At 73.2% G+C, this 113295-nt stretch carries 102 protein-coding genes and 1 rRNA gene (1 of these 103 only partly in view); 36 read left to right on the top strand and 67 right to left on the bottom strand.

Annotation, left to right across the window (positions count from 1 at the left end; genetic code table 11):
• Positions 1-551 carry the 5' portion of an SDR family oxidoreductase gene (locus FHS34_RS29370; protein ID WP_184970906.1) on the bottom strand. The gene continues 223 nt to the left of window position 1, outside the view, so only the first 551 of its 774 coding nucleotides appear in the window; the start codon lies at positions 549-551; its stop codon lies off the left edge, out of view.
• 180 nt (positions 552-731) lie between these two features.
• Between FHS34_RS29370 and FHS34_RS29365 the strand changes: the two genes are divergently transcribed.
• Complete coding sequence (locus tag FHS34_RS29365) at positions 732-1955, top strand: exo-beta-N-acetylmuramidase NamZ family protein (protein WP_184970904.1); 1224 nt, start codon at positions 732-734, stop codon at positions 1953-1955.
• 84 nt (positions 1956-2039) lie between these two features.
• Complete coding sequence (locus FHS34_RS29360; protein WP_184970902.1) at positions 2040-3335, top strand: serine-threonine protein kinase; 1296 nt, start codon at positions 2040-2042, stop codon at positions 3333-3335.
• A gap of 347 nt (positions 3336-3682) precedes the next feature.
• Here the strand turns inward: FHS34_RS29360 and FHS34_RS29355 are convergent, their stop codons facing one another.
• Entirely contained in the window at positions 3683-6472 is a 2790-nt protein-coding gene (locus FHS34_RS29355; protein ID WP_184970900.1) for a penicillin acylase family protein, read from the bottom strand.
• Between the two features lie 207 nt (positions 6473-6679).
• Between FHS34_RS29355 and FHS34_RS29350 the strand changes: the two genes are divergently transcribed.
• Both FHS34_RS29350 and FHS34_RS29345 read left to right on the top strand, forming a co-directional pair.
• Positions 6680-7282 (top strand): hypothetical protein, encoded by a 603-nt coding sequence (locus FHS34_RS29350; protein WP_184970898.1) that lies wholly within the window; start codon positions 6680-6682, stop codon positions 7280-7282.
• A 301-nt stretch (positions 7283-7583) separates the two neighbouring features.
• Positions 7584-8651 carry an RNA ligase (ATP) gene (locus FHS34_RS29345; RefSeq protein ID WP_184970897.1) on the top strand — a complete coding sequence of 356 codons (1068 nt, stop codon included), beginning with the start codon at positions 7584-7586 and terminating at the stop codon, positions 8649-8651.
• Positions 8652-8813: 162 nt separating this feature from the next.
• On the opposite strand, the gene soxR is transcribed toward FHS34_RS29345, so the two are convergent.
• Entirely contained in the window at positions 8814-9272 is a 459-nt protein-coding gene (gene soxR, locus FHS34_RS29340) for a redox-sensitive transcriptional activator SoxR (protein WP_184970894.1), read from the bottom strand.
• A gap of 114 nt (positions 9273-9386) precedes the next feature.
• Between soxR and FHS34_RS29335 the strand changes: the two genes are divergently transcribed.
• Positions 9387-9848 (top strand): MaoC family dehydratase, encoded by a 462-nt coding sequence (locus FHS34_RS29335; RefSeq protein ID WP_184970892.1) that lies wholly within the window; start codon positions 9387-9389, stop codon positions 9846-9848.
• 102 nt (positions 9849-9950) lie between these two features.
• Here FHS34_RS29335 and FHS34_RS29330 read toward each other — a convergent pair whose 3' ends face one another.
• From FHS34_RS29330 to FHS34_RS29320, 3 genes are all read right to left on the bottom strand, one after another.
• Positions 9951-10592, bottom strand: coding sequence for a TetR/AcrR family transcriptional regulator (locus FHS34_RS29330; RefSeq protein WP_184971278.1), 642 nt, complete (start codon positions 10590-10592; stop codon positions 9951-9953).
• Positions 10593-10663: 71 nt separating this feature from the next.
• Complete coding sequence (locus FHS34_RS29325) at positions 10664-10951, bottom strand: YiaA/YiaB family inner membrane protein (RefSeq protein WP_184970890.1); 288 nt, start codon at positions 10949-10951, stop codon at positions 10664-10666.
• A gap of 60 nt (positions 10952-11011) precedes the next feature.
• Positions 11012-12163 (bottom strand): acyl-CoA dehydrogenase family protein, encoded by a 1152-nt coding sequence (locus tag FHS34_RS29320; RefSeq protein ID WP_184971276.1) that lies wholly within the window; start codon positions 12161-12163, stop codon positions 11012-11014.
• Between the two features lie 102 nt (positions 12164-12265).
• Between FHS34_RS29320 and FHS34_RS29315 the strand changes: the two genes are divergently transcribed.
• The 3 genes from FHS34_RS29315 (at position 12266) to FHS34_RS29305 (ending at position 14878) form a co-directional block, all read left to right on the top strand.
• The gene (locus FHS34_RS29315; RefSeq protein ID WP_184970888.1) at positions 12266-12901 is read left to right on the top strand and encodes a TetR/AcrR family transcriptional regulator; all 636 of its coding nucleotides are present in this window, start codon (positions 12266-12268) and stop codon (positions 12899-12901) included.
• 46 nt (positions 12902-12947) lie between these two features.
• Positions 12948-13661, top strand: coding sequence for an ArsR/SmtB family transcription factor (locus FHS34_RS29310; protein ID WP_184970885.1), 714 nt, complete (start codon positions 12948-12950; stop codon positions 13659-13661).
• Positions 13662-13942: 281 nt separating this feature from the next.
• The gene (locus tag FHS34_RS29305; protein ID WP_184971274.1) at positions 13943-14878 is read left to right on the top strand and encodes a DMT family transporter; all 936 of its coding nucleotides are present in this window, start codon (positions 13943-13945) and stop codon (positions 14876-14878) included.
• A gap of 3 nt (positions 14879-14881) precedes the next feature.
• Here the strand turns inward: FHS34_RS29305 and FHS34_RS29300 are convergent, their stop codons facing one another.
• From FHS34_RS29300 to FHS34_RS29260, 9 genes are all read right to left on the bottom strand, one after another.
• Positions 14882-15964 (bottom strand): zinc-binding dehydrogenase, encoded by a 1083-nt coding sequence (locus FHS34_RS29300; protein ID WP_184970883.1) that lies wholly within the window; start codon positions 15962-15964, stop codon positions 14882-14884.
• A 15-nt stretch (positions 15965-15979) separates the two neighbouring features.
• The gene (locus FHS34_RS29295; protein ID WP_184970881.1) at positions 15980-17368 is read right to left on the bottom strand and encodes an aldehyde dehydrogenase family protein; all 1389 of its coding nucleotides are present in this window, start codon (positions 17366-17368) and stop codon (positions 15980-15982) included.
• Between the two features lie 156 nt (positions 17369-17524).
• Positions 17525-18220 carry a class F sortase gene (locus FHS34_RS29290; protein WP_184970879.1) on the bottom strand — a complete coding sequence of 232 codons (696 nt, stop codon included), beginning with the start codon at positions 18218-18220 and terminating at the stop codon, positions 17525-17527.
• Entirely contained in the window at positions 18207-18911 is a 705-nt protein-coding gene (locus FHS34_RS29285) for a hypothetical protein (protein ID WP_184970877.1), read from the bottom strand. Before FHS34_RS29285 ends, FHS34_RS29290 begins: the two co-directional genes overlap by 14 nt.
• A gap of 104 nt (positions 18912-19015) precedes the next feature.
• Positions 19016-20254 carry an MFS transporter gene (locus FHS34_RS29280; RefSeq protein ID WP_184970875.1) on the bottom strand — a complete coding sequence of 413 codons (1239 nt, stop codon included), beginning with the start codon at positions 20252-20254 and terminating at the stop codon, positions 19016-19018.
• Positions 20255-20276: 22 nt separating this feature from the next.
• On the bottom strand, positions 20277-21671 hold the full coding sequence (locus FHS34_RS29275; protein ID WP_184970873.1) for a CitMHS family transporter: 1395 nt from the start codon (positions 21669-21671) through the stop codon (positions 20277-20279).
• A 124-nt stretch (positions 21672-21795) separates the two neighbouring features.
• Positions 21796-24027, bottom strand: a complete 2232-nt coding sequence (locus FHS34_RS29270) for a molybdopterin oxidoreductase family protein (protein WP_184970871.1) — start codon at positions 24025-24027, stop codon at positions 21796-21798.
• A gap of 103 nt (positions 24028-24130) precedes the next feature.
• Positions 24131-24748 (bottom strand): TetR/AcrR family transcriptional regulator, encoded by a 618-nt coding sequence (locus FHS34_RS29265; RefSeq protein WP_184970869.1) that lies wholly within the window; start codon positions 24746-24748, stop codon positions 24131-24133.
• Between the two features lie 133 nt (positions 24749-24881).
• Positions 24882-25439, bottom strand: a complete 558-nt coding sequence (locus FHS34_RS29260) for a hypothetical protein (RefSeq protein WP_184970867.1) — start codon at positions 25437-25439, stop codon at positions 24882-24884.
• A gap of 150 nt (positions 25440-25589) precedes the next feature.
• Between FHS34_RS29260 and hmgA the strand changes: the two genes are divergently transcribed.
• The 3 genes from hmgA to FHS34_RS29245 all read left to right on the top strand — a co-directional run bounded on the left by hmgA (position 25590) and on the right by FHS34_RS29245 (position 28997).
• Entirely contained in the window at positions 25590-26924 is a 1335-nt protein-coding gene (gene hmgA, locus FHS34_RS29255) for a homogentisate 1,2-dioxygenase (RefSeq protein WP_184970865.1), read from the top strand.
• A 45-nt stretch (positions 26925-26969) separates the two neighbouring features.
• Positions 26970-27716 (top strand): GntR family transcriptional regulator, encoded by a 747-nt coding sequence (locus FHS34_RS29250; RefSeq protein ID WP_184970863.1) that lies wholly within the window; start codon positions 26970-26972, stop codon positions 27714-27716.
• A gap of 99 nt (positions 27717-27815) precedes the next feature.
• Positions 27816-28997 carry a type ISP restriction/modification enzyme gene (locus FHS34_RS29245; RefSeq protein WP_184970861.1) on the top strand — a complete coding sequence of 394 codons (1182 nt, stop codon included), beginning with the start codon at positions 27816-27818 and terminating at the stop codon, positions 28995-28997.
• On the opposite strand, the gene FHS34_RS29240 is transcribed toward FHS34_RS29245, so the two are convergent.
• Positions 28994-29578, bottom strand: a complete 585-nt coding sequence (locus FHS34_RS29240) for a nucleotidyltransferase domain-containing protein (protein ID WP_184970859.1) — start codon at positions 29576-29578, stop codon at positions 28994-28996. The genes FHS34_RS29245 and FHS34_RS29240 overlap by 4 nt on opposite strands.
• Before the next feature lie 197 nt (positions 29579-29775).
• Between FHS34_RS29240 and FHS34_RS29235 the strand changes: the two genes are divergently transcribed.
• The gene (locus FHS34_RS29235; RefSeq protein ID WP_184971272.1) at positions 29776-30996 is read left to right on the top strand and encodes a CaiB/BaiF CoA transferase family protein; all 1221 of its coding nucleotides are present in this window, start codon (positions 29776-29778) and stop codon (positions 30994-30996) included.
• Between the two features lie 64 nt (positions 30997-31060).
• On the opposite strand, the gene FHS34_RS29230 is transcribed toward FHS34_RS29235, so the two are convergent.
• The 3 genes from FHS34_RS29230 to FHS34_RS29220 form a co-directional block, all read right to left on the bottom strand.
• Positions 31061-31330 (bottom strand): hypothetical protein, encoded by a 270-nt coding sequence (locus FHS34_RS29230; protein ID WP_184970857.1) that lies wholly within the window; start codon positions 31328-31330, stop codon positions 31061-31063.
• Positions 31331-31455: 125 nt separating this feature from the next.
• Complete coding sequence (locus FHS34_RS29225) at positions 31456-32298, bottom strand: anti-sigma factor (RefSeq protein ID WP_184970855.1); 843 nt, start codon at positions 32296-32298, stop codon at positions 31456-31458.
• Positions 32295-32888 carry a sigma-70 family RNA polymerase sigma factor gene (locus tag FHS34_RS29220; protein ID WP_184970853.1) on the bottom strand — a complete coding sequence of 198 codons (594 nt, stop codon included), beginning with the start codon at positions 32886-32888 and terminating at the stop codon, positions 32295-32297. Before FHS34_RS29220 ends, FHS34_RS29225 begins: the two co-directional genes overlap by 4 nt.
• 158 nt (positions 32889-33046) lie before the next feature.
• On the opposite strand from FHS34_RS29220, the gene FHS34_RS29215 reads away from it, so the two are divergent.
• From FHS34_RS29215 to FHS34_RS29200, 4 genes are all read left to right on the top strand, one after another.
• Positions 33047-34588 (top strand): DUF4331 domain-containing protein, encoded by a 1542-nt coding sequence (locus FHS34_RS29215; protein WP_184970852.1) that lies wholly within the window; start codon positions 33047-33049, stop codon positions 34586-34588.
• 89 nt (positions 34589-34677) lie between these two features.
• Entirely contained in the window at positions 34678-36567 is a 1890-nt protein-coding gene (locus FHS34_RS29210) for a tetratricopeptide repeat protein (protein WP_225817668.1), read from the top strand.
• Positions 36564-38291: a sulfite exporter TauE/SafE family protein gene (locus FHS34_RS29205; protein ID WP_184970850.1), complete on the top strand. Its 1728-nt coding sequence runs from the start codon at positions 36564-36566 to the stop codon at positions 38289-38291. Before FHS34_RS29210 ends, FHS34_RS29205 begins: the two co-directional genes overlap by 4 nt.
• A gap of 27 nt (positions 38292-38318) precedes the next feature.
• Complete coding sequence (locus FHS34_RS29200) at positions 38319-39959, top strand: serine/threonine-protein kinase (protein WP_184971268.1); 1641 nt, start codon at positions 38319-38321, stop codon at positions 39957-39959.
• An 18-nt stretch (positions 39960-39977) separates the two neighbouring features.
• Here the strand turns inward: FHS34_RS29200 and FHS34_RS29195 are convergent, their stop codons facing one another.
• Positions 39978-40784 (bottom strand): SGNH/GDSL hydrolase family protein, encoded by an 807-nt coding sequence (locus FHS34_RS29195; protein WP_184970848.1) that lies wholly within the window; start codon positions 40782-40784, stop codon positions 39978-39980.
• Positions 40785-41165: 381 nt separating this feature from the next.
• Positions 41166-41384: a hypothetical protein gene (locus tag FHS34_RS43860; protein ID WP_184970846.1), complete on the bottom strand. Its 219-nt coding sequence runs from the start codon at positions 41382-41384 to the stop codon at positions 41166-41168.
• 318 nt (positions 41385-41702) lie between these two features.
• Between FHS34_RS43860 and FHS34_RS29185 the strand changes: the two genes are divergently transcribed.
• Together FHS34_RS29185 and FHS34_RS29180 are read left to right on the top strand one after the other, a co-directional pair.
• Entirely contained in the window at positions 41703-42797 is a 1095-nt protein-coding gene (locus FHS34_RS29185; RefSeq protein ID WP_184970844.1) for a DUF5925 domain-containing protein, read from the top strand.
• 15 nt (positions 42798-42812) lie between these two features.
• Positions 42813-43583, top strand: a complete 771-nt coding sequence (locus FHS34_RS29180) for a DUF72 domain-containing protein (protein WP_184970842.1) — start codon at positions 42813-42815, stop codon at positions 43581-43583.
• Positions 43584-43707: 124 nt separating this feature from the next.
• On the opposite strand, the gene FHS34_RS29175 is transcribed toward FHS34_RS29180, so the two are convergent.
• Positions 43708-44076, bottom strand: a complete 369-nt coding sequence (locus FHS34_RS29175; RefSeq protein WP_184970840.1) for a GntR family transcriptional regulator — start codon at positions 44074-44076, stop codon at positions 43708-43710.
• Between the two features lie 71 nt (positions 44077-44147).
• Here FHS34_RS29175 and FHS34_RS29170 point away from each other — a divergent pair, with 71 nt between their 5' ends.
• Both FHS34_RS29170 and FHS34_RS29165 read left to right on the top strand, forming a co-directional pair.
• Complete coding sequence (locus FHS34_RS29170; RefSeq protein WP_184970838.1) at positions 44148-45077, top strand: GNAT family N-acetyltransferase; 930 nt, start codon at positions 44148-44150, stop codon at positions 45075-45077.
• A complete protein-coding gene (locus FHS34_RS29165; RefSeq protein WP_184970836.1) occupies positions 45058-45597 on the top strand; it encodes a ribonuclease FAU-1 family protein in 540 nt (179 codons plus the stop codon). Before FHS34_RS29170 ends, FHS34_RS29165 begins: the two co-directional genes overlap by 20 nt.
• 19 nt (positions 45598-45616) lie before the next feature.
• On the opposite strand, the gene FHS34_RS29160 is transcribed toward FHS34_RS29165, so the two are convergent.
• On the bottom strand, positions 45617-46231 hold the full coding sequence (locus FHS34_RS29160; protein WP_184970834.1) for a class I SAM-dependent methyltransferase: 615 nt from the start codon (positions 46229-46231) through the stop codon (positions 45617-45619).
• Between the two features lie 138 nt (positions 46232-46369).
• Between FHS34_RS29160 and FHS34_RS43535 the strand changes: the two genes are divergently transcribed.
• The gene (locus FHS34_RS43535; RefSeq protein WP_263978451.1) at positions 46370-46504 is read left to right on the top strand and encodes a hypothetical protein; all 135 of its coding nucleotides are present in this window, start codon (positions 46370-46372) and stop codon (positions 46502-46504) included.
• 615 nt (positions 46505-47119) lie between these two features.
• Here the strand turns inward: FHS34_RS43535 and FHS34_RS29150 are convergent.
• The gene (locus FHS34_RS29150) at positions 47120-47980 is read right to left on the bottom strand and encodes an esterase/lipase family protein (RefSeq protein ID WP_184970833.1); all 861 of its coding nucleotides are present in this window, start codon (positions 47978-47980) and stop codon (positions 47120-47122) included.
• Between the two features lie 168 nt (positions 47981-48148).
• On the bottom strand, positions 48149-48595 hold the full coding sequence (locus FHS34_RS29145) for a MarR family winged helix-turn-helix transcriptional regulator (protein ID WP_184970831.1): 447 nt from the start codon (positions 48593-48595) through the stop codon (positions 48149-48151).
• Positions 48596-48700: 105 nt separating this feature from the next.
• Between FHS34_RS29145 and FHS34_RS29140 the strand changes: the two genes are divergently transcribed.
• The gene (locus FHS34_RS29140; RefSeq protein WP_184971266.1) at positions 48701-49075 is read left to right on the top strand and encodes a cupin domain-containing protein; all 375 of its coding nucleotides are present in this window, start codon (positions 48701-48703) and stop codon (positions 49073-49075) included.
• A gap of 17 nt (positions 49076-49092) precedes the next feature.
• Here FHS34_RS29140 and FHS34_RS29135 read toward each other — a convergent pair whose 3' ends face one another.
• The 9 genes from FHS34_RS29135 to FHS34_RS29095 form a co-directional block, all read right to left on the bottom strand.
• Positions 49093-50067, bottom strand: coding sequence for a DNA polymerase Y family protein (locus tag FHS34_RS29135; protein ID WP_184970829.1), 975 nt, complete (start codon positions 50065-50067; stop codon positions 49093-49095).
• Complete coding sequence (locus tag FHS34_RS29130; RefSeq protein WP_184970827.1) at positions 50064-53585, bottom strand: DNA polymerase III subunit alpha; 3522 nt, start codon at positions 53583-53585, stop codon at positions 50064-50066. Before FHS34_RS29130 ends, FHS34_RS29135 begins: the two co-directional genes overlap by 4 nt.
• Positions 53586-53788: 203 nt before the next feature.
• Positions 53789-54688 carry a S1 family peptidase gene (locus FHS34_RS29125; protein WP_184970825.1) on the bottom strand — a complete coding sequence of 300 codons (900 nt, stop codon included), beginning with the start codon at positions 54686-54688 and terminating at the stop codon, positions 53789-53791.
• 247 nt (positions 54689-54935) lie between these two features.
• Positions 54936-55754 carry a DUF1684 domain-containing protein gene (locus FHS34_RS29120; RefSeq protein WP_184970823.1) on the bottom strand — a complete coding sequence of 273 codons (819 nt, stop codon included), beginning with the start codon at positions 55752-55754 and terminating at the stop codon, positions 54936-54938.
• Between the two features lie 35 nt (positions 55755-55789).
• Positions 55790-57103, bottom strand: a complete 1314-nt coding sequence (locus FHS34_RS29115) for an NtaA/DmoA family FMN-dependent monooxygenase (protein ID WP_184970821.1) — start codon at positions 57101-57103, stop codon at positions 55790-55792.
• On the bottom strand, positions 57100-58179 hold the full coding sequence (locus tag FHS34_RS29110) for an LLM class flavin-dependent oxidoreductase (RefSeq protein WP_184970813.1): 1080 nt from the start codon (positions 58177-58179) through the stop codon (positions 57100-57102). The genes FHS34_RS29115 and FHS34_RS29110 overlap by 4 nt, the downstream gene beginning before the upstream one ends.
• Before the next feature lie 268 nt (positions 58180-58447).
• The gene (locus FHS34_RS29105; RefSeq protein ID WP_280528496.1) at positions 58448-59209 is read right to left on the bottom strand and encodes an amino acid ABC transporter ATP-binding protein; all 762 of its coding nucleotides are present in this window, start codon (positions 59207-59209) and stop codon (positions 58448-58450) included.
• Entirely contained in the window at positions 59206-60966 is a 1761-nt protein-coding gene (locus FHS34_RS29100) for an FAD/NAD(P)-binding protein (RefSeq protein WP_184970811.1), read from the bottom strand. The genes FHS34_RS29105 and FHS34_RS29100 overlap by 4 nt, the downstream gene beginning before the upstream one ends.
• Positions 60963-61820, bottom strand: a complete 858-nt coding sequence (locus FHS34_RS29095) for an amino acid ABC transporter permease (protein ID WP_184970809.1) — start codon at positions 61818-61820, stop codon at positions 60963-60965. The genes FHS34_RS29100 and FHS34_RS29095 overlap by 4 nt, the downstream gene beginning before the upstream one ends.
• Positions 61821-62261: 441 nt before the next feature.
• On the opposite strand from FHS34_RS29095, the gene FHS34_RS29090 reads away from it, so the two are divergent.
• Entirely contained in the window at positions 62262-63209 is a 948-nt protein-coding gene (locus FHS34_RS29090) for an ABC transporter substrate-binding protein (RefSeq protein WP_184970807.1), read from the top strand.
• A 6-nt stretch (positions 63210-63215) separates the two neighbouring features.
• On the opposite strand, the gene FHS34_RS29085 is transcribed toward FHS34_RS29090, so the two are convergent.
• Entirely contained in the window at positions 63216-64508 is a 1293-nt protein-coding gene (locus tag FHS34_RS29085) for a DUF5685 family protein (protein WP_184970805.1), read from the bottom strand.
• Between the two features lie 265 nt (positions 64509-64773).
• On the opposite strand from FHS34_RS29085, the gene FHS34_RS29080 reads away from it, so the two are divergent.
• Positions 64774-65211, top strand: a complete 438-nt coding sequence (locus tag FHS34_RS29080; protein WP_161291769.1) for a cell division protein SepF — start codon at positions 64774-64776, stop codon at positions 65209-65211.
• A gap of 36 nt (positions 65212-65247) precedes the next feature.
• On the opposite strand, the gene FHS34_RS29075 is transcribed toward FHS34_RS29080, so the two are convergent.
• Both FHS34_RS29075 and FHS34_RS29070 read right to left on the bottom strand, forming a co-directional pair.
• The gene (locus tag FHS34_RS29075; protein WP_184970803.1) at positions 65248-66438 is read right to left on the bottom strand and encodes an acyl-CoA dehydrogenase family protein; all 1191 of its coding nucleotides are present in this window, start codon (positions 66436-66438) and stop codon (positions 65248-65250) included.
• A gap of 100 nt (positions 66439-66538) precedes the next feature.
• Positions 66539-68188, bottom strand: coding sequence for an MFS transporter (locus tag FHS34_RS29070; protein ID WP_184970801.1), 1650 nt, complete (start codon positions 68186-68188; stop codon positions 66539-66541).
• A gap of 259 nt (positions 68189-68447) precedes the next feature.
• On the opposite strand from FHS34_RS29070, the gene FHS34_RS29065 reads away from it, so the two are divergent.
• Together FHS34_RS29065 and FHS34_RS29060 are read left to right on the top strand one after the other, a co-directional pair.
• Entirely contained in the window at positions 68448-69632 is a 1185-nt protein-coding gene (locus tag FHS34_RS29065) for a glycosyltransferase family 39 protein (RefSeq protein ID WP_184970799.1), read from the top strand.
• Between the two features lie 237 nt (positions 69633-69869).
• On the top strand, positions 69870-70880 hold the full coding sequence (locus tag FHS34_RS29060) for a phosphatase PAP2 family protein (protein WP_184970797.1): 1011 nt from the start codon (positions 69870-69872) through the stop codon (positions 70878-70880).
• A gap of 117 nt (positions 70881-70997) precedes the next feature.
• Here FHS34_RS29060 and FHS34_RS29055 read toward each other — a convergent pair whose 3' ends face one another.
• The 3 genes from FHS34_RS29055 to FHS34_RS29045 form a co-directional block, all read right to left on the bottom strand.
• Positions 70998-71213 (bottom strand): I78 family peptidase inhibitor, encoded by a 216-nt coding sequence (locus FHS34_RS29055; protein ID WP_184970795.1) that lies wholly within the window; start codon positions 71211-71213, stop codon positions 70998-71000.
• 379 nt (positions 71214-71592) lie between these two features.
• Entirely contained in the window at positions 71593-72633 is a 1041-nt protein-coding gene (locus tag FHS34_RS29050) for a helix-turn-helix transcriptional regulator (protein ID WP_184970793.1), read from the bottom strand.
• Positions 72634-72711: 78 nt separating this feature from the next.
• Positions 72712-73416 (bottom strand): LysM peptidoglycan-binding domain-containing protein, encoded by a 705-nt coding sequence (locus tag FHS34_RS29045; RefSeq protein WP_184970791.1) that lies wholly within the window; start codon positions 73414-73416, stop codon positions 72712-72714.
• Between the two features lie 544 nt (positions 73417-73960).
• Between FHS34_RS29045 and FHS34_RS29040 the strand changes: the two genes are divergently transcribed.
• A complete protein-coding gene (locus FHS34_RS29040; protein ID WP_184970789.1) occupies positions 73961-74752 on the top strand; it encodes a DUF8842 C-terminal domain-containing protein in 792 nt (263 codons plus the stop codon).
• A gap of 55 nt (positions 74753-74807) precedes the next feature.
• Positions 74808-75206, top strand: a complete 399-nt coding sequence (locus FHS34_RS29035; RefSeq protein WP_184970787.1) for a hypothetical protein — start codon at positions 74808-74810, stop codon at positions 75204-75206.
• Positions 75207-75295: 89 nt separating this feature from the next.
• On the opposite strand, the gene der is transcribed toward FHS34_RS29035, so the two are convergent.
• The 5 genes from der to aroH all read right to left on the bottom strand — a co-directional run bounded on the left by der (position 75296) and on the right by aroH (position 79743).
• Positions 75296-76783 (bottom strand): ribosome biogenesis GTPase Der, encoded by a 1488-nt coding sequence (der, locus tag FHS34_RS29030; RefSeq protein WP_184970786.1) that lies wholly within the window; start codon positions 76781-76783, stop codon positions 75296-75298.
• 77 nt (positions 76784-76860) lie between these two features.
• Entirely contained in the window at positions 76861-77448 is a 588-nt protein-coding gene (locus tag FHS34_RS29025) for a lysophospholipid acyltransferase family protein (protein ID WP_221509640.1), read from the bottom strand.
• A gap of 53 nt (positions 77449-77501) precedes the next feature.
• Complete coding sequence (gene cmk / locus FHS34_RS29020) at positions 77502-78194, bottom strand: (d)CMP kinase (RefSeq protein WP_184970781.1); 693 nt, start codon at positions 78192-78194, stop codon at positions 77502-77504.
• A gap of 104 nt (positions 78195-78298) precedes the next feature.
• Complete coding sequence (locus tag FHS34_RS29015; protein WP_184970778.1) at positions 78299-79384, bottom strand: prephenate dehydrogenase; 1086 nt, start codon at positions 79382-79384, stop codon at positions 78299-78301.
• The gene (aroH, locus tag FHS34_RS29010) at positions 79381-79743 is read right to left on the bottom strand and encodes a chorismate mutase (protein ID WP_184970776.1); all 363 of its coding nucleotides are present in this window, start codon (positions 79741-79743) and stop codon (positions 79381-79383) included. The genes FHS34_RS29015 and aroH overlap by 4 nt, the downstream gene beginning before the upstream one ends.
• Before the next feature lie 146 nt (positions 79744-79889).
• Here aroH and FHS34_RS29005 point away from each other — a divergent pair, with 146 nt between their 5' ends.
• Positions 79890-80366 carry a Rieske (2Fe-2S) protein gene (locus FHS34_RS29005; protein ID WP_184970774.1) on the top strand — a complete coding sequence of 159 codons (477 nt, stop codon included), beginning with the start codon at positions 79890-79892 and terminating at the stop codon, positions 80364-80366.
• A gap of 22 nt (positions 80367-80388) precedes the next feature.
• On the top strand, positions 80389-81138 hold the full coding sequence (locus FHS34_RS29000) for a nucleotidyltransferase domain-containing protein (protein ID WP_184970772.1): 750 nt from the start codon (positions 80389-80391) through the stop codon (positions 81136-81138).
• Here FHS34_RS29000 and FHS34_RS28995 read toward each other — a convergent pair.
• The 10 genes from FHS34_RS28995 to pyrG all read right to left on the bottom strand — a co-directional run bounded on the left by FHS34_RS28995 (position 81121) and on the right by pyrG (position 93360).
• A complete protein-coding gene (locus tag FHS34_RS28995) occupies positions 81121-82128 on the bottom strand; it encodes an ADP-ribosylglycohydrolase family protein (protein ID WP_372478604.1) in 1008 nt (335 codons plus the stop codon). The two genes, FHS34_RS29000 and FHS34_RS28995, sit on opposite strands and share 18 nt — an antisense overlap.
• Before the next feature lie 65 nt (positions 82129-82193).
• On the bottom strand, positions 82194-83315 hold the full coding sequence (locus FHS34_RS28990; protein ID WP_184970768.1) for a pseudouridine synthase: 1122 nt from the start codon (positions 83313-83315) through the stop codon (positions 82194-82196).
• A complete protein-coding gene (gene scpB, locus FHS34_RS28985; RefSeq protein ID WP_184970766.1) occupies positions 83315-83968 on the bottom strand; it encodes an SMC-Scp complex subunit ScpB in 654 nt (217 codons plus the stop codon). Before scpB ends, FHS34_RS28990 begins: the two co-directional genes overlap by 1 nt.
• Positions 83965-85227, bottom strand: a complete 1263-nt coding sequence (locus tag FHS34_RS28980; RefSeq protein WP_376773115.1) for a segregation and condensation protein A — start codon at positions 85225-85227, stop codon at positions 83965-83967. The genes scpB and FHS34_RS28980 overlap by 4 nt, the downstream gene beginning before the upstream one ends.
• Positions 85228-85371: 144 nt before the next feature.
• On the bottom strand, positions 85372-85920 hold the full coding sequence (locus FHS34_RS28975) for a hypothetical protein (protein WP_184970755.1): 549 nt from the start codon (positions 85918-85920) through the stop codon (positions 85372-85374).
• Entirely contained in the window at positions 85905-87038 is a 1134-nt protein-coding gene (locus FHS34_RS28970; protein ID WP_184970753.1) for a ParA family protein, read from the bottom strand. Before FHS34_RS28970 ends, FHS34_RS28975 begins: the two co-directional genes overlap by 16 nt.
• 426 nt (positions 87039-87464) lie before the next feature.
• On the bottom strand, positions 87465-88580 hold the full coding sequence (ald, locus tag FHS34_RS28965; RefSeq protein ID WP_184971262.1) for an alanine dehydrogenase: 1116 nt from the start codon (positions 88578-88580) through the stop codon (positions 87465-87467).
• A gap of 146 nt (positions 88581-88726) precedes the next feature.
• Positions 88727-90802 (bottom strand): tetratricopeptide repeat protein, encoded by a 2076-nt coding sequence (locus FHS34_RS28960; RefSeq protein WP_184970751.1) that lies wholly within the window; start codon positions 90800-90802, stop codon positions 88727-88729.
• 165 nt (positions 90803-90967) lie between these two features.
• Entirely contained in the window at positions 90968-91594 is a 627-nt protein-coding gene (locus tag FHS34_RS28955) for an NUDIX domain-containing protein (protein WP_184970749.1), read from the bottom strand.
• A gap of 98 nt (positions 91595-91692) precedes the next feature.
• Positions 91693-93360, bottom strand: a complete 1668-nt coding sequence (gene pyrG / locus FHS34_RS28950; protein ID WP_184970747.1) for a CTP synthase — start codon at positions 93358-93360, stop codon at positions 91693-91695.
• A 544-nt stretch (positions 93361-93904) separates the two neighbouring features.
• Here pyrG and FHS34_RS28945 point away from each other — a divergent pair.
• The 3 genes from FHS34_RS28945 (at position 93905) to FHS34_RS28935 (ending at position 98854) form a co-directional block, all read left to right on the top strand.
• Positions 93905-95707 carry a glycoside hydrolase family 15 protein gene (locus tag FHS34_RS28945; protein ID WP_184970745.1) on the top strand — a complete coding sequence of 601 codons (1803 nt, stop codon included), beginning with the start codon at positions 93905-93907 and terminating at the stop codon, positions 95705-95707.
• A 94-nt stretch (positions 95708-95801) separates the two neighbouring features.
• A complete protein-coding gene (locus FHS34_RS28940) occupies positions 95802-97163 on the top strand; it encodes an FAD-binding oxidoreductase (RefSeq protein WP_184970743.1) in 1362 nt (453 codons plus the stop codon).
• Between the two features lie 44 nt (positions 97164-97207).
• On the top strand, positions 97208-98854 hold the full coding sequence (locus FHS34_RS28935; protein WP_184970741.1) for a PucR family transcriptional regulator: 1647 nt from the start codon (positions 97208-97210) through the stop codon (positions 98852-98854).
• A gap of 85 nt (positions 98855-98939) precedes the next feature.
• Here the strand turns inward: FHS34_RS28935 and FHS34_RS28930 are convergent, their stop codons facing one another.
• The 6 genes from FHS34_RS28930 to FHS34_RS28905 all read right to left on the bottom strand — a co-directional run bounded on the left by FHS34_RS28930 (position 98940) and on the right by FHS34_RS28905 (position 105135).
• Positions 98940-100076 (bottom strand): glycosyltransferase family 4 protein, encoded by a 1137-nt coding sequence (locus tag FHS34_RS28930; RefSeq protein WP_184970739.1) that lies wholly within the window; start codon positions 100074-100076, stop codon positions 98940-98942.
• A gap of 266 nt (positions 100077-100342) precedes the next feature.
• A complete protein-coding gene (locus tag FHS34_RS28925) occupies positions 100343-101089 on the bottom strand; it encodes a hypothetical protein (RefSeq protein WP_184970737.1) in 747 nt (248 codons plus the stop codon).
• Positions 101090-101108: 19 nt separating this feature from the next.
• Positions 101109-102851, bottom strand: a complete 1743-nt coding sequence (gene recN, locus FHS34_RS28920) for a DNA repair protein RecN (RefSeq protein WP_184970735.1) — start codon at positions 102849-102851, stop codon at positions 101109-101111.
• Positions 102852-103056: 205 nt separating this feature from the next.
• Positions 103057-103962 carry an NAD kinase gene (locus FHS34_RS28915; protein ID WP_184970733.1) on the bottom strand — a complete coding sequence of 302 codons (906 nt, stop codon included), beginning with the start codon at positions 103960-103962 and terminating at the stop codon, positions 103057-103059.
• A complete protein-coding gene (locus tag FHS34_RS28910) occupies positions 103959-104774 on the bottom strand; it encodes a TlyA family RNA methyltransferase (protein ID WP_184970731.1) in 816 nt (271 codons plus the stop codon). The genes FHS34_RS28915 and FHS34_RS28910 overlap by 4 nt, the downstream gene beginning before the upstream one ends.
• A 76-nt stretch (positions 104775-104850) precedes the next feature.
• Positions 104851-105135: a hypothetical protein gene (locus FHS34_RS28905; RefSeq protein WP_184970729.1), complete on the bottom strand. Its 285-nt coding sequence runs from the start codon at positions 105133-105135 to the stop codon at positions 104851-104853.
• Between the two features lie 42 nt (positions 105136-105177).
• Between FHS34_RS28905 and FHS34_RS28900 the strand changes: the two genes are divergently transcribed.
• Complete coding sequence (locus FHS34_RS28900; protein WP_184970727.1) at positions 105178-105525, top strand: sterol-binding protein; 348 nt, start codon at positions 105178-105180, stop codon at positions 105523-105525.
• Positions 105526-105612: 87 nt separating this feature from the next.
• Here FHS34_RS28900 and FHS34_RS28895 read toward each other — a convergent pair whose 3' ends face one another.
• The 4 genes from FHS34_RS28895 to FHS34_RS28880 all read right to left on the bottom strand — a co-directional run bounded on the left by FHS34_RS28895 (position 105613) and on the right by FHS34_RS28880 (position 109695).
• Positions 105613-106461, bottom strand: coding sequence for an ABC transporter ATP-binding protein (locus FHS34_RS28895; protein ID WP_184970725.1), 849 nt, complete (start codon positions 106459-106461; stop codon positions 105613-105615).
• A complete protein-coding gene (locus tag FHS34_RS28890) occupies positions 106458-107504 on the bottom strand; it encodes a FecCD family ABC transporter permease (RefSeq protein ID WP_184970723.1) in 1047 nt (348 codons plus the stop codon). The genes FHS34_RS28895 and FHS34_RS28890 overlap by 4 nt, the downstream gene beginning before the upstream one ends.
• Entirely contained in the window at positions 107501-108544 is a 1044-nt protein-coding gene (locus FHS34_RS28885) for a FecCD family ABC transporter permease (protein ID WP_184970721.1), read from the bottom strand. Before FHS34_RS28885 ends, FHS34_RS28890 begins: the two co-directional genes overlap by 4 nt.
• A 122-nt stretch (positions 108545-108666) precedes the next feature.
• Positions 108667-109695, bottom strand: a complete 1029-nt coding sequence (locus tag FHS34_RS28880) for an HAD hydrolase-like protein (RefSeq protein ID WP_184970719.1) — start codon at positions 109693-109695, stop codon at positions 108667-108669.
• Positions 109696-109767: 72 nt separating this feature from the next.
• Here FHS34_RS28880 and FHS34_RS28875 point away from each other — a divergent pair, with 72 nt between their 5' ends.
• A complete protein-coding gene (locus FHS34_RS28875) occupies positions 109768-111051 on the top strand; it encodes a DUF1015 domain-containing protein (RefSeq protein ID WP_184970716.1) in 1284 nt (427 codons plus the stop codon).
• Between the two features lie 71 nt (positions 111052-111122).
• Here FHS34_RS28875 and FHS34_RS28870 read toward each other — a convergent pair whose 3' ends face one another.
• Positions 111123-111947, bottom strand: coding sequence for a tetratricopeptide repeat protein (locus tag FHS34_RS28870; RefSeq protein ID WP_225817674.1), 825 nt, complete (start codon positions 111945-111947; stop codon positions 111123-111125).
• 150 nt (positions 111948-112097) lie between these two features.
• Here FHS34_RS28870 and FHS34_RS28865 point away from each other — a divergent pair, with 150 nt between their 5' ends.
• Positions 112098-113180 (top strand): hypothetical protein, encoded by a 1083-nt coding sequence (locus tag FHS34_RS28865; protein ID WP_184971308.1) that lies wholly within the window; start codon positions 112098-112100, stop codon positions 113178-113180.
• A gap of 29 nt (positions 113181-113209) precedes the next feature.
• Here the strand turns inward: FHS34_RS28865 and rrf are convergent.
• A 5S ribosomal RNA gene (rrf, locus tag FHS34_RS28860) occupies positions 113210-113295 on the bottom strand; the annotation flags it as partial.

The following is a 113295-nucleotide window of genomic DNA, read 5'->3' as shown; positions in this document are numbered from 1 at the left end:
TCGGTGCGGACGCCCTGCGGACAGATGGCGTGGACCTTGATCCCCCGGTGGCGGTAGGTCAGGGACAGCCACTCGGCGAAGGCGTAGGCGCCGTGCTTGGTCACGCTGTAGGAGGGCGCGCCGATCATCGTGAGCAGGCCGGCGGCGGAGACGGTGGAGACGAACCGGCCGCGGCCGCGCTCCAGCCAGTCGGGCAGCAGCGCGTGGGCCGCGCGGACGTGCGCCATCAGGTTGACGTCCCAGGAGGCCGCCCAGGTCTTCTCGTCGAGGGTCGCGCCGAGGTCGCCGTCCTCGAAGGCGACCCCCGCGTTGGCGCAGTAGACGTCCACGGTGCCGCCGAGCGCCTCCCGGGCCTCGCCGACGATCGCGGAGGCGTCGCCGGGCACGGCGGTCCCGCCGATCTCCCGCGCCACCGCCTCGGCCCTGGCGGCGTCGAGGTCGTTCACCACGACCCGGGCCCCCGCGGCGGCGAACCTCCGGGCCAGCGCGGCCCCGATGCCTCCGCCCGCTCCCGTGACGACCACTCCCGCATCCTGCACGGCTTCCACCATCGGTCTCCTTCGACACGGCGCGACTCAGTTCGGCGACGTCAGACTAACCAGTCGGTATGTGTAAAAGGAAGGGTGACTGCGTCACCTACATGAGGCGTGGTGCGGTGCCGGTGTGCGGCTCCGCCGCGCGTGCGCGAGAACCACGAACGGCCCGCATGAGCCCACTCACCGGAGGACCCCATGCACCTGTCCCGACGGACCCTTCTCGCGTCGGCGACGACGGCAGCCCTGCCGGCGGCGGCACCCCGACACCACGACCACCTCAGCACCGGCTTCGAGAGACTCGCGGCCGACGGCTACTCGGTGCTGGAGGGCCGGCGCGTCGGCATCGTCACCAACCCCACCGGCATCACCCGGGACACCGGCCACATCGTCGACGTCATGCACGCCGACCCCCGTGTCAGGCTGACGGCGGTCTTCGGCCCGGAGCACGGTTTCCGCGGCACCGCGCAGGCGGGCGGCTCCGAGGGCCGCTACGACGACCCGGCGACCGGTCTCCCGGTGTACGACACGTACCTGAAGAGCGGCCGGCCGCTCGCCGACGTCTTCACCGCCTCCGGCGTCGACACCGTCGTCTTCGACATCCAGGACGTGGGCGCCCGCTTCTACACGTACATCTGGACCCTGTACGACTGCATGGAGGCGGCCCAGCTCGCCGGCCGGCGCTTCGTCGTCCTGGACCGCCCGAACCCGGTGACCGGCCGCGCGGCCCTGGGCCCCGTGCTGCACAAGGAGTTCGCCACCTTCGTCGGCAGGCAGCCGATCGCGCAGGCGCACGGCATGACCGTCGCGGAGCTGGCCCGGCTGTTCAACGGTGAGTTCCTGACCACACCCGTGCCGCTGGAGACGGTGCCGATGTCGGGCTGGAAGCGCAACCGGTTCTACGACGACTCCGGCCTGCCCTGGGTGCCGCCGAGCCCCAACATGCCCACCGTGGACACGGCGCTGGTGTACTCCGGCACCTGCATGTTCGAGGGCACCAACCTCTCCGAGGGGCGCGGCACGACCCGGCCCTTCGAGCTCCTCGGCGCCGAGGGCCTCGACGGGCGCTGGGCCGCCGCCGCGAACGGACTCGGGCTGCCCGGCGTACGGTTCCGGGAGGCGTACTTCACGCCCACGTTCTCCAAGTTCCAGGGCAAGACCGTCGGCGGAGTGCAGATCCACGTGACCGACCGGGCCGCCTACGACCCCGTGCGCACCGGGATCGCACTGCTGGTGACCGCCAGGAAGGTGTGGGACGGCTTCGCCTGGCGGTCCGACAACTGGATCGACAAGCTCACCGGTTCCGCCCGGGTGCGCACCATGATCGACGCGGGCGCCGGTCCCGACGAGGTGACCGGCGCCTGGCAGGAGGAACTGGCCGCGTTCGGGCGGATTCGAAAGGAATATCTCCTCTACAAGTAGGGCGCGGTGGCTGGCCAACCCCTCGATCCCGCAGGACGATACGCGCGCAGCGCACCGTGTTTGGGGGGGACGAGGGAGCCCGGCATGGCGGATCCTGGAATGAGTGTGACTCCCTACTGGGAGCTGACCTTCGACGCGGACGGGGACGTGGACGGACCCGAACGCGACCGGCTGCTGACGCAGGTCACGGAGCGCGGCGTCCGTGACCTGATCGTCTTCTCGCACGGCTGGAACAACGACCGCTCGGGCGCGACCGCGCTGTACCGGCGCTTCTTCGCCCCCGTGCCGCAGCTGGCGCCGAAGGCCCGGCTCGGGTACGTCGGCGTGATCTGGCCGTCGATGCGGTTCAGCGACGAGCCGATCCCGGACTTCCCGAGGTCCGTGGCGGCCGTGGAGGCGGAGGCGGCGCCACGGCTCGCCCTGGACAAGGACACCCGGCGCGCGTTGCTGGAGACCTTTCCGGGCCGGGCGGCCGTGCTGGACCAGCTGGCCCGGATGCTGGACGAACGGCCGGACGGCACCGAGGGGCTGACCGAGTTCGGGCGGCTGGTGCGGCTGCTGCTGGACGGGAGCCAGGGGCCGGCCGACACCGACGAACCCGGTGAACCCGCCGTGTTCGACGCGGACCCGGTGACCGTGTGCGAGGAGTTCGCCGGCGCGCTGAGCGTGCTCGGTCCCGCTGGGGATGCTGCCCGGTTCGGGCTGCCGAATCCGTGGGACGGCGCCAAGGAGCTGCTGCGGCAGGCGACGTACTACCGGATGAAGCGGCGGGCCGGAACGGTCGGCGAGCGTGGACTCGGCCCGCTGCTCGGGCGGCTGGCCGGTGCGGCGCCCGGGGTGCGGGTGCATCTGGCCGGGCACAGCTTCGGCGGCCGGCTGGTGGCGTTCGCTCTGCGCGGGCTGCCCGGGCCGGTGCGCACGGTGAAGTCGGTGACCCTGATCCAGGGCGCGTTCTCGCACTACGCGTTCGCGGCCCGGCTGCCGCACGCCCCGGACCGGTCGGGGGCCCTCAAGGACCTGCAGAGGCACATCGACGGCCCCCTGGTGTGCTGCTACTCGCACTTCGACGCGGCCCTCGGCACGTTCTACCCGCTGGCCTCCCGGCTCGCCGGAGACGACCGCTCGTGCGCGGGCAACGAGATCGCGGCCGTGCTGGGTCCCCGGTGGGGGGCCATGGGGCACGACGGGGTGCAGGCAGTGCCGGACACCGCCAGTCTGGACCTGGCGGCGGCCCTGCGCGGTGCGCTGCCCGCGTCGGGCTGCGTGAACGTGGACGCGGCGGCCGTGGTCCGGAACGGGGGCGCGCCGTCCGGGGCCCACAGCGACATCGTGCACCCCGAACTGGCGCGGCTGGTACTGACAGCGGGCCGCATCACCTGACCCACCACCGCCGGACGGGGACCGGCCGACGGGAGGCCTACGGGTGTTGGCCTACGGATGTTGGCCTACCGGCGGTGGCCTACGCGCGTTGGCGTGCCGGTTTTGGCCTACCGGTGGTGCCTGCGCGTGGGGGCTTGCGGACGTTGGCCCACAGGCGTGAGCCAACAACCGGCCACCGACAGCGAGTGGTCGCCTACCGGCGTTGACCCACAAGCGTTGGCCCACGGGTGTCGGCCCACGGGTGTCGGCCGACGGTCGGTGGCCAACGCCCGCTGACCACCGGCCGTTTGCCAACACCCGTTCGCCAACACCCGCTTGCCGACACCCGTTCGCTTCGTGCGCCGCCGTCACCGGTGTGAGGTGTACTCCACGACCTGCTGGAACGTCGGCCGGTTCTGCCAGCTGATCTTGCCGTGCTTGATGCCGCCGAGGGTGCGGTGGGAGATCGAGTCGGCGCACCACTGATCGCCGGCCGAGCACTGGTCGTCACCCGGGTAGACCTGCGCGGCGGTCAGGCCGGCCGCCTGCTTCAGGGTGCCGGTCAGGGTGTCCCGGCAGGAGCCGAGGCTGCCGCCGCCGCAGTACGTCCGCGCCAGCCCGCCCTGCACGGGCTCGCCGAGCACCGCCCGGATGTCCTTGTCGACATAGCTCCACCAGCCGTACTGGAAGGAGCTGCCGGCGTGCGAGCCGGTGGGGCCGTGTCCGGCGGACGGGGCCTCGTCGATCGGCGCGTTGGCCGTGAAGGCCGTGTACAGATCGCTGCCGAGGCCGGGTTCGAACTCCGCCTTGACCAGCAGCGGCCACCAGGCGTCCAGGATGCGGATCGCGTCGGCGTCGGCGTAGGTCTTGGAGCCGGCCGAGGTCTCGGTGCGCTTGGCACCGGCGTTCAGCCAGGCCTGGAGCTTGTTCACCGCGCCGGCGACCGTGGGGTCCGTCACCGCCGAGGAGTTGACCACCTTCAGCAGCTTCGGCAGCACGTCCTCCGCGCGCAGGTCGGCGAGGCCCGCGTCGGCCATCGCCTGCACCAGCTTCGTACGGGTCACCCCGCCGGCCGCGACCAGCTTCTTCACCCGGTCGTCCAGCAGGTTGCCGCGGTGCACGGAGCCGTCGGCCCAGGACGCGGTCGTGTAGTCCGCGGCCTGCTTGTTGTTCCAGGAGATGTAGTAGTCCTGGTCGACGGAGCCCGGGTGGGCGGACGACGGGGTGTAGTCGGCGGTGTTGGTGGCCGGGTTCCAGTTCCGCCACTCGTACGCGGGCCGCGCCCATACCGGGAACTCGGTGTCGACGCCGCTCGCCCGGACGGGGTTGTCGCCGCTGTTGTAGTACGCGGTGTGCTGCGAGTCGGCGTAGAACCAGTTGAAGGTGTAGTTGATGTGCTGGGCCGCGCTCTGGAAGTCCTTCGGGCCCTTGACGTAGTCGGGGTCGTTGAGCATCTGGAAGCCGATGATCGAGTCGGCCTCGTGCAGATAGGAGGAGCGCAGGGTGGGGTAGGCGACCTTCTTGCCGCCGACGGTCGCCCGGTAGGCGACCGGCCCGTACTTCGTACGCCAGGCGCGCATGGTGTACGAGCCCGCGGCCGTGCCGTCGGCCACCGTCGGTTTCCAGGCGTTCTTCTGCTCGATCTTCTCCATGGCGGTGCAGGTGCCGTGGTACAGGTAGTGATAGTCGTCCTGGCACAGTTCGACGGCGTAGGTGTCGATGATGTCCTGGCCGGAGGTGGTGGCGCTCCAGGAGTAGTCCTGGCCGCGGCCGAGTTCGACGTACATGCTCAGGCCCGCGAAGGAGGCGCCGCGGGCGCTGATGCCCGGGCCCTGGATCTCCTGGAGCAGGAGCAGCTGCGGGGCGAAGTAGCCGGTCTGCGGGCCGAACACGGCGATCGGGTGGCCACTGGCGGTGTGCTTGCCGCTGACCACGAGGGCGTTGGACATGCCGCGCCTGGCGGAACTCAGCGTGGTCCTGGCCGCGTCGGCGGAGGTGCCCTTGGCGGAGGCCGTGGCCGCGCTGCCGGTGCGGTCGTAGACGAGTGGCTCCTCGGTCACCGAGCCGGCGTCGGGCAGGGCCTCGCCCTGTGCGTCGGCGGGCTTGGTGCCGTAGGGGAAGCTCTCGCCGTCGTGGACGGTGAGCACGGCCTCGGGGTCGTTGCGTTCGCGGAACGACTCCCAGACCTTGGTGCCCTCCTCGACGCCGTACTTCTGCTGGGCGGCGAGCAGGGACACGGCGTTGTTGACCTCACCGCCGCCGCCCGAGCCGAACAGCGAGCCGATGACGGAGGCCAGCGCCACGAGGTCGGTGACCTTGAAGTGATCTATGGTGCCGGCGTTGGTGATGGCGTCCTTGTGGCCGGTCAGGACGTATTCACCGGGGAAGTAGCGGCCGCTGTCGGAGGCGTCGATGTAGGCGTTGATGCCGTCGAGGTAGGCCTTGACGTCGGCGAGGGCCTGCTGGCCGCGGGCGCCGTTGCCGGCGACGGCGTTGTCTATCTGCGCCTGGAGGTCGGCCTCGGTGTAGGGCGCGTTGCGGTAGAACTGCTGCTCAAGGCCCTGGTTGGCGGGTGCGCCGCCCGCGAAGCCGGTCAGCTGGCCGCGGCCCACGTGCCGGAAGACGTCCATCAGCCACAGCCGGTCCTCGGCCGCCGCGTAGCCGGCGCCGAACTCGGTGCCGTAGCGGGTGGTGCCCGTGATGTGCGGCACACCGGTCTTCTTGTCGCGGACGATGGTCACATCCCCGCGGCCGGCCGGTTTCTCCGAGGAGGCGACCTGGTCGGAAGGGACGCCGAAGGAGGCGTCGTCGAAGAACGTGTTGATCTTCGCGTCGGTGAGGGCCGAGTAGCCGGTGGCCAGTCCGGCGTAGGGGCCGAGCTGGTCCTCGGCGTGTGCCGGCTGGGTGCCGAAGGCCTGGTTGAGCAGGATCTGCGCGAGCGTCGCGTTGCCGTTCTCGCCGGGCGGCAGGATGTCCGAACACTGCCCGCCGCAGTAGTCGTTGGCGGCCGTCGCGCCGGCCGCCGACGCCGCGGTCTGGGTGAGGGGGGAGAGAAGACCGGCGACGAGGACGCATACGGACGCGGTCTTCAGGAACCCGAGAAGAGAGCGGGACGTTCTCAGTCTGTCGAGGGCGGTACGTGGGGTTCGCCGAGGCATGGCAGCTCCTAGCGACTGGGGTTGCCGAACGTTACCGCCGGTATCCCCCGGTTTAAAGATGAACATGCGTCACTTTCTGGAGTCCGCAAGGAGAACCGGAGAAGAGATGGAGCCGAATCGCCTGTCGATACGTCTATTCGGCGACGTCCTTGCGACGACGCCGAAGTGACCGAAGTACAGGTGCAGGTGTGACGGAGGTGCAGGGCGATGGCAGGTTTCCGGAGTCTGGCGAGACAGGTACGCGACCCGGGCTGTGACCTGGCGCTACGGCGGTACTCGCTGCGCAAGTGCCTGGAGAAGTTCGCCCCTTACGGGCATCGGGCGACCTGGGACCATCTGTGCTCCCGGGCGGGTTTCGGCCCCGAGGACCGCTCCCCCGATCCGGCGCGGCTCGTGGCCGCGCTGGAGGAACTGGAGGAGGCGCGTGACGTCTGGCTCGCCTACGAGACCGACTTCACGGAGCGGCGGAGGAAGGAGAAGCACGACGGGCTGCGCCGGCCCGGCAGCGTGGACGACTGGCACCGGCTGACCTGGGGCGGGTTCGGGGTCGCCTGGTGCGACGACCCCGGGGTCCACCCGGAGGAACCGCTCGCTGAGGTGCTGCGCCGGCTGATCGCCGCGCTGGAGCGGGAGCCGGGTTCGTCGTGCCCCGTCTGCGACGGGGAGCGGCTGGTCTGGAAGTACGGTCTGGACCACGAGCCGTCGGCCGGCCCGGTGTGCGCGGACTGCGGAATCCTGGTGCCGCGCCCCGTCCTCAGCCCGCGTGCGCTGCAGTTCGCCCGGCGGGAACGTCTGTTGATGTCGGCCTGAGCGGCCGGGGTGTCACCGGGTACGGCCCGAGCGGCGGGCCGGCACCGGTGCGGGGTGCGCAGGGGATGCCGCACCCCTTCCGCGGAGAGCCCCGAGGGCGTTGCCGGGCGGTGCCGACGTCCGCCGGGACGGCGGCAAGCGCCTTGGGGGGCACGGAGGTTCGGTCCCGTCATGGCTTCGCGCGCGGCGTCTTCGCCGGCCGAAGATCGCGACCGTAGCAGACCCGAAACCGGTCGCTCCACCCCTTTGCCGTCCGGACAGTGGGAGGCGATGAAACCGAGCCGATGAACGGGGAACTCTCGTGTCCACGCTGCGTGTCACCGCCGAAGTGCTGACCGTCCACGAGCATCCGAACGCCGACGCGCTGGAGCTGGCCCAGGTGGGCCTGTACCGGGCCGTCGTCGCCAAGGGCGCGTACCGCACCGGCGAGGCGGCCGTCTACATCCCCGAGCAGGCCGTCCTCCCGGCCGGGCTGATCGAGGAGCTGGGGCTGACCGGGCGGCTGGCGGGCGGCGAGGCCAACCGGGTCAAGGCGGTGCGGCTGCGCGGCGAGCTGTCACAGGGCATCGTGTGCCGGCCGGGGGCGCTCGCGGACGTCGACCTGGCGCGGGCGGCGGCCGAGGGGGCCGACTTCGCGGAGCGGCTGGGCATCACCAAGTGGGTGCCGCCGATCCCGCCCACCATGAACGGTGAGGTCGAGTCCGCGCCCGAGCTGCTCCCCTGGGTCGACATCGAGAACATCCAGCGCTACCCGGACGTCTTCACCCCGGGCGAGCCGGTCGTCCTGACGGAGAAGCTGCACGGTTCGGCGTGCCTGCTGACGTATGTCGCCGAGGAGGGGCGGGTGTACGTCTCCTCCAAGGGTTTCGGCGCCAAGTCCCTGGCGCTGAAGGAGGACCCGCGGAACCTGTACTGGCGGGCGGTGCGCGGGCACGGGGTCGCCGAGGCGGCGGCGCGGCTGTGCGAACGGCTGGGAGCCACGCGGGTCGGCGTCTTCGGGGAGGTGTACGGCGCGGGGGTGCAGGACCTGACGTACGGTGCCGACGGGCGGCGGGAGACGCTGGGGTACGCGGCGTTCGACGTCTCGGCGGAGGTGGACGGGCCCGTGCGGTGGCTGGACCCGGCCGAGGCGCTGGAGGGTGAGCTGCCGTTGGTGCCGCGGCTGTACCGCGGTCCGTACGACATCGAGCGGGTGCTGGAGTTCGCGAGCGGGCGGGAGACCGTGTCGGGGCGGGCGCTGCATCTGCGGGAGGGCGTGGTCGTACGGCCCGCGGTGGAGCGGTACAGCGCGGTGACGGGGGGCCGGGCCATCGCCAAGGCCGTCAGCCCGGCGTACCTGACGCGCAAGGGCGGCACGGAGTTCGAGTAGCCGCCCCCGAAGGGGCGCGCGGAACCGCACGACCGGAGGCGGAGTAGCCGCCCCCGAGGGGGCGCGGGGAACTGCGCGACCGGCCACGACGGCGCCGCACCCGGCCGACGGCAGGCCCCTCCGCCGCGGCCGACGCGCCCCGCGGGCCCGGCGCCGTCGGACTCAGCGCCGCTCCGCCAGCAGTCGCGACCCCGTCAGCCGCTCGCCGAACACGTCGTCCGGGTTGGACAGCACGCACGTCTCCAGCGAGAGACACCCGCACCCGATGCAGTCGGTGAGATGGTCGCGCAGCCGGTTCAGCTGGCGGATCCGCTCCTCCAGTTCCGAGCGCCACTTCTCCGACAGCCGCGCCCAGTCCTCCTTGGTCGGTGTCCGCTCCTCGGGCAGTTCGGCCAGGGCGTCCCGGATCGTGGCCAGCGGGATCCCGACCCTCTGGGCCGCGCGGACGAAGGCGACCCGGCGCAGGGTGTCACGGCTGTACCGCCGCTGGTTGCCGGAGGTCCGCCGGCTGGAGATCAGCCCTTTGGCCTCGTAGAAATGCAGGGCGGACACCGCGGCTCCGCTGCGCGCGGCCAGCTGGCCGACGGTCAGCTCGTGGATCTTCTCGGGAATCTTGGGCACTCCTCAGAGATTACAGAGACCGCCCGTCCCACCCGGCCCGTCATCCGTTGACATCGGCCTCCCCCGGCACCATGCTAAGCAGTTGCTTAGAGACGCGAGCGAGAGGCCGGGAACATGGCAGAACCGAGGATCTTCACCTCCCCCGACGAGCTGAGGGCGGCCGTGGGCGAGCAGCTGGGGTACACCGACTGGCTGGAGGTCGACCAGAAGCGGATCGATCTGTTCGCCGAGGCGACCGGGGACCACCAGTGGATCCACGTGGACCCGGAGAAGGCCGCCACCGGACCGTTCAAGACCACGATCGCCCACGGCTACCTCACCCTGTCGCTGCTGCCGCTCTTCGGGCCGCAGCTGATGCGGGTCGAGGGCGTGACGATGGGCGTCAACTACGGGACGAACAAGGTCCGTTTCCCCGCCCCCGTACCCGTCGGCTCCCGGCTGCGCGCCACCGCGCGGATCACCGGCGTCGAGGACGTCACCGGCGGTGTGCAGGTGGCGGTCGCGTTCACCGTGGAGCGCGAGGGCGGCGACAAGCCGGTGTGCGTCGCGGAGTCGGTGTCCCGGTACTACCTGTAGCGCCGGCGCCCCGGCACCACAGGTGAGCAGGCGCCGCTAGGCCCTGTCGTCAAACTCCCGTCGTCCGCCCGGAGGGCGGGGGCAGGCGGGAGTTGACAGGGCCTAGGAGCCGTGGGAGGCCTGTCCGGCCCCGACCATGCGCAGCACGAGGTCGGCGTAGAGCGCGCCGACCTCCTCGGGGGTGCGCGGGCCGTTCACGGTGAACCAGCGGGCCACGTCGATGCACAGCGACAGCACGGCGAGCGTGGTGCCGTGCACGTCCGGAACGTCGAACTCGCCCGAGGCCACGCCGTCCTCGATGATCCCGCGCACCTCCGCGTCCACCTGGCGGCGCAGCGCGACGATCTCCGCGCGGGCCTCGGGCCCGAGGGCGTCCAGCTCGTACTGCACGACCCGCGCGGTGGTGCGCCGGCCGGCGTGCCAGCGGACGAAGGAGCCGACCGCGTCGGCCAGCCGCTCCGCGGCGCTGCCCTCGCGGCGGGCCGCGGTGCGCAGGATGTCGAGGGCCTTGTCGTGGCCGATCCTGCTGATCCGGTGGAGCAGCTCTTCCTTGGTCTTGTAGTGGATGTAGAGCGCGGCCGGGCTCATGCCGGCGCGGCCGGCGATGTCGCGGGTCGTCGTCGCGTGGTAGCCACGCTCGGCGAAGGCCTCCACGGCGGCGACCAGCAGTCGCCGCGCCGCGTCAGGGGTGACCTCTTCCCACGGCTCCACTTCGCCGCCGGTCGTCTCCTCCGCCGTACTCATCGCTCGTCTGCCCCTCTCGGTCTGGAGCACCACCATACCGCCGACGGTGAGCGAGCGCTTAGCGCTGCCTTTCAGACCTTCTCGAAGGGGTCGTGTTCGGCGAGCAGCTTCTCCAGGCGGGCCTGGTCGACGCGGCTGACGATCTGCCCGGCCTCCTGCCGGTCCCGGATCACCTTGGCGAGGGTGAAGGCGGAGGTGACGAGGTAGAGGACGGCGATCGCCAGGAAGCCGCGGACCCAGGCGTTCGCGTCCAGCCGGAAGATGCCGATGGCGGTGGCCGCCATGGCGACCGCGAAGGAGGCCACGGCCTGGCCGTAGAAGGCGGCCGTGCTCTGCTGTTTGACCGGTGTGTCACTCATGGCCCACAGCATCGTCCGACGCGGCCCGCACCACATCCGCCGGGATACTCAGGAACGTACTCAGAAGGCTGAAACGCCGGTCAGGGAACGGCCGATGAGCAGCTTCTGGATCTGGCTGGTGCCCTCGTAGAGGGTCATCACGCGGGCGTCGCGCAGGAGTTTGCCGGCCGGGTACTCGTCGATGTAGCCGTAGCCGCCGAAGACCTGCAGGGCGTTGTTCGCGGCGCGGACCGCGGCCTCGGAGGCGAACAGCTTGGCCTTGGAGGACTCGACGGCGAACGGCTCGCCGCGGTCGATCAGGTCGGCGACCCGCCAGGTCAGCAGCCGGGCCGCGTCGACGTCCACGGCGATGTCGCTGATCAGTTCCTGTACCAGCTGGTGGCGGGCGATGGGCCCGCCGAACTGCTCGCGCTCTCCGGCGTACCGGACGGCCGCGTCCAGCGCGGCCTGGGCTATCCCGACACAGCCGGCGGCCACCGACATCCGCCCCTTGGCCAGCGCGGACATGGCGACGGAGAAGCCCCTGCCCTCCTCGCCGAGCATCGCCGAGGCGGGTACGCGCACGTCCTGGAGGACGAGTTCGGCGGTGGCCTGGCCGCGGAGGCCGAGCTTGCCGTGGACGGTACGGCGGGTCAGCCCGGGCGCGTCCGTGGGGACCAGGAAGGCGGACACGCCCTTATGGCCGGGGGCGTCGGTGGAGCGGGCGAAGAGCAGGACGACGTCCGCCCAGGTTCCGTTCGTGATGAACATCTTGGTGCCGTTGACGACGTAGTCGTCGCCGTCGCGCACGGCCCGGGTGGTGAGGCTGCCCGCGTCGGAGCCGGTGCCGGGCTCGGTGAGCCCGAAGCAGCCGACGAGCTCGCCGGCGGTGAGCCCCGGCAGCCAGCGCCGCTTCTGCTCCTCGCTCCCCCACGCGGCGATCGTCTTGGCGACGAGCCCGAGGGAGACGGAGACGATCCCGCGCACCGAGGAGTCCCCGCGCCCCAGCTCCTCGGTGACCAGGCAGTAGGCGAGGTGGTCGCCGCCGGAGCCGCCGTACTCCTCGTCGACGGTCAGCCCGAGGAAGCCGACCTCGCCGAGCTTCTTCACGATGCCCCGGTCGACCTCCTCGGCCCGGTCCCAGGCGACCACGTGCGGGGCGATCTCACGCTCCACGAAGTCCCGGGCGAGCTGCCGTACGGCCGTCTGCTCCTCGCTGAGCCCCAGGTTCACCACGAGATCACCCCACACCACACGAATCCGTCGATGGATCTTGAAAGCCGAACATTTAAATTAGCACTGCTAGTTTCCGACCGCAGCCCTACTATGTGCGCCATGGCCCGACCGCGCAAGCCCCTTCTCAGCACCGACCGGATCGTCGAGACGGCCCGGGACCTCGTGGACCGGGAGGGCCTCGCGGCCGTCTCCACGCGCCGGCTCGCCGCCGAGCTGGGCGTGAGCGGACCCTCGCTCTACAACCACTTCCGCACCAAGGACGAGATCCTGGAGGCCGTCGCCGACTCGGTCAGCGGGCTGGTGGACCTGTCGATGTTCGAGGACGGCCGGGACTGGCGGACCGCGCTGCACGACTGGGCCGTCTCCTACCGGGCCGCCCTGCGCGAGCACCCGAACATCGTCCCGGTCCTCGCCCGGGGCCCCGGCCGCCGCCCGGCTGCGCTGCGCCTGGCCGACGCGGTCTACGGCGCGATGGTCGCGGCCGGCTGGCCGCCCGCGCAGGCCACCTCCATCGGCGCGCTGATGCGGTACTTCATCATGGGCTCGGCGCTCGGTTCGTTCGCCGGCGGCTTCGTGGACGACGCCAGCGCCTACGATCCCGCCGACTATCCCCACCTCGGCCAGGCCCATCTGCTCGCCGAGCAGCAGGAGAAGATCGACGAGCGGGCCTTCGAGGCGGGGCTCAGCGCGCTGCTGGACGGGCTGGCGCAGCAGTACGAGCAGGCACGGGCGTGAGGACGTTTCGGCCGGCGCCGAAGTGTCGGTGTTCCATGCTGGACCCATGAGCATCCAGGACCCCCAGGCCGCGGGGCTTGCCGCGCTGGCCGGGCTGATCGCCGACCGGACCCGGGCCGCGTGCCTGCTGGTGCTGCTGGACGGGCGGGCGTGGACGGCCGGTGAGCTGGCCCGGCACGCCGGTGTCGCCGCGTCCACGCTGAGCGAGCACCTGGGCAAGCTGGTGGCCGGCGGCCTGCTCGCCGAGGAACGGCAGGGGCGGCACCGGTATGTCCGGCTGGCCGACGCGCGGGTGGCACAGCTGGTCGAGGACCTCGCCGCGCAGGTGCCGTCGGCGGCGGTGCGGCGGGCTCCGCGCAGCCTGCGGGAGTCGAGTGCCGGGGCCGCCATGGCCCGGGGCCGCACCTGTTATGACCATCTCGCCGGGCGGCTGGGCATCGCGGTCACGGACGCGCTGACCCTCCGGGGGCTGCTGCGGCAGGACACGGGGTTCGCGCTCACCGACGCGGGGGTGGAGTGGTTCGGTACGGCGGGCATCGCGCTGGACCTGTCGAGCCGGCGTCCGCTGGCGCGGGCGTGCCTCGACTGGACCGAGCGGCGGCCCCATCTCGCGGGGGTGGCGGGGGCGGCACTGTGCCGGCACGCGCTGGGGGCGGGGTGGTGCGTGCGGGTGGGGAGCGGCCGGGCGGTCAAGGTGACGGCGGACGGTGAGCGGATGCTGTCCGACCTGCTCGGCGTCTCCGGGGCCGACCTACGCTGACGGGGGCCGCCGGGGGGTGCGGCGGTTGGGTGCCGGGTGCGGCTGCGTCGGCCGGTCGGCCACCGGGGTGGGTTTTGCGGTGGGGTGCCGGGTGCGGCTGCGTGAGGGCTGGTCGCGCAGTTCCCCGCGCCCCTTCGGGGCGCTTCGCCTGCCCGGCATCAGTCCGCGCCTCGTCAAAGACGCTTCCGCGCCCGCACCGGAGCGTGCGGGCGTGGGGCCGGGTGCTCCGTCCGTTATCCGCCAGCGCTTGGAAGTCGTCCGTACCTAGCCTCGGGAGCATGATGAGCACCGTCAGGAACCGTTCCCACATACTCGGCACCGGCGCCGCCGCCGTCTCCGTGCTGCTGTGGGCCTCCGCCTTCGTGTCGATCCGGAGTGCGGGGAGCGCGTACTCCCCCGGCGCGCTGGCCCTCGGCCGGCTCGCGGCGGGTGCCCTCGCCCTCGGGGTCATCTGGGCCGTGCGCCGGGAGGGACTGCCGCCGAGAGCCGCCTGGCGCGGGATCCTGCTGTCCGGCGTGCTGTGGTTCGGTCTCTACATGGTCGCCCTGAACTGGGGCGAGCAGCGGGTGGACGCAGGCACGGCGGCGCTGGTCGTGAACGTCGGCCCGCTGCTGATCGCCCTGCTGGGAGCCCGCTTGCTCGGTGATCCGATGCCGCCCAGGCTGCTGGCCGGGATGGCGGTGTCGTTCGCGGGCGCGGTGACCGTGGGACTGTCGATGTCGGGCGGCGGCGGGTCCTCCGTGCTCGGCGTGCTGCTGTGCCTGCTCGCGGCCGTCACGTACGCCTTCGGGGTGGTCGCGCAGAAGCCCGCCCTGGGCCGGGCGACCCCGTTGCAGGTGACGACGTTCGGCTGTCTGACCGGCGCCTTGGCCTGTCTGCCGTTCGCCGGACAGCTGGTGCACGACGCCGCCCGCGCACCCGCGTCGGCCACCCTGAACATGGTCTACCTGGGTATCTTTCCGACCGCGCTGGCCTTCACCACCTGGGCCTACGCGCTCGCCCGCACCACCGCCAGCCGGATGGGCGCGACGACGTACGCCGTGCCCGCTCTGGTGGTGCTGATGTCGTGGGCCGCGCTCGGCGAGGTGCCGGGGGTGCTCACGCTGGCGGGCGGCGTGCTGTGCCTCGCGGGTGTGGCGGTGTCGCGGTCCCGGGCGCGCGACGCCCGGGTGGCCCGGGCCGCGGCCGCGGAGCCGCGGCCCGAGAAGGTGCCGTGAGCGTCAGAAGACCACCAGCGCGCGGCCGCCCTTGCCCGCGAGCATGTTCTCGAAGGCGGCCGGGATGCCCTCCAGGCCGATCCGTTCCGTGACCAGCGCGGACAGGTCCAGTCGTCCCTCGTGTACGTGCGCGGCGAGAACCGGCAGGTCGCGGGCCGGATCGCTGTTGCCGTAGACGCAGCCGGACAGGGTGCGTCCCCAGTGGAAGATCTCCAGGGCGTTGAAGGTGACCTGCTGGTCCTTGCCGCCGATGCCGACGACGGTGGTCCGGCCGCCCCGGCGGGTGGACTCCCAGGCCGCGCGGATGGACACCGCGCGGCCCACGCACTCCACGGAGACGTCGACGCCCTGCCTGCCGGTGAGGGCGCGGATCTCCCGGGCGGTGTGGTCGGACGCCAGGACGTAGTCGGTGGCGCCGGCCGCGCGGGCCAGTTCCTCCTTGCCGGGCGAGACGTCGACCGCGATGATCCGGGCGGCCCCCGCGATACGGGCCGCCTGCAGCGTGGCCAGGCCGACTCCGCCGACGCCGAACACGGCGACCGTCTCGCCGGGCCGGACCTGCGCCGAGTGGTGGACCGCGCCGTAGCCGGTGAGCACCGCGCAGCCCAGCAGGGCGGCGTCCACCAGCGGCACCCCCTCGGGCAGCGGCAGCACGCAGGACGCGGAGACCACCGTCTCCTCGGCGAACGCGGCGACGTTCAGGCCGGGATGCAGGTCGGTGCCGTCGGCGGCGCGGGCGTACACGTCGGCGGCGCCGTTCATCGCGTTGGCGCACAGCCAGACCTCGCCGAGGGTGCAGGCGTGGCAGCTGCCGCAGGACGGCGCCCAGTTGAGGACGACGGGGGCGCCGGGTGAGACGTGGGTGACGCCCTCGCCGACGGCGACGACCGTGCCGGCGCCCTCGTGGCCGAGGACGGCCGGGACCGGCACCCGCATGGTGCCGTCGGTCAGGGACAGGTCGGAGTGGCAGACGCCGGCGGCGGCGAGGCGGACCCGGACCTGTCCGGGGGCGGGGTCGGGCAGCTCTATCCCGGTGATCTCCAGCGGGGCGCCGATGGCGGGCAGGACGGCGGCTCGTACGGCCATGGGTCTCGGGCTTCCTTAGAACTGGAGGGACTTGGTCTGGAGGTACTCGGCGAGTCCGTGGGTGCCGAGTTCGCGGCCGACGCCGGACTGCTTGTAGCCGCCGAAGGGCGCGAGGGGGTTGAACCGGCCGCCGTTGATGTCGACCTGGCCGGTGTCCATGCGGCGGGCGAAGGCCACCGCCTCGGCCTCGTCGGCGGCCCAGACGGCGCCCGCGAGACCGTACACCGTGCCGTTGGCGATGCGCAGGGCGTCGTCCTCGTCGTCGTACCGCAGGATCGACAGCACCGGCCCGAAGATCTCCTCCTGGGCGATGGTCATCTCCGGGGTGACGTCGGCGAAGACGGTCGGGCTGACGTAGTAGCCCTGTTCGCGCGGGGATTCGGGGCCGCCGGCGACCAGCCTGGCGCCCTCGGCGACGCCCTTCTCGATGTACCCGCGCACCCGCTCCCGCTGCCGGGCGCTGACCAGCGGGCCGATGCGGTCGCCGTACTTGGCGGCGGCGGCCCGGGCCAGCTCGACGGCCTCGTCGTACCGGTCGCGGTGGACCAGCATGCGGGTCCAGGCGCTGCACGTCTGGCCGGAGTTGGACATCACGTTGGCGACGCCGACGGCCACGGCCTTGGCCAGGTCGGCGCTCGGCAGGATGACGTTGGCGGACTTGCCGCCGAGTTCCAGGGCGACCCGCTTCACGGCCGCGCCGGCCAGCGAGCCGATCTGCCGGCCGACCGCCGTGGAACCGGTGAAGGAGACCAGGTCCACGCCCGGGTGCTCGGCGAGGGCCTGGCCGGCGACCGGACCGAGGCCGGTGACCAGGTTGAACACGCCCGCGGGTACGTCCGCCTCGTGCACCGCCTCGGCGAACAGCTGGGCGGTGAGCGGGGTGTCCTCGGCGGGCTTGAGGACGACCGTGCAGCCGGCGGCGAGGGCTGGGGCGACCTTGGCGACGATCTGGTGGAGGGGGTAGTTCCAGGGGGTGATGGCGCCGACCACACCGATCGGCTCGTGCAGCACGGTGGAGTTGCCGACCTTCTCCTCGAAGGGGTGGGCCGCGGCCAGCTCGGCGTAGGAGCCTGCGACCGCGATCGGCACGCCCGCGTGCACGGCCTCGGAGAACTGCGGGGGTGAGCCCAGCTCGGCGGTGACCGTCCCGGCGATCTCGTCCTTGCGGGCCACGAGGGCGTCCCGGAGGGCGGCGAGGCGGGCGGCGCGCTCGGCGGGGGGCGTGGCGGCCCAGGCGGGCAGGGCGGCGCGGGCGGCCCGTACGGCGGTGTCGACGTCCAGCGCCCCGCCCGCCGGGACCCGGCCGATGACCTGCTCGTCGGCGGGGTTGACGACCTCGATCACATCCCTGCTCCCGGCGGGGCGCCAGGCGCCGTCGATGTACAGGCCGTCGTGTGCCTTCATGCTGTGTCCTCCCGGCGGGTCCGCGTCGTCCGGCACACAAACTAGCGGTGATAGTTTTGCTGCGCCAGACATTCCCGGGCCACGGACGTACCGGGTCATCATTCCGAATGGACCGGCCGGTGCGGGCACGGAGTTCGCACCGGCCGGTCCACCGGGTCATTTCGTGGCGGTCAGATGGGCGAAGACCACCACATTGCTGGTGTAACCGGTCCGCCGGCTGAACAGGCCACCGCAGGTGATGACCCTCAGCTCCGGGCGCCCGGTCGAGCCGTACACCTCCTCGTCGGGGAAGCCGACCTTGTCGTACACCTTCACGCGGTCCACGGAGTAGACGGCGGTGCGCCCGTCCACGCGGCGGACCTCGACGGTCCTGCCGGGCTTGGCCTGGGCGAGCCCGGCGAACACGGCGGGTCCGCTCCTGGTGTCGCGGTGGCCGACGGCGATCGCGGTGCCGGACTCGCCCGGGGTGGGGCCGCCCTCGTACCAGCCGACCAGCTTGGGCCGGTCGACGGGCGGGGTCTCCAGCTGCCGGTCGCGGTCGAGGCGGAGCGGGGTGACCGGGGCGTCGATCCCCAGGGAGGGTACGCGGAAGGACGTCGGCCGGGACCGGGACAGCGGGCGGGGCGGCGGCGCCGGAGGGGCGGAGGTCGCGGGGCCGGCCGCGCCGGGCTCCTCCCGGGCGGAGTCCGCGCCCTTGGCCGCCACGGTGTCCCGGCCGCCCGCCCGGCCGGGCCCGGCCGGTCCGCACCGGGACCACATGGTCGTCAGGACGACGACCAGCACGGCCGTCCTGAGGAGGCGGTAGGCGCGGGTCCGGTGCCAGGGCCTGCGTCGGCGCCTACGCTGCACCATGGGGCCGCCGGCGGATCAGCCGGAAGTACACGGCACCGCAGACGGCGACCAGGCCCACGGCCGCCGCGGCGGCCACCGGCGAGTACGCGGCCGCGGTGTCGACGAGACCGCCGCCGCCCGCGTGCACGCCGCCCTTCGGCGGCTGCTGGTCGTTCTGGCCCCAGCTTCCGTTGTCCTGCTGGTGGTCCTGCTGGTGGTCCTGCTGGTGGTCCTCGATCTGGCCTCCCGGGCCCTGGGCGCCGTCGTGCTGGCTCTCGTGGCAGTTGACGCGGAAGACCTTCTCCTTCACGGCGGCCGGCGTCCCCACGGTCCAGCTGATCTTGTACTGGCCGTCCGCCAGTCCCAGCGGATCGGTGTGCCCCGCACCGCCGGCGAGCTGGATGATGCCCGTCACGGTGGCCTGGGTGGGCAGCGGGGGCTGGGGCGTGATGGTGTAGGCGACGGTGACCAGATCGTCGAAGTTGACGGCCTCCAGGAAGAACTTGCAGACCACCGGGTCGTCCTTCGCCGAGCCGGTGAGGGACGGCGGGTTGGTCGTACGCGAGTTGTGGATCCTGATGTCGCCGTTCTCCCCCTGGGCCACCGCGCTCGGCGCCGCCACCCAGGACGCGCCCGCCGCGGCGAGGGCGGTGAGGACGACGGTGGCGCCCGCGCGGGAGCCGGCTGCACGTGGGGGTGTCAGGGTAGGCATGCGCAATCCTCCGGGGTTCAGACGATTTTCATACAAATCGCTCTTTTGCCCAGGACTCTGCTTCATGGCCCGCGCGACCCCCGGCAACGAGGCCCGGCGCGCCGTCAGATATCGCTCGTGCGGCGCAATCCCGGGCGCCGGCGCCCCTCCCCCGTCACCCGGCCGGCCGCTTCCCCGGGGCTCCCCGGCGACCGCAGCGCGACGCCCGACGACACCAGCAGCAGGGCTCCCAGCATCACGAACGGCGCCGCCACCCCCGCCAGACCGGCGACCAGACCCGCGGCAGCCGGAGCGGCCACCTGGCCGAGCCGGTTGCCGGTCAGGCGCAGGGCGAGCGCGGTGGAGCGGGCCTCGGCGGGCGCGGCCTGCACCACCGTCGTCATCGACAGCGGCTGGCCCACGCCCAGGCAGAAGCCGAGGAGCGTGAGCATCGTGCCGAGCGCCCACACCGGCACCGGCAGCGCGACCCCGGCGCACAGCAGGGCCGCCGGCAGGCAGGTGACGGCGAGCAGCGCGGGCCGGCCGAGCAGCCGCAGCAGCGGGGTGAGGACGAGCCGGCAGGCGATGGTCGCGCCGGCCCGGAGGCTGAGCAGAACCCCGATCAGCGAGGGGGCGATGCCCCGGTGCTCACCGACCACCGGCAGGTAGGCGGTGAGGATGTCGGTGGCGGACAGCACCGACAGGCTGATCAGTATGCCCGCGGGCACGCCCCGGGCGCGCAGGATGCCCGCGACCGGGACCCTTCCGCCGCCCGGGGAAGGGGGGCCGACGGCGGCGGGGTCCTCGATGCGCCACAGCGAGCTGAACGCGACCGCCGCGCCCACGCCCGCCGTGATCAGGGCGAGCGCGCTGCTGTGCGCCATGTCGGGGCCGCCGATGAGGGCCCCCGCGGCCACCGGCCCGACGAGCTGGCCGAGGGAGGCGCCGATGGTGAAGTGCCCGAAGTTGCGGTCCTGTTCGTGCGGTGCGGACCGGCGGGCCACCAGCGACTGGGCGCCGATCACGAAGCACAGGTGGCCGAGCCCCATCACCCCGCTCCACAGGGCCATCGTCCCCAGGGAGCCGGCCAGCCCGCTGAGCGCGCAGCCGCCGGCGATGAGGACCACGCCGGCCGGCAGGAGGGGCGCGCAGCGGCCGTGGTCGGTGCGGCGGCCGAGCGGTACGGCGGCGAGCAGCGGCAGCAGGGCGTACACACCGGCGATGACACCCACCGCCCGTTCGTCGGCGCCCAGCGCGAGGGCCCGGTAGGAGACGGCGGGCCGGGCCATCGACACCGCCCCCTGCGCGCAGCCGAAGGCGATGACGAGGCGGAGCAGCCAGCCGCGGTTCCCACCGGGCGCCATGGGTGAGGCCCTTCCCGGGGTGTCAGACGATGCCGAACAGGATGGCCGCGCCGAGCACCGCCAGTGAGGTGAGCGCGGCCCACTTGACCACGAACCGGGTGTGGTCGCCGAACTCGACCTTGGCCATGCCGACCAGGACGTAGACGGCCGGGACGAGCGGGCTGGACATGTGCAGCGGCTGGCCGACGATGGAGGCGCGGGCGATCTCCAGGGAGGAGACGCCGTGCGCGTGACCCGCCTCGGCGAGCACCGGCAGGATGCCGAAGTAGAAGCCGTCGTTGGACATGAAGTACGTCAGCGGGATGCTCAGCACGCCGGTGACGAAGGCCATGTGCGGGCCCATGCCGTCGGGGATGTTGTCCACCAGCCAGGCGGCCATGTGGTCGACCATGCCGGTGCCCTGCAGGACGCCGGTGAAGACGGCGGCGGCGAACACCATGCCGGAGACGTTGAGGACGTTCTCCGCGTGGGCGGCGATGCGGGCCTTCTGGTCCGGCATGTGGGGGAAGTTGACGGTCAGGGCGAGGGCGGCGCCGAGCAGGAACAGCACCGGGATCGGCAGACACTCCATGATCATGGCGGTGAGCAGGGCGACCGTGAGCAGCGCGTTGAACCAGTAGAGCCCGGGGCGCAGGGTGGGACGGTCGGGGTCCAGGCCCTGGAAGCCGTCGTCGCCGGGCTCGTCGGGCCGGTCCACGCCCGGGCCGGAGCCGCCGGCCGGCTTCGCCTCCTCGCCGGCACCGGCGCCGACCAGCACCGTCTCGGTCGCGGCCTCCTTCACCAGCGCCTCGTCCAGCGTGAGCACGCCGAGCCGCGCCCGCTCGCGGCGGCCGAGGACGCAGGCGAGGGCGAGGACGAACACCAGGCCCACGGCGAGGGCCGGGATCATCGGCACGAAGATGTCGCCGGCGTCCACCTTCAGCGCGGTGGCGGCGCGGGCGGTGGGGCCGCCCCACGGCAGCGTGTTCATCACGCCGTTGGCCATGGCGGCGACGCCGGTCATCACGACCAGGGACATCTTCAGGCGCTTGTACAGCGGGTACATCGCCGAGACGGTGATCATGAAGGTGGTGGAGCCGTCGCCGTCCAGGGAGACGATCGCCGCGAGCAGCGCCGTACCGACCACGATCCGCAGCGGGTCGGCCCTGCAGAACCTCAGGATGCCCCGCACGACCGGGTCGAAGAGGCCGACGTCGATCATCACACCGAAGTAGACGATCGCGAACATGAGCATCGCCGCGGTGGGGGCGAGGCCGGTGACGCCGTCGATGACGTAGTCGCCGAGCTTGGCGCCCTTGCCCACGAACACGCAGAACAGCGCGGGGATGAGCACGAGCGCCGCGATCGGCGACATCTTCTTCAGCATGATCAGGACCAGGAAGGTCGCGATCATGGCGAAGCCGAGGATGGTCAGCATGAATGGATACCTAACGTTCGCCCTTGAACATCCCACCTGGGGGTCGGCGGTGCGTTGACGTTAGGTCCGTCCAAACGGCGTTAACAAGACGTTGACGCGCGAGCAATAAGCGCAAAAGTCCAGGTCACGGCAGTGCGACGAGTTCGACGGGGATGCCGTTGAGCACCGCGTTGCCGGAGAGCGGGTCGAGCTGACTGCCGTCGAGCAGCTGGTTGACGTTGACGCCGGGGTCGGTCGCGGCATGGCTGAGGCGGGTGCCGGGCCGGTCGTGTCCCCAGCCGTGCGGCAGGCTCACCACCCCGGGCCGGACGCCGTCGGTGACCTCGGCCGGGGCCACCACCTCTCCCCCGGCGCCCTTGACGCGCACGGCCGCGCCGTCCCGGACCCCGAGCCGGGCGGCGTCCTCGGGGTGGATGTGGACGGTGCAGCGATTGCTGCCGCCGGTGAGGGCGGGCACGTTGTGCATCCAGCTGTTGTTGGAGCGCAGATGGCGGCGGCCGACGAGGACGAGGCCCGCGGGGCGGTCGCGCAGGGCGGCGCGGAGCCGGGGCAGGTCGCCGGCGATCGGCTCGGGCAGCATCTCGATCCTGCCGCTGCGGGTCTTCAGCGGCTGCGGCAGGCGGGGGCGGAGCGGGCCGAGGTCGATGCCGTGCGGGTGGGCGAGCAGCTTCTCCAGGGTCAGCCCGTCGGGCCGGGCGCCGAAGCCGTCGCCGTACGGGCCGAGGCGCAGCATCAGGTCGAGCCGCCGTTCGGGGCCGGTGTCGCCGGTGAGCCGGGCCGCGAGGTCGCGCGGGTCGCGGCCGTGCACCGGCGAGTGCTCGTCCCGCACGGCCTTGCCGAGGGTCTGGTCGACGACCGTCGTGTCGACGGCCCCCGGGTCGGCGCCGTGCATGCCGGTCGCGGCCAGGATCAGCCGGGCGAGGATCTCGCTCTCGGCCATGCGGCCGGGCTCCAGCGGGACGGCGGGGCGGGTGTAGCGGACCTGGTTGCGGACGGCGAGGGTGTTGAAGGCGAAGTCGTGGTGCGGGCTCTGGGCGGGCGGGGGCGGCGGCAGCACGACGTGGGCGTGGCGCGAGGTCTCGTTCAGGTACGGGTCGACGCTGACCATGAAGTCCAGGGAGCCCAGGGCCTTGTCGAGCCGGTCGCCGTCGGGCGCGGAGAGCACGGGGTTGGCGGCGACGGCGATGAGCGCGCGGACCGGGGTTCCCTCCTCGGTCACGGTGTCGATCTCCTCGGCGAGCGCGGAGAGCGGCAACTCCCCCTTGGCCTCGGGGTGTCCGCTCACCCGGGAGTGCCAGCGGCCGAGGGCGAAGCCGCGGCCGGGGCCCGCCGGGCGGGGCGTGCGGTCGGTGGCGGCCTGCGGGAAGAGGGCACCGCCGGGGCGGTCCAGGTTGCCGGTGAGGATGTTGAGGACGTCGACCAGCCAGCTGGCCAGGGTGCCGTGCGGGACGGTGCAGCTGCCGATGCGGGCGTAGACGGCGGCGGTGGGCGCGGCGGCGAGGTCGCGGGCGAGCGTGCGGATGACGCCGGCGTCCAGGTCGCAGGCGGGGGCCACGGCTTCGGGGGTGAAGTCGCCGAGGGCCGCGCGGAGTTCGTCGAGCCCTTGGACGTGCCGGGCCAGGTCCCCGAGGTCGGTCAGGTCTTCCGCGAAGAGGGTGTGCGCCATCGCGGCGAGCAGCAGGGCGTCGGTGCCGGGGCGGATCGCCAGGTGCCGGTCGGCGAGCCGGGCGGTGCGGGTGCGGCGCGGGTCCACGACGGTGAGCCGGCCGCCGCGGGCCTTGAGGGCCTTGAGCCTGCCGGGGAAGTCGGGGGCGGTGCACAGACTGCCGTTGGACTCCAGCGGGTTGGCGCCTATGAGGAGCAGGTGGTCGGTGTGGTCCAGGTCCGGCACGGGGATGGCGTTCGCGTCGCCGAAGAGCAGTCCGCTGGAGACGTGCTTGGGCATCTGGTCGACCGTGGAGGCGGTGAACAGGCTGCGGGTGCGCAGGGCGGCGAGCAGGACCGGCGGGTACAGGGCGCCGGCCACGGTGTGCACGTTGGGGTTGCCGAGGACCACGCCGACGGCGTCCGGGCCGTACCGCTCCACGACCGGGCGCAGTCCCGCGGCGACCGCGTCGAAGGCCTCCTCCCAGCTGGCCTCGCGCAGTTCGCCGTCGGTGCGGACGAGGGGGGCGCGCAGCCGGTCGGGGTCGCCGTCGACGGCGCCGAAGGAGGCTCCCTTGGGGCAGATGAACCCCCGGCTGAAGACGTCGTCGCGGTCGCCGCGGGCGCCGGTGACGCGGGTGCCCTCGACGGTGAGGGTCAGCCCGCAGGTGGCCTCGCACAGGGGGCAGATTCGCAGGGCGGTGCGGGACACGGGTCCTCCCGGAGGTCGGCGACGGGCTCGCCCCGTGCGCGGACGGACAGGAGGCGAGCATACCGACCGGTACGGATGCTGGGGAGCCCCGATGCGGGACCGTTCAGTCCAGCACGCGCCCCAGGTACGCCCGCAGCAGTTCCCGTATCTCGGTGATGATCCCCTCGTCCCCCTGCGGATCGACCCGGAAGGCCAGCTGGACGAGGCTGTCGGCGCTCTCCACGGCGACCAGGAAGACCCGCCGCAGGTCCGCGTCCGGGTCGTGGACGAGGTAGTCGGCGAGCAGCTCGGTGAGCCGGTCGGCGACCCGGGTGTTGGGCTCGCCGTGCCGGGAGCCGACCGGGATCTGGTTGCCGAAGTCCACCAGGGAGAAGCCGGGCGCGGTGCGCTTCATGGCCAGGTACTCGTCCAGGACGGCGTCCATGGCGGCCCGCCAGTCCCCCTTGCGGGCCCCCTTCAGCCGCTCGGTGACCCGCTCGACGTACCGCTCCAGGTTGCGCTGGGCGAGGGCGTCGGCCATCTCCCGCTTGTTGCCGAAGAAGCGGTAGACCGAGCCGATGGGGACACCGGCGCGCTGGGCGACCGCCCGCGTGCTCAGGGCGTCGTAGCCCACCTCGTCGAGGAGGTCGGCGCAGGCGTCCAGGATCCTGGTCAGCCGTTCGGCGCTGCGCCGCTGGACGGGCGCGCGGCGGAGCGATGTCGCTTGGGGCACGGGCTTCATGATGCCTTTCCGCCGGGGCCTGGTGAACCTCACCCCACGGTACGGAGAAGCATGGTCCTTGCACTCATGCGCCGCCGGGCCCCGGTCACCGGCGGCCGTCGGTTTCCCGGACGGCCGGGTCCGACGGCCGGACTCACCCGCCGGCGCCCAAGGACGTGGTCGCGGCCGGCGGCTCCGCCGTGTCCGCCTCCGCGTCGGACACCGTGATGTCGGCGGTGCTCTCGACCGGCTTGCCGCGGACGGCCCACACCGTGCCGTCGTCGGCGTACAGCCGGGCGGTGATCTGGTGGGTGCCCTGCGGGACCAGTCCGGCGGCCAGGTGGTAGGCGGGGGTGCGCAGCCGGGCGACCGGGCGGCCGTCCACGTAGAGGTGGGCGAGGCCGCGTCCGATGGCCGCCGCGGGCCGGGTGCCGGGCGCGGAGCAGCGGAAGTGGCGCAGGGCCAGCCGGACGTCCCAGCCGCCGGCGGCGTCCGGGGTGACCTCGACGGCGACCTCGGGGGCGTTCTTCCTCGGCACCTCGCGCAGGTTCCGGCCGGTCTCGTCGGTGTTGTCCAGGACCTTCCCCACGGGCGAGGGGGCGACCGTGCCCCCGTGCGCCTCGCCGGTGGCACAGGCCACCGCTCCGAACGGCAGCAGGACGCACACCGCGAGTGCGGCGAGAGGTCCACGCGTCCACTTGTTCCACGACATGACCGGGAGCGTAGAACAGCCCGCCGGTGGTCCGGATCCCTCTCAAGTCTGGTTCTGGCCCTACCTCCCTGGGAGGACACCGGAAGCCCTTGCGCGGGCACGCTCTCATTCCTACGGTGTTACATAGGAATCGGGACGCGAGGAGCGAGCATGAGCGGGGACGCACGGAAGACCGCCGAGGGGCTGTCCTATCTGACCGGGTTCGGCAACGAGCACGCCTCGGAGGCGGTGCCGGGCGCCCTGCCCGAGGGCCACAACTCGCCGCAGCGCGCGCCGCTCGGCCTGTACGCGGAGCAGCTGAGCGGTACGGCGTTCACCGAGCCGCGGGCGCACAACCGGCGCTCGTGGCTCTATCGCATCCGCCCCTCGGCCGCGCACCCCGCGTTCACCCGCACCGACAACGGCGGGCTGCGCACGGCCCCCTTCACCGAGACGGTGCCCGACCCCAACCGGCTGCGCTGGAACCCGCTGCCGGAGCCCCCGGCGGGCACGGACTTCCTCGGCGGCCTGTGGACGCTGGGCGGCAACGGCGACGCGACCCAGCGCACCGGCATGGCCGTGCACCTGTACCACGCCGACGCCTCGATGGAGCGGGTCTTCTCCGACGCCGACGGGGAGCTGCTGATCGTGCCCGAGCGCGGCGGGCTGCTGCTGCACACCGAGTTCGGCCGACTGCATGTGGAACCGGGCCATGTGGCGCTGATCCCGCGCGGGGTGCGCTTCCGTGTGGAGCTGCTGGACACCGCGTCGGACGGCGGGCCGCGCCCCACGGCACGCGGCTATGTGTGCGAGAACTACGGGGCGCCGTTCCAGCTTCCCGACCTCGGACCCATCGGCGCCAACGGGCTCGCGAACGCCCGGGACTTCCGGGCGCCGGTCGCCGCGTACGAGGACGTCGAGGGCCCGGTGGAGGTGGTGAACAAGTTCTGCGGCAACCTCTGGACGGCGACGTACGACCACAGCCCCCTGGATGTGGTCGCCTGGCACGGCAACCATGTGCCGTACGTCTATGACCTGCGCCGGTTCAATGTGATCGGCACCATCTCCTACGACCACCCGGACCCGTCGATCTTCACGGTCCTGACCTCCCCGTCGGACACCCCGGGCCTGGCCGGCGTGGACTTCGTGGTGTTCGCGCCGCGCTGGCTGGTGGGCGAGGACACGTTCCGGCCGCCGTACTTCCACCGGAACGTGATGAGCGAGTACATGGGCCTGATCGAGGGCGCGTACGACGCCAAGGCGGAGGGTTTCGTGCCCGGCGGCGGTTCGCTGCACAACATGATGTCCGCGCACGGCCCGGACCGGGAGACCTTCGACCGGGCGAGCGCGGCCGAGCTGAGGCCGCAGAAGATCGACGACGGCCTGGCCTTCATGTTCGAGACCCGCTGGCCGGTGACCCTCACCCCGCAGGCGGCCCGGGCCGACCACCTCCAGCGACGCTACGACGATGTGTGGCAGGGCATGGAGCGCCACTTCCGGGGGTGACCCCCGCCGTTGCGCCGAATGTCCTCGCCGGGTACGGATAGCCGCGTGACCTCCTTCGCTCCGGATTCGATCGTCCTGAACCGCAAGCTGCCGCTGTGGTACCAGGTGTCGCAGTCGCTGCGCGCCTCGATACTGGGCCGCTCACCCGAGGACCCGCTGCGCCTGCCCACCGAGGAACGGCTGGCGGAGCACTACGGCGTGAGCGTGCTGACCATGCGGCAGGCGCTGAAGGAACTGGAGGACGAGGGGCTGATCAGCCGGCACCGGCGGCGCGGCACGTTCATCGAGCCCGACGCCCGGCGCGGGGCGCCGGTGCGGCTGCTGGGCTCGGTGGACGCGATCGTGGCCCAGCAGTCCGGGATGACGACCGAGCTGCTGGACCACGGCCGGGTGCCGGTGCCGGCCGGACTCGCCGAGTACTTCCCGGACCTCACGGAGGTGGCGGCGTACCACCGCCTGCGCAGCGACGAGAAGACCGGCGAGCCGACCAACCACGCCGTCAACCACATCCTCCCCGGCCTGGCCGACCGCATCGACCCGGAGGACCTGATCCGCTGGCCGATGACCAAGGTGCTGCGGGACGTGGTGAAAGCGGACATCAGCCGGATCACGGACACCGTGGAGGCGCGGCTCGCCGACCCGGAGACGGCCCGGCTGCTGGAAGTCCCCCTGCTCAGCCCGATCCTGCACTACACGGGCGTGACCTACGACACCGAGGGCCGGGTGCTGGACGTGGCGGTCATCCACTACCGGGGCGACCGCTTCTCGTTCACCGTGACCCTGGACGCGTAGGCACCCCGCCCCGCCGCGGGCCCCTCGTGGCCGGTCGCGGTCGCGCGGTGGAGCCGCGCATCGCGTACGCTTCCGCGCCCCTCGGGACGCTGCCGTAGCATGCCCAGCGTGACGCGCGACGACGCTCCGCCGCTGGCGGACCTCATGCCGTGGTCCGTCGCACCCCTGCGGCTGGGCCGCGCGTGGCCGACGGCACCCGATCCGGCCTCGCCGAAGGCACGCTGGGACGCCCTGCTGAAGGCCGAAGGGCCCGGCCGGGAGGCCCTGTTCGAGCCGACCCGCGCCCGTACGCTCCAGTCGGCGGTGGGCCAGCTGCCCGGCCAGTCCACCGGCACGGAACGGCTCGCGCGCGCCGAGGGCCCCTGCGCGGAGCCGGTCCGGGTGCTGGCCGCCCCGTTCGACGAGCGGTGGCTGATCCCGGACCACCGGCTGATCGACACGGCCCGCCCGGAGCTGTGGCGGGTGGCGGACGCCCGTCAGGTCTTCACGGTGGAGACGGGCGACGCCGGCACCCCGCTGCTGGCGACCGCGCTCCTGCCCACCCTGCGCACCGGCCGCGTCCGCCCGCTCTACCGCCGGCCCGGCGGCACGGAACCGAACCTGGCCCCGGGCCTGCTGGACCTCCTGGCGGCCCGCCTGGGCGTCCGCCCCACCGCACCGGACATGCTGGCCTGGATCCTGGCGACGGCCCGCCCGGACCTCACCGTCCCGCTCACCGACGACCCCGCGCTGTGGGCGTCCGGCGTGGACCTGGGCCGCCGTGCGCTGTGGCTGATGCGCCGGGACGGGGAACGCCCCAAGCTGCCGGGCGGTCGCCGGCCGTACGTTCGCGCGCCCCTTCCGGGCCTCAGCCGGCTCCGCCCGGGCGGGGACCCCGGGGCCGCCCTCCACTACGACCGCGACGAGGAGACCCTGCATCTGGGAGAGGGCCGCATCTCCCCCGTCCCGCCCGAGGCCTGGGACCACGAGGTGGCGGGCGTCCGGGTGCTGGACGCCTGGTTCGCGGCCCGCACCGCGCCGGGCGAACCGGGCACGCTCGCGGCGATCCGCCCGGCGGCCTGGCCGCAGAGCTGGACGTCGGAGCTGCTGGAGCTGATCACGGTCCTCGCACTGCTGGCGGAACTGCGGCCGGAGCGGGCCGGGTTGGCGGTGCCGTCCGCGGTCACGGCGGCCGAGCTGCGGCAGGAGGGCGTCCTGCCGGCACCGGAGCAGGCCCGCCGTCCCGCTTCGGTCCTGGACCATCACGAGGAGGGCCCGGAGGGACAGTTCGCCCTGCTCTAGTGCCTTTCGCCCGGATCGGCCCGGCCCGGTCCGGACGGGAGGCCCCCGCCCGTCTCCCGGCGGAGCAGGGCGGCCTCCAGGCGGGCGATGTCCTCGGCGTCCTTGGCCCGGCGGGGGCGGGAGGGGTCCCAGACGGGCATCATGCGCTTGATCTCGATCTGGACGCGCGGGTCGACGATCGGCGCCTCCAGCGCGCCGATACGGCCGGGCCCGGCCTCGAGCATCCCGTCCGGCCAGGGCGTACCGGCCCAGGGGCCGCCCGCGACGGTCACCCGGCCCACCGCGTCCGTGGCGACCAGGGTGAAGCTGCTGTCCAGGCCGTCCTTCACGAAGTCGAGCTGGAGGCCGGCCGGCGGCCCCGGCACCGGCGTGTGACCGAGCCGGGCGAGGACATCCGCGAGGGCCCGGGCGTCCTGCGCCCGGGCGAACCAGTCGATGTCCCCGTGTTCCCGGGTGATCTCGCCGAGGAAGAAGTCCATGGCCCAGCCGCCGCGCAGCCAGAGCGGGACGCCGCTGTCCCGGGCGGCCTCCAGGACCCTTGCGATCAGGTCCAGTTGATGCCGGGCACGCTCCTGGTCCACTGCCTTCCCCCCTGTTCGGACGAGCGATTGCGGCGGCAGCCTGCGCAAGGGTGCGGGAGAACCGCGTGGCCGGCCCGCCGCGGGCCGAGTGAGCCCGTACCGCCGGCGCACTGCTGACAAAGCCGCCGCTCAGGGGCCATGATCCGGTCATGGACCAGCCGATTGATCAGCCGACGGACCAGCCGATGGACCAGCCGATGGACCAGTTCGTGGACCGGCCCCCGCGGCGGCAGCCCCTGCCCCTGGAGGGCATCACCGTCGTCGCCGTCGAACAGGCCGTGTCCGCGCCCTTCGCGACCCGGCAGCTCGCCGACCTGGGCGCCCGGGTCATCAAGGTGGAGCGGGTCGACGGCGGCGATTTCGCGCGCGGTTACGACACCGCGGCCCGTGGCCTCGCCTCGCACTTCGTGTGGTGCAACCGCGGCAAGGAGTCCCTCGCGCTGGACCTGAAGGACCCGCGCGGGCTGGACGTCGTACGGCGGCTGGTCGCGGACGCGGACGTGTTCGTGCAGAACCTCGCGCACGGCGCGGCGGCCCGGCTCGGCCTGGACGCGGCCACGCTGTGCGCCGCGCACCCGCGGCTGATCGCGGTGGACATCTCGGGCTACGGCGGCTCGGGGCCGTACGCGGACAAGCGGGCGTACGACATGCTCGTGCAGTGCGAGGCGGGCCTGGTGTCGGTGACCGGGACGCCGGAGCAGCCGGTGAAGGCGGGCATCCCGGCGGCGGACATCGCGGCGGCCATGTACGCGTTCTCCGGGGTGCTGGCCGCGCTCGTGCGGCGCGGGACGACCGGGCGGGGCGGGCCGGTGGAGGTGTCCATGCTGGAGGCGCTCGCCGAGTGGCTGGGCCATCCGCTGCACCACGCGATGCACGGAGGTGAGCCGCCGGCCCGGACCGGCCTCGCGCACGCCGTGATCGCGCCGTACGACGCCTACCCGACCGCGGACGGCGGGCGGGTGCTGCTGTCCGTGCAGAACGACCGGGAGTGGCGGCGGCTGGCCGAGCAGGTCATGGGCCGCCCCGCACTGGCCACCGACCCGGCGTACGCGACCAACGCCGCGCGGGTGGCGCACCGGGAACGGACCGACGCCCTGGTCGCCGGGGCGCTGCGGGTGCTCGGCACCGAGGAGGCGCTGGCCCGGCTGGAGCGGGCGGGCATCGCCTGCGCCCGGCTGCGGGACCTGCACGAACTGGCGGAGCATCCGCAGCTGGCCGCCCGGGAGCGCTGGCGTCGGGTGGGATCGCCCGCCGGGCCGCTGAAGGCGCTGCTGCCTCCCATCACTCTGCCGGGCGGGGACGAGGCACGGATGGGTGACGTGCCCGCGCTCGGGCAGCACACCGGCGCGCTGCTGCGTGCCGTGGGGATGACGGACGCCGAGATCGCAGCGCTGCGCCGGGACGGTGTGGCGGCCTGAGCGCGGGCATGCCCGCGCGGTGGCCGCGTCGATGGCCGGTTCGGTGACCCGTGGGGGCAGCCGGTCAGTGACCGCCGAACAGCGAACGACGCAGCCGGCGCAGCGGCGCGAAGAGGGAGACGCGACTCACCCGCGCGCCCCGGTCGCTGCGCTTGTGCGCGGAGTCACGTGCTGTCAGCTCAACGATCAGCGAGGTCGCCTCGATCGTCTCCCGCTGCGGTATGGCGGGACCCGCCAGTACCGACAGATGGCGGTCGAGACGCGAACTGGTCGCGCTGCTTCCGCAGGTGATCGCAGGGACCCTGGCCCTGCTGCGCATCGTTATCTGCTCCATGTCACTCCCCACCCGTACGAGTCACCCGGCCCGGGCAGGGTAACCCTATCGCCCCAGTGGGGCATGCGTGTATCTCGCCCACAGGATTCACCTTCCCCGTAAGGGTGTTGACCATCCCCGTTCGATCACTCTCCGAATCCAACCGATTTCAGGGTGAGTTGGACAACCGGCTGGCCGGTGGGCTGCGCTGACCCTCCGTCAGGCTCGACGGTTACGGCGAGTGACGTCGAGGAGGTGTCGAGACCCTTCGCGACCAAGGGCGTGTCGCCCGCGAGAAGGCCCAGGGAGCGCGGTTGCGCACGGGGGCGCATGAGCCAGAGCTGGTGGACACGTCCGCCGGGCGGGGTGCCGTATCCGCCGAGGGTGACGACGGCCGTCCGCTCAGATGCGGAAGCGATCACTCCGAAACTTCGGCCGCGTCCGTCCTCGCTGCTCGCCGCGCGGGCGTCGGAAGCGGCCAGAACGTGGGCGATCTCACGTGCCCGGGCCTGCTCGGCGGCGAGCCGGTCCTCGGTGCGGTGCGCCTGGACCGCGAAGAGGGAGGCGACGACGAGGGCCGCGGCGGCGGTGGCCGTGGCGAACGGGGCGAGGAGGGGGCGGCCCCGGGGCGCCCGGGTGCGTCCCGGCGGGGGCTGGGTGCCCCAGACGTGCGGCGGCAGCCGGCGGGTGCGCGGCCGGGCCTGCGCCTCCTGGCGGGCGGCGCCGTTCCCGAAGGGGGCCGGCTCCTGGGGGGTGGCGCGTACGGCGGCCAGCACCCGGTCGCGCAGGGCGGCGGGCGCGGGGGCCGCGGTGGACCAGGCCAGGCGGACGGCGTCCTCGGCCAGGTCCCGCACCTCGGCGGCACAGCGGTCGCAGCCCGCCAGATGCTTTTCGAAGCGGCGCCGCTCGGCCGGTTCCAGGGCGTCGAGCGCGTAGGGCGCGGCGAGCGAGTGCGGATCCTCGCCGCGCAGCCTGCCGAGGATGCTCATGCGGCGCCTCCCAGGCACTGGCGCAGCCGGGTGAGACCGTCGCGCATCCGCGTCTTGACCGTGCCGAGCGGCAGGGAGAGCCGTTCGGCCACCTCACGGTAGGTGTAGCCGTCGTAGTAGGCGAGGGTCACCGACTGGCGTTGCAGGGCCGTGAGCCGGGTCAGACAGCGGCGCACCCACTCGCGTTCCAGGCCGGCCTCGACCTCCTCGGCGACCTGGTCGAACGCGGGTTCTCCGGCGCGCAGGGCCTCGCGCTGCTCGCGTTCCCCGGCCGCGCGGGCGCTGCGCACCCGGTCGACGGCGCGGCGATGGGCGAGGGTGAGGATCCAGGACAGGGCGCTGCCCCTTCCGGGGTCGAACCGGCCCGCGGAGCGCCACAGTTCGAGCAGCACCTCCTGGGCGACCTCCTCGGACTGGGCGGGGTCGCGCACCACCCGGCGCACCAGCCCGAACACCGGCCCGGACACCAGTCCGTACAGTTCCTCGAACGCCCGCTGGTCGCCGCCGGCCACGAGACCCAGCAGCTCCTCCGCCTGTCTGCCGGGCCCCTCTTGGGGGCCGCAGCCGGCTCTTCCCCGCGTACCGCGCATCCGCACCGCACACACCTCCCCGAGGTGATACGTATCCGCGGGCCGAAAACGCGGGTCCCGAGCCGGGAAAAAGTTTTTTCCCCTCCGACCAAACCGATCGGCGGGTTCGCTCCGTATACCCGTCCGTCAAAGGCAAGTCGGCACTGAGGACGGACGGCATGACACCTGTTTTCTCCAGGAGCGGCACGGGACGCGCGGGCCTGGTCACGCTCATCTGCGGCGCGTTGGCCGCCGGAGGGCTCACGGCCGCCGGCGTCGCCACGCTGGCACCCGGGGCGGCCTCCGCCTCCTCCCACCGGGAGGCCCCGCTGATCTCGGGCACCCCGCAGTACGACAACACCGACCTGTACGCGTTCGTCAGCCCGGACAAGCCCGACACGACGACGCTGGTGGCGAACTGGATCCCCTTCGAGGAACCGGCCGGCGGTCCGAACTTCTACACCTTCGCCGACGACGCCCAGTACGACCTGCACATCGACAACAACGGTGACGCGCAGGGCGATCTGGTGTTCCGCTACACCTTCAAGACCCACACCAAGAACGGTGACACGTTCCTCTACAACACGGGACCGGTCACCAATCTGGCCGACCCCGACCTCAACATCACGCAGACCTACGACCTCGACCTCATCCGTCTGAAGAACGGGCACGAGATGTCGAGCACGAAGCTCGCCGACGACGTGCCGGCCGCTCCGTCGAACGTCGGCAAGGCGTCCATGCCGGACTACGGCAAGCTGCGCTCGCAGGCCGTCTACAAGTCGCCGGGCGGCACGACGACCTTCGCCGGGCAGGCGGACGACCCGTTCTTCCTGGACCTGCGGGTCTTCGACCTGCTGTACGGCGGGAACCTCAGCGAGGTCGGCCGGGACACCCTCAAGGGCTACAACGTCAACACCATCGCCCTGCAGGTGCCCAACGACCTGATCCGCGAGTCCGCCCACCAGCCCGTCGTCGGCATCTGGTCGACCACCCAGCGCCGTAACGCGCAGGGCTACTACAGCCAGGTCTCCCGCCTGGGCAACCCGCTGGTCAACGAGGTCGTCAACCCGCAGAAGGACAAGGACAGGTTCAACGCCTCGCAGCCCGCGTACGACGGGCAGTTCCTGAAGAACGTCACCAACCCCGAGCTGCCGAAGCTCATCGAGTCCATCTACAAGATCAAGGCGCCCGCCGAGCCGCGCAACGACCTGGTCGACGTATTCCTCAAGGGCGTCAAGGGGCTCAACCAGCCGCCGAAGGTCAAGGCTTCGGAGCAGCTGCGGCTGAACACCTCGGTCAAGCCGAGCATGCATCCCAAGCGGCTGGGTGTGCTGGACGGTGACAACGCGGGCTTCCCGAACGGCCGTCGGCTCACCGACGACGTGATCGACGAGGCGCTGCAGGTCGTCGAGGGTGAACTGGTCGGCTCCAAGAACGACCTGGGTGACGCGGTCGACAAGAACGACAAGAACTTCGAGAAGCACTTCCCGTACGTCGCCGAGCCCACGGCCGGTTCGCGCGGCCGGCTCGCCAAGGGCACGACCGCGGGCACGGACGTGCGCAGCCAGCTCGGCGACGCCCTCCAGCCGGCCGGGTCGTCCTCCGGCGGTTCCGGGAACACCATGCTGATCGCCGCCTCCGCGGCCTCCGGTGCGGCCGGGATCCTGCTGCTCGTGACCGCCTTCACGTGGTGGCGCCGGCGCATGCAGCGCGCGTACTGACCCCCGCACCCACCAAGACCGGCGCGGCCCGTGTTCCCCCCTCCCCCACGACGGGCCGCGCCTTCCACACGACCGACGGAGGACAAGGCATGGGCCCGCGCGGGCAGGACGACGAGAAGGACGGGCGTACGGCACCCACGTCCGGGCACGACCGCCCGGCACCGCCTTCGCCTCCGGGGCCGCGAACCGCCGGGAACGGTGCGGAGCCGGGCACCGGAGAACACCGCAGCGGCGCCGAGCCCGACGACGCCCGGGAGCACCCGCCGGCCACCGACGGGAACGAGGACGCCGGCAGCGGGCACGAGGGTGCCGACGGTCAGTGCGAGGGTGCCGGCACCGACGGGAGCAGAGGCGCCGTCGGTGGCAGCGGCGAAGCCGCTGGTGCCGACGACCGGCCCGAGGGTGCCGGCACCGACGGGAGCAGAGGCGCCGTCGGTGGCAGCGGCGAAGCCGCCGGTGCCGCCGGGGAGAGCGGGGGTGTCCCCGACGGAGGCCAGGGTGACGCCGGCCGGAGTGAGGGTGCCGCCTTCGGCAGCGAGGGTGTCCCCGACAGGAGCGAAGGCGCCGCCGGCCGGAGTGAGGGTGCCGGCGGTCGGCGTGAAGGTATCGACGGTGGGGCGGAGCGGGTCGCCGCCGTTCGCCGGGTCGGGGCGGTCGGGCGGCGCCGGCGGGGGGCGCAGCTCGTCGCCTGCGCGGCCCTGCTCGCGGTCGCCATGACCGGCGGCGCCATCGCGCTCGGCACCGGCCGGGCGCCGGCGGTCCAGCCGGTCGCCGCCGGCGCCGTGGACCCCGGTGTCCTGGGCGGAGGGGACCTGGACGCGAGCATCACCGCGCTCCAGACCCATCTACGGGCCCAGCCGAAGGACTCCGGCGGCTGGGCCACCCTCGGTCTGGCCTACGTGGAGCAGGCGCGCACCAAGGCCGACCCGTCCCGGTACCCGCAGGCGGAGCGAGCGCTGCGGCGCTCCCTGTCACTGGCGCCGGACAGCGATCAGGCCCTGGCCGGCCGCGCCGCCCTCGCCGCCGCCCGGCACGACTTCACGAACGCCCTGGCCTACGCGGACGCGGCCCTGCGGCAGAACCCGTACAGCGAACGCGCGCTGTCCTCCCGGATCGACGCCCTGGTCGAACTCGGCCGCTACGCCGAGGCGTCGACGGCCGCCCGGACCGCCGACGCGCGCAAGCCGGGCGTGCCGGTGTTCACCCGGTACGCCTACGTCCACGAGCTGGCCGGCGACGTGACCACCGCGCGCCGGGTCCTCGAACAGGCGCTGGCCGCCGCCTCGTCGCCGGGCGACACGGCGTACGTCGCCACCCAGCTCGGCCAACTCGCGTGGAACCAGGGCGACTACAAGTCCGCACTGACCTGCTACGCCCGCGCCCTGGCCGCGGACGACGGCTACCTCCCGGCGCTGGAGGGCCGGGCCCGCGCCCGGGCGGCCGACGGCGACCGGGCGGGGGCGGTCAAGGACATGGAGGCGCTGGTGGCACGCTCCCCGCTGCCCGGACCGCTGGTCGAGCTGGGCGAGCTGTACGAGGCACGGGGCGCGGCCGGCGACCGGGCGCGGGCCCGGCGGCAGTACGCCCTGGTCGACGCCTGGACCGCGCTGGCCCGCGCCAACGGCGTCAACGCCGACCTGGACACCGCGCTGGCCGCCGCCGAGCACGGCGACCGGCGGGCCGCCCTGCGTGCGGCCCGCGCCGAGTGGGCCCGCCGGCACACCGTGCACACGGCGGACGCCCTCGCCTGGGCGCTGCACGTCAACGGCCGTGACCGGGAGGCCCTTCCCTACGCCCGCCGGGCCACGGCCACCGGCTACCGCAACGCCGCCTTCCGCTACCACCGCGGTGTGATCGAGCTGGCCACGGGCCACCGGGCGGCCGGCCGGGCCTCGCTGGCCTCCGCTCTGAGGCTCAACCCGGGCTTCTCCCCGCTCGGCGCCGCGCGGGCCCGCACGGCGCTGGAGGGAGCCGAGTGAAGCTCCGTCCGCTGTGCGTCCTGCTCGCCGTGTGCGCCCTGGCCCTGCTGCCGGCCGGCACCGCGAGCGCGCACCCCCTCGGCAACTTCACCGTCAACCGCTACGACGGTCTGGTCGCCGCTCCCGGGCAGCTCCGCGTCGACCATGTGGAGGACCTCGCCGAGATCCCGGCGACACAGGCCAAGCCCGAGATCGAGCGGCTCGGACTGGCCGCGTGGGCCCGGCAGCGCTGTGCCGGGGCCGCCGCAGGGAGCAGGCTCAGCGTGGACGGGCGTGCGGCCGCGCTGACCGCCGCCCGCAGCAGCGCGCGCCCGCGGCCCGGCCAGGCCGGTCTCGACACCCTGCGCGTGGAGTGCCGGCTGACCGCGCCGCTCCCCCGCGGTGCCACCGTCAGCCTCGGCTTCCACAGTGCCGGCGCCGACGGCGGGCCCGGCTGGCGGGAGATCACGGCGCGCGGCGACCGGATGACGCTGAGCGCGACGGACGTGCCGAAGACGTCGGTCTCCCGGGAACTGACCGTCTATCCCCAGGACCTGCTGTCCTCCCCCGCCGACACCGCCACCGCCTCCCTGCGGGTGCGGCCCGGCGGCCCGGCGCTCGCGGCGGACGCGCAGCGGCAGGCGGCCACGGGGTCCGGCGTGCTCCCTCGGGGAGCCGACCGCTGGACCCGGGCCCTGGACGACCTCGTGGCCCGGCAGGACCTCACCGTCGGCTTCGCCGCGCTGGCCCTGCTCATCGCGGTCGTCCTGGGCGCGATGCACGCCCTCGCGCCGGGCCACGGCAAGACCCTGATGGCCGCGACGGCGGCGGCGCGCGGGGGCCGGGCCCGGCCGCGGGACGTGCTGCCGCTGGCGGCCTCGGTCACCGTGACGCACACCCTGGGCGTGGTCGCCCTGGGCCTCCTCGTCACGGCCGGCTCCGCCGCCACGCCCACGGTGATCTCCTGGCTGGGCATCGCCGGCGGCGCCCTGGTGCTGGCGGCGGGCGTGACGCTCGTGCGCCGGGCCTGGCACAACCGCGCGCACGCGGTGGCCGTGCCCCGGGAAGCGGCGGTACGGCGGGAGCTGGCGACCGTGGGTGCCGGACACGGCGCCGCCGACCACCCTCACGAGCACAGCGGTGTCGAACACACCCATGGGGGCCACACCCATGGGGGCCACACCCATGGCCACCCGCACGGCCATGAGGAGCACAGCCATGGGGAGCACGCCCATGGGGCGCACCACCATGGGGACGAGGCGCACGGCGGTCACTCACATGGAGAGCACACCCACGCCGGCCACACCCACACCCACAGCCACACCCACGGAGGTCACACCCACAGCCACGGCGGCCACACCCATACTCACGGCGGGCACACCCACACCCATCCCACCGCCCCGACCCTCCGCGGCACGATCCTGCTCGGGTTCGCCGGCGGGCTGGTGCCCAGTCCCTCCGCCGTCGTCGTGCTGGTCGGCGCCGCCGCGCTCGGCAAGGCGTGGTTCGGCCTGCTGCTCGTCGTGGCGTACGGGGCGGGTCTCGCGCTGACCCTCACCGCGGCCGGTTTCGCCGTCGTACGGCTGGGTGCGGGGGCGGCCCGGGTGCTGGAGCGGCGCCCGCGCTGGGCCACGCACCCGCTGACCGCCCTGGCGCACCGGACCCTGCCGCTCGTGTCCGCGCTGGTCGTGCTGGCGCTGGGCACGGGACTGGTGCTCAAGGGGGCCGCATCCGCGCTGGGCTGAGCTACTTTTGTGGAGAATTCGCGCGAGATGCCGTGGGGGGCGCCCGTGTCCGAAGAACCGGGCCGTGAACGTGTGATCGCGGGACGCTACCGTCTGCTGTCCCCGCTGGGCGAGGGCGGCATGGGGACCGTGTGGCGCGCCCTGGACGAGGTGCTGCACCGCGAGGTGGCCGTCAAGGAGGTGCGGGCGCCGGCGGGGCTGCCCGGTCCCGAGATCGAGCGGATGTACGCGCGTCTGGAGCGCGAGGCATGGGCGGCGGCCCGGGTCGCGAACCGCAACGTGGTCACGGTGTACGACGTGGCGCTGGAGGGCGGCCGGCCGTGGATCGTGATGGAGCTGGTGCGCGGGCCGTCCCTCGCCGACCGGCTGGAGACGGAGGGGCCCCTGCCGCCGCAGCACGCCGCGCGGATCGGCGCGGAGGTGCTGTCCGCGCTGCGGGCCGCGCACTCCGTCGGGGTGCTGCACCGGGACGTGAAGCCGGCGAACGTGCTGCTCGCCGACGACGGCCGGGTGGTCCTCACCGACTTCGGCATCGCCACGGTGGAGGGCAGCTCGGCCCTGACCATGACCGGCGAGGTGGTCGGCTCGCCCGAGTTCCTGGCGCCGGAACGGGCGTTGGGCCGTACCCCCGGGCCCGAGTCGGACCTGTGGTCGCTCGGGGTCCTGCTGTACGCGACCGTGGAGGGCATCTCCCCGTTCCGGCAGGACACACCGCTCAGCACGCTGCGGGCCGTGGTGGACGAGGAGTTGCCGCCACCGCGGTGGGCCGGGCCGCTCGCGCCCGTCATCCGGGGGCTGCTGCGCAAGGACCCCGCCGAGCGGCTGCCGGCGGAGCGGGCGGAGCGGGAGCTGCGGCTGGTCGCGGCGGGCGGGACGGTACGGGCGGACACCGCGCCCTCCGCGACGCCGTATCCGCCGACGGTGATGGTCCGGCACCCGGAGCCGTCCCGCACCCCGCCGGCGCCCCTGCCCGGCGGGTATCCGGAGCCCGGCACCACGGCCGCCGGGCCGGACCGGGAGCCGCGGCGCGACCGTCGCGGCGCCGTCGTGCTGGCCGCGGGCGTGCTGGCCGTGCTGCTGGCCCTGGCGGGACTGACGTACGCGTTGCTCAACCACGACGGCGGGAAGGAGCGGGGGGACGACACGGTGAGCACCGGCCGCACCGGCGGCGGAGCGCACACGCCGGCGAGAACGCCGACGCCGAGCGCCGGAGCGAGCACCGACAGCGCGCCGCGGTCGCCCACGCACGCCGGCACGTCGGCGAGCGGTCAGCCGGTTCAGACGGTGCACGTCACGCTGACCGGGGCGCACACGGAGTACTCCGGGAGCTGCCCGCCGCCGGACGCGCAGGCACCGGCGTTCACGGCGGAGTTCACGGTGGGGCGGCTGCCCGCGCAGGTCGAGTACCGGTGGGTGCTCGCGCACGGATCGGTGTCGGACGCCGGCTGGCAGACGCTGCCGTTCCCGGCGGACGGACCGCGCACCCGGCAGCGGCAGGTGACGGTGACGACGTACGCGACCGGCGGGACGATCGAGAACGAGATCAGCGTGGAGGTGCGGGGTCCGGTGCGGGCGACGTCGGACCCGGTGCCGTTCTCGGTGACCTGTACGACGCCGGCGGAGACCCCGACGGACGGGGCCCCCGCCTCACCGTCGGGCTCGCCCTGAGCGGCGAGCCCGTACGGGTCAGGCCGCGTTCGTGAGCACCGGCAGGTAGCCACCGGACTGACCGGACGCGGTCGGGTGGTACGACTCGCCGATGTCGAGCCAGTTGAGGCTGTGCAGCCAGGAGCCGGCGGAGCAGATCTCGTGGCCGGAGAACGTGGTGCGGACGTCGCCGAAGACGAAGTTGTGGGCGGTGGCACGGGTCTTGATGGCGGCGTCCATGTAGTCGGCGGCGCCGTTGATCGCGGACCGCTTGGCCTCGGAAAGTCCGAGGCAGGACTGGCCGAGCAGGTAGAAGCGGGGGTAGCCGATGACGACCACCCGGGCGGACGGGGCTTTGGCGCTGATCGCGTTGTAGACGGTGTCCAGCTTTCCGGGGAGCGTGCTCGCGACGTACGCCTTGGCGGTGTTGATCCGGGAGAGGCAGGCGCTGTCGGACTGGAGCACACAGGTCGTCATGACGTCGGCGAAGCCGGCGTCGTTGCCGCCGATGCTGATGGACACCAGCGAGGTGGAGGTGTTCAGCGAGCCGAGCTGGCCGGAGAGCACGTCGTCCGTCGTCGCGCCCGAACAGGCGTTGAAGGCGAACGAGGAGGGGCTGTGCGCGGCGTTCCACAGGTAGGGGTAGGCCTTCGTGCTGCGCTTGCAGTCGCCGCTTGAGCTGATGTAACTGCCGGATCCCACTCCGGAGGAGTAGGAGTCGCCGAGCGCCACGTAGCCGCCGGCCGCGGCCGTCGATGACGCCTGCGCCGAAGCGGCCCCGGTGAGCCCGAGGCCGGCGGCGAGGAGGAGCGAGGTAACGAATCCGGTAAGTCGGGAACGTCTCATGGAACCTCCCTTTAGCAGGATCTCTGCCACAACTGTCGTAGCAACTACGCGTGTTGACGGGAAGTGTTCATGCCAAAACTTTTGTGCTCTCAACAGGATCGGCCCAAGACGTTCACGGCTCATATATTGCGTGTGCATGTCATGTCTGTTGACCGCTCGTCAACTCCGCCCGCCGGCCCGCACGCCCCCTGCTCCCCAGGGGCCTCCCGCCCTCCGGGGAACACCTGCGCGCGGGGGGTCGTCGTCTTGACGGCCCGACGACGGCTGCGCCACATTGAAGCCCGGCATCCGGCGCGTCGGGGGGCAAAGTCGCCAATGCAGACCATACGTAGCAAGTCACCTTCACCGGGGGGCGCCGAGGCGGACGCCGACGGGACGCGGTCAGGGCCGGGAAGGGGCCTGACCGCGTTGCTCGCCGGAGCCGCGACCGCCGTCGCGGCGGCGGGTGCGCTCCCAGCCCGGCGACGGTCCCGCGGGGCGGGGCGGAGTGGCCGGGGTGCCGTGCACCCTGTCACCGTCGCGCGGGGTGCCGGCGGTGCTCGCCTCGCCAGCGGGCAGGCCGACCAAGGTCACCACCAGGGCCAGAACGGCCGCACCCACGCCGAGCAGCGCGATGAGCCGCCATCACCCCATCCCCATATACCGCGCCCATGACGTCCCATCATGGACAACAGTGACGGCGCAACCCGCCGGGCGAGCCCGACTTGGGGATGCCCGCCGGCCGTACGGGCGCGGGGCTCTCCCGCCCCGCGGCCGCGCCGCGACGGGGTCCCCCGGGTCCGGGCGCGGCCGATGGTCCGGGGAACGGCCGGCCACGGACGGCCGCGGACGGCCGCGGGGGAAGAACCGCTCTTCCAGCGGAGCGCCCGGCGGCGGAAAAGCCGTGCGCGGAGGGCATCCGTGCCGGATCATGGCGGCATGTCCGCGAACCCACACGACGCTCTGCCGATCCGGCTCCACGTCGACGACTCCGACTCACCGTCCGACGTCGTCGACGCGCTGTTCCTCGGCCGCTTCGCGACGGGCGAGCAGCCGTACTCGCACGCCGCCAACATCGACCGCGTGCGCTCCGGCGCGACGCTGCTGCCGGAGGGGGCCCGGGTGCTGCGGGTCGCCCGGGACGACGACCGCAGCGCGACCCTCGCCGAGGGGGACGGCTGGACCCTGCTGATCTCCCGCTGGAACCGGGGCGCGGACGTGACGGTCACTGCGACCACCGCCGAGCTGGCCCAGCAGGTCCTCGACCAGGCCACGGACGGCGCTGCCGACGAGCCGGAACCGCAGCCGGAGAATGTGACGATGGGGTTCTGGTACGTCTCCCCGCGGCGCGGCCCGCACCGCACCACCCGGCAGATCTCGGCGGGTACCTGGGACGAGGTCCGGCCCAACTACACGGCGCCGGTGGCCGACGCCATGGACCGCCTGATGGGGACGACCCCCGTGGACATCGCGGGCCGGCTGCTCCTGCTGCACGGCCCGCCGGGCACCGGCAAGACCTCCGCACTGCGGACACTGGCCCGTTCCTGGCGGGACTGGTGCCAGGTGGACTGCGTCCTGGACCCCGAGCGGCTCTTCTCCGACGTCGGCTATCTGATGGACATCGCGATCGGTGAGGACGACGGCGCGGGCAAGGGCCGCTGGCGTCTGCTGCTGCTGGAGGACTGTGACGAGCTGATCCGCGGTGAGGCCCGGCACACGGCGGGCCAGGCCCTGTCCCGGCTGCTGAACCTCACCGACGGCCTGCTCGGCCAGGGCCGCAACGTCCTGGTCGGTGTCACCACCAACGAGGACCTGGAGCGTCTGCACCCGGCCGTGGTCCGCCCCGGCCGCTGCCTCGCCCGCATCGAGGTGGGCCCGCTGACCCGCACGGAGGCGGTGGACTGGCTCGGCACCGAGCAGGGCGTGGGCCGGGAGGGCGCGACCCTGGCCGAGCTGTACGCGCTGCGCCGGGGTACGGCGCCGACGTCGGTGCCGGGGGCCCGGGAGGGAGCGGACGCGGGGCTGTACCTGTAGTGCTTTCATGAGGGTATGACCCTGCATGTCGGCACGTCGGGGTGGCAGTACAAGGACTGGCGGGACCTCGTCTATCCGGCCGGGGTGCCGACGCGGCTGTGGCTGGAGGAGTACACCCGGCTGTTCGCGACGGTGGAGATCAACAACGCGTTCTACCGGCTGCCGTCGTACGACACCTTCGCCTCCTGGCGCGACCGTGTCCCGCCGGACTTCGTGGTCGCGGTCAAGGCCAGCCGGTATCTCACCCACATCAAGCGCCTGAAGGACCCCGAGGAGCCGGTGCACCGGCTGATGAGTCACGCGGCGGGCCTCGGTGACCGCCTGGGCCCGGTCCTCCTCCAGTTGCCGCCCACCCTGCGTGCCGACCCGCCCCTGCTGGACGCCTGCCTGGCCTGTTTCCCGCCCGCGACGAGGGTGGCCGTGGAGCCCCGGCACGACAGCTGGTGGACGCCGGAGCTGCGGCGCGTCCTGGAGTCCCGGGGCGCGGCCCTGTGCTGGGCGGACGTCCTGGCCCGCCCGGTCGTCCCGCTGTGGCGCACCGCCGGCTGGGGCTACGTCCGCTTCCACCAGGGCCGCGCCCGGCCCTGGCCGCGTTACGGCAGGCGCTCGCTGGAGACCTGGGTGGACCGCATCGCCACGACGTGGTCCGACGCCGAGGACGTGTACGCGTACTTCAACAACGACCCGGGGGGTGCGGCGGTGCGGGACGCGGTGGCGTTCGGACGGACGGCACGGAGAGCGGCCCTGACGGTGACACGCGTCCCGGAACCGCTGAAACTCGGCTGACCCTGCTCAACCCACCCCGACCGCATCCCACGTGACCGGCCCGCCCGTCCTGCCCCGCGCTCGGCCACGGCGTACGGAGCCGGCGGTGCCGGGCCGTCATCGGCCGCCCGGACGCACCGCTCCGCTACTCTCCGTAGGCCGCCCGCAGGGCATCCCGCACGGCGGCCAGCGCGTCCGGCTCGGCCAGCCCCAGCCGCCGCACCCGCTCCACGTACGCCTGCGCGGCCAGCGACGCCTCACGCACCGCGGCCGAGCCGGCGGCCGCCACGAACGTGCCGTTGCGCCCCCGCGTCTCGATCACCCCGTCGCCCTCCAGCGCCCGGTACGCCTTGGCCACCGTGTTGACCGCGAGCCCCAGGGACTCGGCCAGCCCCCGCACGGTCGGCAGCCGGTACCCCACCGGGAGCACCCCGGATCGCGCCTGCTCGGAGATCTGCGCCCGCACCTGCTCGTACGGGGGCGCGCTGTCATCGATGCGGATCTTCAGGCTCACAAGCCCGATTGTCGCGCACGCGCCGGAAAATGAGAGGCAGCGGGGCACCCCGCCCCGTACGGTGCGTCCACATGACAGTCCTCGTACGCGATCTCCGCCCCGACGTCCCCGCGGACGCCGAGGCCTTCACCCGGGTCCGCCGGCTCGCGCTTCCGTACATCCTGTTCACCCCGGACTCGGTCCGGCACGCCGCCACGCAGACGCATCCCGACGCCCGGTTCCGGCCGCTCGTCGCCGAGGAGGACGGCGAGGTGATCGGCACGGCACAGGTCCATCTGGTCCCGGACAGTTCCGAACCGGGCCAGGCCTGCCTGAACATCTACGTCCGCCCGGACCGCACCCACCGCGGTGCCGGCCGGCTGCTGGTGGAGGCCGCCGAGGAGTACCTGGCCTCCCTGGGCGCGGCCAAGCTGTTCGCCTGGGCCCTGGACGAGCCGGCCAACCGGGCCTTCGCCGAGCGGCACGGCTACCGCCCGGGCCGCTCCGCCCACTTCCTCCGGCTGGACCTGGCGCACGGCACCCTGCCCCCGCTCCCGGAGATCCCGGCCGGCGTCGGGCTGCGTACCGCCGCCGACTTCGCGGACGACCCCCGGCCGCTGTTCGAACTGGACGCGGAGACGATCCTCGACGAACCCAGCGACGTGACCTACGAGTTCACGGACTACGACGCCTGGCTCAAGGAGACCTGGAACCACCCCCTGCTGGACCGGGAGCTGACCACGGCCGCCTGCGTCGACGGCCGTCCGGTCGCCTTCACCGTGGCCTACACCGACGGCGACGGCCGCTACGCCACCGCGATGACCGGCACCGCCCGCGCCCACCGCGGCCGCGGCCTGGCCAAGCTCGCCAAGATCCACTCCCTGCACCGGGCCCGGGCCGCCGGCCTCACCGAGGCGTTCACGGGGAACGACACCGGCAACGACGCCATGATCGCGATCAACAAGTGGCTCGGGTACGAGGTCTGCGCGACGGAGGTGCGCTATGTCCGCGAACTCGGCTGAGCCGGCGGACCGGCTGGAGATCGTGCTGGTCAAGGCGGGCCGCACGAAGATCCGTTATCCGGCGGAGCTGCTCGGGGACGACGGCACCCGGATCGCCGTACGCGCGCCGTGGGCCGGCTCCGGGGTGCGCGACTTCGGCTTCGTGCGTTTCGAGCCGGGAGACGTGTTCACCGAGTACTACTGGCGGGACCGGTGGTACTCGGTGAAGGAGGTGCGCGCCGCGGACGGCTCCGTCAAGGGCTGGTACTGCGACATCACGCGCCCCGCGGTGCTCTCCCCCGCTCGGACGCGGCCGGGCGGGGAGACCGCCGTCGGCGCGGAGCTGGTCGTGGAGGACCTCGACCTGGACCTGTGGCGCTCCGCGGACGGCCGGGACGTACGGCGGCTGGACGAGGACGAGTTCGCCGAGAGCGGGCTCACGGAGACCGACCCCGAGGCCGCGTCCGCCGCGCTCGCCGCCCTCGACACGCTGGAGGCGCTGGCGCTCCGCGAGGGCGGCTTCGAGGAGTTGCTGGCCTGACCGGCCGCCGGGCGGCGGGTCACACGGTCGCCACCACCGCGTACCGCTCGTCGTCCACGTCCTTCCCCCACAACCGGGAGTGGGCGGACAGTCGCTCCACGCGCAGGTCGCTGGTCAGCGGTTCCAGGAGGGCGGTGAGCCGTCCGGCGGGCATGCCGACCGGGGACAGGGTCCCCCAGACGCCCTCGACCAGCACGAACCGTCCTTGGGGCCGCAGCAGTTCCCGCCAGTGCCGCAGCGCCCCGGCCGGGTCGGGCAGGGCCCACAGCACATGCCGTACCAGGACCACGTCGAAGCGCCGCTCCCCCACCGGCGGGGCCGCGGCGTCCCCGCACAGGATCTCCGCGGCGCGGCCGGCGAGCTTGGTCCGGGCCCGCTCGGTCATCGCCGGGGACCGGTCGACAGCCGTCACCCGGTGCCCCTGCTCGACAGCGAGGAGTGACAGGCTGCCGGTGCCGCAGCCGAGGTCGAGGACGTCGGCCGGGTACCCGGGGAGCCAGGCGCGCAACCGGCCGGCCCAGGCGGCGCGGACCTCGGGGTCGCGCAGTCCGTGGTCCGGTTCCTCGTCGAAGTCGGCGGCCCGCGCATCCCAGTCCGCTTCCGGGGCAACCGTGTCCGTGTTCTCGCTCGTCATGCCCGGATAGTGACACACACCACTGACAGCGCGGACGTGACAGCCGCCACTGACATCCCGGCACCGATGAGGAACTCTCCCCGAAAGCGTCTACCTCCGTGACAACGCGGAACTCGGTAGGCACTGAAGGAGGCAGCCATGCGCCGCGTGACCGTGCACAAGCCCCTGAAGAGGACGGACAGCCGCCGCACCCGCGACGAAGCGGAGGAGCGCCCTGCGGGACGTCCGGAGGTCCGCAAGGACATCGCACGGACCTGGTGGCCCGACAGCTGACGCCGTGACGCCTCAGTCCAGCCGCTTGCGGTAGCGGACACGGTCGCACGGGCCGTCGACGCGACGCTCCACGATCTCATACCCGTATCTCGGGGTAGTACCTGAGCGCAGTCTGAGCACCCCCTTAAGCGAACCATAAGGATCTCCTCCTCCCGCTCTCAGCAGGCCGTTCCGCGGTTCTCCGGGGCTAGCTTCGAATCACCCCCACGGGATCCAGCCCGGCCCCACGGACCGTTTCGGAGGACTTCCGCATGCCCACCAGCTGTAAGGCCAAGGCGTCCGCGGCCGGCGTGCTCGGCCTGGCGCCGCTCGCCCTGACCGCGCTCGCCGCCGCCCCCGCGTCCGCGCACGGCTCGATGGGCGATCCGGTCAGGCGCCGGCCGGCCGAGGACGGCCGCCGCGGCCAACCGGCCGGAGGCGGCCGGGTCTTCGGCGGACCTCGCGGAGACGGGCGCGTCCGCCGGCACCTCGTATCTCGCGATCGGCGGCGCGGCGGCGCCGGCGGTGGGCTCGGCCGCGCTGTTCCTGTCGGTGCGACGGCGGGCGGCGGCCACCGCCGGTGAGGGTTTCCGGGGCCTGTCCGGCGGCTCAGGCCGGACGGGCCCCGGCAGCGGGTCAGCTGAACACCGACGCGCAGGTGGTGGCGGAGGCGTGGACCGGGTCGAGCGCGTTGGCCACCTCGTGGAAGGCGATCCGGTCGAGCAGGCCGATCGCGACGTGTTCGGAGAGGTCGACCGGGCACAGGTCCTGCAGCAGGACGTTGCGGACGTCGGAGCCGCTCAGGTACTGGCTGCGCCAGGGGGTGGCCACCTCGTCGTACTTGGTGGCGATGACCGTGTAGTGCACTCCGGGGACGGTGTCGCCGCCCGCGTTGAGCTTGGTGAGGAACGCGGAGCCGGGGAGCTGGTCGGCGAGGCCGGGGGTGGTGGCCTTGATCAGGTCCTCGGCGCCCGGGAAGTACGGCAGCAGTTTGGTGAAACCGCTCAGGGTGGCGCCGTGGTTGTCGGGGGCGATGCCGACGAGGGCGTTCACCTTGCCCGCTCCGCCGAGGAACCGCAGGTAGTAGCGGGGCATCAGGCCGCCCTGGGAATGGCCGACCAGGTCGGCCTCGGCGGCTCCGGTCGCGGCGAGCACCTTGTCGACGAAGGCGGACAGCTGCTCGGCCGACTTGTCGATGGGGCCGAGGCCGTGGAAGAAGGCGACGCCGGAGAGCTGGCCGTAGTCGAGGGAGTAGACGCAGTATCCGCGGCTCGTCAGGTAGGGGGCGAGACCGAGCCAGTTGTCGACCGAGTTGCCCAGCGTGCCGTGGACGAGGACGACGGGGCGGGGGTGGGCGGCGGAGGGCTTGCAGGAGTAGTCGTTCCAGCCGCTGCTCGGCGCGCTGTCGGCGCTGGCGGTGGCGGCGGGCACGACGGCGACCGCGGCGGTGAGGAACAGTGCGGCGAGGGGTCTGAGCACTCGTTTCCAGGGCAGCATCGTGTGATCTCCTTGCGGCTCAAGGGAGGTGCACGGCCTGACCCTGTGATCCGGATCACGGGATGCTGGTTCACTCGTCAAGTTACGGACGAGTAGTGCAAGTGTGAAGTTACGCGTCAGTAAAAACTTCCAGTGATAACCAGCGGCTCATGGGACGCTGACGGACCCTCACCAGGCGGGCCTGATCGGACCGTACGGCGCGATCCTCGCCAGACGCTCCCGCAACGCGCGCACTTCCCCCTCGCCCAGCAGTTCGGCCCATCCCCCCACCACTTCGGCGGCCGCCTCCTCCGCCGCCCGGGTGCAGGCCCGACCGCGCCCGGTCAGCACGATCAACCGGGCCCGGGCGTCCTCGGGATGCGGCCTGCGCTCGGCGTACCCCTTGCGCACGATCTCGTCGACCAGCTGGCTCGCCGCCTGCTTGGTCACCCCCAGATGCACCGCCAGGTCGGTGACGGTGGCCCCGTCCGGGGCGAGCCGCGCGAAGGCGAAACCGTGGGCGGGCCGCAGATCCGTGAAGCCGCGGGCGGTCACCCCGTCATGGATGCGCTGGACGAGATCACCCGCCGCGGCGAGCAGGGCGGCGGACAGGGCCATGGCGTCGGAGTTCTGCACGGGGGCATTGAAACACCCTTGACGATTCAGACAAGCAGCTTGACCATATGGTCAAGCAGCTTGACCAAGTTCCTTGACCATCACCTCCCGAACGGAGATCCCGCCATGCCCGTCGTCCGCTCCTCGGAAGCCGTCACCCATGAGATCCACGGCGCCCGCTTCGTCTCGTACGCCACCCCGCTCACCGGCAGCAAGGAGCTGTGCGCCTGGCGCGGCGAGATCCCGGCCGGCACCAGGGCGCCCGCCCACACCGTCAACCGGGAGGAGATCTTCCTGCTGCTCGTCGGCGAGCTGCTGATGACACTCGACGGCCGGACCGAGCGGATCTCCGCCGGCGACACGGTGATCGTCAACCCCGGCTCGACGCTGGCCGTCGAGAACCCCACCGGCCACACCGCGATCTCCTGGGTCACCACCTCCATCGGCCTGGAGGCACGGCTGGCCGACGGCACGCGCATCACGCCGCCCTGGGCCAACTGACACTCCGGCGGCCGCGTTCACGCCGCCAGGGTGCCCGGCATCACCGCGCGCGGCCCGAACCTGGCCCGCGCGCGGTCCGCGACCTCCTCGATGCGGCGGACCTTCTCGTCCACGGGGTCGAAGGTGAGCTGGTGGGCGGCCCGGTCGGCGGGGGTGAGGCCCTCGGCGCGCAGGGCGAGCGCGCGGACCCGGGCGCGCTGCAGCCCGAGCGCCTCGTACATGCCGTAGGCGGCACCGGTCAGGGCCGCCGAGTGCGCGGTCGGCTCCTTCAGGGTGCGGCTGCGGGTGGTCGAGGAGCGGTCGGCGTAGCGCACGGTGAGGGTCAGGGTGCGGCAGACCTTGTCCACCGCGCGCAGCCGGGCGCCGATCTCCTCGGCGGCCGACAGCAGGGCCCTGCGGTGCCTGCCGGGGTCCAGCTCGTCGATGCCGAAGGCCCGTTCCGTCACCAGCGAACGTGAGACGGCGTTGGGGACGACCCGGCCGCGGTCGACGCCGCTCGCCCTCTCGCGCAGTTCCCGGCCCGCCTTCGCGCCGATCAGCCGCTGGAGCGTGGACAGCGGCGCGGCGGCGACCCGGCCCAGGGTGTCCAGGCCGTACTCGTCCAGGGTGCGGGCGGTCGCCGGGCCGACGCCGGGCAGCGCGGACACCGGCCGCCCGGCGAGGAACTCCGCGATGCCGTCCGGGTCCCCGGGCACCGCACAGGTCACCCCCGGCCGGGCCTCGCGCAGCGCCACGCGGGCCAGCATCGGGCCCGGTCCCGCGCCGATCGCGCAGTCGACGCCGTACCGCGCGAGGGCCCGCACCCGGATCACCGAGGCCAGCTCCACCGCGCCGCGCCCGAAGTACCGCTCGGCACCGCGCAGATCGGCCAGCGCCCCGTCCGGGGGCAGCGCCTCCACGACCGGGGTGAACTCCTCGAGCAGGCCGAGCAGTCCCGGCAGGGCCGCCTCGTACATCGGCGGCAGCTGGAAACGTACGCAGAGGATGGTCATCCCGCACTCCCCGGACTCTGGTGCCACAACTTCCTCATCGCCGCCGGCCCTTGCGCGGCGTCCTGGCCGGCGGGCCGCAGATCGGCCCAGGGGTGCATCTCGTACCCCGTGGGCATGCGGATCGTCCGGCCCTCCATCGGGTCGCGGGCCGCGGAGCCGGCCGGCGCGGGCAGCCCGTCGGAGCCGGCGAGCCGGGCCCGGGACGGGCCGCCGCCGCCGTCGTCGTCCGCCGGGGCTTCGCCCCCGGCCGTGCCGGACGGCTCGGCCAGCCGGGCCGCGACCCCGTCGAGCCCCTCCCGCTGCCGCACGTCGACCAGTTCGGCGAGATTCCAGGCGGCGGAGCCCACCACGCTGAGGCTGCGCGGGCCGCGCCGCTGCACCACCCCGCGCACCAGCAGCAGCCAGGAGTGGAAGACGGTGTGGGCGCAGGCGTCGTGCGAGTCGTCGAAGAACGCGAGGTCGACCAGTCCCGTGCCGTCGTCCAGGGTGGAGAAGATGACCCGCTTGCCGGAGCGGATCGGCGGGGTCTGGGTGGCCGCCTTGGCGCCCGCGACCAGCACGGTCTCACCGTGCCGGGCCTCGCGCAGCCGGCGCGCGGAGACCACGCCCAGCTCCTGGAGGAACTCCCGGTGGTCGTCCATCAGATTGCGCGAGGCGTCCATGGACAGCACGCCCAGCTCGGCGCTGAGCCGCTCCGCCGACGTCAGGTCCGGCAGGCCGGCCGGTGCCGTCCTGCGGCCTCCCGCCAGGGGAAGCTGGCCTCCGCCACCGCCCCGGGCGCCCCGGTGCAGCTCGGTCAGATGCAGTTGCAGGTCACGCCGGTTGGCGCCGAAGGCGTCCAGCGCGCCCACCTGGGCGAGCCGTCCCGCCAGCGGCCTGCTGGGCCGGGCCCGCTCCCAGAAGTCCAGCAGGGAGGCGTACGGCTGTCCGTCCGCGATCCGCTTCGCCTCGGCCTCACTGATGCCGTGCACGTCGGAGAGGGCGAGCCGCAGCCCCCACACCTCCGGAGAATCAGACACCAGTTCGATCCTGTGTGCGACCCCGGACACATTGACGTCCAACGGCAGGATCGGCACCCCGCGCCGCCGGGCGTCGGCCAGCAGCAGCCGCTTCGGGTACATCCCGGGGTCGTGGGTGAGCAGCCCGGCGTAGAAGGCGGCCGGGTGGTGCGCCTTCAGCCACGCCGACTGGTAGGTGGGCACGGCGAAGGCGACGGCGTGCGCCTTGCAGAAGCCGTACGACCCGAAGGCCTCGACGATCTCCCAGGTCCGCCGGATCGTCTCCGCGTCGTACCCCCTGGCCGCCGCCTGCTGGGCGAACCACACCCGGATCCGCCCCTGCGACTCCGGGTCGGACAGCCCCCGCCGCACCCGGTCGGCCTCGCCCCGGCCGCAGCCGGTCATGACGGCGACGATGTCGATGACCTGCTCGTGGAAGACGACGACCCCGTACGTCCCCCGCAGCGCCTCCTCCAGGTCCGGGTGCGCAAAGCGCACCGGCGCCCGCCCGTGCCGCGCCTCGATGAAGGGCCGCACCATGTCGGCGGCGACCGGCCCGGGCCGGAAGAGGGAGATGTCGACGACCAGGTCGTGGAAGGTGCTCGGCTGGAGCCGGCCCACCAGGTCCCGCTGACCGGGCGACTCGATCTGGAAGCAGCCCAGCGTCTCGGTGGACCGGATCAGCCGGTACGTCTCCGGGTCCCCCGGCGGCACCGCGTCCAGGTCGATCCGCTCCCCGGCCGCCCGCTCCACCTCGGCGACCGCGTGCGCCATCGCCGACTGCATCCGTACGCCCAGCACGTCCAGCTTGAGCAGCCCGAGGTCCTCCACGTCCTCCTTGTCGAACTGCGACATGGGCAGCCCCTCACCGCTGGTCGGCACCACCGGCGTACGGGCGAGCAGGGAGGCGTCGGACAGGAGCACCCCGCACGGATGCATGGCGACCCCGCGCGGCAGGGCGTCGAGGGCCTCCACCAGCTCCCACAGCCTGCCGTACCGTTCCTTCTCCCCCGCGAGCCGCTTCAGCTCGGGCAGCTCCTCCAGCGCCGCGCGGGCATCCCGCGCCCGGATGTGCGGAAAGGACTTGGCCACCCGGTCGATCTCGGCGGGATCCATGGACAGAGCGGCACCCACATCACGGATCGCGTGCCGCACCCGGTAGGTCTCCGGCATGGAGACGGTCGCCACCCGCTCCTCGCCGAACCGGCCGATGATCGCCCGGTACACCTCCAGCCGGCGCGCCGACTCCACGTCGATGTCGATGTCGGGCAGCACGACGCGCTCCTTGGACAGGAAACGTTCCATCAGCAGCCCGTGCTCGACCGGGTCGGCGTGCGCGATCCCGAGCAGATGGTTGACGAGCGAGCCGGCGCCGGAGCCGCGCGCGGCCACCCGGATGCCCATCTCCCGTACGTCGTCCACCACCTGGGCGACCGTCAGGAAGTAGGAGGCGAAGCCGTGATGGCCGATGATGTCCAGCTCGTGGTGCATCCGCTCCCAGTACGCACGCCGGTCGCCGTGGCCGAGCCGCAGCATTCCGGCGGTCGCCCGCGAGGCGAGCGCCCGCTGCGCGGTGCGCCGGCCGGCGCCGACGAGGTGCGGCTCGGGAAAGCGGACGGTGCCGATGCCGAGGTCGCCCTCGGGGTCGACCCGGCACTCGGCGGCGGTGGCCCGGGTCTGCTCCAGCAGCCGGTGGGCGGTGTCCCGCCGGTACCCGGCGGCCTCCACCACCCGCTCGGCGACCTGGAGCATGGTCTGCGCGTCCTTCAGCCAGGCCTCACCGGAGTCCAGCTCCCCTCGGGGGTCGATCGGCACCAGGCGGCGCGCGGCGTCCAGCACGTCGGCGACCGGCCCCTGACCGGGGTCGGCGTACCGGACGGCGTTGCTGAGCACCGGGCGCACCCCCTGCTCCGCGGCGAACCCGACGGTACGGGCGGCCTGCCGCAGCGAGCCGGGCCCCGTGCCCGTACGGCCGTGCCAGACGGCCTCCAGCCGCAGCGCGTCGCCGTGGACCTCGCGCCACGGGGCGAGCAGCAGCGCCGCCCGGTCGGGCCGCCCGGCGGCGAGCGCGCGCCCCACGTCCGACTCCGGACCGAGCAGGACCACCAGGCCGTCGCCGTGATTGCCGGCCCAGGGAAGCAGCGGGGCCGCCCCGGCCGCGTGCGCCGCCGTGACGAGCCGGCACAGGCCGGCCCAGCCACGGGCCCCGTCCCGGGCGAGGAAGGTCACCCGGGAGGCCGACTCGTCCACGAAGGCGCCGCCGCGCACCGGGGTACGGCGCCTCTCCCGCCGTACGGCCTCCTCCTGCGCCACCGCCAGGTTCACCCCGAACAGCGGACGGACCCCCGCCCCGGCGCAGGCCTTGGCGAAGCGCACCGTGCCGGCGAGGGTGTCGCGGTCGGTCAGGGCGAGGGCGTCCATGCCCCGCTCCGAGGCGCGCTCGGCCAGCCGCTCCGGATGGGACGCCCCGTACCTCAGGGAGAACCCGGAGACGGTGTGCAGATGCGCGAAGCCCGGCACACACACCTCCCGCACTCGTGAGCCCCGAACGACTCTCGAACATCAGTTCCCTAATTCCTCCCCCACCATACCTCCATTCTCGAACACGTGTACGACATCCACGCGGGCGCCTCCGACCTGCGCAAACGCCTGCGCACCCGCACGGCGAAGCCCCCGCACGCGCGTCGCGTGCGGGGGCTCGGACGGTGCCGGCCGTGAACCCGTCAGGGCAGGGTGACGCCGTAGTAGCTGAGCGCCTCGGTCACCGGCTGGAAGAAGGTCGTGCCGCCGGAGGAGCAGTTGCCGCTGCCGCCGGAAGTCAGGCCGTAGGCGGTGGATCCGGCGTAGAGCGGACCGCCGCTGTCGCCGCCCTCGGCGCAGACCGTGGTCTGGATCAGGCCATAGACGATGTCACCGCCGCCGTAGTTGACGGTGGCGTTCAGCCCGGTGACCCGGCCGCTGTGGGTGCCGGTGGTGGAGCCGCGCCGGTAGACGGTCGTCCCCACGGACGGGGTGGCCGCGCGGCTGATGGTCTGGCTGCCGACCGCGCTCGGGTGCGCGATCGAGGAGTTGGTGTACCGGACCAGCGCGAAGTCGTTGCCCGGGAAGCTGTAGCCGACGTTGGTGCCGAGCACCGTGGTCTTGTTGGAGTTGCTGTACCAGGTCGAGGCGACCTCGCCGCAGTGGCCGGCGGTCAGGAAGTAGTAGGTGCTGCCGCTGTGCACGTTGAAGCCGAGCGAGCAGCGGTACTGGCCGCCGTAGATGGCGTCGCCGCCGGTGATCAGCTTGTTGAACTTGCCGGGGGTGTGCTTGATGGTCAGCGCGCTCGCGCCGGCGCCGGCCTGCCGCTTGATCCTGGCGATCTCGGCCTTGGACACCGTGCTGTCGACGGTGACCACGACGCGGTTGCTCGCGCTGTCCACGGCCCAGGCCGTACCGGGGATGTCGGCCTTGAGGACGGAGTCGCTCACCTTGGCGAGCTGGGTGGCGCTGAACGTGTGGACTTCGCCGGCGTTCGCGGTGGGGGCGGCGAACGCGGCGGCGGCCAGGAAGCCGGTGGCCACGGCGAGGAGCCGGGTGCGTCTCGCGGTGCCGGCGCGGGGAGTGGTGCGCTTGATCCTCACTTGTCGTTCCCTCCATGGGAAGTCGGGGGCCCGCGTGGGGTCGGGGCCCGTGAGGCGCAGCCAGGGGCCCGACCGGATTCGAAATGCGCATGCCCCTGACAAGCGCTGGGGGGAGTATTCGGCCGAACGGCCGGTCGGCACAAGAGTGCCTTTCGGCCGTCGGCCCACAAGCACCCGAACGCCGGAAGAACCGTCGCGCCGCCCCCGGAAGAGGGCGGGCCGGCCCGGGCCCCCGGCTCAGGTCAGGTCAGGTCAGGTGGCGCTCCCCCGCCTCGATCGCCACGTCCAGCGTGTTGCCGGGGGCCGGCAAGGGGCAGAGGAAGTGGTCGGCGAAGGCGCACGGCGGGAGCTGGGCGCGGTTGAAGTCGACGGTCGTGCGCCCCTCGGCGTCCGGGGCCTGCGCGAAGAGGAAGCGGAACCGGAAGCTCGTGTCGCCACTGGTGGCGTCGGCGAACACGGCCCACAGCGCCCCGTTCCCCTGCCGCGCCACCTTCAGCGTCCGCTCCTGCCCGGCGCCCGGTTCCCGCGGGCCGGGCGAGGCCGGGTCCGGGGCGGGGAAGGTGAGTTCGCCCGCGAGGCCGAACCCGCGCTCGCGGCCGTCCGCGTTGCCGAGCCGTACGGTGCGCGTGCCGTCGTACGGTGTGAACCGCCCCGGCACCGACCAGCGGGGGTCGTAGGGGGCGGCCTCGATGCCCCGGAAGGCGCGCCGGGCGGCGGACTCGGGGTCGTACACCCGCACTCCCCAGACGCCTTCGCGCACCAGGACGACCAGCCGCTTCCCGCCCAGCGCGACCCGTGCCCCGGCCTCCGGACCGGTGTGGGCGGCCAGCGCGGCCCGGCCCGCGAAGGGCCGGCCGTCGACGGTCAGGCCGTCCGCCTCGGCGGCGGTGAGCACCACCCCGTCCTCTTCGGCCATCCAGACCCCGGGAATGTCCGGAAGTCGACCCTCCGGGTAGTCCTCGATCCAGTGCGTCGCGGTCAGCGCGAGCGGCCCGTAGGGCGCCGAGACCGCCTCCACGCGCTGCTCGTGCCACCGCTTCCAGTCGCCGGGCGCGTCCGTGGTCATGCGAATCCGTTCCTTTCCTCTGGGGTCCTCTGGGGTCAGCGGTCCTGCGCGGGCTGGGGCAGCCCGAGATGGGAGCGGAGGGTGCCGCCCCGGTATGCCGTGCGGAAGGCGCCGCGCTCCTGGAGCAGCGGCACCACCCGGTCCACGAACTCCTCCGGTCCGTCGGCCGGGAGCTGGGGGAGGAGGACGAAACCGTCGGCGGCCCCCTCGTCGGCGTACCGGTGCAGGTCGGCCGCGACCGTGTCGGGCGTGCCGACGAAGGACTGCCGGCCGCTCGCCTCGATCACGGTCTCCCGGACGGACAGCCCCTTCTCCCTCGCCAGCGTCCGCCACCGGGCGGCGAGCGCGAGCCTGCGGTCGTCGCGGGACGGGGAGCCCCCCGCCTCCGGCGGATCCGGGGGCCCGGGGGACGGCGCGGTGTCGGGGAACGGGCCGTCGGGGTCGTACCCGGAGAGGTCCGTGCCCCAGATCCGCTCCAGGGCGTACAGCGCGTACTGCGGGGTGATCCGCTGCCGTCTGATCCCGGCGGCCCGCTCCTGCGCCTCGGCCGCGGTGTCCCCGAGGACGACGGTGATCTGCGGCATGACCTTCAGCTCCCCCGGGGTACGGCCGTGTGCCGCGAGCCGCCGTCCGACGTCGGCGTGGCGGGAGCGGGCCGTCTCCAGTGGGGCGTGCCGGACGAGGAGCACGTCGGCGGAGGCCGCGGCCAGTTCCCGGGCCCGTTCGGACTCCCCCGCCTGGATCACCACGGGCTGCCCCTGGGGTGAGCGCGGCAGCCCGAACTCGCCCTCGATGTCGAAGTACCGGCCGCGGTGCGCGAACGGCCGGGCCGCCCCGCCGGGGCTCCGGGCGCCCCACAGCCGCCGTGCCACGGAGACGAGTTCGGCGGCCCGGCCGTACGGATCGAGGTGGTCCGCGGCACGGAAGTCCGCTCCGGGGCGGGCGTCCGCCGGGTCCGCCACCCGCCAGCCCGCCCGGCCCGCGCTGAGGTGGTCCAGGGTGGCCAGCCTGCGGGCGAGGTCGTACGGCTCGCCGACGGCGGCGTCGACGGTGGCGGCGAGCCCGAGCCCGGTGGTGACCTCGGCGAGCGCGTTCAGCACGGCGACCGGCTCCGGTCCGCCCACCGGGTCCAGCTCGTGCAGCCGTCCCCGGTGCTCGGGCAGCGGGGGCTCCTCGTCGAGCAGGAGGAAGTCGAACAGGCCGCGCTCGGCGGTGTGGGCGAGCCGTTCGAAGGAGGCGAACGCGAGGCGCGAGCCGGGGTGCGCGCCGGCCCATCCGGCCGGGCCGACGCCGGCGGGGCCGGAGCCCGGGAAGGCGACTGCCAGATGCAGCTGCCGGTGTGCCGTCATGGCGTTCTCCCGGTCACGGCGTACTGGTTGGCGGGCCGGGCGAGGCCCAGGTGCTCGCGCAGGGTGCTGCCGGGATAGAAGGTGCGGAACAGACCGCGGTGCCGGAGCACCGCGACCGTGCCGTTGACCAGCCGCTCCAGGTCGCGGTGCGGATCGACGGGGACGAGGTGGAACCCGTCGGTGACACCGTCGGCGTGCCAGCCGGCCACCAGCTCGGCGAGGTCGACCGGGCCGCCCCGGTACAAGGGGCCCCGCGCGGTGGGCCTCGGGCCACCGCCCCCGTGCCCCGGCTCGGCCGCGAACTCACCGTCGCCGAGGTCCACCAGCAGGCTCACCAGGACCCGCAGCGAGTCCGGGTGCCGCCCGGACGAGCGTGCCCGCTCGCGCAGTTCGTCCCGGACGGCAGCGGCCTGCGCGGGGGCGGCGGCGCGTACCAGGGCCACGTCCGCGTGACGGGCGGCGACCGTACGGGCGTGGCCGTCGGTGGCGTCGACCACGCGCACGGGGTGGCCCTGCGGCGGCCGGGGCACGGTCGAGGGGCCGCGGACCGAGAAGGCGGTGCCGGTGACGTCGACGCGGTGCAGCCGGTCGCGGTCGAGGAACCGGCCGGTGGCCGCGTCCCGGATCTCGGCGCCGTCCTCCCAGCTGTCCCACAGCTTCGCGGCCGCGTCGGCGTATTCGCCCGCCTCCTGCCAGAGCGTCTCGGCGGGGGCGGCGGGCCGTCGGCCGAACAGCCGGGCCTCCTCCTCGGTGGCGGACACGTCGATCCGCCAGCCGGCCCGGCCCCCGCTGACCCAGTCCAGGGTGGCCACGGCGGCCTGTACCCGGAAGGGGTCGGTGTGGGTGGTGGTGACCGTCGGCACCAGCCCGATCCGCCGGGTCGCGGGCGTCACCCGGCACAGCACGCCGAGCGCGTCGGGTCCGGGCCGGGCGAAGGAGTCGTCGAGGGTCACGAAGTCCAGCCCGCCCCGTTCGGCGAGCCGGGCCAGCGCGACGTACGGGCCGGCGTCGAGGACCCCGGGCTGGTCGAGCGCGGCGGCGAGATGCAACAGCCCCCGCCCGTACCGCGCGCTCATACCGCCACCACCCCGAGGGCCGGCTGGATGAAGCGGGCCGACGGGATGAAGGGGGCCGGCGAGATGGAGCGGGCCGGTTGCCGACCCCCCAGGGGCGCGGGGAACTGCGCGCTCAGCCACGGACGACCCGCGGCCGGACCCGGACGGACGGACCCGGACTTCAAACGACCCGCGGCCGAACCCGGACCGACGGACCCGGACTTCAAACGACCGGGGCGGGAAGCGGTGGTGTCCGATGCGCCGGGCCCCGGGCGCACGGCTCGCAGCCTCACAGCACCTTCGCCAGGAACGCCCGGGTCCGCTCCTCCCGCGGAGCGCCCAGCACCTCCTCCGGCGTCCCCTGCTCCACGATCCGCCCCTCGGCCATGAAGACCACCGTGTCGGCGACCTCCCGGGCGAACGCGATCTCGTGCGTGACGACGATCATCGTCGTGCCCCGCGCGGCCAGGTCCCGGATGACGTCCAGCACCTCCCCCACCAGCTCGGGATCGAGCGCGGACGTCGGCTCGTCGAACAGCAGCAGCCTCGGCTCCAGCGCGAGCGCCCGCGCGATGGCGACCCGCTGCTGCTGCCCGCCGGACAGCTGCCGCGGATAGGCGCCGGCCTTGTCCCCGAGCCCGACCCGCTCCAGCAGCCGGTGCGCGCTCTCCACGACCTGTGCCCGGGGTCTCCTCAGCGCGGACAACGGTGCCTCGATGACGTTGTCGAGGACGGTGAGGTGCGGGAAGAGGTTGAAGCCCTGGAAGACGAAGCCGATCCGGGTGCGCTGCCGGAGCACCTCGCGCTCGGGCAGCTCGTACAGCTTGTCCCCGGCCCGCCGGTATCCCATCAGCGCGCCGTCCACGCTGATCGTGCCCCGGTCCACCTTCTCCAGGTGGTTGATGGTGCGCAGCAAGGTGGACTTGCCGGAGCCGGAGGGGCCGAGCACGACGGTGACCTCGCCGGCGCGCACCTGGAGGTCGACGCCCCTGAGGACGCCGAGCGAGCCGAAGCTCTTGTGCACGGACCGGATGTCGACCATGACGCTCATCGCGCGAGTTCCTTTACATGTGAGGCGCCCAGGAAGGACAGCGCGGCCCGGGCGGTCGCGTCGTTCTGCCGGAACGCGGGACCTCCGGTGCGCGGTCGGGTGAAGGCGCCGGGGGTACGGGCGTCGGTGTACGGGCCGAGGGCGAAGCGCCGGGGGTACGGGCGTCCGGCGCGGTCGAGGATCCTGCCGTCGCCGGGGTCCACCCGGAGCAGCCCGTCGGGGGTCTCGGCGGCGCCGTCGAGGTGCAGTTCGCGCAGCAGGCTGTCGCGGGCACGTCCGAGGGTGGGCTCGGGCAGCCGGGCCTCCACCAGCGCGCGGGACTCGACGGAGAAGCCCGGCACGGTGGGGCTGCCGGCCCGGAACACCCCGTCCGCGGCGGTGACCTCCATGCCGGCCCCGACGAACCGGAGCACTCCGGCCCGGGACAGCGCGAGCATCTGCCGCAGCCGGGGCCCGGGCGGTCCGGACGCCAGGTAGCTGAAGAACCCGTGCCACCGGGGCCCGATGCTCCCGAGCCGCACCAGCTGCCCGTAGACGGAGAGCAGTCCGAGGAAGACGGCCAGGTCCGGGCTGCGCGCCGGGTCGTGACGACGGGTCAGGTCCGCCTCGATATGGCCCCTGAGCGCTTCCTGCAGCTCGTCGTGCGTGCCGTACCGCACCCCGTCCAGCGGGCGGTCGAGGGCGGCGAGGTCGAGCCGGTCGGCCGGATCCGGCACGGCGTCGGCGACCAGTGCCCGGATCCCCTCCGGGTCCCCGGCCGCCGCGTATCTCTCCTCGAAGTCGGCCCAGGCCATCGTCGTACGCCCGGGGTGGGCGGTGAACAGCCGGTGGTAGTGGGCGAAGCCCAGCTCCTTCTCGATCAGGGGCCACACATCGCGCCGGAAGTCGAAGCCCCCGGGCCGGGCCGACAGCTCGTCCACCTCGGCGGGGCCGAGGAAGCGGGGCAGCGGCGGGCGGCCGCCGGTCCAGTCGTAGCCGATCTTCGAGTGGTACGGCACTCCGCGCCGCGAGCCGACGTACAGCACCGGCTCCCGCCCCGAGGGCAGGTACTCGTCTCCCTCGTACCTGCCGCCGCGTCCCTCGGTGAGCAGCACCATCAGGTCGACGAAGGCCAGTCCGAAGCCGCGGACGAGGACGGGCTCACCGGCCTTCAGCCGGGAGAGGTCGCTGTCGGCGGTGAAGTCCGGCGGCAGGTGCACCAGGCCGTGCTCCCGGGCGTAGGCGGCCAGTTCGGCCTGTCCGGCGTCGAGTTCGGCGTCCAGGTGGCCGACGGCGAGGATCACCAGGTCGGCGAGGAGCGGACGCGGGCGGCCCTCCAGCCACACCTGCTGACGGCCCTCGCGCGGGCCGCCGATCCGCAGGGCGCGCCGCGGGTGGTGGTGGACGGTGACGGTCGGGGGCAGCTCGGCCCGGGCCCGTTCGTACACCCAGCGCAGATAGCGGCCCTGGAGCTGCCGGCCGGCGAAGGTGCGGCCGTGCAGTGCGGCCCACTCGTGCAGGGTGGGGCCCTCGCGCACCGGGCCGGCCATCGTCACCGTGTCGTCGGTGAACATGGTGACGTCCTCGGCGTGCGAGTTCATCCACAGCAGCGGCGACTGCGCCTGCCGCCAGACGCGTCCGCCACCCGGCGGGTGGGGGTCGACGAGGTGGATGTCGAGGCCCGGACCGGCGTACAGCTCGGGCGCGTTGGCGGCGAGGCGTTCGAGGATTCCGGTCCCCCGCGGCCCGGCTCCCACGATCACCAGTTGCTGCCTCATCGGGCGTTCTCCGTGCCGCGCGCGTAGTGCTTCTCGACGTAGTGCTGGCCGATGCCGAGCAGCGAGGTGACCACGGCGTACCAGAGGGTGGCGACCATCAGCAGCGGGATCACCTGATAGGTGCGGTGGTAGATCAACTGGGTGGAGAACAGCAGGTCGTCGACGGCGATGACGCTGACGATGGAGGTGCCCTTGAGGGTGCCGATCAGCATGTTGCCGGCGGGCGGCACGATGGCGCGCATCGCCTGCGGCAGCACGATCCGGCGCCATCGGCGCCACCGGCTCAGGCCGAGCGCCTGGGCGGCCTCGATCTGCCCGCGGTCGACGGAGAGGATGCCGCCCCGGACGACCTCGGCGGCGTAGGCGGCCTCGTGCAGGGTGAGGCCGATGATCGCGACGGCGACCGGGCTGAGCAGGTTGACCGTCCGGACGCCGAACACCTGCGGGTACAGCGCCCCGATGTTGAACCACAGCAGCAGCTGCACCAGGATCGGGATGGACCGGAACAGCCACACGTAGCCCCGCCCGACCGCGCGCAGGACCGGGTTGGCGGACAGCCGGAACGCGGCGAGCAGGGTGCCGAGGGCGAAGCCGAGGACCATCACCACCGCGGTCAGCCACAGGGTGAGCCACAGACCGCGCAGGACGGAGTCGGAGGTGAAGTGGTCGGCGACGACGTCCCACTGGAACGCCCGGTTGCGCAGGACGGAGTTGACGGCGAACCCGAGCAGCGCGAGGACGACGACGGCCGCCGCCCACTGGCCGTAGCGGCGCTGCGGGACGATCCGCGGGACGTCCGCGGGCTCGGGAATCTCCGATGCGGCGGGGATTTTGGCGAGGGTGTCGGATGACATGCGAAGGCTCCGTGATGCCGTGGGTCCCCTCGGTCGAGCGGAGTCGACGGCGGGGAGGGCCAGAACGGGGTGCTGCCTTCACACGGGCGCGCCGCGCGGCGCGGTTGCGGCCGAGCCCCTCAGCAGGGCCGCGCCTTGAGAGTACGGGTGCGTTTCCGTTCGCTGTCAAGGCTGTCCGGACTGTGAGCCGTACATCTCACGCCAGTTGACGCGGAACCGGATGCCTGTTCCACTTGGCCCATGCATCCACAGCAGTGGCTGGTCACCCGCTCCCACATCGACTTCGGTCGCGTGTGGTCCTCGTCCTGTTGAGCTGACCCCCTGCGCGCGCCCGCCCCTTCGGCGGGCCTCCTCGCGTTCTCTTGCTGATCTCCGCCTTCACACGCGCTCCCCTCCCCTCGCGTTCCCGCACACCCTTCTGCTCCAGGAGACCGCTGTCCGATGCACACGTCTGCTTATCGCCATTTCATACCTTTTGTCACGATTACCTCGGCCGCTCTGCTGCTCACCGCCTGCGGTTCCGGGACCGGTGGCCCGGGCGGCCCGGACGCCGCCGGAGTGGCGGCCGAGAAGGCCGAGGTGCCCACCACGGACGTCGTCTCCGCCGTGCGGAAGGACGACGCCGCGGCGAAGCTGCTGCCCGCCGGCACCACCCGCCTCACCGTCGCGGTCAGCGTCGGCGGCACCCCGCCCGGCACCACCTACCTCGATGACGGCAAGACGCTGACCGGCCAGGACGTCGACTTCACCAAGGCGGTGGCCCGGGTGCTCGGCATCGAACTGAAGGTGGAGCAGGCGAGCTTCGAGGCGATCCTGCCCGCCCTGGACAGCGGCAAGTACGACTTCGGCGCGAGCAACTTCGGTGTCACGGACGAGCGTCGCAAGACCATCGACTTCGTCACCTACGTCAACGACGGGCAGGGCTTCGCCACCCGCAAGGACAGCAAGCTCGCGAAGGTCACCGACCTGCGGCAGCTGTGCGGCCTGAACGTCGCGACCAGCGCCGGCACCACGTTCGAGGCCACGCTGGAGCAGAACGAGCACGTGTGCGCCGACGCGGGCGAGAAGGCGTACAAGGTGCAGACGTACGCCGAGTCGAGCGCGGTCTGGTCCTCGCTCCAGCAGGGCCGCAGCGACGTCGTGATGTCCACGATCAACGGGCTGCGCTACGCCGTCGCTCACCAGCAGGGCCTGAAGTTCCTCAACGAGTACCACCGCCTTGACGTCGGTTTCGCCTTCAAGAAGGGCACGGACCTGGCGCCGGCCTTCCAGGCGGCGGTGAACAAGCTCCTCTCCGACGGCACCTACGACCGGATCCTCAGGAAGTGGGGCACGACGGGCTCGGCGATCGAGAAGTCCCGGATCAGCCCGCCGGAACTGAAGAACTAGCTGTTGCTAGCAGCCGTCGCAGGGGCAGCAGCAGTCGCAGCCGTCACAGCCGCCGGGGCAGGAGCAGTCGCACCACTGGCAGCAGCCGCTGCGCTTCTTCCGGGACCAGGGGCCCTCGTACTCCTCGGCGCAGCACATCTTGCAGGAGCAGAACAGCGCGAAGAACATTCCGCAGCCCGCCCAGAACCCGCGCCTGCCCTTGGCGGGTTCGGGCCCGAAGCCACCCCCGAAGCCACCACCGCCCCCGCCGAAGCCACCGCTTCCGCCGGGATGACCGCCGCCCGCGTAGGGGTTCCCGCCCGCGTGGGGACCGTCGCCCGCGTAGGGGTTCCCGCCCGCATGAGGAGCACCGGCGCCGTACGGATTCCCTCCGTACGGCGCTTGCGGCACCCCGGCGCCGTACGGCCCCTGCGGCGCCCCCGGCTGATGTGCCGCGCACACCGGTGCCGTGCCGAACGCCCGGTCCACCGAGCGCCGCAGTTCGTGGACGAGGAGCAGATGGACGAGCCCGCCGTCGCGGAACTCGGCCTCCCGGAGGGCGAGCCGGATGCCGTGCAGGGCGTCGTCGGCGAGCCGGCGCGCCTCGGCGAGGGGGGTTCCGGTGGCGGTGAGCGGGTTCCAGGCGCCCGACAGGGCGTCGGTCCGCCGGTCCTCCACGGCGTCCAGCAGATGCGCGAGCCGCCCGAAGAGCCGTCCGGCCTCCGCCAGGGGCCCGGCGTTGCCCGGCCGCCCGGCCAGCACCGCGGTGTGCGCGAAGGCCGCGGCGGTCGCGGTCTCGGTCGGCTCGGTGACCGTCAGGATCGGGGTGCCGAACCCGGCCAGGGTCTCGATGCCGAGCTGGCGGTCGACGGCGTCGACCAGGACGCCGGTGTCGAACCCGACCGCCGCCCCGCCGCGCTCCCCCGCCCGGCCCCAGCTCGCGGCGACCCGGCGCGCCGCGGCGGCGGCCGGCCGGCGGGCCAGCAGTCCGTCCCGGTCGGCGACATGGTCGCGGACCTTCGCCGAGGCGAGCACCAGCGAGACGGCGGCGGCGAGCCGTGCCCCCTCACCCTGTGCGACGGACGCGGTCCGCATGCCACGCAGCGCGCACGGCCCCGCCGTACGGCGCGCGCCGCCCACCGGTCCGGTCTGAGCCTCTGTCAGAACCGAGACCAGAAGCCCGTCGTAGTTCGTCACGATCCGTGCGAACTGGCCGTGATCCCGGCGAAGTGCCAGGCAGAGCCCGCACAAGTGCGCCATCCAGTCGGCCTTGAGTCTCTCGCCGAGCCGGTGCGAGCAGGGTCTGACGATTCCGAACACAACATCCCCCGTACTGTCATACGACGTTGGCATTCACCCGGACGCCCCGGGCGTCACCCGTCCGCCGCGTACAATCATATTTCACTCTCAGTCAGCAGCCGTATGAGTCTCGGCCCTTGGGGCACAAGGACTCTCGACGGATCCGCTGTGCACCAGTACCGTCACAAACCCCCCGCGCGGCGTCTATCCACTTGGCGCGCCGTCCGCATCATGGATGACCATAGGGATGCGGAAGCAAGAAAGACCGCTGTGAGAGGAGGCGTCCATGGGATCGGTACGCAAGGCGAGTGCATGGCTCGGCCTCGTCGACGACAACGATGACGAGCGCTACTACGACGACGACTACTCCGAGGGCACCGAGCCCGGGGACGCCTGGGTCACCGACCCGCGGGTGAAGGTGGCCACGGACACGGCCGAGGAGAAGGGCCGCCGGATCGGCACGGTCACCCCGGACAGCTTCCGGGACGCCCGCGCCATCGGCGAACTGTTCCGGGACGGCGTCCCGGTCATCATGAACCTCACCAACATGGAGCCGGGCGACGCCAAGCGGGTCGTCGACTTCGCGGCGGGGCTCATCTTCGGTCTGCGCGGCTCGATCGACCGCGTGTCCAACCGCGTGTTCCTGCTCACCCCCGCCGACACGGAGATCATCAGTGGCGAGGCGTCCGCGCACCGCTCGGACGGTTTCTTCAACCAGAGCTGAGGCAGGGCCGCTCGCCGGCCCTGCCCCCCGAGGGGCTCACCGGAAGGCGTCGAGCCCGGTGAGCGCCTTGCCCAGCACGAGCTGGTGCATCTCGACGGTGCCCTCGTAGGTGAGCACCGACTCCAGGTTGGTCGCGTGCCGCATCACCGGGTATTCGAGGGAGATCCCGTTGGCACCGAGGATCGTCCGCGACGTACGGCAGATCTCCATGGCCTCGCGGACGTTGTTGAGCTTGCCGAAGCTGACCTGCTCGGGACGCAGGCGGCCGGCGTCCATCCGCCGCCCCAGGTGGTGGGCGAGCAGGATGCCCTTGTGCAGTTCCACCGCCATGTCGGCGAGCTTGGCCTGCGTGAGCTGGAAGCCGCCGATGGGCCGCCCGAACTGCTCGCGGGACTTCGCGTAGTCCAGGGCCGCCTCGAAGCTGCTGCGCGCGGCGCCCATCGCGCCCCAGACGATCCCGTAGCGGGCGTGGGAGAGGCAGCCGAGCGGTCCGCGCAGCCCGGTGACCTCCGGCAGGACGGCCGTGCCGGGCAGCCGTACGTCGTCCAGGACGAGTTCGCTGGTGACGGAGGCCCGCAGCGACCACTTGTGCTTGATCTCCGGAGCCGAGAAGCCGGGGCTGTCGGTGGGTACGACGAACCCGCGGATGCCCTCCTCGGTCTGCGCCCAGACGACGGCCACCCCGGCGACCGAGCCATTGGTGATCCACATCTTGCGGCCGTTCAGCACCCAGTCGTCGCCGTCACGCTTGGCGTGGGTGCGCATGGAGGCGGGGTCGGAGCCGTGGTCGGGCTCGGTCAGCCCGAAGCAGCCGATCACCTCGCCGGCGGCCATGCGCGGCAGCCACTGGAGCTTCTGCTCCTCGCTGCCGAACCGGTGGATGGCGTACATCGCGAGGGAGCCCTGCACGGAGACCAGGGAGCGGATGCCCGAGTCGGCCGCCTCCAGCTCCAGGCAGGCGAGGCCGTACTGCACGGCGCTCGCGCCCGCGCAGCCGTAGCCGGTGAGGGACATTCCCAGGGCGCCGAGGGAGCCGAGCTCGCGCGCCAGGTCGCGGATGCCGGGCAGCTCGCCCTTCTCGTACCACTCGGCGACGTACGGCAGCACGCGGTCGGCCGCCCAGCCGCGGACGGTGTCCCGGACGGCCAGGTCCTCCGGCTCCAGCAGGTCGTCGATGCCGAGCGGGTCGGCGGCATCGAACGGGGGCAGCTTCGCGGACGCGGACATGGGGCACCCTCCGGGACACGGAACAGCGACAAAACTAGCAGCGCTAGTTACGACTCTCCGGCCGACGTTACGGTGCAGTGTCCCGCACGTCCAGAGGAGATCAGGCGGTGACCCGCGACTTCCCGGCCGCCGCCTGCGCCTTCGTCTCCGTCTTCGACTCCGCCTCGCGCGGTGCCGGCAGACCCACCTCGCCCCCGGCCGGCTCCTCGCCGCAACTCATGATCCGCGGCAGCCGCAGCGCCATCAACGCGCCCAGCACCAACAGGCCCGCGCTCACCAGCAGCGTCACATGGAGTCCGTGCACGAAGGAGTCGCGCGCCGCCCGGCGCAGCGCGGCCCCGGCGGTCCCGCCGAGCCGGCCGGCGACCTCGTAGGCCTCGCCGAGCGAGTGGCCCGCCTCGTCCGCCGCGGGCCGGGGAACACCCGGCACCGACCGCAGCCCCGGGGTGTAGGCCGCGTTCATCACGCTGCCCAGCAGGGCGATGCCGATGCCGGCGCCGAGCTGGTAGGAGGTCTCGCCGATCGCCGCCGCGCCGCCGGCCTGGTCGGCCGGGGCCTCGCTGAGCATCGACTCGTACGCGCCGAAGAGCGTGGTCTCCAGGCCGAAGCCCAGCAGCACGAAGCCGGCCAGCAGCAGCGTCGGATCGTCGGCGCCGCCCATCGCCGTCAGGGTCAGCACCGCGGCCGCCGTCAGGCAGAAGCCGAGACACACCATCCGGCGCGGTCCGAAGCGGCGCAGCATGCGCGCGCCCGCCAGGCCGGCCGCCATGGCCGCGACGGTCAGGGGCAGCAGTCTGAGGCCCGTCTCCAGCGGGGACAGGCCGAGCACCAGCTGCAGATACTGGGCGGCGATCAGCTCCAGGCCGACCAGCGCGAGCATGGCCAGCACGATGCAGCCCACCGAGGTGCTGAACGCGGGCCGGCGGAACATCCGCAGGTCCACCAGCGGATGCGGGTGCCGCCGCTGGCGCCGTACGAAGAAGAGGAGGAGGGCCCCGCCGATCACCAGCGGCAGCACGGTGAAGGGGCTCGCCGCCGCCTCTCCGCCGCCGAGCCGCTTCACCCCGAGGACGACGCCGAAGAGCCCGGCCGCCGCCGTCAGCGCGCCGGTCACGTCCCAGGGGCCGGTGCCGTCGCCCCTCGACTCGGGCAGCAGGATCCGGCCCACCGGGAGGCTGACCAGCATCAGCGGGATGTTGACCAGGAAGACCGCGCCCCACCAGAAGTGCTCCAGCAGGAAGCCGCCGAGCAGCGGTCCGACCGCCGCGCCGACCGCCGCCACCGCGCTCCAGATGCCTATGGCGAGGGCGCGCTCGCGCCGGTCGGGGAAGACCTGGCGGAGGATCGACAGGGTGGCGGGCATGATCATCGCGCCGCCGACGCCGAGCAGCGCGCGGGCGAGGATGAGCGTCTGGGCGCTCGGCGCGAACGCGGCCACGGCGGAGGCGACGCCGAAGAGGCCGTAGCCGAGCAGCAGGACGCGTCTGCGGCCGATCCGGTCGCCGAGTGTGCCGAAGAGGATCAGCAGCGAGGCGCAGACCAGCGGATAGACGTCGACGATCCAGAGCAGTTCGATGGCGTCGGGCCGGAGGTCCTCGGTGACGGCGGGGACCGCCACGTGCAGCACGGTGGCGTCGAGGGCGACGAGCAGCAGGCTGACGCAGAGGACGACGAGGACGACCCAGCGGTTGGCACCGGCCTGGGCCGCCCGACGGCGCGGCCGTACGGCAGCCGTGGTCGTCCCGGACATGTACGTACCTCCCAGATGATCCCTCGCGTGGGGCGGACCGACGGGGTGGGGACTCCCTGTCGTACGGCCGGAGAGAGCGGTGTCTCCGGCCCGCGCAAACCCTCGCGGGTGACTCGTCAGCGTACGCGAGTTCACCGCGCGGTCACGTGGCGGACCTCTCACACGCTCGACGGAACCCGTGTGGCGTACACCACGTCAACTTCTCTTGACCCGGACCCGGTGGCCGGTCCGGTCCGCCGCGCGGTCGATAATCGAGCCCGTGACCGATCTTGACACGCGCGTGGCCCCACCCCACGCCCCTCTCCCGCGCCGGGCGGTTCCGGCCCTCCTGGGCTACGCGGCGGTCCGCGCCCTGGGGCTGGCCGTGCTGGGCGTGTGGAGCGCCGCGCGCGGCAAGAGCGCGTACACCTTGCTGACCGCCCGCTGGGACTCTCTCTGGTACACCCGGGTCGCCGAGCTGGGCTACGGCTACGAGGTGCGGCTGCCGAACGGGGACGTCCACTCCAACCTGGCGTTCTTCCCGCTGCTGCCGTGGCTGGAGCGGCTGCTGCACGCGGTCACCCCGCTGTCGTACGCGGGCGCCGGGCTCGTGGTGAGCCTGCTGGCGTCGCTCGCCGCGGCGGCCGGGATCTTCGCGGTCGCGGAGCGGGTGTACGGGACCCGGACCGGGATCTGTGCCGTGCTGCTGTGGGCCGTGCTGCCGGTCGGGATCGTGCAGTCGATGGCGTACAGCGAGTCGCTGTTCACGGCACTGGCGGCCTGGTCGCTGTACGCGGTGCTGACCGGGCGCTGGGTGAGCGCGGGTGTGCTGGCGGCGCTGGCGGGGCTGACCCGGCCGGTGGGGGCGGCGGTGGTCGCCGCGGTGTGGACGGCGGGGGTGATCTCGTTCGTGCGAGAGCGCGGCGCGAAGCACACGCCGGGCGCACTCCCTCTTCTGTACGCCCCCGTATGGCGCCGCGCGCTCGGCATGCTGCTGGCTCCGCTCGGTGCCGCCGCGTACGTGCTCTGGGTCGGCCACCGCACCGGCAAGGGCCCGCTCGGGTACCTGGACGTCCAGGCCGGATGGCGCAACGGCTTCGACGGCGGTTACGCCTTCGGCCGCTTCGTGGCCGACAAGTTCACGTCGTTTCCGGCCGCCCTGGCCGGCCTCGGCCTGATCATCGGCGTCGCCCTGCTGATCTGGCTGTACGTCACCGGTGTGCGCGACCGCCAGCCGGTCGAACTACTGGTGTACACGGGTGTCGTGCTCGCCCTCGCCCTGTGCGCGTCGAGCTACTTCGGCTCCAAGCCGCGGCTGCTGATGCCGGCCTTCCCGGTGCTGCTGCCGCTCGCCCGCGCTCTGGCCCGGCTGCGCCCGCCCCGATCGGCCCTGGTCACAGCCGGTGCGGCGGCCGCGGCGGCGGTCTATGGGGCTTTCTGGCTGAACGGTTCCGGTCCCCCATGATCCACTCGACTGTCCGATGACACCGCGGAGAATTCCGCACGAGGACCGGGTTAACGCATTCATAAGCGCCATATAAACAACACCCGGAACGATCAGAGGAATTGACCCGAGTGCACTCACCGGATTGCGGAATCCGGTGAATTCAGGCCGTCCTTGAGACCTTTCCCACATCACATCGTCATCACAAAGCCGCTGTTTCGACCGGGAACACAGCTCACTCGCTGTAACGTCGATTGGGTGCGTACCGAACGAATCGTCACCCGGCGTCTGGACCGGGTGTTCGCCAGACTGGACCGTGAGCCGGAACGACCGGCCCACATCGATGTGCCGAGGATGAGCCGGCACCGGGTCGTTCTGTTCACCGCGACCCTGGCTTTCTACCTCGCCATCGTGTGGGCCGTCGTGATCAGCTCCTGGCTGGTCCGGCTGGACTGGCAGGTCATGTTCTTCCGGCCGTACCAGCAGTGGCCGCAGATCCACGCGTTCCTCGACTACTACGTGGTGCTGGGCCAGCGCGGCCCCACCGCCGTGATGGTCGCGGCCTGGCTCGGCTGGCGCTCCTGGCGGCAGCACACGCTCCGCCCGCTGCTGACCCTGGCCACCTCGCTGCTGCTGCTGAACATCACGGTCGGCGCCGCCAAGCTCGGGATGGGGCGCCTCGGTCCGCACTACGCGACCGTGATCGGTTCGAACGAGATGGGTCTCGGCGGCGATATATTTCCCAGCGGCCACACCGCCAACGCGGTGGTGACCTGGGGAATCCTGGCGTACCTGGCCTCCAGCCCGAGGGCCCGCCGCTGGCTGTCGGCCCTCTCCGCGGTCACCTCGCTCGGCGTCGGCCTCACCACCGTCTACCTCGGTACGCACTGGCTGAGCGACGTGCTGCTGGGCTGGGCCGCCGGCCTGCTGATCATGCTCGCCCTGCCCTGGTTCGAGCCGCTGGTCACCAAGGCCGAGACCACCCTGTTCGACCTGCGCGACCGCTGGCGCGACCGCCGCGGCCGCCCGGTGCCCGAGCCCGCCGTCCCGGTCGGGCCGGTCGTGCTCACGCCGCGAGTCACGCCCGCCGACCAGCCGGCGCCGGCCCGCGAACCGGTCGCCACGACCCGGACCTCCCGGGGCCTGGCGCACCTCGCGCCCGCACCGCACACGTCCCGTTCGGAACGCCCGGTCACCCCGGCGGGCAGCCGCCGCCCGCCGCACGCCGACCGAGTCCCGCGCGGCACGACCCAGCCGGCCCGCCCCTGACAGGCGGCTGACGGCGGCGGGGTCCGGTACGCACCACCACCCCGCGCCACGGCGAAGGCCCCGTCTCCCGAAGAGGGAGACGGGGCCTTCGGCGTACGGCGTCCGGACGAGAGGGCGTCAGCCCTTCCAGGCGCGGGCCACCCGGCCGTCCCGTACCTCGAAGTTCAGCCGTCCGGTCCGGTACTCCATGGTGATGATCGCGCCGGGTGGCAGCGACCGTACCGTCGACCAGCCGCGCTGCCGGGCGAGCCGCTCGGCGTGCTCGGAGTCGAGACCGACGTACCCTTCCGGGCTGTCCTGGGGCTCCGCTGGCGGAGTGGGGATCGGTGCCATGGGGCCACGCTAGGCCGCCACCGGCGGTGACGGAAGCCGGGCACGGCAGGGTAGGAGCCGTATCCGGCTACCGTCACACTTCTGTCACAGCCTCCCCGATCCCGCTTCGGCCGCCGTGACTTCGGGCGCGGCCGCGGGAGCGTCACACGTACGGGGGTTTCCGTACCCCTTACCGGGGTAATCGAACGGAATTCAGGTGTGCCGTCGAACCTCTTCGAATTCCCCGCGGAAAGTGCAGCGGCGGGGATCGGGGGCGGCTCCGGGGCGTGATTCCCCGCGCAATCCGGGGGGATGTCACGGCAGCTGACACCGCATGGGAAATTCACGGATTCACCACATGCCCGCCGGGACGCCGCGCCGGAGCCGCGGCCCGGCTTCGTCACCCCGCGCCGGATCCGCCCGGGGTCCCCGGCGTCCGGCCCGCCTCACCCGCGGTGCGCGGCCCGGGTTCCCCGGTCCGGGCCAGTGCCGCGTCGAGCCGGTCGCGAACCCTCCTGATCGCGTCCGTCAGCTCGGCGGGCTCCAGCACCTCGAACGGCAGGCCCAGCATCATGATGTGCACGACCATCACGTCCAGGCTCGCGGCACCGCTGCGCAGGACGCACGCCTCCTCCCCGTCGGCCTCCAGCGTCCCGGCGGACGGCGAGACCCGCTCGGCGGCCTCGCGCAGCGGCACGAGCAGCCGGACGGCGGAGTGCGTGGCGTACGCGCGCGTGGAGACGCCCCGGGAGACATAGGCGGCGAGGTCCTCGGCGGGCGGTTCGCGCGGGGTGAAGCGCGGCCCGTGCGGCGGCCTGGGGGTGATGCGGTCGGCGCGGAAGGTCCGCCAGTCCGCCCGGTCGACGTCCCAGGCCACCAGGTACCAGCGCCGCTCGGTGCACACCAGCCGGTGCGGTTCGACCGTGCGCCGGCTCGCGGCGCCCTCATGGCTCTCGTAGTCGAAGCGCAGCCGCTCGGCGTCCCGGCACAGATGGGCGAGTTCGGTGAGCAGGGCCGGGTCGACCGGGGAGACCGGCGGGCCGCTCCGCAGCATCGGCACGGTGAAGGCGTTGAGGGCGCTCACCCGGCGGCGCAGCCGGTGCGGCAGCACCTGCTCCAGCTTGGCGAGGGCCCGTACGGAGGTCTCGCCGATGCCCTCGACGCCCTGCCCGGCGGCGGTCCTGAGGCCGACGGCCACCGCGACGGCCTCGTCGTCGTCCAGCAGCAGCGGCGGGAGTTCGGCGCCCGCGCCCAGCTGGTAGCCGCCTCCCGTGCCGGGGCTGGCGTTGACCGGGTAGCCCAGCTCGCGCAGCCGGTCCACGTCCCGGCGGACCGTGCGCGGGGTGACGCCGAGCCGGTCGGCGAGTTCCGCGCCCGACCACTCGCGGTGGGCCTGGAGCAGCGAGAGCAGGCGCAGCAGGCGTGCCGAGGTCTCCGACATGGGGGCGAGTCTGCCACTGCCACGGACGGCCGCCGTCCCCGGGAGGACGGCGGCCGTCCGTCACGCGCGGTCCGGCGCTCAGAGCGCGAGGCGCTGGCCGGGCACGATCAGATCGGGGTCGTCGCCGATGACGGCCTCGTTGGCGGCGTAGATCCGCTGCCAGGTGGTGCCGTGGCGGGCGGCGATGGTGCTCAGGGTGTCGCCCTCGCGGACGGTGTAGTCACCGCGGGAGGCGCCGCGGCCGGTGCCGGCCGCCGGGCGTTCCGGCGTCCTCGCCGGGGCGGACTTCGCCGGGGCGGACCTGGCCGGGGCGGACTTCGCCGTCGCGCCGCCCGTCCGGGCCGACGTGCCGGAGGAACCGGTGCGGTCCGCCGCGGGAGCGGCGCCCGTGGCCCCGGCCCGGGCCGAGCAGACCGGCCAGGCGCCCCAGCCCTGGGCCTGCTGGACCTTGGTGGCGACGGCGATCTGCGCGCCCTGGGAGGCCTGGTCGGCCGTCGGGGCGTAGGCGGTGCCGCCGTACGCGCTCCAGGTCGAGGCGGAGAACTGGAGTCCGCCGTAGTAGCCGTTGCCGGTGTTGATGTGCCAGTTGCCGCCGCTCTCGCACTGGGCGATGCGGTCCCACACTCCGTTGTCCGCCGCGGCGGCGTTGCCGGTCGCGGCCAGCAGTCCCAGCGGGGCCAGCAGGGCGGCTCCGGCGAGCGCGGCCGTGGTGCGGCCCGTACGGCCCTTGCGGGCGCTGTCGGGACGGGCGGTCTCACGGGTGGTATCGGCACACTCGGACATGTAGTTCCCTCTCCACGAACCCGGGCTCCCCCAAGGCGGAGCGCGCCTCACCGCGTAGGCCGCGGTGCCGCGCGTCCGCCCCCTCCGCCGTGACCGGTGGCGGCGATCGTGCTCTGCCTGGTGCCGGCCGGCGGACGTACCCGAGCGGTGCTCGTTGCACACGGCGGAGGAATGTAAGGAGGGCGAGCAGCCGGAATCAACCAACTCACCGTCGTTCCAGGCCAGTTGCCTGTTACCCGAGGTATCGGCGACTTTCGGCCACCCACTACATCCTGTGATTTACTGATTTTTCGACCACCCATTGAAGCGATCTGTGACCCACTTCACCCATTCAAGTTCCTTGACTGCGCGCGAAGTTGACTGTGTGTGGCCGATTCCGCACCAAAGGTGACCCTGCACGCCGGAAGGTTCGAACAGGTCCGCCTCCGGGCGTGACCCCCACCACAGGACGCCCGTTGTCTTCTTCATGAGCCCACAACCCCGGGGGCTCATCGGCCGGGAGCCACCCGGCCGGCCCCAGCACCGCATCCCGAGGGAGCCACCCGTGCCGCGCATGCTCGACGTCAGCGACGCCGTACGCGCCGAGATCGGCGACGAAGAAGCCGACCGGCTGCTCGCCGGAGACAACGCCCCCGGCAGTTACGACTGCACGTCCTGTCGCACCCCGGGCGACTCCGAGCAGGAGCGCACCAGCACCGTCCTGTTCGTCGGTGACGAGACCGCCGTGCTGGCCTTCGCCCACGCCAGCTGTCTGCCCTCGCAGGTCGTCCAGGTCACCGAGGAGCAGCTGCAGGGCGCCGTCCGCTCCATCGGCACCGCCGGTGGCGACATGGCCGGCGTCGAGCCGCACGGCTCCGTGCCCGAGCAGGCGGTGCTCGGCGTGACCAGCGGGCTCGTCCTGATCGACGGCGAGCTGCACCCCGCGCTCGTCGTCGAGCCGACCTCCCCGATCGTCCGCCCGGGCACGATCGGCACCGGCGACGACTTCCTTCCGCTGCTCATCGAGCAGGGCTTCATGCCGTTGACCGAGCTGGCCTCCGTCCCCCCGGTGCTGCACGGCTGGTCCGTCCTGCTGGCCATGGGCCAGCTGCACGCGGTGCTCCAGCCGGGGACCAACGGCGGACAGCCGGTGGCCTGGTGGCAGGCGCACCAGCCGCTCCAGGTGACGGACAGCTGGCGGGCGGCGGCGAACAAGCACCAGCAGGTGCTGATGTTCGCGGCGCCGGTCGGGTCCATCGGCCGGCAGCCGCGGGAGGACCTGCTCCGGGACGCGCTGGACCGGGCCGCGGCGGGCGGGCAGCTGGTGGCCGCGGCGCTGCCGCTCGCCGGCACCTGACCCACGGGCACCCGTCCGACCGCATCTCTTTGCAGTCCCGGTCGTTTGGACATACGTGCACGCATACGACACTCCTCCCCGCCGGTCGTCCTTCTCCACCGTCCCCTCCGCGAGGGCGGGGCAGGATCCCTCCGGCGGACCGTCGGCCACGCCGATCTACGACTCGCTCTACGCGGAGTGGGTCAAGGCCTTCCGCACACTGCCGGGAGACCGCAGCGGCGAGGAGGAGCTGAGGTTCAGTGCCTTCGGCGACTTCCCGGACGGCTCGGGCATGTACGGCGGCCACCGGGCGGGGTCGTTCAGCAGTTCGTACAGCGCCTACAGCGCGGGGGCCTACAGCGCCCGGCAGCAGTCGCAGTGGCAGCGGGTCGGCACGCTCGGACGGCAGCAGGACACCGGGATGCAGTACGTCCCGGCCGCCGCCCTGCCGCCGGGACCACGACGTGGCGCGTGACGGGCACCCGGACGGGCGCAGACACGTGAAGGGCGGCCCCTGGAGAACCAGGGGCCGCCCTTCACGGCGTACCGCCGACGCCGGTACCGCTACTTCTTCTTCGCGCCGCGCTTCTCGCGCACCCGCACCGAGATGTGGATCGGGGTGCCCTCGAAGCCGAACTCCTCGCGCAGCCGGCGCTCGATGAACCGCCGGTAGCCCGCCTCGATGAAGCCGGAGGCGAAGAGCACGAACCGCGGGGGCTTGGTGCCGGCCTGGGTACCGAACAGGATGCGCGGCTGCTTGCCGCCCCGGACGGGGTGCGGGTGGGCCGAGACCAGCTCGCCGAGGAAGGCGTTCAGCCGGCCGGTCGGGACACGGGTCTCCCAGCCGGCAAGGGCGGTCTCGATCGCCGGGACGAGCTTCTCCATGTGACGGCCGGTGCGCGCCGACACGTTCACGCGCGGGGCCCAGGCGACCTGGCCCAGCTCGGTCTCGATCTCCCGCTCCAGGTAGTAGCGGCGCTCCTCGTCGAGGGTGTCCCACTTGTTGAAGGCGAGCACCACGGCGCGGCCGGCCTCGACGGCCATGGTGACGATGCGCTGGTCCTGCACCGAGATGTTCTCGGAGGCGTCCAGCAGGATGACGGCGAGCTCGGCCTTCTCCACGGCGGCGGCCGTGCGCAGGGAGGCGTAGTAGTCGGCGCCCTGCTGGAGGTGGACGCGCTTGCGGATACCGGCGGTGTCGACGAACTTCCAGGTGGTACCGCCGAGCTCGATCAGCTCGTCGACCGGGTCGCGGGTGGTGCCCGCCAGCTCGTTGACGACGACCCGCTCCTCGCCGGCGACCTTGTTCAGCAACGAGGACTTGCCGACGTTCGGGCGGCCGATCAGGGCGATGCGGCGCGGGCCGCCGACGGCCGTGCCGAAGGTCTGCGCCGGGGCCTCCGGCAGCGCTTCCAGGACGGCGTCCAGCATGTCGCCGGTGCCGCGGCCGTGCAGGGCGGAGACCGGGTGCGGCTCGCCGAGGCCGAGGGACCACAGGTAGGCCGCGTCCGACTCGCCGCTCAGGCCGTCGACCTTGTTGGCGCACAGCACGACCGGCTTGCCGGCCTTGCGCAGCAGCCGTACGACGGCCTCGTCGGTGTCGGTCGCGCCGACCTTGGCGTCCACGACGAAGACGACGGCGTCGGAGGCCTCGATCGCGTACTCGGCCTGCGCGGCCACCGAGGCGTCGATACCGAGGACGTCCTGCTCCCAGCCGCCGGTGTCGACGACCTTGAAGCGGCGGCCGGACCACTCGGCCTCGTAGGTGACGCGGTCGCGGGTGACGCCCGGCTTGTCCTCGACGACCGCCTCGCGGCGGCCGATGATCCGGTTCACCAGGGTCGACTTGCCGACATTGGGGCGGCCGACGACGGCGAGCACGGGCAGCGGGCCGTGGCCCGCCGCCTCGATGGCGCCCTCGACGTCCTCGATGTCGAAGCCCTCTTCCGCGGCGAGCTCCATGAACTCCGCGTACTCGGCCTCGCCGAGAGCCCCGTGGTCGTACTCGTGCGCCTGCGCGTCCGAGCCGTCGGGCTGGATGTCGTGGTTCATGAAGTCCGTACCTCGTCGTTCATTCGTGGTGATCGGTGCATCGGCCCAGCCGGGCTGATCCACTACTCAAGTGTCGCCTAGCGCCCGGTCAGGCGCCTGGCGTTTTCCAGGTGGCTGGTGAGCTGCTTCTGGATGCGCTCGGTCGCCTCGTCCAGCGCCGCGCGCGTACGCCGTCCGCTGCCGTCACCGGCCTCGAACGGGTCGCCGAAGACGACGTCGACGCGGGAGCGCATCGGAGGCAGCCCCTTTATCAACCGCCCCGGCCTGCCGGAGCTTCCCAGTACCGCCACGGGCACGATCGGTGCCCCGCTGCGGACCGCGAAGTAGGCGAGCCCGGCGCGCAGGGAGGCGAAGTCGCCCTCGCCCCGGGTGCCCTCCGGGAAGATGCCGAGCACTCCCCCGTCGCTCAGGACACCGAGCGCGTCGGTGATCGCCGTGCGGTCGGCGGACGCGCGGTCCACCTTCAGCTGGCCGATGCCGGTCAGGAACGTGCCCAGCGGGCCGACGAACGCCTCCTTCTTGATCAGGAAGTGCGTCGGCCGGGGCGACACGCCCATGACCATGGGGCCGTCGATGTTGTGGGAGTGGTTCACGGCGAGTATCGCCGGGCCGCTCGCGGGCATCCTCCAGGCGCCCAGCACCCGCGGTTTCCACAGCCCGTACATCAGGCCGACGCCGATGCGCCGCCCCACCTCGGCGCCCCGCTCGGACGGAAGGCTCACTTCCCCGCCCGCTTCTCCTCGACCAGGGTGACGACGCACTCGATGACCTGGGCGAGGGTGAGTTCGGTGGTGTCCACCTCGACCGCGTCGCCGGCCTTGGCGAGGGGCGAGGTCTTGCGGCTGGAGTCGGCCGCGTCCCGCTTGATCAGGGCCTCGCGGGTGGCGTTGACGTCGGCGCCCTTCAGCTCGCCGCTGCGGCGGGCCGCGCGGGCCTCCGGGGAGGCGGTGAGGAAGATCTTCAGGTCGGCGTCCGGGAGGACGGTCGTACCGATGTCCCGGCCCTCGACCACGATGCCGTTCTCGGTGCCGACAGCCAGCGAGCGCTGCAGCTCGGTGATCCGGGTGCGCACCTCGGGCACCGCGCTGACCGCGCTGACCTTGGAGGTGACCTCCTGGGTGCGGATCGGGCCGGCGACGTCGACGCCGTCGACCGTGATGGTCGGGGCGGCCGGGTCGGTGCCGGAGATGATCTCCGGCTTGCCGGCGACGGCGGCGATGGCGGTCGGGTCCTCCAGGTCGATGCCGTTGGTCACCATCCACCAGGTGATCGCCCGGTACTGGGCACCGGTGTCCAGGTAGCTCAGACCGAGCTGGGCTGCCACGGCCTTCGACGTGCTCGACTTGCCCGTGCCGGAGGGACCGTCGATCGCGACGATCACGGGCTTGGCGGTCGGGGCGCCGTATTCCACGGGGGACACCTTCCTGCGGTGAAGGGTGGTGAGCGGGGGTCCGGGGCGCGAGGGCGCCCCGGACAAGGTTACTGGCTCGCGGGGGGGGGCGCCCTCACCGGGCGTTATCGGCGCAGCGCCCAGCCCCGCTCGCGCAGTGCCTCCTTCAGGGCCGTCGCCGCCTTCGGCTCGACCATGAGCTGCATCAGACCGGCCTGCTGACCGGTGGCGTGCTCGATCCGGACGTCCTCGATGTTGACTCCCGCCCGGCCGGCGTCCGCGAAGATGCGGGCCAGCTGGCCGGGCTGGTCGTCGATGAGGACGACGACGGTCTCGTACGCGCGCGGGGCGCTGCCGTGCTTGCCGGGTACCCGCACCTGGCCGGCGTTCCCGCGGCGCAGCACGTCCTCGATGCCGGCGGTGCCCTCGCCGCGCTTGGCGTCGTCGGAGGACTGCAGGGCGCGCAGGGCCTGGACCGTCTCGTCCAGGTCGGAGGCGACGTCGGAGAGCAGGTCGGCGACCGGGCCCGGGTTCGCGGACAGGATGTCCATCCACATGCGCGGGTCGGAGGCGGCGATCCGGGTCACGTCCCGGATGCCCTGCCCGCACAGCCGTACGGCGGCCTCCTCGGCGTGCTCCAGGCGCGCGGCGACCAGGCTGGACACCAGGTGGGGCATGTGGGAGACGAGGGCGACGGCGCGGTCGTGGGCGTCGGCGTCCATGACGACCGGGACGGCCCGGCAGTGCGAGACCAGTTCCAGGGCGAGGTTGAGCACCTCGGTGTCGGTGTCCCGGGTCGGGGTGAGCACCCAGGGCCGGCCCTCGAAGAGGTCGGCGGTGGCGGCCAGCGGTCCGGACTTCTCCCGGCCGGACATGGGGTGCGTGCCGATGTACGACGACAGGTCCAGGCCGAGCGACTCCAGCTCGCGGCGGGGGCCGCCCTTGACGCTGGCGACGTCCAGGTAGCCGCGGGCGACGCCCCGGCGCATCGCGTCGGCGAGCACCCGGGCCACATGGGCGGGCGGGGCGGCCACGATCGCGAGGTCCACCGGCCCCCCGGGCTCCTCGTCGGTGCCGGCACCCAGCGCGGCGGCCGTACGGGCCTGCTCGGGGTCGTGGTCGTCGAGGTGGACGGTGACGCCTCGCTGGGCGAGCGCGAGGGCGGCGGAGGTGCCGATCAGGCCGGTTCCGATGACGAGTGCGGTTCTCACTGGGCGATGTCCTTGCGGAGCGCCGCGGCGGCGCCGAGGTAGACGTGGCAGATGTCGGCGCGGGGCCGGTCCGACTCGATGTGCGCGAGGATCCGCACGACCCGGGGCATGGCGCCCGCGATGTCCAGTTCCTGGGCGCAGATGAGGGGGACGTCCACGATGCCCAGCTTGCGGGCGGAGGCGGCCGGGAAGTCGCTGTGCAGGTCGGGGGTGGCCGTGAACCAGATGCTGATCAGGTCGTCGGCGGTCAGCCCGTTCCGTTCCAGCACGGCGGTGAGCAGCGCTCCGACCTGCTCCTCCATATGACCGGCCTCGTCCCGCTCCAGTTGGACGGCCCCCCGGACCGCTCGTACCGCCACGGCGCTGCTCCTCGCTGACATGCGTGTCTGTTCTTGGTCCGTCCAGCGTAGTCAGCCCGCGCGGTACGGGCGCGCGCCGCCCGCTCGCTGAGACGATGCGAAAGATCCCTTGTTCACCGTTCTGGAAGGTTCTACGGAGGTCTGACATGACCCAGCCCGCGACACGGCGCACCGTTCTCTGCACCGGCGCCGGCGCGCTCGCCCTGGGGTGCGTGGGATGCGGCACCGACAAGAGCGGCGACGCCACGGCGCCGCAGTCACCGACGGCGTCGGCATCGTCGGCGTCCGCATCCGGGATGGCGGCGTCGCCCGCCGCCCAGGAGGCGTCGCCCGCCGGGAAGCGGCTGGCGCGGACCAGCGACATCCCGGAGGGCGGCGGCAAGGTGTTCAAGGAGGAGAAGATCGTGGTCACCCAGCCGAAGAAGGGTGACTTCAAGGCGTTCTCGGCGATCTGCACGCACCAGGGCTGCACGGTGAACCGGGTGGCGGACGGCACCATCGACTGCCCGTGCCACGGCAGCAAGTACCGGATCGCCGACGGCTCGGTGGCCCATGGTCCCGCGACCAGACCGCTGGGCAAGGAGTCGATCACGGTGTCGGGAAATTCGATCCACCTGGCCTGAGCGGGCCGCGTACGCTCCGGGGATGCAGCCGCTGGACCTCGTACGCGACCACACCGTCTACTCCTGTGTGACGGGCTCCCGCGCCTTCGGTCTGGCCACGGACGCCAGCGACACCGACCGGCGCGGGGTGTTCCTCGCCCCCACCCCGCTGTACTGGCGGTTCGAGAAGCCGCCCACGCATGTGGAGGGGCCCGGCGAGGAGCAGTTCTCCTGGGAGCTGGAACGGTTCTGCGAGCTGGCGCTGCGCGGCAACCCGAACATCCTGGAGTGCCTGCACTCCCCCCTGGTGGAGCACGTGGACGACACCGGCCGCGAGCTGCTGTCCCTGCGCGGCGCCTTCCTGTCGCGGCGGGCGTACGACACCTTCACCCGTTACGCCCTCGGCCAGCGCAAGAAGCTCGACGCCGACGTCCGCACGACCGGCGCCCCGCGCTGGAAGCACGCGATGCACCTGCTGCGGCTGCTGATGTCCGCACGGGACCTGCTGAGCTCCGGCGAGCTGCGGATCGACGTCGGGGAGCAGCGCGAGCCCCTGCTGGCGGTGAAGCGCGGTGAGGTGCCGTGGGTGCGGGTGGAGGAGTGGATGGCCCGGCTGGCGGCCGGGACCGAGGAGGCCCTGCGCGGCAGCCCCCTGCCCGAGGAGCCGGACCACACCCGCGTGGCCGACTTCCTGTACCGGGCGCGCCGGGCCTCGGCACTCCAGCCGGAGCCGGGCCCCGGGCCCGCGGGTCCGGCCCGATCCGGAGGGGGACCCTCAGGCGTCCCAGAGTGATCCCAGGGCCAGGAGGCCGTCTCGGTACTCGATGCGCTCGGACCAGTCGGCGGGCCAGGCGTCCGCGCCCAGCCAGGCGCCCGCGAAGGCTCCGGTGAGGCAGGCTATGGAGTCGGAGTCGCCGGCGGTGCAGGCGGCCCGGCGCAGGGCGGTGACGGGCTCGTCCGGGAAGAGCAGGAAGCACAGCAGCCCGGTGGCGAGCGCCTCCTCGGCGATCCAGCCCTCGCCGGTGGCCAGACAGGGGTCGGTCTCCACGGATCCGCTCCGCACGGCCTCCTGGAGCCGGCCGAGGACCGCCAGGCACTCGTCCCAGCCGCGCGCGATGAAGTGCTCCGGGCTCGGGTCCTGGGAACGGGTCCACAGGTCGCCGAGCCAGGTGTGGTCGTAGCGGGTGCGGTTGTCCAGGGCGTAGGAGCGCAGCTGCCCGACGAGCCCGGCCGGGTCGGTGCCCCGGGCGAGCAGATGGACGGCGCGGGCGGTGAGGTCGGAGGCGGCGAGCGCGGTCGGGTGGCCGTGGGTGAGCGCGGACTGCAACTGAGCGGCGCCGGCACGCTGTTCGTCGTCGAGGCCGGGGGCAAGGCCGATCGGGGCGACCCGCATGTTGGCGCCGCAGCCCTTGGAGCCGATCTGGCTGGCGTCCTGCCAGCGCCGGCCCTCGTCGTCCAGCAGGGCGCACGCGGTCAGGCAGGTGTTGCCCGGCGCCCGGTTGTTCTCCGGCGAGTGGTACCAGTCCGCGAACTCCTCGCGCAGCGGCCGCTCCAGCCGGTTCGGCGCGAGGTACCCGCGCTCCATGGCCGTGCGGAGCGCGCGCCCGAGGGCGAGGGTCATCTGGGTGTCGTCGGAGACGAGGGCCCGCTCGGGCAGCTCCATCTCCCGCCAGGGCCCGAACGCCGAGAGGATCGACGGCACGGTCTTGAACTCGGCCGGGAAGCCGAGGGCGTCCCCGAGGGCGAGGCCGAGGAGTGCTCCGGTGGCCGACTGCTTGGGCATATGCGTCATCCCCCTTTATTGTCACAGTGACGATAAAGGGGGATGACGATCGGCGCAAGGTGCGTCTAGAGATCGACTTCCTGCATCAGCATGCCGACCTCGGTGTTCGACAGGCGGCGCAGCCAGCCCGACTTCTGGTCGCCCAGGGTGATCGGGCCGAAGGAGGTCCGCACCAGCTTCTCGACCGGGAAGCCGGCCTCGGCGAGCATGCGGCGCACGATGTGCTTGCGGCCCTCGTGCAGGGTCACCTCGACCAGGTAGTTCTTGCCGGTCTGCTCGACGACGCGGAAGTGGTCCGCGCGCGCGTAGCCGTCCTCCAGCTGGATGCCGTCCTTCAGGCGCTTGCCGAGGTCGCGCGGGATCGGGCCGACGATGGCCGCGAGGTAGGTCTTCTTCACGCCGTACTTCGGGTGCGTGAGGCGGTGCGCCAGCTCACCGTGGTTGGTGAGCAGGATGACACCCTCGGTCTCGGTGTCCAGCCGGCCGACGTGGAAGAGCCGGGTCTCGCGGTTGGTGACGTAGTCACCGAGGCACTGGCGGCCCTCCGGGTCCTCCATGGTGGACACGACACCGGCGGGCTTGTTCAGCGAGAAGAACTGGTACGACTGCGTCGCCACCGTCAGGCCGTCGACCTTGACCTCGTCCTTCTCCGGGTCGACCCGGCGGCCCTGCTCCAGGACGATCTCGCCGTTGATCTCGACGCGGGCCTGCTCGATCAGCTCCTCGCAGGCGCGCCGGGAGCCGTAGCCCGCGCGCGCGAGGACCTTCTGCAGCCGCTCGCCCTCCTGCTCGGCGCCCGGGAAGGTCTTCGGGAGCTTGACGTCCTTCTTGCCCGCGTACCGCTCGCGGTTGCGCTCCTCGGCCCGCGCGTCGTACTCGCGGGAGCTCGCCGGAGCCGTACGGCCGCGGCCGCCGGCCTGGCTCTGCCGGGGACCGCCCTTGGCGCCGCCGCGCGCCGAGGCGCCCCGGCCCGACTTCGGGCCGTCCTGGGTGGCGCCGGGACCCACGTCGTAGCGCCGCTCCTCCGGGCGCGGCTTCTTCGGCCGGCCGCCCTGCTTGTCGTCACGGGCGTTGCCGGCGCCGCGGTAGTTACCGCGTCCCCCGCCGCTCCCGCCGCGGCCGCCGCTGTTGCCACCACGGCTCCCGCCGTTGTTTCCGCTGCTGTTCCTGCCGCTGCTGCTTCGCATCAAAGTTCCGTCTTGTCGTCTGCGTCCTCGGAATCCGGAGCGTCCGGATCGAACGACGGCACACCCTCCTGGGTCTCGGCCTCGATCGCCTCGGCCTCCGGGAGGAAGGGCGCGAGCTCCGGGAGCTCGTCCAGGCCGCGCAGGCCCATCCGCTCCAGGAAGTAGTTCGTCGTCCTGTACAGGATCGCACCTGTTTCGGGTTCCGTGCCCGCCTCCTCGACCAGACCGCGCTGCAGGAGGGTGCGCATGACACCGTCGCAGTTGACCCCGCGCACCGCGGAGACGCGGCTGCGGCTGACCGGCTGGCGGTAGGCGACCACCGCGAGCGTCTCCAGCGCCGCCTGGGTGAGCCGGGCCGTCTGGCCGTCCAGCACCAGCCGTTCGACGGCGGGCGCGTACGCGGCGCGGGTGTAGAAACGCCAGCCGCCGGCGACGAACCGCAGCTCGAAGCCGCGGCCCTGCACGGTGTACTCGTCGGCCAGCTCGCGCAGCGCGTCCGCGACCTGCCGTCGCGGCCGCTCCAGCAGCCTGGCCAGGTGGGCCTCGGTCGCGGGCTCGTCCACGACCATGAGCATCGCCTCCAGGGCCGGCTTGAGGTCGAGTCCGGCGACGGTCTGCGATCCTGCGGGGGCCTCGGCGGTCTCCTCGCTCATGCCTTCCTCTCCTCCTCCTCGGGCCTCTCGGGCTTCTCGGGCCTCTCGGGCCTCTCGGGCGGCCGGTCGAACTCGTCCGTGACCACGGGTGCGGTGTCCCCGTCCCCTCCGGTCCAGCGCACGGTCAGGTCGCCGAGCGCGGCCTCCTGCTCCAGCGCGACGGCCTTCTCCCGGTACAGCTCCAGCAGGGCGAGGAACCGGGCCACGACGGTGAGCGTGTCGTCGGTGTCCTCGATCAGCACCCGGAAGCTCGCCTCGCCCAGCTCCCTCAGCCGCGCCACCACGATCCCCGCCTGCTCCCGCACGCTGACCAGCGGGGCGTGGATGTGGTCGACGTAGACCTGCGGCTTGGGCCTGGGCTGCATCGCCTTGACGGCCAGCCCGGCGAACCCCTCGGGGCCGATGCTGATGACGACCTCGGGCAGCAGCTCGGCGTGGTGCGGTTCGAGTCCGACGGTGCGGGGCCAGCGGCGGGCCTCGTCGTCGAGCCGCCGGTTGAAGATGTCGGCGATCTGTTTGTACGCGCGGTACTGCAGCAGCCGGGCGAACAGCAGGTCCCGCGCCTCCAGCAGCGCGAGGTCGGCCTCGTCCTCCACGTCGGCGGCGGGCAGCAGCCGGGCGGCCTTGAGGTCGAGCAGGGTGGCCGCCACGACGAGGAACTCCGTGGTCTGGTCGAGGTCCCAGTCGGGTCCCATGGCCCGGATGTGCGCCATGAACTCGTCGGTGACCTTCGACAGGGCGACCTCGGTCACGTCCAGCTTGTGCCGGGAGATGAGCTGGAGGAGGAGATCGAAGGGACCCTCGAAGTTCGACAGCCGGACCTTGAAGACACCGTCGGAGGGGGCTCCGGGTTCGGCGGAGCCGGGTGCGGGGGGTCCGGGCCGGGAGTCGGCGGGCCCGGGTGCGACGGGTTCGGCGGGGCCGGATCCGGCAGGCTCGGGTTCGTCGGATCCCGTGGGTCCGGGCTCGGCCGGTCCGGTTCCGGCGAACTCGGGCTCGGGTGCGGCGGGCTCGGGTTCCGGTGCGGCGGGCTCGGGGGCGGGTGCGACGGGCTCGGGCCGGGGTGCGGCGGGCTCGGCGGCGGCAGGCCCCGGCTCGCCGGCCGCGGGCGCCTCTCGCGGCTCGCGGCCGTCGTGGGCGGTCGTTCCGCCGGGTGCGGGTGGGTGCGACGGCCTGCCGGGCCCGGCCGGGGTCCCGGCCTGCGCCGGGGTCTCGGCCCGCGCCGGCGTCTCGGCCTCCGCAGGCGTCTCCTCCGCCAGGGGCTCGGCCCGCGCCACGGACTCGCTGCGCGGCTCGGCCGGCGCGGCGCCCGGTCCCCGGCCCAGCGCACGCCGGCGGCCGGCTCCTGGGCCGAAGGCGGGGGCGGGGACGTCGTTCGAGGTCATGGCCCCCGCAGGCTACCGCTACCGCCCGCGCAGCCGTCGTACGAGGATGCTCGCGTCCCCGCGGGCCTCCAGGTCGGCCAGGACCACGGCCACCGCCTCGCGGACGATCCGCCCGCGGTCCACCGCGAGCCCGTGCTCGCCGCGGAGCACGAGACGCGCGTGCTCCAGGTCCATCAGTTCCTCGGCGGAGACGTACACGGTGATCTTCTCGTCGTGCCGCTCGCGCCCGCTGGGCCGCCGGGAGGCCGCCCGCCCGCGCTTGCGCGGCTGCGCGGCGGCCGGACCCTCCTGGGCCGGCTGCCGGCGCGCCGGGCGGGTGCGGGACTCGGCGGACTCCGCCGACTCGGCCTCCGCCGCCGCGTGCTCCGCGCCCTCGCCGTCACCGCCCTGCACGGGCACCGACTGCGGCGCGTCCTCGGCGGCGGCCGCCTTGTCGCTCTCCCCTGCGGGAGCCGGCACCCGGGCCTCACCGTTGGCCGCGCGCCGGGGAGTCGACGGCTGGAGCGCCATCCCCCCTGTCGTACGGAAGAGTTCGTCGGCCCCCGGCAGACTCACTCGGCGTGACACCGGGCGAGCACCTCCCTGGCGAGCTGGCGGTAGGCGGCGGCACCGACGGAGTTGGAGGCGTACGTGGTGATCGGCTCACCGGCGACCGTGGTCTCCGGGAAGCGGACCGTGCGGCCGATGACCGTGTGGTAGACGTGGTCGTCGAACGCCTCGACCACACGGGCCAGCACCTCACGGCTGTGGACCGTGCGCGAGTCGTACATCGTGGCGAGGATGCCGTCGAGCTCCAGCTCCGGGTTGAGCCGCTCCTGGACCTTCTCGATGGTCTCGGTCAGCAGGGCCACACCGCGCAGCGCGAAGAACTCGCACTCCAGCGGCACGATCACCTTGTGCGCGGCCGTCAGCGCGTTGACCGTCAGCAGGCCGAGCGAGGGCTGACAGTCGATCACGATGTAGTCGTAGTCGGGCAGCAGGGGCTTCAGCGCCCGCTGGAGCGTCGACTCGCGCGCGACCTCGGAGACCAGCTGGACCTCGGCGGCCGACAGGTCGATGTTGGAGGGCAGCAGGTCCATGTTGGGGACCGCCGTCTTCAGCAGGACCTCGTCCGCGGACATCCCCCGCTCCATGAGCAGGTTGTAGACCGTGAGATCCAGCTCCATCGGGTTGACCCCGAGTCCCACCGACAGCGCGCCCTGCGGGTCGAAGTCCACGAGCAGCACGCGCCGGCCGTACTCCGCGAGCGCGGCACCCAGGTTGATGGTCGACGTCGTCTTGCCGACGCCGCCCTTCTGGTTGCACATCGCGATGATCTTCGCGGGGCCGTGGTCGGTCAGCGGGCCCGGGATCGGGAAGTACGGCAGCGGTCGTCCGGTCGGGCCGACGCGCTCACGGCGCTGACGGGCAGCGTCGGGCGCGAGCGTGGCCGCGTACTCCGGGTCCGGCTCGTATTCGGCGTCGGGGTCGTAGAAGTGCCCCTCGGGCAGTTCGTCGTAGTCGGCGAAGTGGTTGTGGGGCGCGCCACTTCCGTCGCCGGCCATGGCGTTCACGTGATGGCCATCCATGCTCTGGTGTGCTGTCCCGGCCACCTGCGGACCGGAACTCTGGTGGGCTGCGAAGGTGCGCACAGCTACGGAGCCGACAGCCTCGAATCCCGCGGGACCCTGGCCCCGGACCGGCATTCCTGGTTGACCACCCCCGGGAGAAAATGTCGACTCATTCACAAGTCGTCTTACCTCCTTGGTGACCAGGAAACTTCTAGACAAGGTCAGCGTGGCACCATGCCGACGGTTGGCGACTCTATGGCGTGTCGGCGGTCCGCAGCAACACAATCCGCCGGACCCGGCAGGATGTGTCGGCAATGAAACATCTCGCTGTCAAGAGCGTACGGCCGTCGCACAGCAGGTTTCACCGGTGTGCGAATCGGTCGAAGGGTTACGTTCGAGGCGAGTTGACCGAGAGCCGCAAAGTGACCATACACACATCCGGCCGGACCTTGTCGGGCAAGGTCCGGCCGGGTGTGTGCTGTTGACGACGCGTGTTGACGAATCGCCTTTTGCCCGCGGGTGACTTAGCGACTCACCAGGTCACGGGGGGTGGGTCGGGCCTCAGCCGAGCAGGGTCTCCAGCTCGACGTGCTCCAGGCCGTGGGCCTCGGCGACCTCCCGGTAAACGACCTTGCCGTCATGGGTGTTGAGACCCTTGGCGAGCGCGGCGTCCCGGCGCAGCGCCTCCACCCAGCCGTTGTTGGCCAGCGAGACGATGTACGGCAGGGTCGCGTTGGTGAGGGCGTTGGTGGAGGTGTTGGGCACCGCGCCCGGCATGTTGGCCACGCAGTAGAAGACCGAGTTGTGGACCTGGAAGGTCGGCTCGGCGTGCGTGGTCGGGTGGGAGTCCTCGAAGCAGCCGCCCTGGTCGATCGCGATGTCGACAAGGACACTTCCCGGCTTCATGCGCGCCACCAGCTCGTTGGTGACCAGCTTCGGGGCCTTGGCGCCCGGGATGAGCACCGCGCCGATGACGAGGTCGGCGTCGAGGACGGCCTTCTCCAGCTCGAAGGTGTTGGACATGATCGCCTTGACCTTCGTACCGAAGATCCGGTCGGCCTCGCGCAGCTTGTTGATGTCGCGGTCGAGCAGGATCACCTCGAAGCCCATGCCGACGGCGACCTGGGTGGCGTTCCAGCCGGAGACGCCGCCGCCGATGACCACGGCCTTGGCCGGGGTCACACCGGGGACGCCGCCCGGCAGCACGCCACGGCCGCCGGCCGCGCGCATCAGGTGATAGGCGCCGACCTGCGGGGCCAGCCGGCCCGCGACCTCGGACATCGGGGCGAGCAGCGGCAGGGCGCGGTTCGGCAGCTCGACGGTCTCGTAGGCGATGGCCGTGGTGCCGGACTCGATGAGGGCGTCCGTGCACTCCTTGGAGGCGGCCAGGTGCAGGTAGGTGAAGAGGATCTGGTCCTTGCGGAGGCGGTGGTACTCCTCCGCGATGGGCTCCTTGACCTTCAGCAGCAGGTCGGCGGTGGCCCACACCTCGTCGGCAGTGTCGAGCAGGGCGGCACCGGCCGAGACGTACTCCTCGTCCGTGATCGAGGAGCCGAGGCCGGCGCCGCGCTCGATGACGACCTGGTGGCCGTTGCGCACCAGCTCGTGCACACCGGCGGGGGTGATGGCCACCCGGAACTCGTTGTTCTTGACCTCGCGGGGGATGCCGACCTTCACGTCGATCACGGTCCTTGGCTCAGAGGGTATGGGGGTGCATTACAGACGTACCCAGACATGCGGGGGCATACCGGGAGACACCGCTGGAGAACGAGCGGCAGAGCCAGTTTAATGAAGGCGTTCCGACTGTCTAGCCTTTCATTGCATCAATCTTCGCTGGATGCAGTACGGATTTCGCAGGCGTCAGCGCCCTGATCCGGAGTTTCCTCGTCCTCCGGCGGCTCCTCACCCAGCATGCGCTCGGCCGCGGCGCGGTGCAGGAGGGCCGCGGCCGGGTCGCCGAGGCGGTCCAGCGTGTCGGCGAGCCGCAGCTGCAGCGCGGCCTGCAGCCGGGCGTCCTCGGCGCGCCGTGCCCACTCCACGGCTTCCTGGCAGGTGCGCAGCGATTCCTCGGGCCGTCCCGCGTACTCCTGCACCCGTGCGATCTCGCTCAACGCCCGGGCACTCGCCGCGACATCGCCGCCCCTGCGGTAGCCGGCGAGCGCGGCCCGCCAGTTCCGCAGCGCCTCGCCGTAGCGGCCGGCGTAGGTGTGGGCCGTGGCCGTCCGGCCGTACAGCCGGGCGGCGTCCGCGACCTCTCCCCGGGCCAGCCGCTCGGCCAGGGCCCGGCCGAACCAGTCGGCGGCCCGGTCGTAGTCCCCGAGCTCCTGGTGGGCACCGCCTACGGATTCCATCGCGCGGCCGGTCGCGTACGGGTCGTTCGCCTCGCGTCCGGCGTCCAGCGCGGCCCGGTAGCGGGCCAGCGCCTCCCGGGTCCGGCCGGTCTGCGCGTCCAGATCGCCCAGGTTCAGCAGGGCCGCGGCCTTCTCCCGGGGCAGCCCGCGCCGCTCGGCGACGTCCAGGACGAGGCCGTGGACGCCGTACAGGTCGGGGGCGGCTGCCTGGGTGCCGACATGCGCGGCCAGGGCCCGGACCAGCTGGGACATCAGCCGGCGGGCGAGGGTGTCCAGCTCCCCGTCGGCCACCGCGAGGCGCACCGCCGCCAGCAGGGCCGGCCGCCGGACGCGCAGCCAGTCCGCGGCGGCCCGCGGGTTGGGGAAGCGCAGCGCCCGGGGCATGCCGATCAGCTTCTCCCGGGCCTGCGGGCTGTCCGTCTCGGTGATCGCCCGGCAGGACTGCAGCAGCCGTACCGTCCGCTCCAGCATCCGGGCCCGGGCCAGCTGGAGCTCCGCGGGCCGTTCGTGGCTCTCGGCGACGGCGCGCAGCAGCGGGTGCAGACAGCCGGGGACCTCGTACTGGGGCAGCGTGGAGTTCAGCGCGCGCAGCAGGCCGAGGGCGACGAGGTCGTCCAGGGCGGTGCGGGCGGCGTCCACCGAGCAGCCGGCCAGCGCCGAGGCGGTGTGCGGGTCGGCCAGGCCGGCCGGGGCGAGGCAGAGCAGTCGCAGTATCCGGGCGGCCGGGCCGGGCAGCTGGTCGTACACGAGCCGGAAGACGCGGGACAGCGGGGTGCCCTCGGCGCCGTCCGCCCCTTCCTCGGCGTGCGCGTGCATCCGCTTGGCCAGGTCGGAGACCGCGGCCTGGGGACGGGCGGCGAGCCAGCCGCCGGCCAGCACCAGCGCGGCCGGATGGCCCTGGCAGGCCTCCACCAGGCTCTCCGCGGAGCGCGGGTCGACGGTGACCCGGACCGCGCCGGTGTGGCCGGTGAGCAGTTCCACCGCGGACTTGGTGTCGAGGCCGCCGAGCGTGCAGGGGCGGACGTCCGCGATGCCGGTGAGCGGGCCCCCGGAGACGGCCACCACCAGGCACTCCGGGGCGTCCGGGAGCAGCGCGTCGACCTGGTCGGCGCCCGCCGCGTCGTCCAGCAGGAGCAGCGTCCGCCGCTCGGCGAGGGCCGTCCGCAGGGCCGCGGTGAGGTCCTCCTCGGCGGCTCCGGCGGGGGCCGGCAGCCGCAGCGCGGCGAGCAGGCCGCGGGCCACCTGCTCCACCGGCACCGGGGTGCCGTCGGGCTCGCTGAGCCGGGCCCGCAGCACTCCGTCGGGGTACCGGCCGGCGACCCGGCGGACCAGTTCCTCGGCGAGTCTGGTCCGGCCGGAGCCGGGGCGGCCCGCGATGAGGAGCACGCGCGCGCGGGGCGCCTTTCGGCCGGAGAGGGTGTCCAGTCCCGCTCGCTCGATGTCGGCGCGAAGTTCCTTCAACTCCCTTGTGCGGCCCAGGAAACGGCCCTCCGCGACCGGGTGCGCGGACACCTCCGCGCCGTCCGGGTCCACCGCCTGATCCGTCACGGGCCACACTCCCGTCCCACCGCACGCGCAAGCCCGCCGGTGTCTTCCGGTACGGGCGTTCAAGAGCCTAGTTCACGCTCTGCGACGAACCCGGAGGAGCGCGGCGGACGGATCGCCCGATCGGATCAGGCGATCGTCACACCAGTGGGCCGGACGGCTCCCGGCTCAGGACTCGAAGGGCCGCGCGGGCCACGGGGCGTCGGCGGGACGCAGCGCGTCCAGGCCGTCCCCGCCGCGCGCCGCCACCAGGGAGAGCACCCCGACGGCCAGGCAGGTGTTGTGCAGGTCGCCGGCCAGGATCCGGCGCACCAGTTCCTCGACCGGCACGCGCGCGTGCTGCATGTCGGTCTCCTCGTGCTCCGCCTCGAAGCGCTCGCCCTCGGCCTCGGACAGGTTCCGGGCGAGGAAGACCCGGATGGCCTCGTCGCAGCCGCCGGGGGTGGTGTACACGTCGGTGAGCACCCGCCAGTCCTCGGCCTTGACGTGCGCCTCCTCGTACAGCTCCCGCTGGGCGGCGTGCAGCGGGTTCTCACCGGGCACGTCCAGCAGCCCGGCCGGGATCTCCCACAGTTTCTGCCGCACGGGGTGGCGGTACTGGTTGATCAGCAGGACCCGGTCCTCCTCGTCCAGGGCGAGGACGGCCACGGAACCGGGGTGGACCTGGTAGTCCCGGCGGACCACCGAGCCGTCGGGCATGACCACGTCGTCCGTGCGGACGGAGGTCTTGTTGCCCACGAACGGGGTCTTTGTCGCCCGGATCTCCCACTCCTCCGGGGTGTCCTTGATCGTCATGCCCTGTCCTCCCACGCGCTTTCCCAAGAACCGGCGAAAAAGAAACCGGGGTGCCCACCTTTGAAGGTAAGCACCCCGGCCACCGTACAACTGGTGTGTTACTTCGAGATCTTCCGCTCGACCGAGGCCTTCACGAGGCCGGCGAAGAGCGGGTTCGCGCGGGTCGGCCGCGAGCGCAGCTCGGGGTGCGCCTGCGTGGCGACCAGGAACGGGTGGACGTCCCGCGGGTACTCCACGTACTCCACGAGCTTGCCGTCCGGCGAGGTGCCGGAGAAGACGATGCCGGCCTTCTTCTCCAGCTCCGCGCGGTAGGCGTTGTTCACCTCGTAGCGGTGCCGGTGACGCTCCTCGACGTACTCCTTGCCGTCGTACACCTCGCGGACGATGGAGCCCTCGGCGAGCTTGGCCGGGTACATGCCCAGGCGCATCGTTCCGCCCATGTCACCCTCGCCGGCGACGATGTCGAGCTGCTCGGCCATGGTGGAGATCACCGGGTGGGCCGTGGCCGGGTCGAACTCGGTGGAGTTGGCGTCCGCGATGTCGGCCAGGTTGCGGGCGGCCTCGATCACGATGCACTGCAGGCCCAGGCACAGGCCCAGCAGCGGGATCTTGTTCTCGCGGGCGTACCGGATGGCACCGACCTTGCCCAGCACACCGCGGTCGCCGAAGCCGCCGGGGATGCAGATGCCGTCGACGTCCCCGAGCTGGGCCTTGGCGCCGGCCGGGGTCTTGCAGTCGTCCGAGGTGACCCACTTGATCTTGACGCGGGCCTTGTTGGCGAAGCCGCCGGCGCGCAGGGCCTCGGTGACCGACAGGTAGGCGTCGGGCAGGTCGATGTACTTGCCGACCAGGGCGAGGGTGATCTCGTGGTCGGGGTTGTGGACGCGGTCGAGCAGGTCGTCCCACGTCGTCCAGTCGACGTCCCGGAAGGGCAGGTCGAGCTTGCGCACCACGTAGGCGTCCAGGCCCTCGCCGTGCACGGTCTTCGGGATGTCGTAGATCGACCGGGCGTCGGGGCAGGCCACGACGGCGGCCTCGTCCACGTCGCACATCAGCGAGATCTTGCGCTTGATCGCGGTGGGGACCTCGCGGTCGCAGCGCAGCACGATGGCGTCCGGCTGGATACCGATGTTGCGCAGGGCGGCGACGGAGTGCTGGGTCGGCTTGGTCTTCAGCTCGCCGGACGGGCCGATGTACGGCAACAGCGAGATGTGCACCACGAAGACGTTGTCCCGGCCGACCTCGTGGCGGACCTGGCGGACGGTCTCCAGGAACGGCAGCGACTCGATGTCGCCGACCGTGCCGCCGACCTCGGTGATGACGACGTCGACCTCGTCGGTGGCCATACGGCGGATGCGGTGCTTGATCTCGTTGGTGATGTGCGGGATGACCTGCACCGTGTCGCCGAGGTACTCGCCGCGCCGCTCCTTGGCGATCACGGTGTTGTACACCTGGCCGGTGGTGACGTTGGCGGTGCCGTCCAGGTCGCGGTCGAGGAAGCGCTCGTAGTGGCCGATGTCCAGGTCGGTCTCGGCGCCGTCGTTGGTGACGAACACCTCACCGTGCTGGAAGGGGTTCATCGTGCCGGGGTCGACGTTCAGGTACGGGTCGAGCTTCTGCATCACGACACGCAGACCCCGGGCCTTGAGCAGCATGCCCAGGCTGGACGCGGTCAGACCCTTGCCGAGGGAGGAGGCGACGCCCCCGGTGACGAAGATGTGCTTGGTCGTCGTGGCGGTGCTCGATCGAAAAGCACTGGGCGGCATGGCCAAGAGGGGGCTCCCGTGGTCGCTGTCTGTGATGCGGTGCGGCTGACGATCCGGAGGTTTCCGGAGGTGCCGTCGCTGCGGTTCGGGGGTTTGTCTCCCACCGGTGTCCACGGGCTACCAGCGTATCAGCGCTCGGGAGGGATGGCTTCCGGGCACGCTCCGCTGTCGCCCGGGTACGACGTGGCCTCATGCGCGTCGCTCGTGTCACTCTGGCCAGCGGGCGGACACACGCTTCTCACCCGATGGTCACTCGTTCGGCCCACACGGGTTGCCCGGAGCGGCACGCAGATCATCTACGTGCGTCGTATCCTGCTCGGACATTCACTGCCGGGCCCGGCCGGAACGACGGCACACCCCCGCCTGCACCACCCGGAACAACGAGAGCGCGGCAGTTCGTTGAGCAAAGACTGTCGTGTTGCCCCAGGGCTCGGCGGGCTGCTTTGCTTCACCGCTCAACGACGCACAACAACGATCCCTTGACCGCACTAGCGACAGCCCCCCTGCACGGGGGTGTGACGTGGCCGTTCGACTGGAGTTGCACGTGGCCAGGCGCATCGAAGACTACGCACTCATCGGAGACATGCAGACCGCGGCGCTGGTCTGCCGGGACGGCACGGTGGACTGGCTGTGCCTGCCCCGCTTCGACTCGCATGCCATCTTCGCCGGCCTGCTGGGCACCGAGGAGCACGGCTTCTGGCGGCTCGGTCCGGCGCACGCCGCCGACGCCAAGCCGCCCACGGCCGCCCGGCGCAGCTACCGCGGCGACTCGCTGATCCTGGAATCGGAGTGGGACACCCCGCGCGGCACGGTGCGCGTGACCGATTTCATGCCCCCGCGTGACGGAGCCCCGCAGCTGATCCGGATCGTGGAGGGCGTCACCGGCCGGGTGCCGATGCGCTCGGCCCTGCGGATGCGGTTCTCCTACGGCCGGGTGGTGCCGTGGGTGCACCGGCACGAGGGCCGCACGGTGGCCGTCGCCGGCCCGGACTCGGTGTGGTTCGACACGGAGGCCGAGACCTACGGGAAGTCGCTGACCACGTACGCGGACTTCACGGTCGCTCCGGGTGAGCGGATTGCGTTCACCATCTCGTGGCAGCCCTCGCACAAGCAGCCGCCGCCGCTGCCGGAGCCGGAGACCTCGCTGGAGGCGACGGAGGAGTTCTGGCGCGAGTGGGTCGAGCACTGTACGTACCACGGGCCGTACCGCGAAGCGGTGATCCGTTCGCTGATCACCCTGAAGGCGCTCACGTACGCCCCGACCGGCGGCATCGTCGCGGCCCCCACGACCTCCCTGCCGGAGGACATCGGCGGCGTGCGCAACTGGGACTACCGCTACACCTGGCTGCGGGACGCGGCGATCACGCTGTCCTCGCTGCTGCGCACCGGCTACCGCGAGGAGGCCCGCGCCTGGCGCGAGTGGCTGCTGCGGGCGGTCGCCGGCGACCCGGAGAACCTGCAGATCATGTACGGCATCGCGGGCGAGCGCGAGCTGGGCGAGGCCGAGCTGGACTGGCTGCCGGGCTACGAGCAATCGGCTCCGGTCCGGGTCGGCAACGGCGCCGCGCACCAGCTCCAGCTGGACGTGTACGGCGAGGTCACCGAGGCCCTGCATCTGGGCCACATGACCGGTCTTGCGCGCAACGACTACGCCTCCCTGCTCCAGCTGAAGCTGATCCGCTACCTGGAGGACCACTGGCAGGAGCCGGACGAGGGCATCTGGGAGGTGCGCGGCCCGCGCCGCCACTTCGTGCACTCCAAGGTGATGGCCTGGGTCGCGGTGGACCGCACGATCAAGCTGATCGAGTCCGGGGACGCGGACGGCCCGCTGGAGCGCTGGAAGGAACTGCGCGACGACATCCACCGGGACGTCTGCGAGAAGGGGTACGACAAGGAGCGCAACACCTTCACCCAGTCGTACGGCTCGCAGGAGCTGGACGCCTCGCTGCTGCTCATCCCGCAGATGGGCTTCCTGCCGCCGGACGACAAGCGGGTGATCGGCACGATCGAGGCGATCCAGCGCGAGCTGTCCACCTCGGACGGGTTCATCCTGCGCTACCCGACCGAGGGTGCACACACGGGCGTCGACGGCCTGCCGGGTGACGAGGGCGCCTTCCTGGCCTGCTCGTTCTGGATGGCGGACGACCTGGCGATGATCGGCCGGGTGGACGAGGCCCGCAAGCTGTTCGAGAAGCTCCTCGCGCTGCGCAACGACCTCGGTCTGCTCGCCGAGGAGTGGGACCCCCGCCTGCAGCGCCAGGTGGGCAACTTCCCGCAGGCGTTCAGCCACGTGCCGCTGATCGACACGGCGCTCCGGCTGACGGCTTCGGGGGCCTACGGAGGCTAGGCCGCCCCCCCCCGGGGGGGGGCGGCCGTCCGCGGGGCGGGGTGCTCCCTCCGGCCTAGGCTGGAAGGTGGACCCCTGCCGGAAGGGGGCGGTCATGACCGTCCGTTCCAAGGCACGCACGGCGCTCGCCGAGCTCCGTGAGGATCTGGCCGGCGACGTGTTCGCCCCGGGAGACCCCGGCTACGACGACGCCCGGACCGTCTCCGACGCGGTGCCCGACCGGCGTCCGGCCGTCATCGCCCGGTGCGCGGACGCGGCCGACGTCGTCCGCGCCGTCCGCTTCGCCCGCGAACTGGATCTGCGCGTCGCCGTGCGCGGGGGCGGGCACGGCGTGGCGGGGCCGGCGCGCGTCGACGGCGCGCTCGAGGTGGACCTGCGCCGGATGCGGGCCGTCACCGTCGACCCGGCGGCGGAGGCCGTCCGGGTCGAGGGCGGCGCCACGACGGGCGACCTGGACCGGGCGGCCCTGCCGCACGGCCTCGCGACCACCGGCGCCCGTTCCTCCGCCACCGGCGTCGGCGGCTTCGTGCTCGGCGGCGGCACCGGCTGGCTGGACCGCGTCTTCGGCCTCGCCGCGGACAACCTGCTCGGCGTGGAGCTGGTGACCGCCGACGCCGAGCGGGTGCACGCCAACGCCGACGAGAACCCCGAGCTGTTCTGGGCGCTGCACGGCGGAGGCGGCAACTTCGGCATCGCCACCGCGCTCACCCTGGAGCTGCACGAGCTGCCGGAGTTCTCCGTGGCACTGCTGCTGTGCCTGCCGGGGACCGGGCCTGACCTGGTCCGCGCCTTCCGCGAGATCATCCGTACCGGCCCGGACGAGGTGGGCGGCGCGGTGCTGTACCTGACCGGTCCGCCGGCCGAGTTCCCGCTGCTGTGCGGTGCCCTGCTGACGTACGTGGGCGGCGAGTCCGGTCTGCGCGGGCTCGCCGGGCCGCTGCTGGCGCTGCCGCACGAGGCGGAGGTCGTGGGCGCCCTGCCCTACACCGACGTGCAGTGCCTGTTCGACGCCCCGTCCGGACTGCGCAACCACTGGTCGGCCGAGTGCCTGACCGGCCTGCCCGACGAGCTCGTGGACGTCTTCCACGCCCGCGCGGACCGCATGCCGGTACCGGCCTGCAGCCGGTTCGTGCTGTTCCCGCACGGCGGCGCGGTCACCGCCGGACCCCGCCCGTACCCGGTGCCGTACCGGGACGCGGCCTGGACGGTGCACGCCTGCGCCTGCTGGGCGGACCCGGCCGACGACGGACCGAACCGGGCCTGGGTGCGGGACGCGTGCGCCGGCGTACGGCCCTGGAGCACGGGTGCCGTCCCCCTCGACCTGATCGGCGACGAGGGCCCCGAGCGGGTGCGGGCGGGGCTGGGCGCCGGGAATCTGCTGCGCCTGGAGAAGATCAAGCGGCGCTGGGACCCGGACAACGTCTTCCGCTTCAACCACAACATCCGGCCGGTGTAGCGCGGAGCTGTCCTGCGGGCGTTTGCGCAGGTAGCGTCCGCTGCATGGACAGCCGTACGGACCACCGATTCGACACCCAGGGCGCCGGTATCACCGTGCAGCGGGCCCTGGAGCTGCCCGGCCTGCGCAGCGGGCTGCCGGAGATCCTGGCGGGCGGCGACCGGCTCGGCCGGACCGTCCGCTGGGTGCACGCGGGCGAGGTGCCGAACATCGCCTCGCTGCTCAAGGGCGGCGAGCTGCTGCTCACCACCGGCTACGGTCTCGGCACCCGGCCGGCCGAGCAGCGGGCGTTCGTCCGGACGCTGGCCGAGCGGGGGATCGCCGCCCTGGTGGTGGAGCTGGGACCGCGCTTCGCCCGGCTGCCCGCGGCCCTGGTGGACACGGCCCGGGCGGCGGGTCTGCCGCTGGTCCAGCTGCATCGCGAGGTGCCGTTCGTGACGGTGACCGAGGAGATCCACACCGAGATCGTCAACGGCCACTACGCCCTGCTCCAGCGCGCGGAGGAGGTGCACCGGCGCTGCACCGAGGCCCTGCTGGGCGGTGGCGGTGTGCCGCAGGTGCTGGGCATCCTGGCCGGTTTCTGCGGCAACCCGGTGTTCCTGGAGACGGCCGGCGGCCGGCTGCTCTACGCCGCCGGGGAAGGGCCCGAGGGCGCCGATCCGCTCCAGGTGTGGGAGGGGCTGCGCGGCCCGCACAAGGAGGCCCCGCCGCCCGCCGGTTCGGTGCTGGTGGACGTGCCCGGCGGCGGGCCGGGTACGGCGGGTTCGGTGCGCGCCCGCCTGGTCCTGCTGCCGGTGCGCTCACCGCTGGCCCCCGTGCACCGGATGGCCGCCGAGCGGGCCGCGGGCATCCTGGCCGTGGTGCTGATGCAGGCCCGGCAGGAGGAGGAGCTGGCGGCACGCGGGCGCGGCGACTTCCTCACCGATCTCGCCGAGGGCCGCATCACGGCGGAGGACGCCCCGGCGCAGGCCCGGGTCCTCGGCTTCAAGCCCGGCGACAGCCCGCTGCTGCCGGTGGTGATGCGGATCGGGGACAGCCTCTCCCCGGGCGGGGGCTGGGCGGTGCTGGCCCGGGCGGTCTCGGAGGAGCTGGCCGCGGTGGGCGTGCCGGTGCTGCTGGGGGTGCGGCCGGTGGAGGGCCGGGTCCTGGTACTGCTGGGACTGCGCTCGGAGTCGGAGCGGGCGGCGGTCGCGGACCGGGTGGCGGCGGCGCTGCGGGCGGGCGTGGACCGGGCCGGGATGCGCCGGCCGGGCTCGCCGCCTCCGGTGGTGGTGGTCGGGGTGGCCGGCGGCTGGGCGGCGGCCTCGGCGGGGCTGCGGCACGCGGCGGAGACGGCGACGGCAGCCCAGGGCCTGACCGACCGGCCCTGGTACGACGCCCGGCGCCTCGACATCGACCTGCTGCTGTGGCGGCTGCGCGACCACCCGGACCTGGCGGCGTTCGTGGACCGTGCGATCGGCCCGGTGCGCGACCACGACCACCGCTCCAGGCCGCCGCTGCTGCCGACCCTGGAGACCTATCTCGCGCACGCCGGCCGCAAGGCGGAGACGGCCCGCGAACTGCATCTCAACCGGCAGACCCTCTACAACCGCCTCGCCCGCATCGGTGAGTTGCTGGGCACCGACCTCGACGATCCGCAGACGGTCCTGGCCCTGAGCCTGGCCCTCCGCGCCCGCCGCCACGTCCCTTAGTCACGCCGGGCTCGCGGGCGCCGGCACGGTGCCCCGGCCCGGTCCGGCCCGCCACCTCCGGCCCGCCACGGCCCGGCCGGAAGACCTAGGCCAGCGGCCTGGGCTGGGTCAACTCGTCGTACACGCTGAGCACCTGGGCGACGGTCTCGTCCTCCGTCGGCCAGGTCGCCGCCTGCCGCAGCCCGCGCTCCCGCAGCAGTGCGCACCGCTCCGGGTCCGCCAGAAGCCGCAGGACCGTGCCGGCGAGGGCCGCCGGATCGCCGTACGGCACGAGTTCGGCCGCGTCGCCGACGAGGTCCGGGACGCCGCCGACACGGGTCGCGACGAGCGGTACGCGCGCGAGCAGCGCCTCCTGCGCGAGGACGGACCGCGACTCCCAACTGCTCGTGACCAGCGCCAGGTCGGCGGCGGCCAGCAGCTCGGGCACGTCCTCACGGCGCCCGATGAGCCGCACCGGCAGCTCCTCGTCCTCGATCCGCTGCTGCAGGACCGGCCGCAGCGGCCCCTCCCCCGCGATCACCACCAGCGGCACCGGGTCCAGGTCCCGCCAGGCGCGCGCCGCGTCGAGCAGGACCTCGTAGCCGCGGTGGCGGTCGAGGGAGCCGACCGCGATGAGCAACGGGCGGCCGGTGGCGCCCAGTTCGGCACGGACCTTGGGGCGCTGCCGGTCGGGGTCGTCGGAGACGGCGGGCCGCCGCCGCTCCGGCAGGCCGACGGCCGCGAGCCGGGCGTCCCGCGCTCCCGTCCGCCTGGCCCGGTCCACCAGGTCGGAGCTGGTGCCGAGGACCACGGCCGCCGTCCGCACGACCCGCCGCTCCAGCAGGCGCAGCAACTGCGCCCGCGGTCCCTCCACCTGTGCCCGGTTGTGCCAGGTGACGACCAGTGGGGTGGTGCGTCCGCCGAGCGCGAGGACGGCGCGGAAGGAGGCGTGCAGCCCGTGCGCGTGCACCAGGTCGGCGTTGGCGCAGGCAGTCCGGAGCGCGGCCACGGAGACGGGGTCGCTGCTGCGGGGCACATGCACATGGTCGGCGCCGGCCCCGGTGAAGTCGTAGGCGCGGTCCGCCTCAAGGGGGGCGCACACCGTGACCCGCACGCCCCTGGCCACGAGCCCCTCCGCCAGCGAGCGCACGTGCGCGCTGCTGCCGGCGTTGCCTCCGCCCAGCACCTGCACGGTGCGCAGCGGCGACTGGCCGTGCGGCGCGTTGCTGCTCAGGGGGCTCACGGGGCCGGCGCTCCTGGTTCGGCGTGGGCGGACACGAGGAAACGTACAGAAGGTAGCGGGCTCGGAGGGGCGGAAGGACGTACCCCGCGCGCCTCCCGCGCGGACCGTGTTCCCTCAAGCATGCCAGGGGGAACGGCGGTTACGGGAAATCCGGAGGGCGCACAGTGCGGCGGGCCGGGGCAATGCGCCGGAGCACGTCACCCACAAGGGTGAGAAGACCCCGGCACGCCGCGCCCCGTACGACCGCGTCCCGCGAGGTCAGCCGGTCACCATGAGCGGGCCCACGCGGTGACCCGGTCCCCGTACCCGGCGGCGGCCACGACCGCGACGGCGTGCGCGAGCAGCCCCGCGCGCCGGTTGCCCGCCGCCACGGCCGCCCCCAGGGCGGCACCGAGGGCGTGCGCCCCCGTGTCCCCGATCATGGCGCGCTCACCGAGGTCCTCACGCAGCACGGCCGCCGCGCCGCCCACCGCGACGGCGGCCAGTTCCCCGCCCGGCCCCTTCCGCAGCAGCCCCGGTGTCCCGAGCACGAGCACCGCACCGAGCGCCTTGCCGGGACGCACGTCGACCAGGTTGACGAAGTGGGCGGTCCCCGCGATCACGATGCCGGCGAGCAGCTTGTCCAGCGGCCGCTCCTTCAGCAGCGCGCCCGCGACGAGCCCGGCCGCGGACACCCCGAACAGCTTCACGGCACCGCTGGTGACCTCGCCCTCCCGCAGCGCGCCGAGATGTGCCCGCAGGCCGCGCCGGTGGTCACCGGCGACGTCGTCGTACGCCCCGCAGGCCCCGGCGGCCAGCACGGCGAGCCCGGCACCGGGGTGCACCCGGCCCGCGGCGACCGCCGTCCCCAGCGCCGAGGCGGGCGCCGCGTACAGCTCGACGCTCCGCCCGGCGTGGTTCTTCCGCTCCCTGCGCGCCGGGCCCCCGGGCGGGCTGGCGCGCAGGAGGACGAAGCCGAGCCGGGTGAGCGCGGCGGACAGCAGGAGGGAGCCGGACTTCCGTGTGAAGATCATCCGGCCACCCTAGGACCCGCTAGAGATCCGCCCGCGCCGTCGCCAGCAGTTCCTCCGCGTGCGCACGGGCCGTTTCGGAGTCCTCCTGACCGGCCAGCATGCGGGACAGCTCGCGGACGCGTTCCTCGCCCTCCAGGACCTTGACGCCGGAGCGGGTGACGGAGCCGTCGTTGGTCTTCTCCACCAGCAGCTGGCGGTCGGCGAACGCGGCGACCTGGGGCAGGTGGGTGACCACGACGACCTGCGCGGTCCTGGCGAGCTTCGCCAGGCGCCGGCCGATCTCGACCGCCGCCTTGCCGCCGACACCGGCGTCGACCTCGTCGAAGAGGTACGTCGGCACGGGGTCCGTGCCCGCGAAGACGACCTCGACGGCGAGCATCACCCGGGACAGCTCACCACCGGACGCGCCCTTGGCGATGGGACGCGGCGGGGCGCCCGGGTGCGGGGCGAGCAGCAGTTCGACCTCGTCCACGCCCGAGGGGCCGTAGGCGACCGTGCGGCCGCCCACCTCGACGCCCTCGGGGTCCTCGGTCTGCCGGATGTCGAAGGACACGCGCGCGTGGGGCATCGCCAGCGAGGCGAGCTCGGCGGTCACCGCCGCGGCGAACCGCTCGGCGGCCCCGGTCCGCGCGTCCGTCAGCGCCTGCGCGAGCCCGCCCAGTTCCGTGCGGAGCGCGTCCCGCTCGGCGGTCAGTTCGCCGATCCGCTCGTCGTCGCCGTCCAGCTCGGTGAGCCGGGCGGCGCTCTGCTCGGCCCACGCCAGGACGGCGTTCACGTCCTCGCCGTACTTGCGCGTCAACGCGGTCAGGGCGGCCCGGCGCTCCTCCACGGCGGCCAGCCGCAGCGGATCGGCGTCGAGATCGTCGGCGTATCCCGCCAGCTCACCCGCCACGTCACCGAGCAGGATGCCGATCTCCCCGATCCGGTCGGCGAGCGCGCCCAGCGCCGGATCGTGCGACCGCACGGCCTCCAGGGCCCGGTGGGCGCCCGCGACGAGCGTGGCGGCGTCGATCCCCTCGGGGTCCTCGGGATTGCCCGCGAGAGCGGCGTGCGCGGCCGTCGCGGCGGACGACAGCCCCTCGGCGTGCCCCAGCCGCTCGGCCTCCTCGGCCAGCTCCACGTCCTCACCGGCGCGGGGTTCCACCGCGGCGACCTCGTCGAGGCCGTACCGCAGCAGATCGGCTTCCTGCGCCCGCTCACGCGCGCGCGTGGTGATCTCCTCCAGCTCGGTGGCGACGGCCCGCAGCCGCTTGTACGCCTCCGTGTACTTGGCGAGCGGCACGGCGACGGTGTCGCCCGCGTACCGGTCGAGCGCCTGCCGCTGCCGGGACAGCTTCAGCAGCCCCTGCTGGTCGGTCTGCCCGTGCACGGCCACCAGATCGTCGGCCAGCTCGGCGAGCAGCCCGACGGGCACGCTGCGCCCGCCCAGGTGGGCCCGGGAGCGCCCCTCGGCGGAGATGGTGCGGCTGATCAGCAGGGCACCGTCGTCCAGCTCGGCCCCGGCCTCCTCGGCGCGTACGACGGCGGCGGCGCCGGAGGGTACGGCGATCCGTCCCTCCACGACCGCCTTCTCGGCGCCGATCCGCACGAGCGCCGGGTCCGCCCGGCCGCCGAGCAGCAGCCCCAGGCTGGTGACCACCATGGTCTTGCCCGCACCCGTCTCACCGGTGACGGCGGTGAACCCCGGCGACAACTCGACGACAGCATCGTCGATGACCCCGAGCGACCGTATCCGCATCTCCTCCAACACGGAACAGACCATACGAGGTCCGGGGCGGGGAGTGCACACAGGCCGCCCCTATCACTCCGGCGAGTGGTCCCGTCCGACGGGCGCGGGGCTGTCCCGGCGCGCGGCCGCGCAGCGGGGCGCGGCCGGCCACGGAGCACCCGCGGCCGGCGAAGAAACGGAACCACCCCGTCGGGCGGCGCTGCCGGAAGGCGTTGTCGGGCGGCGTTGTCGGGCGGCGCTAGTGGGGTGCCCCTCGCCATCCGGTCGTCGGCAGCGCGAACTTCGCCACGATGCGGTCGGTGAAGGACGAGTGGTGCAGCCGGGCCAGCCGCACCGGAACGGCCCCCCGGCGTACCTCCACCCGCGCTCCGGGCGGCAGCTCGACGGTCCGCCGCCCGTCGCACCACAGCACCCCCGGCGGGATGTGCGGCAGCACCTCCACCGCGAGCACCGAGTCCGGCGAGGTGACCAGCGGCTTCGCGAACAGTGCGTGCGCGCTGATCGGCACCATCAGCAGTGCCTCCACCTCCGGCCAGACCACCGGTCCCCCGGCGGAGAAGGCGTACGCCGTGGAGCCGGTGGGCGTGGAGAGGACGACGCCGTCGCAGCCGAAGCCCGTCACCGGCCGCCCGTCGATCTCCAGCACGACCTCCAGCAGCTTCTCGGCGCCGGCCTTCTGCACGGCCGCCTCGTTCAGTGCCCAGTCGGTGTGCACGATGTCGCCGTTGCGGTGCACGACGACGTCGACGGTCATCCGCTCCTCGACCTCGTACGACCGCGCCACCACCCGGTCGACCACCCGGTCGAGGTCGTCCCGCTCGGCCTCCGCGAGGAACCCGACGCGTCCGAGGTTGACGCCGAGCATCGGCACCCCGGAGGCCCGCGCGAACTCGGCCCCCCGCAGCAGCGTGCCGTCACCGCCCAGCACGATCAGCAGCTCGCACCCGTCCAGGCACTGCGCGGTCGCCTCCTTGACGAGGTCCACCTCGTCCGGGAGCGGCAGATCGCGCGCCTCCTCCTCCAGCACCCGCACCCCGATGCCATGCCGCAGCAGGCCCTTGACGACGAGTTCCGCACTGCGGATCGCCGCGGGCCGCCCGGTGTGGGCGAGCAGGAAAACAGTACGCGCCAGGTTCTGTGTCAACGCGGCCCCTCCGCCACTGCACGTTCGACGTCGGCCGGGTCCACCTGAGGTGCCCCCGCCCGCAGCCAGAGAAAGTACTCGACGTTCCCCGAGGGCCCGGGCAGCGGACTGGCGGTGACCCCTCGCACCCCGAGTCCCAGCTCCCACGCCTTCTCGGCCACTCCTCGCACGGCCTCCGCCCGCAGCTGCGGACTCCGTACGACACCCCCGCTGCCGAGCCGCTCCTTCCCCACCTCGAACTGCGGCTTGACCATCATCACCAGGTCGGCGTCCGGTGTCACGCACCGCTTCAGGGCCGGCAGCACCAGCCCGAGCGGGATGAAGGACAGATCGCCCACGACAAGATCCACAGGTTCCCCATCGATCGCCTCAAGCGTCAACTCGCGTACGTTCGTACGGTCCTTGACGGTGACGCGTTCATCGCTCTGCAGAGACCAGGCGAGCTGTCCGTAGCCGACGTCCACCGCGACGACACCGGCGGCGCCCGCGCGCAGCAGGACGTCGGTGAAACCGCCGGTGGACGCCCCGGCGTCCAGCGCGCGCCGGCCCTCGACCACGAGCCCCTGCGGCACGAAGGCCTGCAGCGCGCCGGCCAGCTTGTGCCCGCCCCGGGAGACGTAGTCGGGATCGCTGTCGTCGCTCTGGACGACGATCGCCGCCGCGGTCTCCACCTGGGTGGCCGGCTTGGTCGCCACGGTCTTGCCGACGGTGACCCGCCCGGCGGCGATCAGCTGGCTGGCGTGCTCGCGTGAACGGGCGAGCTTCCGGCGGACCAGCTCCGCGTCGAGACGGCGGCGTGCGACTCCTGCCACGTTCGGTTCAGCTCCTGCTCTGGTACGGCGTCGGTGACGCCGGATGCGACGATCGAAAGGTGCGACCCGAAGGATCTCACCGAGGGGCGGCGGCCGGATGCCCGGTCGGCACCGGAGGTCCCGGGCGGGTGTCGAGCGCCGTGAGCGCGTCGCGCAGCCCCCTGTGTACATCCTCGTACACCTCGACGTGTCCGTCGGTGGTGAGGTGGTCGGCGTCGGCCAGCCGCTCCAGACGGGCGTCGACCTCGGCGTTGCCGGTGGGAGTGCGCGGGACGTCCAGGGGGGCCGGGGCGGCGGGGTCGTACTCGGGCTCGGACTCGGCCACGGCTTCCGCGGGGGCCTCGGACACGGACTCGCTCATGCCCAGACGCTACCCCGAACCCCTGGGGTACCGTCGTGGACGATGGCCACGATCGAGGAGTGCCGCACCGCACTGGGAAAGCTTTCGGACAACATGCAGGGGGCCGAGGGCGACGTCGGCGCGGCTGCCGCCCTGGACCGCTCGGTGAGCTGTCACATCACGGATCTGGACGTCACCTTCGTCGGCCGGATGACCGGCGGCCGGCTGCGGACCGACGAGACCCACCCCGGTCCTCCCCGTGAGAAGGCGCAGATCAGGCTCGCCATGGCCGGGGACGACCTGGTGGCCCTGGTGGACGGCGACCTGAACTTCGCGACCGCCTGGGGGTCGGGCCGGGTGAAGCTGGAGGCGAGCCTGCTGGATCTGTTCCGGCTCAGGAAGCTGCTGTGAGCCCGTGCCGGAGGGCCGCCGTGAGCCCGTGCCGCAGGGCCGCCGCGAGCCCGCGGGGCCGCCCGCCGGCTGCCGCGAACCGGTCCGTCAGGCGGCCGTGGCCCGCTCCGCCCGGACCTTCCGCGCGGCCGGCACCACCAGCGGAGTGCCCGTCTCCGGGTCGTCGATGACCTGACAGCGCAGCCCGAAGACCTCCTCGACCAGCTCGGCCGTGACGATGTCGTTCGGGGCGCCCTCCGCGATCACCGTGCCGCCGCGCAGGGCGATGAGGTGGGTGGCGTAGCGGGCGGCGTGGTTGAGGTCGTGCAGGACGGCGACCAGGGTGCGGCCCTGGGTCTCGTGCAGCTCGGCGCACAGGTCGAGGACGTCGATCTGGTGCTGGATGTCCAGATAGGTGGTCGGCTCGTCCAGGAGCAGCAGCGGGGTCTGCTGGGCGAGCGCCATGGCGATCCACACGCGCTGCCGCTGCCCGCCGGACAGCTCGTCCACGTACCGCTCGGCCAGCTCCGCGACCCCGGTCTGCCGCATCGACTCCTGGACGACCCGCTCGTCCTCCGCCGACCACTGGCGCAGCAGGCCCTGGTGCGGGTAGCGGCCCCGGCCGACGAGGTCGGCGACCGTGATGCCGTCGGGCGCGATGGACGACTGCGGCAGCAGGCCGAGGGTCCGCGCGACCTTCTTCGCGGGCATCGACTGGATGGCCTGCCCGTCGAGCAGCACCCGCCCGTGGCTGGGCTTGAGCATCCGCGACAGCGCCCGCAGCAGCGTCGACTTGCCGCACGCGTTCGGTCCGACGATCACCGTGAAGGAGTTGTCGGGGATCTCCACCGACAGCTGCTCGGCGATGACACGCTGGTCGTAGGCGAGGGTGACGTTCTCGGCGGAGAGGCGGTTCACAGCGGTGCTCCTCAGGTTGTTCGTGTGCGTGCCGCTCATATCCGGCCCGCCCGGCGCTCGGTGACCAGCAGCCACAACAGGTAGACGCCGCCGAGGACGCCGGTGACCACGCCGACCGGCAGCTGGTCGGCGCCGAAGGCGCGCTGGGAGGCCCAGTCGGCGGCGACCAGCAGGGCCGCCCCCATGCAGAGGGAGGGCACCAGGTTGGGGCCCGGCGAGCGGGTCAGGCGGCGGGCGAGCTGCGGTGCCGTCAGCGCGACGAAGCTGACGGGGCCCGCGGCGGCCGTGGCGGCGGCGGCGAGGAGCACGGCCGAGACCATCAGCAGCAGCCGTACCCGCTGCACGCGGACGCCGAGCGCGTTCGCGATGTCGTCGCCCATCTCCAGCATCCGCAGGCCGCGCGCGTTGACCAGGACCAGCGGCAGCAGCACGGCGCACAGCCCGAGCAGCGGCCAGACCTGCTCCCAGTCCCGGCCGGCCAGCGAGCCGGTCATCCACACCACCGCGCGGGTCGCGTCGACCAGGTCGGCCTTCGTGAGCAGATAGCCGGAGACCGCCGTCATCATCGCGTTGACACCGATACCGACCAGCACCAGCCGGTATCCGTGCACCCCCTGCTTCCAGGCGAGCGCGTAGATGGCGAGACCGGTCGCCAGACCGCCGGCCAGCGCTCCGAGGGTCACCTCGGCGGCGCTCCCGGACATCAGCACGATCACGACGAGCGCGCCGGCCGTCGACCCCTGCGACAGGCCGAGCACGTCCGGGCTGCCGAGCGGGTTGCGGGAGACGGACTGGAAGAGCGCGCCCCCGAGGCCGAGCGAGGCGCCGACGAGCAGGCCGACGAGGACCCGCGGCAGCCGCAGTTCGTTGACGATGAAGTCCTGGTAGGCGGTGCCGTTCCCGGCGAGCGTCCGCAGCACGTCGGCCGCCGGGATCTTCGCGTCGCCGGTGCCGATCAGGGCGACACCGGCGGCGCCCGCCGCGGCCAGCAGCAGGACGACGACGGTCAGGGCGCGCGGGTCCAGGCGCAGGGAGAGCCCGCCGGGGGTGCGCACGGCACGGCTCCTGGAGTGGGTCTTCACAGCTGGGCCGTCCTCCGCCGTCGTACGAGAAAGATGAAGACCGGCCCGCCGATGATCGCGGTGACGATGCCGACCTGGAGTTCGGCGGGGCGGGCCACGACGCGGCCGATGACATCGGCGGCGAGCAGCAGCACGGGCGCCAGGACCGTGGCGTACGGCAGGATCCAGCGCAGGTCGGGGCCGGTGAAGGAGCGCACGACATGCGGGACCATCAGGCCGACGAAGACGATCGGGCCGCAGGCGGCGGTCGCGGCGCCGCTCAGCACCACGGCGGCCAGCATGGCCAGCGCCCGGGTCCGGTTGAGGTTCGCGCCGAGGGCACGGGCGGTGTCGTCGCCCATCTCCACGGCGTTCAGCGGCCGGGCCAGCGCCAGCGCGAGGACGGTGCCGGCCACGAGGAACGGCAGCACCTGAGTGATGGTCGAGGAGCCGGCCGAGACCAGCGAACCGACGGTCCAGAAGCGCATCTTGCCCAGGGCCGCGCCGTCCGTGATCATCACGGCCTGGAGATAGCCGTACAGGGCCGCGCTGATGGCCGTGCCGGCGAGCGCGAGCCGCACCGGGGTGGCGCCCCGGCTGCCGCCGAGGAACCACACCAGCGCGCCGACCGCCGAGGCGCCCAGGAACGCGAACCACACATAGCCGGTGAGGCTGGTGACACCGAAGTAGGTGATGGCCGTGACGACGGCGGCGGACGCGCCCGCGTTGATGCCGAGCAGCCCCGGGTCCGCCAGCGGGTTACGGGTCAGCGCCTGGAGCACCGCGCCCGAGAGCCCGAGCGCGGCTCCGACCAGCAGGCCGAGGACGGTGCGGGAGAGCCGCTCGTCCACGACGACGTCGCCGTACGTCCCCGTGTCGTGGAACAGGCCGTGCCAGACCTGGTCCCACGAGAGCCCCTTCGCCCCGATCGCGATGCTCGCCAGGGCGACGAGCGCCAGGAGCACGACCGACAGCAGGAGCCCAAGGGCCTTGACCGCCCGGCGGGTTGGGGACGCGGGGGCGGATTCCGCGCGCGGTTCCGGAGGACTGACGACCAACACGAGGTTAGGTTAGCCTACCCTCGCACTGATCTCGATCCCCGGTGTCGTACGCCCGACCGCGTGCCCCCTCCCCGTGGGGGCCGTGGCGGGTGCGTCTCCCCGTGGGAGCCGTGGCGGGTGCGTCACAATCCCAGTCGCGTCAGCGCCTTTTCGCCGTCCAGCGTGCAGGAGCCCTCGCCCGCCGCCGTCCAGGCCGCCGCGCACAGCGCTCGCAGCCCGTCCAGCGCCTCGCCGTCGCCCGTCAGCTCCAGCCGGTCCGTCCCGGCCGTCGCCGTCCATCCGCCGCAGCCGAATCCCTCACCCTCCCGGGTGATTTCCGGCTGCCCGGTGAGCATCCCCCGCAGATCGGCGTCCACATAGGTCGGCCGGTGCTGCGGCGGCGCGGCGAGCAGCTGCGCCCCGTCGGTGACACCGGTCAGCACGAGCAGCGAGTCGACCCCGCCGTTGAACGCGCCCTCGATGTCCGTGTCCAGCCGGTCCCCGACCACCAGCGGACGCTCGGCACCCGTCCGGATGATGGTCTCCCGGTGCATCGGCGGCAGCGGCTTGCCCGCGACCTGCGGCTCGGCGCCGGTCGCGATCCGGACGACCTCCACGGCCGCCCCGTTGCCCGGCGCGATGCCCCGCCCGCTCGGAATCGTCAGATCGGTGTTGGACGCGAACCACGGCACACCCCGCCGGATGGCGTACGACGCCTCCGCGAACCGTCCCCAGGCCAGATCGGGCCCGCCGTACCCCTGCACGACCGCCGCCGGATCGTCCTCGGCCGACTCCACCGGGGTGAGACCGCGCTCGCGCAGCGCCACCCGCAGCCCCTCCCCGCCGATCACCAGCACCCGCGCCCCGGCCGGCACCTGCTCGCTGATCAACCGCGCCACGGCCTGCGCCGAGGTGATGACGTCGTCCGCGCCCGTCGGTATGCCCAGCTCCGTCAGGTGCCCGGCCACCGCGTCCGGGGCCCGCAGGGCGTTGTTGGTGACGTACGCGAGATGCATGCCGCCCGTTCGGGCCACCGCCAGCGAGTCGACCGCGTGGGCGATCGCGCTCCCGCCCGCGTACACCACCCCGTCCAGATCGAGCAGCGCCGTGTCGTACGCCTCGTTCAGGGGCTGCCCACTGCCCTCGGGCCTCGTCCTGACGCTTTGGCTCATGTCCGCATCGCTCCTCGTTCTCGCCTTTCCCCCGATCATCCCCCACGCCACTGACACACGTACGATGCCGGGATGAACACAGCAGGTCACTCGGAGGCAACGCAGCGCCGCGGCCTGGAACTCACCCCGTTCCGAGGCCTCCGTTACGACCCCGACCGGGTCGGCAGCCTCGCCTCCGTCACTTCTCCCCCCTACGACGTCGTCGTACGGCCCGACGGCCTGCACCACCTCCAGTCGGCCGACCCCCACAACATCGTCCGGCTGATCCTGCCCCAGGCCGGCACCCCGAGCGCCCGCACCGAGCAGGCCGCCGACACGCTCCGCCGCTGGCTGGACGAGGGCATCCTCACCGCCGACCCCGAGCCTGGCCTCTACGTGTACGAGCAGCGGGACGGCGACGGCATGCTCCAGCGCGGAGTCATCGGCACCCTGCGGGTCTCGGAGCCCGCGGAGGGCGTGGTGCTGCCGCACGAGGACGTCATGCCGCCCGTGGTCGCCGACCGCGCCGCCCTGATGCGCGCCACGCGCGCCAACCTGGAGCCGCTGCTGCTGACCTACCGGGGCGACGGCGCGGCCGCGGAGGTCGTCGAGCGCACGGCGGAGAAGCCCCCGCTGCTCGCCACGACCACCGAGGACGGCTTCCGGCACCGCCTGTGGTCCGTCACCGACCCCGCCGACCTGGCCCGCATCCAGAACGACCTGGCCGGCCGCCAGGCCCTGATCGCCGACGGCCACCACCGCTGGGCCACCTACCGGCGGCTGCGCGCGGAGCACCCCTCCCCCAGCCCCTGGGACTACGGACTGGTCCTCCTCGTCGACACCGCGCGCTATCCGCTGCGCGTGCGCGCCATCCACCGCCTGCTGCACGGCCTGCCGGTCGCGGACGCGCTGCGGGCCGTGGAGGGCCTGTTCCGGGTACGGCGTCTCGACCTGCCCCTGGCCGACGCCCTGACGGCGCTGGCGGACGCGTCCTGCGCGGGCAACTCCTTCCTCCTGGCCGGCGACGGCGCCTTCCACCTGCTCGACCGCCCCGACCCGGACCTGCTCGCCCGCACGGTCCCCGCGGACCGCCCGGCCGCCTGGCGTTCCCTGGACGCCACCGTCCTGCACGCCACGCTGCTGGAGCACGTCTGGCGCATCCCCGAGGACTCCCCGGCCCATATCGCCTACATCCACCACACGGCCGCGACGGTCGAGAAGGCGGAACGCGACGGCGGTACGGCGGTCCTGATGCACCCGGTCCGCGAGGAGGTCGTGCGCGACCTCGCCCGGCAGGGGGTGACGATGCCCCGCAAGTCGACGTCGTTCGGCCCGAAACCGGCCTCGGGGCTGGTGCTGCGGGCCCTGGAGATCTGAAGCCCGCACCGCGCGGGTACACGAAAGAGGGCAGGCCCCGCAGGAGCCTGCCCTCTTATCGGTGACTGACGTCAGTCCTTGTCGCCGTCCTCCGGGGACGCGTCCGTGGACTCGACGGCCTCAGGGGACTCGACTGCTTCGGTGGACTCGACTGCTTCGGTGGCCTCGGTGGCCTCGGTGGCCTCCGCCGCCTCGGCGTCCTCGGCGGCTGCGTCCTCGGCGAGGGCGTCGACGAACTCCACGCCGTCCAGCTCGGCGAGCCGGTCGGAGGCGTCCGTGCTGCCGTCCCGGTCGGCCTCGACAGCCTTCGCGAACCACTCCCGCGCCTCGCGCTCCCGGCCGGCGGCCAGCAGGGCGTCGGCGTAGGCGTAGCGCAGGCGCGCGGTCCACGGCTGCACCGAGTTGGAAGCCAGCTCGGGGCTCTGCAGGGTCACGATGGCCGCGTCCAGCTGGCCCATGTCGCGCCGGGCACCGGCGGCGACGAGCCGCATCTCGACCTGACCCGCCTTGTCCAGCTTGTGCACCTCCGGGGCGCCGGCCATGTCCAGCGCCTTCTCCGGCCGCCCGAGCCCGCGCTCACAGTCGGCCATCACCGGCCACAGCTCCACGCTGCCGGTCATCCGCCGGGCGGCCCGGAACTCGGCCAGGGCCTCGTTGTACTTCTGGTTCGCGTACGCGGCGAACCCGGCGGCCTCGCGCACGGCGGCCACGCGGGACGCCAGGCGCAGGGCGACCTTGGAGTAGCCGTAGGCGCCCTCGGGGTCCTCGTCGATGAGCCGGGCGACCATCACCAGGTTCTTGGCGACGTCCTCCGCGAGCGTCTTGGGCAGGCTCTGCAGCTCCTGCCGTACGTCCTTGTCGATCTCGTCGCCGGTGACGTCCTCCGGGATCGGCAGACGCTTGATCGGCTCACGGTCGCGGTCCCGGTCCCGGTCCTCACGGAACCGGCCACCGCCACGACGGTCGTCTCGGCCGTCACGGCCGCCCCGGTCGTCACGGCCCCGGAAGCCACCGGGCCGGCCACCGCGGTCGTCCCTGCGGGGTCCATGGCCGCCACGGTCGTCACGGCCCCGGAAGCCACCGCGGTCACCACGGCTGTCGTCGCGCCGGAAACCACCGCGGTCGTCACGGCGGTCGTCCCTGCGGTCGTCGCGACGGAAGCCGCCGCGGTCGCCACGGTCGCGGTCGTCGCGTCGGTCGTCGCGGCGGTAGGAGGGACGGTCGCCGCGGTCGTCACGGCGGAACCCTCCGCGGTCGTCGTCGCGGCGGTAGGACGGACGGTCGCCACGGTCGCCGCGGTCGTCACGACGGAACCCTCCGCGGTCGTCGCCGCGACGGTCGTCCCTGCGGTCGTCACGGCGGAAGCCGCCGCGCTCGCCACGGTCCCGGTCGTCACGGCGGTCGTCACGCTGGAATGCCGGACGCCCACCGCGGTCGTCACGGCGGAACCCACCCCGGTCGTCGCCCCGACGGTCGTCACGCCGGTCGTCCCTGCGGTCGTCGCGACGGAAGCCGCCGCGCTCGCCACGGTCCCGGTCGTCACGGCGGTCGTCGCGTCGGTCGTCGCGGCGGTAGGAGGGACGGTCGCCGCGGTCGTCACGGCGGAACCCTCCGCGGTCGTCGTCGCGGCGGTAGGACGGACGGTCGCCACGGTCGTCACGGCGGAAGCCACCGCGGTCGTCGCCGCGACGGTCGTCCCTGCGGTCGTCACGGCGGAAGCCGCCGCGCTCGCCACGGTCCCGGTCGTCACGGCGGTCGTCACGCTGGAATGCCGGACGCCCACCGCGGTCGTCACGGCGGAACCCACCCCGGTCGTCGCCCCGACGGTCGTCACGCCGGTCGTCCCTGCGGTCGTCGCGACGGAAGCCGCCGCGCTCGCCACGGTCCCGGTCGTCACGGCGATCGTCGCGTCGGTCGTCACGGCGCCCGTAGCTACCGCGGTCGGAGCCGCGACGGTCGTCCCGGCGGTCGTTGTCCCGGCGGAAGCCGCCGCGGTCACCACGGTCACCACTGTCCCGTCGCCGCTGGTCGCGCTCCGGTCGGTCGTCGGGAGAGTTGGTGGACATGATGACTCCTGTCTTCGGTACCGCAAGCATTGTAAAAACGAAAGGACCCCTGGTCCCAGCTGAACGCTGGGACCAGGGGTCCTCCAAAGATTGTTCGGCGGCGTCCTACTCTCCCACAGGGTCCCCCCTGCAGTACCATCGGCGCTGTGAGGCTTAGCTTCCGGGTTCGGAATGTAAC

Source organism: Streptomyces echinatus (assembly GCF_014203595.1).
In the GTDB taxonomy this organism is placed as follows: Bacteria; Actinomycetota; Actinomycetes; order Streptomycetales; family Streptomycetaceae; genus Streptomyces; species Streptomyces echinatus.
The sequence above is the reverse complement of the archived record's forward strand: the minus strand, read 5'-3'. Positions and strand labels throughout refer to the sequence as shown.

Excerpts from the sequence above, each read along its gene's own strand:
- FHS34_RS29365 (WP_184970904.1), top strand. The coding sequence starts at position 732 with ATGCACCTGTCCCGACGGACCCTTCTCGCGTCGGCGACGACGGCAGCC.
- FHS34_RS29360 (WP_184970902.1), top strand. The coding sequence starts at position 2,040 with ATGGCGGATCCTGGAATGAGTGTGACTCCCTACTGGGAGCTGACCTTC.
- FHS34_RS29355 (WP_184970900.1), bottom strand. The coding sequence starts at position 6,472 with ATGCCTCGGCGAACCCCACGTACCGCCCTCGACAGACTGAGAACGTCC.
- FHS34_RS29350 (WP_184970898.1), top strand. The coding sequence starts at position 6,680 with ATGGCAGGTTTCCGGAGTCTGGCGAGACAGGTACGCGACCCGGGCTGT.
- FHS34_RS29335 (WP_184970892.1), top strand. The coding sequence starts at position 9,387 with ATGGCAGAACCGAGGATCTTCACCTCCCCCGACGAGCTGAGGGCGGCC.
- FHS34_RS29330 (WP_184971278.1), bottom strand. The coding sequence starts at position 10,592 with ATGAGTACGGCGGAGGAGACGACCGGCGGCGAAGTGGAGCCGTGGGAA.
- FHS34_RS29325 (WP_184970890.1), bottom strand. The coding sequence starts at position 10,951 with ATGAGTGACACACCGGTCAAACAGCAGAGCACGGCCGCCTTCTACGGC.
- FHS34_RS29315 (WP_184970888.1), top strand. The coding sequence starts at position 12,266 with ATGGCCCGACCGCGCAAGCCCCTTCTCAGCACCGACCGGATCGTCGAG.
- FHS34_RS29310 (WP_184970885.1), top strand. The coding sequence starts at position 12,948 with ATGAGCATCCAGGACCCCCAGGCCGCGGGGCTTGCCGCGCTGGCCGGG.
- FHS34_RS29305 (WP_184971274.1), top strand. The coding sequence starts at position 13,943 with ATGAGCACCGTCAGGAACCGTTCCCACATACTCGGCACCGGCGCCGCC.
- FHS34_RS29300 (WP_184970883.1), bottom strand. The coding sequence starts at position 15,964 with ATGGCCGTACGAGCCGCCGTCCTGCCCGCCATCGGCGCCCCGCTGGAG.
- FHS34_RS29295 (WP_184970881.1), bottom strand. The coding sequence starts at position 17,368 with ATGAAGGCACACGACGGCCTGTACATCGACGGCGCCTGGCGCCCCGCC.
- FHS34_RS29290 (WP_184970879.1), bottom strand. The coding sequence starts at position 18,220 with ATGGTGCAGCGTAGGCGCCGACGCAGGCCCTGGCACCGGACCCGCGCC.
- FHS34_RS29285 (WP_184970877.1), bottom strand. The coding sequence starts at position 18,911 with ATGCCTACCCTGACACCCCCACGTGCAGCCGGCTCCCGCGCGGGCGCC.
- FHS34_RS29280 (WP_184970875.1), bottom strand. The coding sequence starts at position 20,254 with ATGGCGCCCGGTGGGAACCGCGGCTGGCTGCTCCGCCTCGTCATCGCC.
- FHS34_RS29275 (WP_184970873.1), bottom strand. The coding sequence starts at position 21,671 with ATGCTGACCATCCTCGGCTTCGCCATGATCGCGACCTTCCTGGTCCTG.
- FHS34_RS29265 (WP_184970869.1), bottom strand. The coding sequence starts at position 24,748 with ATGAAGCCCGTGCCCCAAGCGACATCGCTCCGCCGCGCGCCCGTCCAG.
- FHS34_RS29260 (WP_184970867.1), bottom strand. The coding sequence starts at position 25,439 with ATGTCGTGGAACAAGTGGACGCGTGGACCTCTCGCCGCACTCGCGGTG.
- hmgA (WP_184970865.1), top strand. The coding sequence starts at position 25,590 with ATGAGCGGGGACGCACGGAAGACCGCCGAGGGGCTGTCCTATCTGACC.
- FHS34_RS29245 (WP_184970861.1), top strand. The coding sequence starts at position 27,816 with ATGCCCAGCGTGACGCGCGACGACGCTCCGCCGCTGGCGGACCTCATG.
- FHS34_RS29235 (WP_184971272.1), top strand. The coding sequence starts at position 29,776 with ATGGACCAGTTCGTGGACCGGCCCCCGCGGCGGCAGCCCCTGCCCCTG.
- FHS34_RS29230 (WP_184970857.1), bottom strand. The coding sequence starts at position 31,330 with ATGGAGCAGATAACGATGCGCAGCAGGGCCAGGGTCCCTGCGATCACC.
- FHS34_RS29225 (WP_184970855.1), bottom strand. The coding sequence starts at position 32,298 with ATGAGCATCCTCGGCAGGCTGCGCGGCGAGGATCCGCACTCGCTCGCC.
- FHS34_RS29220 (WP_184970853.1), bottom strand. The coding sequence starts at position 32,888 with ATGCGCGGTACGCGGGGAAGAGCCGGCTGCGGCCCCCAAGAGGGGCCC.
- FHS34_RS29215 (WP_184970852.1), top strand. The coding sequence starts at position 33,047 with ATGACACCTGTTTTCTCCAGGAGCGGCACGGGACGCGCGGGCCTGGTC.
- FHS34_RS29210 (WP_225817668.1), top strand. The coding sequence starts at position 34,678 with ATGGGCCCGCGCGGGCAGGACGACGAGAAGGACGGGCGTACGGCACCC.
- FHS34_RS29200 (WP_184971268.1), top strand. The coding sequence starts at position 38,319 with ATGCCGTGGGGGGCGCCCGTGTCCGAAGAACCGGGCCGTGAACGTGTG.
- FHS34_RS29195 (WP_184970848.1), bottom strand. The coding sequence starts at position 40,784 with ATGAGACGTTCCCGACTTACCGGATTCGTTACCTCGCTCCTCCTCGCC.
- FHS34_RS29185 (WP_184970844.1), top strand. The coding sequence starts at position 41,703 with ATGTCCGCGAACCCACACGACGCTCTGCCGATCCGGCTCCACGTCGAC.
- FHS34_RS29180 (WP_184970842.1), top strand. The coding sequence starts at position 42,813 with ATGACCCTGCATGTCGGCACGTCGGGGTGGCAGTACAAGGACTGGCGG.
- FHS34_RS29170 (WP_184970838.1), top strand. The coding sequence starts at position 44,148 with ATGACAGTCCTCGTACGCGATCTCCGCCCCGACGTCCCCGCGGACGCC.
- FHS34_RS29165 (WP_184970836.1), top strand. The coding sequence starts at position 45,058 with ATGTCCGCGAACTCGGCTGAGCCGGCGGACCGGCTGGAGATCGTGCTG.
- FHS34_RS29160 (WP_184970834.1), bottom strand. The coding sequence starts at position 46,231 with ATGACGAGCGAGAACACGGACACGGTTGCCCCGGAAGCGGACTGGGAT.
- FHS34_RS43535 (WP_263978451.1), top strand. The coding sequence starts at position 46,370 with ATGCGCCGCGTGACCGTGCACAAGCCCCTGAAGAGGACGGACAGCCGC.
- FHS34_RS29150 (WP_184970833.1), bottom strand. The coding sequence starts at position 47,980 with ATGCTGCCCTGGAAACGAGTGCTCAGACCCCTCGCCGCACTGTTCCTC.
- FHS34_RS29140 (WP_184971266.1), top strand. The coding sequence starts at position 48,701 with ATGCCCGTCGTCCGCTCCTCGGAAGCCGTCACCCATGAGATCCACGGC.
- FHS34_RS29135 (WP_184970829.1), bottom strand. The coding sequence starts at position 50,067 with ATGACCATCCTCTGCGTACGTTTCCAGCTGCCGCCGATGTACGAGGCG.
- FHS34_RS29120 (WP_184970823.1), bottom strand. The coding sequence starts at position 55,754 with ATGACCACGGACGCGCCCGGCGACTGGAAGCGGTGGCACGAGCAGCGC.
- FHS34_RS29115 (WP_184970821.1), bottom strand. The coding sequence starts at position 57,103 with ATGACGGCACACCGGCAGCTGCATCTGGCAGTCGCCTTCCCGGGCTCC.
- FHS34_RS29110 (WP_184970813.1), bottom strand. The coding sequence starts at position 58,179 with ATGAGCGCGCGGTACGGGCGGGGGCTGTTGCATCTCGCCGCCGCGCTC.
- FHS34_RS29105 (WP_280528496.1), bottom strand. The coding sequence starts at position 59,209 with ATGAGCGTCATGGTCGACATCCGGTCCGTGCACAAGAGCTTCGGCTCG.
- FHS34_RS29100 (WP_184970811.1), bottom strand. The coding sequence starts at position 60,966 with ATGAGGCAGCAACTGGTGATCGTGGGAGCCGGGCCGCGGGGGACCGGA.
- FHS34_RS29095 (WP_184970809.1), bottom strand. The coding sequence starts at position 61,820 with ATGTCATCCGACACCCTCGCCAAAATCCCCGCCGCATCGGAGATTCCC.
- FHS34_RS29090 (WP_184970807.1), top strand. The coding sequence starts at position 62,262 with ATGCACACGTCTGCTTATCGCCATTTCATACCTTTTGTCACGATTACC.
- FHS34_RS29080 (WP_161291769.1), top strand. The coding sequence starts at position 64,774 with ATGGGATCGGTACGCAAGGCGAGTGCATGGCTCGGCCTCGTCGACGAC.
- FHS34_RS29075 (WP_184970803.1), bottom strand. The coding sequence starts at position 66,438 with ATGTCCGCGTCCGCGAAGCTGCCCCCGTTCGATGCCGCCGACCCGCTC.
- FHS34_RS29070 (WP_184970801.1), bottom strand. The coding sequence starts at position 68,188 with ATGTCCGGGACGACCACGGCTGCCGTACGGCCGCGCCGTCGGGCGGCC.
- FHS34_RS29055 (WP_184970795.1), bottom strand. The coding sequence starts at position 71,213 with ATGGCACCGATCCCCACTCCGCCAGCGGAGCCCCAGGACAGCCCGGAA.
- FHS34_RS29050 (WP_184970793.1), bottom strand. The coding sequence starts at position 72,633 with ATGTCGGAGACCTCGGCACGCCTGCTGCGCCTGCTCTCGCTGCTCCAG.
- FHS34_RS29045 (WP_184970791.1), bottom strand. The coding sequence starts at position 73,416 with ATGTCCGAGTGTGCCGATACCACCCGTGAGACCGCCCGTCCCGACAGC.
- der (WP_184970786.1), bottom strand. The coding sequence starts at position 76,783 with ATGAACCACGACATCCAGCCCGACGGCTCGGACGCGCAGGCGCACGAG.
- FHS34_RS29025 (WP_221509640.1), bottom strand. The coding sequence starts at position 77,448 with ATGTACGGGCTGTGGAAACCGCGGGTGCTGGGCGCCTGGAGGATGCCC.
- FHS34_RS29005 (WP_184970774.1), top strand. The coding sequence starts at position 79,890 with ATGACCCAGCCCGCGACACGGCGCACCGTTCTCTGCACCGGCGCCGGC.
- FHS34_RS29000 (WP_184970772.1), top strand. The coding sequence starts at position 80,389 with ATGCAGCCGCTGGACCTCGTACGCGACCACACCGTCTACTCCTGTGTG.
- FHS34_RS28995 (WP_372478604.1), bottom strand. The coding sequence starts at position 82,128 with ATGCCCAAGCAGTCGGCCACCGGAGCACTCCTCGGCCTCGCCCTCGGG.
- FHS34_RS28990 (WP_184970768.1), bottom strand. The coding sequence starts at position 83,315 with ATGCGAAGCAGCAGCGGCAGGAACAGCAGCGGAAACAACGGCGGGAGC.
- scpB (WP_184970766.1), bottom strand. The coding sequence starts at position 83,968 with ATGAGCGAGGAGACCGCCGAGGCCCCCGCAGGATCGCAGACCGTCGCC.
- FHS34_RS28970 (WP_184970753.1), bottom strand. The coding sequence starts at position 87,038 with ATGCCGGTCCGGGGCCAGGGTCCCGCGGGATTCGAGGCTGTCGGCTCC.
- FHS34_RS28955 (WP_184970749.1), bottom strand. The coding sequence starts at position 91,594 with ATGACGATCAAGGACACCCCGGAGGAGTGGGAGATCCGGGCGACAAAG.
- pyrG (WP_184970747.1), bottom strand. The coding sequence starts at position 93,360 with ATGCCGCCCAGTGCTTTTCGATCGAGCACCGCCACGACGACCAAGCAC.
- FHS34_RS28940 (WP_184970743.1), top strand. The coding sequence starts at position 95,802 with ATGACCGTCCGTTCCAAGGCACGCACGGCGCTCGCCGAGCTCCGTGAG.
- FHS34_RS28935 (WP_184970741.1), top strand. The coding sequence starts at position 97,208 with ATGGACAGCCGTACGGACCACCGATTCGACACCCAGGGCGCCGGTATC.
- FHS34_RS28925 (WP_184970737.1), bottom strand. The coding sequence starts at position 101,089 with ATGATCTTCACACGGAAGTCCGGCTCCCTCCTGCTGTCCGCCGCGCTC.
- recN (WP_184970735.1), bottom strand. The coding sequence starts at position 102,851 with ATGGTCTGTTCCGTGTTGGAGGAGATGCGGATACGGTCGCTCGGGGTC.
- FHS34_RS28905 (WP_184970729.1), bottom strand. The coding sequence starts at position 105,135 with ATGAGCGAGTCCGTGTCCGAGGCCCCCGCGGAAGCCGTGGCCGAGTCC.
- FHS34_RS28900 (WP_184970727.1), top strand. The coding sequence starts at position 105,178 with ATGGCCACGATCGAGGAGTGCCGCACCGCACTGGGAAAGCTTTCGGAC.
- FHS34_RS28895 (WP_184970725.1), bottom strand. The coding sequence starts at position 106,461 with ATGAGCGGCACGCACACGAACAACCTGAGGAGCACCGCTGTGAACCGC.
- FHS34_RS28880 (WP_184970719.1), bottom strand. The coding sequence starts at position 109,695 with ATGAGCCAAAGCGTCAGGACGAGGCCCGAGGGCAGTGGGCAGCCCCTG.
- FHS34_RS28875 (WP_184970716.1), top strand. The coding sequence starts at position 109,768 with ATGAACACAGCAGGTCACTCGGAGGCAACGCAGCGCCGCGGCCTGGAA.
- FHS34_RS28865 (WP_184971308.1), top strand. The coding sequence starts at position 112,098 with ATGGCCGCCACGGTCGTCACGGCCCCGGAAGCCACCGCGGTCACCACG.